This is a genomic window from Microbulbifer variabilis, assembly GCF_023716485.1.
Taxonomy (GTDB): domain Bacteria; phylum Pseudomonadota; class Gammaproteobacteria; order Pseudomonadales; family Cellvibrionaceae; genus Microbulbifer; species Microbulbifer variabilis_B.
On the sequence record NZ_CP092418.1, the window covers coordinates 3,082,548 to 3,197,890 of the forward strand.

94 protein-coding genes, 4 tRNA genes and 2 pseudogenes (2 of these 100 cut by a window edge) are annotated in these 115,343 nt (G+C 46.6%); 34 read left to right on the forward strand and 66 right to left on the reverse strand.

Features of this window, described 5'->3' with window-relative positions; translation table 11 throughout:
- Both MJO52_RS13735 and MJO52_RS21500 read left to right on the forward strand, forming a co-directional pair.
- Positions 1–66, forward strand: partial view of a patatin-like phospholipase family protein gene (locus MJO52_RS13735; protein WP_252082251.1) — the 3' portion only. The gene continues 1,104 nt to the left of window position 1, outside the view; the window shows 66 of its 1,170 coding nt (coding positions 1,105–1,170); its start codon lies off the left edge, out of view; it ends in the stop codon at positions 64–66.
- A 397-nt stretch (positions 67–463) separates the two neighbouring features.
- The gene (locus MJO52_RS21500) at positions 464–892 is read left to right on the forward strand and encodes an EamA family transporter (protein WP_353505435.1); all 429 of its coding nucleotides are present in this window, start codon (positions 464–466) and stop codon (positions 890–892) included.
- A 43-nt stretch (positions 893–935) separates the two neighbouring features.
- Here MJO52_RS21500 and MJO52_RS13740 read toward each other — a convergent pair whose 3' ends face one another.
- The 3 genes from MJO52_RS13740 to MJO52_RS13750 form a co-directional block, all read right to left on the reverse strand.
- Positions 936–2,972: an acyl-CoA synthetase gene (locus tag MJO52_RS13740; protein ID WP_252082252.1), complete on the reverse strand. Its 2,037-nt coding sequence runs from the start codon at positions 2,970–2,972 to the stop codon at positions 936–938.
- Positions 2,973–3,052: 80 nt separating this feature from the next.
- The gene (locus MJO52_RS13745) at positions 3,053–3,433 is read right to left on the reverse strand and encodes a tautomerase family protein (protein WP_252082254.1); all 381 of its coding nucleotides are present in this window, start codon (positions 3,431–3,433) and stop codon (positions 3,053–3,055) included.
- A 10-nt stretch (positions 3,434–3,443) separates the two neighbouring features.
- On the reverse strand, positions 3,444–3,908 hold the full coding sequence (locus MJO52_RS13750) for a hypothetical protein (protein ID WP_252082256.1): 465 nt from the start codon (positions 3,906–3,908) through the stop codon (positions 3,444–3,446).
- Between the two features lie 194 nt (positions 3,909–4,102).
- On the opposite strand from MJO52_RS13750, the gene MJO52_RS13755 reads away from it, so the two are divergent.
- Positions 4,103–4,534 (forward strand): winged helix-turn-helix transcriptional regulator, encoded by a 432-nt coding sequence (locus MJO52_RS13755; RefSeq protein WP_252082258.1) that lies wholly within the window; start codon positions 4,103–4,105, stop codon positions 4,532–4,534.
- 464 nt (positions 4,535–4,998) lie between these two features.
- Here the strand turns inward: MJO52_RS13755 and MJO52_RS13760 are convergent, their stop codons facing one another.
- Both MJO52_RS13760 and MJO52_RS13765 read right to left on the reverse strand, forming a co-directional pair.
- Positions 4,999–6,252, reverse strand: a complete 1,254-nt coding sequence (locus MJO52_RS13760) for a Y-family DNA polymerase (RefSeq protein ID WP_252082259.1) — start codon at positions 6,250–6,252, stop codon at positions 4,999–5,001.
- Positions 6,253–6,642 carry a LexA family protein gene (locus MJO52_RS13765; RefSeq protein ID WP_252082261.1) on the reverse strand — a complete coding sequence of 130 codons (390 nt, stop codon included), beginning with the start codon at positions 6,640–6,642 and terminating at the stop codon, positions 6,253–6,255. It lies immediately after the preceding gene.
- Positions 6,643–7,034: 392 nt separating this feature from the next.
- Between MJO52_RS13765 and MJO52_RS13770 the strand changes: the two genes are divergently transcribed.
- From MJO52_RS13770 to MJO52_RS13790, 5 genes are all read left to right on the forward strand, one after another.
- Positions 7,035–7,568 carry a mechanosensitive ion channel family protein gene (locus tag MJO52_RS13770; RefSeq protein WP_252082263.1) on the forward strand — a complete coding sequence of 178 codons (534 nt, stop codon included), beginning with the start codon at positions 7,035–7,037 and terminating at the stop codon, positions 7,566–7,568.
- A 275-nt stretch (positions 7,569–7,843) separates the two neighbouring features.
- Positions 7,844–8,119 carry a hypothetical protein gene (locus MJO52_RS13775; protein WP_252082264.1) on the forward strand — a complete coding sequence of 92 codons (276 nt, stop codon included), beginning with the start codon at positions 7,844–7,846 and terminating at the stop codon, positions 8,117–8,119.
- The gene (locus MJO52_RS13780) at positions 8,119–8,661 is read left to right on the forward strand and encodes a hypothetical protein (RefSeq protein WP_252082265.1); all 543 of its coding nucleotides are present in this window, start codon (positions 8,119–8,121) and stop codon (positions 8,659–8,661) included. Before MJO52_RS13775 ends, MJO52_RS13780 begins: the two co-directional genes overlap by 1 nt.
- A 156-nt stretch (positions 8,662–8,817) precedes the next feature.
- Positions 8,818–9,690, forward strand: coding sequence for an AraC family transcriptional regulator (locus tag MJO52_RS13785; protein ID WP_252082266.1), 873 nt, complete (start codon positions 8,818–8,820; stop codon positions 9,688–9,690).
- A 126-nt stretch (positions 9,691–9,816) separates the two neighbouring features.
- The gene (locus MJO52_RS13790; protein WP_252082267.1) at positions 9,817–10,983 is read left to right on the forward strand and encodes a patatin-like phospholipase family protein; all 1,167 of its coding nucleotides are present in this window, start codon (positions 9,817–9,819) and stop codon (positions 10,981–10,983) included.
- A gap of 507 nt (positions 10,984–11,490) precedes the next feature.
- On the opposite strand, the gene MJO52_RS13795 is transcribed toward MJO52_RS13790, so the two are convergent.
- The 6 genes and pseudogenes from MJO52_RS13795 to tnpB all read right to left on the reverse strand — a co-directional run bounded on the left by MJO52_RS13795 (position 11,491) and on the right by tnpB (position 18,971).
- Positions 11,491–12,075: a hypothetical protein gene (locus MJO52_RS13795; protein ID WP_252082269.1), complete on the reverse strand. Its 585-nt coding sequence runs from the start codon at positions 12,073–12,075 to the stop codon at positions 11,491–11,493.
- Between the two features lie 212 nt (positions 12,076–12,287).
- Positions 12,288–12,878 (reverse strand): hypothetical protein, encoded by a 591-nt coding sequence (locus MJO52_RS13800; RefSeq protein ID WP_252082271.1) that lies wholly within the window; start codon positions 12,876–12,878, stop codon positions 12,288–12,290.
- Between the two features lie 650 nt (positions 12,879–13,528).
- Positions 13,529–13,831 (reverse strand): DUF1330 domain-containing protein, encoded by a 303-nt coding sequence (locus tag MJO52_RS13805; protein WP_252082272.1) that lies wholly within the window; start codon positions 13,829–13,831, stop codon positions 13,529–13,531.
- A 914-nt stretch (positions 13,832–14,745) separates the two neighbouring features.
- Complete coding sequence (locus tag MJO52_RS13810; protein ID WP_252082274.1) at positions 14,746–17,397, reverse strand: CBM96 family carbohydrate-binding protein; 2,652 nt, start codon at positions 17,395–17,397, stop codon at positions 14,746–14,748.
- Positions 17,398–17,924: 527 nt separating this feature from the next.
- Positions 17,925–18,092, reverse strand: a pseudogene (locus MJO52_RS21505) (hypothetical protein); the annotation flags it as partial.
- Positions 18,093–18,782: 690 nt separating this feature from the next.
- Positions 18,783–18,971, reverse strand: coding sequence for an IS66 family insertion sequence element accessory protein TnpB (tnpB, locus tag MJO52_RS21510; protein ID WP_353505490.1), 189 nt, complete (start codon positions 18,969–18,971; stop codon positions 18,783–18,785).
- A gap of 1,104 nt (positions 18,972–20,075) precedes the next feature.
- On the opposite strand from tnpB, the gene MJO52_RS13815 reads away from it, so the two are divergent.
- On the forward strand, positions 20,076–20,459 hold the full coding sequence (locus MJO52_RS13815) for a helix-turn-helix transcriptional regulator (RefSeq protein ID WP_252082276.1): 384 nt from the start codon (positions 20,076–20,078) through the stop codon (positions 20,457–20,459).
- Positions 20,453–21,751 (forward strand): type II toxin-antitoxin system HipA family toxin, encoded by a 1,299-nt coding sequence (locus MJO52_RS13820; RefSeq protein WP_252082278.1) that lies wholly within the window; start codon positions 20,453–20,455, stop codon positions 21,749–21,751. Before MJO52_RS13815 ends, MJO52_RS13820 begins: the two co-directional genes overlap by 7 nt.
- Positions 21,752–21,959: 208 nt before the next feature.
- On the opposite strand, the gene MJO52_RS13825 is transcribed toward MJO52_RS13820, so the two are convergent.
- From MJO52_RS13825 to MJO52_RS13865, 9 genes are all read right to left on the reverse strand, one after another.
- Positions 21,960–25,484, reverse strand: coding sequence for an amino acid adenylation domain-containing protein (locus MJO52_RS13825; RefSeq protein ID WP_252082280.1), 3,525 nt, complete (start codon positions 25,482–25,484; stop codon positions 21,960–21,962).
- 771 nt (positions 25,485–26,255) lie between these two features.
- Complete coding sequence (gene ahr / locus MJO52_RS13830; RefSeq protein WP_252082281.1) at positions 26,256–27,272, reverse strand: NADPH-dependent aldehyde reductase Ahr; 1,017 nt, start codon at positions 27,270–27,272, stop codon at positions 26,256–26,258.
- Positions 27,273–27,444: 172 nt separating this feature from the next.
- Complete coding sequence (locus MJO52_RS13835) at positions 27,445–27,840, reverse strand: glycine zipper family protein (protein ID WP_252082282.1); 396 nt, start codon at positions 27,838–27,840, stop codon at positions 27,445–27,447.
- A 304-nt stretch (positions 27,841–28,144) separates the two neighbouring features.
- Positions 28,145–28,651, reverse strand: a complete 507-nt coding sequence (locus MJO52_RS13840; RefSeq protein ID WP_286036967.1) for a DUF2878 domain-containing protein — start codon at positions 28,649–28,651, stop codon at positions 28,145–28,147.
- A gap of 1 nt (position 28,652) precedes the next feature.
- A complete protein-coding gene (locus MJO52_RS13845; RefSeq protein ID WP_252082285.1) occupies positions 28,653–29,906 on the reverse strand; it encodes an SAM-dependent methyltransferase in 1,254 nt (417 codons plus the stop codon).
- The gene (locus tag MJO52_RS13850) at positions 29,903–30,733 is read right to left on the reverse strand and encodes a DUF1365 domain-containing protein (protein WP_252082287.1); all 831 of its coding nucleotides are present in this window, start codon (positions 30,731–30,733) and stop codon (positions 29,903–29,905) included. Before MJO52_RS13850 ends, MJO52_RS13845 begins: the two co-directional genes overlap by 4 nt.
- Positions 30,730–31,983 carry an NAD(P)/FAD-dependent oxidoreductase gene (locus tag MJO52_RS13855; RefSeq protein ID WP_252082288.1) on the reverse strand — a complete coding sequence of 418 codons (1,254 nt, stop codon included), beginning with the start codon at positions 31,981–31,983 and terminating at the stop codon, positions 30,730–30,732. The genes MJO52_RS13850 and MJO52_RS13855 overlap by 4 nt, the downstream gene beginning before the upstream one ends.
- Complete coding sequence (locus MJO52_RS13860) at positions 31,983–32,759, reverse strand: SDR family NAD(P)-dependent oxidoreductase (RefSeq protein WP_252082290.1); 777 nt, start codon at positions 32,757–32,759, stop codon at positions 31,983–31,985. The genes MJO52_RS13855 and MJO52_RS13860 overlap by 1 nt, the downstream gene beginning before the upstream one ends.
- A gap of 3 nt (positions 32,760–32,762) precedes the next feature.
- A complete protein-coding gene (locus tag MJO52_RS13865) occupies positions 32,763–33,194 on the reverse strand; it encodes a nuclear transport factor 2 family protein (RefSeq protein ID WP_252082292.1) in 432 nt (143 codons plus the stop codon).
- A 147-nt stretch (positions 33,195–33,341) separates the two neighbouring features.
- Here MJO52_RS13865 and MJO52_RS13870 point away from each other — a divergent pair, with 147 nt between their 5' ends.
- Positions 33,342–33,959: a sigma-70 family RNA polymerase sigma factor gene (locus MJO52_RS13870; protein ID WP_252082293.1), complete on the forward strand. Its 618-nt coding sequence runs from the start codon at positions 33,342–33,344 to the stop codon at positions 33,957–33,959.
- Between the two features lie 7 nt (positions 33,960–33,966).
- Positions 33,967–34,650: a ChrR family anti-sigma-E factor gene (locus MJO52_RS13875; protein ID WP_252082294.1), complete on the forward strand. Its 684-nt coding sequence runs from the start codon at positions 33,967–33,969 to the stop codon at positions 34,648–34,650.
- Positions 34,651–34,762: 112 nt separating this feature from the next.
- Here the strand turns inward: MJO52_RS13875 and MJO52_RS13880 are convergent, their stop codons facing one another.
- Positions 34,763–38,275: an indolepyruvate ferredoxin oxidoreductase family protein gene (locus MJO52_RS13880; protein WP_252082296.1), complete on the reverse strand. Its 3,513-nt coding sequence runs from the start codon at positions 38,273–38,275 to the stop codon at positions 34,763–34,765.
- Positions 38,276–38,844: 569 nt separating this feature from the next.
- On the opposite strand from MJO52_RS13880, the gene MJO52_RS13885 reads away from it, so the two are divergent.
- The 3 genes from MJO52_RS13885 (at position 38,845) to MJO52_RS13895 (ending at position 40,904) form a co-directional block, all read left to right on the forward strand.
- Complete coding sequence (locus MJO52_RS13885) at positions 38,845–39,327, forward strand: Lrp/AsnC family transcriptional regulator (protein ID WP_152456185.1); 483 nt, start codon at positions 38,845–38,847, stop codon at positions 39,325–39,327.
- Positions 39,328–39,584: 257 nt separating this feature from the next.
- Entirely contained in the window at positions 39,585–40,025 is a 441-nt protein-coding gene (locus MJO52_RS13890; protein WP_252082298.1) for a hypothetical protein, read from the forward strand.
- A gap of 96 nt (positions 40,026–40,121) precedes the next feature.
- Entirely contained in the window at positions 40,122–40,904 is a 783-nt protein-coding gene (locus MJO52_RS13895) for an alpha/beta fold hydrolase (protein WP_252082300.1), read from the forward strand.
- 65 nt (positions 40,905–40,969) lie between these two features.
- On the opposite strand, the gene MJO52_RS13900 is transcribed toward MJO52_RS13895, so the two are convergent.
- The 6 genes from MJO52_RS13900 to MJO52_RS13925 all read right to left on the reverse strand — a co-directional run bounded on the left by MJO52_RS13900 (position 40,970) and on the right by MJO52_RS13925 (position 48,560).
- Positions 40,970–42,631, reverse strand: coding sequence for a D-arabinono-1,4-lactone oxidase (locus MJO52_RS13900; RefSeq protein WP_252082302.1), 1,662 nt, complete (start codon positions 42,629–42,631; stop codon positions 40,970–40,972).
- 57 nt (positions 42,632–42,688) lie between these two features.
- Positions 42,689–44,557: a carotenoid oxygenase family protein gene (locus tag MJO52_RS13905; RefSeq protein ID WP_252082304.1), complete on the reverse strand. Its 1,869-nt coding sequence runs from the start codon at positions 44,555–44,557 to the stop codon at positions 42,689–42,691.
- A gap of 781 nt (positions 44,558–45,338) precedes the next feature.
- The gene (locus tag MJO52_RS13910) at positions 45,339–45,803 is read right to left on the reverse strand and encodes a GNAT family N-acetyltransferase (RefSeq protein ID WP_252082306.1); all 465 of its coding nucleotides are present in this window, start codon (positions 45,801–45,803) and stop codon (positions 45,339–45,341) included.
- Positions 45,804–46,199: 396 nt separating this feature from the next.
- Positions 46,200–46,973 (reverse strand): hypothetical protein, encoded by a 774-nt coding sequence (locus tag MJO52_RS13915; protein ID WP_252082308.1) that lies wholly within the window; start codon positions 46,971–46,973, stop codon positions 46,200–46,202.
- Positions 46,974–47,170: 197 nt separating this feature from the next.
- Positions 47,171–48,346 carry a PLP-dependent aminotransferase family protein gene (locus MJO52_RS13920; protein WP_252082310.1) on the reverse strand — a complete coding sequence of 392 codons (1,176 nt, stop codon included), beginning with the start codon at positions 48,344–48,346 and terminating at the stop codon, positions 47,171–47,173.
- A gap of 1 nt (position 48,347) precedes the next feature.
- On the reverse strand, positions 48,348–48,560 hold the full coding sequence (locus tag MJO52_RS13925) for a GntR family transcriptional regulator (protein WP_252082311.1): 213 nt from the start codon (positions 48,558–48,560) through the stop codon (positions 48,348–48,350).
- Positions 48,561–48,717: 157 nt separating this feature from the next.
- Here MJO52_RS13925 and MJO52_RS13930 point away from each other — a divergent pair, with 157 nt between their 5' ends.
- Positions 48,718–49,620 (forward strand): EamA family transporter, encoded by a 903-nt coding sequence (locus MJO52_RS13930; protein ID WP_286036968.1) that lies wholly within the window; start codon positions 48,718–48,720, stop codon positions 49,618–49,620.
- 289 nt (positions 49,621–49,909) lie between these two features.
- Here MJO52_RS13930 and MJO52_RS13935 read toward each other — a convergent pair whose 3' ends face one another.
- The 3 genes from MJO52_RS13935 to MJO52_RS13945 all read right to left on the reverse strand — a co-directional run bounded on the left by MJO52_RS13935 (position 49,910) and on the right by MJO52_RS13945 (position 51,847).
- Complete coding sequence (locus MJO52_RS13935) at positions 49,910–50,131, reverse strand: hypothetical protein (protein WP_435583646.1); 222 nt, start codon at positions 50,129–50,131, stop codon at positions 49,910–49,912.
- Positions 50,132–50,280: 149 nt separating this feature from the next.
- Positions 50,281–50,613 carry a hypothetical protein gene (locus MJO52_RS13940; RefSeq protein ID WP_252082315.1) on the reverse strand — a complete coding sequence of 111 codons (333 nt, stop codon included), beginning with the start codon at positions 50,611–50,613 and terminating at the stop codon, positions 50,281–50,283.
- A 271-nt stretch (positions 50,614–50,884) separates the two neighbouring features.
- Positions 50,885–51,847 carry a hypothetical protein gene (locus MJO52_RS13945; protein WP_252082317.1) on the reverse strand — a complete coding sequence of 321 codons (963 nt, stop codon included), beginning with the start codon at positions 51,845–51,847 and terminating at the stop codon, positions 50,885–50,887.
- Between the two features lie 432 nt (positions 51,848–52,279).
- On the opposite strand from MJO52_RS13945, the gene MJO52_RS13950 reads away from it, so the two are divergent.
- Positions 52,280–53,323: an alpha/beta hydrolase gene (locus MJO52_RS13950; protein ID WP_252082319.1), complete on the forward strand. Its 1,044-nt coding sequence runs from the start codon at positions 52,280–52,282 to the stop codon at positions 53,321–53,323.
- Positions 53,324–53,347: 24 nt separating this feature from the next.
- Here the strand turns inward: MJO52_RS13950 and MJO52_RS13955 are convergent, their stop codons facing one another.
- Both MJO52_RS13955 and MJO52_RS13960 read right to left on the reverse strand, forming a co-directional pair.
- On the reverse strand, positions 53,348–53,677 hold the full coding sequence (locus MJO52_RS13955) for a cupin domain-containing protein (protein WP_252082321.1): 330 nt from the start codon (positions 53,675–53,677) through the stop codon (positions 53,348–53,350).
- Positions 53,678–53,920: 243 nt separating this feature from the next.
- Positions 53,921–54,403: a hypothetical protein gene (locus MJO52_RS13960; protein WP_252082323.1), complete on the reverse strand. Its 483-nt coding sequence runs from the start codon at positions 54,401–54,403 to the stop codon at positions 53,921–53,923.
- A gap of 462 nt (positions 54,404–54,865) precedes the next feature.
- Between MJO52_RS13960 and MJO52_RS13965 the strand changes: the two genes are divergently transcribed.
- The gene (locus MJO52_RS13965) at positions 54,866–56,026 is read left to right on the forward strand and encodes a patatin-like phospholipase family protein (RefSeq protein WP_252082324.1); all 1,161 of its coding nucleotides are present in this window, start codon (positions 54,866–54,868) and stop codon (positions 56,024–56,026) included.
- 88 nt (positions 56,027–56,114) lie between these two features.
- On the opposite strand, the gene MJO52_RS21310 is transcribed toward MJO52_RS13965, so the two are convergent.
- The 3 genes from MJO52_RS21310 to MJO52_RS13975 form a co-directional block, all read right to left on the reverse strand.
- A complete protein-coding gene (locus MJO52_RS21310; protein WP_286036969.1) occupies positions 56,115–56,339 on the reverse strand; it encodes a GDCCVxC domain-containing (seleno)protein in 225 nt (74 codons plus the stop codon).
- A 78-nt stretch (positions 56,340–56,417) separates the two neighbouring features.
- The gene (locus MJO52_RS13970) at positions 56,418–57,125 is read right to left on the reverse strand and encodes an alpha/beta fold hydrolase (RefSeq protein ID WP_252082326.1); all 708 of its coding nucleotides are present in this window, start codon (positions 57,123–57,125) and stop codon (positions 56,418–56,420) included.
- A gap of 169 nt (positions 57,126–57,294) precedes the next feature.
- Positions 57,295–58,713 (reverse strand): lytic polysaccharide monooxygenase, encoded by a 1,419-nt coding sequence (locus MJO52_RS13975; RefSeq protein WP_252082329.1) that lies wholly within the window; start codon positions 58,711–58,713, stop codon positions 57,295–57,297.
- A 928-nt stretch (positions 58,714–59,641) separates the two neighbouring features.
- Between MJO52_RS13975 and MJO52_RS13980 the strand changes: the two genes are divergently transcribed.
- Positions 59,642–60,241 carry a hypothetical protein gene (locus tag MJO52_RS13980; protein ID WP_252082332.1) on the forward strand — a complete coding sequence of 200 codons (600 nt, stop codon included), beginning with the start codon at positions 59,642–59,644 and terminating at the stop codon, positions 60,239–60,241.
- Positions 60,242–60,345: 104 nt separating this feature from the next.
- Here MJO52_RS13980 and MJO52_RS13985 read toward each other — a convergent pair whose 3' ends face one another.
- The gene (locus MJO52_RS13985; RefSeq protein ID WP_252082333.1) at positions 60,346–61,833 is read right to left on the reverse strand and encodes an APC family permease; all 1,488 of its coding nucleotides are present in this window, start codon (positions 61,831–61,833) and stop codon (positions 60,346–60,348) included.
- Positions 61,834–63,899: 2,066 nt separating this feature from the next.
- On the opposite strand from MJO52_RS13985, the gene MJO52_RS13990 reads away from it, so the two are divergent.
- Positions 63,900–64,151, forward strand: a complete 252-nt coding sequence (locus tag MJO52_RS13990) for a hypothetical protein (protein ID WP_252082336.1) — start codon at positions 63,900–63,902, stop codon at positions 64,149–64,151.
- Positions 64,152–64,190: 39 nt separating this feature from the next.
- The gene (locus MJO52_RS13995) at positions 64,191–64,541 is read left to right on the forward strand and encodes a hypothetical protein (protein WP_252082337.1); all 351 of its coding nucleotides are present in this window, start codon (positions 64,191–64,193) and stop codon (positions 64,539–64,541) included.
- Positions 64,542–65,176: 635 nt separating this feature from the next.
- Here MJO52_RS13995 and MJO52_RS14000 read toward each other — a convergent pair.
- A complete protein-coding gene (locus MJO52_RS14000; RefSeq protein WP_252082339.1) occupies positions 65,177–66,043 on the reverse strand; it encodes a glycosyltransferase in 867 nt (288 codons plus the stop codon).
- A gap of 1,780 nt (positions 66,044–67,823) precedes the next feature.
- The gene (locus tag MJO52_RS14005; protein WP_252082341.1) at positions 67,824–69,107 is read right to left on the reverse strand and encodes a hypothetical protein; all 1,284 of its coding nucleotides are present in this window, start codon (positions 69,105–69,107) and stop codon (positions 67,824–67,826) included.
- Between the two features lie 665 nt (positions 69,108–69,772).
- Between MJO52_RS14005 and MJO52_RS14010 the strand changes: the two genes are divergently transcribed.
- Positions 69,773–71,350, forward strand: a complete 1,578-nt coding sequence (locus tag MJO52_RS14010) for a phytoene desaturase family protein (protein WP_252082343.1) — start codon at positions 69,773–69,775, stop codon at positions 71,348–71,350.
- Between the two features lie 173 nt (positions 71,351–71,523).
- On the opposite strand, the gene MJO52_RS14015 is transcribed toward MJO52_RS14010, so the two are convergent.
- Positions 71,524–73,341 carry a DUF885 domain-containing protein gene (locus MJO52_RS14015; RefSeq protein ID WP_252082344.1) on the reverse strand — a complete coding sequence of 606 codons (1,818 nt, stop codon included), beginning with the start codon at positions 73,339–73,341 and terminating at the stop codon, positions 71,524–71,526.
- A gap of 822 nt (positions 73,342–74,163) precedes the next feature.
- Here MJO52_RS14015 and MJO52_RS14020 point away from each other — a divergent pair.
- Positions 74,164–74,559: a DUF1801 domain-containing protein gene (locus tag MJO52_RS14020; protein WP_252082346.1), complete on the forward strand. Its 396-nt coding sequence runs from the start codon at positions 74,164–74,166 to the stop codon at positions 74,557–74,559.
- A gap of 729 nt (positions 74,560–75,288) precedes the next feature.
- Here MJO52_RS14020 and MJO52_RS14025 read toward each other — a convergent pair.
- The gene (locus MJO52_RS14025) at positions 75,289–76,416 is read right to left on the reverse strand and encodes a manganese-dependent inorganic pyrophosphatase (RefSeq protein ID WP_252082347.1); all 1,128 of its coding nucleotides are present in this window, start codon (positions 76,414–76,416) and stop codon (positions 75,289–75,291) included.
- Positions 76,417–77,689: 1,273 nt separating this feature from the next.
- Here MJO52_RS14025 and MJO52_RS14030 point away from each other — a divergent pair.
- The 4 genes and pseudogenes from MJO52_RS14030 to MJO52_RS21580 all read left to right on the forward strand — a co-directional run.
- Positions 77,690–78,277 carry a hypothetical protein gene (locus MJO52_RS14030; RefSeq protein ID WP_252082349.1) on the forward strand — a complete coding sequence of 196 codons (588 nt, stop codon included), beginning with the start codon at positions 77,690–77,692 and terminating at the stop codon, positions 78,275–78,277.
- A 985-nt stretch (positions 78,278–79,262) separates the two neighbouring features.
- On the forward strand, positions 79,263–79,499 hold the full coding sequence (locus tag MJO52_RS21515; protein ID WP_353505436.1) for a phosphotransferase family protein: 237 nt from the start codon (positions 79,263–79,265) through the stop codon (positions 79,497–79,499).
- 196 nt (positions 79,500–79,695) lie between these two features.
- Complete coding sequence (locus MJO52_RS14040) at positions 79,696–80,151, forward strand: nuclear transport factor 2 family protein (RefSeq protein WP_252082352.1); 456 nt, start codon at positions 79,696–79,698, stop codon at positions 80,149–80,151.
- 242 nt (positions 80,152–80,393) lie between these two features.
- Positions 80,394–80,734: pseudogene (locus MJO52_RS21580) on the forward strand (YtoQ family protein); the annotation flags it as partial.
- A 46-nt stretch (positions 80,735–80,780) separates the two neighbouring features.
- On the opposite strand, the gene tnpA reads toward MJO52_RS21580, so the two are convergent.
- Both tnpA and csrA read right to left on the reverse strand, forming a co-directional pair.
- Positions 80,781–80,984, reverse strand: a complete 204-nt coding sequence (gene tnpA, locus MJO52_RS21585; RefSeq protein ID WP_435583616.1) for an IS66 family insertion sequence element accessory protein TnpA — start codon at positions 80,982–80,984, stop codon at positions 80,781–80,783.
- Positions 80,985–81,369: 385 nt separating this feature from the next.
- Positions 81,370–81,549, reverse strand: coding sequence for a carbon storage regulator CsrA (csrA, locus tag MJO52_RS14050; protein WP_252082353.1), 180 nt, complete (start codon positions 81,547–81,549; stop codon positions 81,370–81,372).
- A gap of 1,861 nt (positions 81,550–83,410) precedes the next feature.
- On the opposite strand from csrA, the gene MJO52_RS14055 reads away from it, so the two are divergent.
- The 4 genes from MJO52_RS14055 to MJO52_RS14070 all read left to right on the forward strand — a co-directional run bounded on the left by MJO52_RS14055 (position 83,411) and on the right by MJO52_RS14070 (position 87,019).
- Positions 83,411–83,809, forward strand: coding sequence for a hypothetical protein (locus MJO52_RS14055; protein ID WP_252082354.1), 399 nt, complete (start codon positions 83,411–83,413; stop codon positions 83,807–83,809).
- Positions 83,806–84,246 (forward strand): hypothetical protein, encoded by a 441-nt coding sequence (locus MJO52_RS14060; RefSeq protein WP_252082355.1) that lies wholly within the window; start codon positions 83,806–83,808, stop codon positions 84,244–84,246. Before MJO52_RS14055 ends, MJO52_RS14060 begins: the two co-directional genes overlap by 4 nt.
- Before the next feature lie 149 nt (positions 84,247–84,395).
- Complete coding sequence (locus MJO52_RS14065; RefSeq protein WP_252082357.1) at positions 84,396–86,378, forward strand: DEAD/DEAH box helicase; 1,983 nt, start codon at positions 84,396–84,398, stop codon at positions 86,376–86,378.
- Positions 86,375–87,019 carry a hypothetical protein gene (locus MJO52_RS14070; protein WP_252082358.1) on the forward strand — a complete coding sequence of 215 codons (645 nt, stop codon included), beginning with the start codon at positions 86,375–86,377 and terminating at the stop codon, positions 87,017–87,019. The genes MJO52_RS14065 and MJO52_RS14070 overlap by 4 nt, the downstream gene beginning before the upstream one ends.
- Before the next feature lie 193 nt (positions 87,020–87,212).
- On the opposite strand, the gene MJO52_RS14075 is transcribed toward MJO52_RS14070, so the two are convergent.
- From MJO52_RS14075 to uvrB, 11 genes are all read right to left on the reverse strand, one after another.
- Positions 87,213–87,289: transfer RNA gene (locus MJO52_RS14075), tRNA-Pro, on the reverse strand.
- A gap of 114 nt (positions 87,290–87,403) precedes the next feature.
- A complete protein-coding gene (locus MJO52_RS14080; RefSeq protein WP_152452791.1) occupies positions 87,404–87,772 on the reverse strand; it encodes a MerR family transcriptional regulator in 369 nt (122 codons plus the stop codon).
- On the reverse strand, positions 87,753–88,058 hold the full coding sequence (ihfA, locus tag MJO52_RS14085) for an integration host factor subunit alpha (RefSeq protein WP_108733837.1): 306 nt from the start codon (positions 88,056–88,058) through the stop codon (positions 87,753–87,755). Before ihfA ends, MJO52_RS14080 begins: the two co-directional genes overlap by 20 nt.
- Positions 88,059–88,188: 130 nt before the next feature.
- A complete protein-coding gene (gene pheT, locus MJO52_RS14090; protein ID WP_252082359.1) occupies positions 88,189–90,564 on the reverse strand; it encodes a phenylalanine--tRNA ligase subunit beta in 2,376 nt (791 codons plus the stop codon).
- A gap of 131 nt (positions 90,565–90,695) precedes the next feature.
- The gene (pheS, locus tag MJO52_RS14095) at positions 90,696–91,709 is read right to left on the reverse strand and encodes a phenylalanine--tRNA ligase subunit alpha (protein WP_252082361.1); all 1,014 of its coding nucleotides are present in this window, start codon (positions 91,707–91,709) and stop codon (positions 90,696–90,698) included.
- A 204-nt stretch (positions 91,710–91,913) separates the two neighbouring features.
- Positions 91,914–92,273, reverse strand: coding sequence for a 50S ribosomal protein L20 (gene rplT, locus MJO52_RS14100; RefSeq protein ID WP_252082363.1), 360 nt, complete (start codon positions 92,271–92,273; stop codon positions 91,914–91,916).
- A 36-nt stretch (positions 92,274–92,309) separates the two neighbouring features.
- Positions 92,310–92,504, reverse strand: coding sequence for a 50S ribosomal protein L35 (gene rpmI, locus MJO52_RS14105; protein WP_020413351.1), 195 nt, complete (start codon positions 92,502–92,504; stop codon positions 92,310–92,312).
- Positions 92,505–92,650: 146 nt separating this feature from the next.
- Complete coding sequence (gene infC / locus MJO52_RS14110; protein WP_435583647.1) at positions 92,651–93,196, reverse strand: translation initiation factor IF-3; 546 nt, start codon at positions 93,194–93,196, stop codon at positions 92,651–92,653.
- Between the two features lie 21 nt (positions 93,197–93,217).
- The gene (gene thrS / locus MJO52_RS14115) at positions 93,218–95,146 is read right to left on the reverse strand and encodes a threonine--tRNA ligase (protein ID WP_252082365.1); all 1,929 of its coding nucleotides are present in this window, start codon (positions 95,144–95,146) and stop codon (positions 93,218–93,220) included.
- A 107-nt stretch (positions 95,147–95,253) separates the two neighbouring features.
- Positions 95,254–95,330: transfer RNA gene (locus MJO52_RS14120), tRNA-Val, on the reverse strand.
- Positions 95,331–95,480: 150 nt separating this feature from the next.
- Positions 95,481–97,487, reverse strand: coding sequence for an excinuclease ABC subunit UvrB (gene uvrB, locus MJO52_RS14125; RefSeq protein ID WP_252082366.1), 2,007 nt, complete (start codon positions 97,485–97,487; stop codon positions 95,481–95,483).
- A gap of 241 nt (positions 97,488–97,728) precedes the next feature.
- Here uvrB and MJO52_RS14130 point away from each other — a divergent pair.
- Positions 97,729–97,804: transfer RNA gene (locus tag MJO52_RS14130), tRNA-Asn, on the forward strand.
- A gap of 46 nt (positions 97,805–97,850) precedes the next feature.
- Positions 97,851–97,926 (forward strand) — tRNA-Asn (locus MJO52_RS14135).
- Between the two features lie 167 nt (positions 97,927–98,093).
- On the opposite strand, the gene MJO52_RS14140 is transcribed toward MJO52_RS14135, so the two are convergent.
- The 13 genes from MJO52_RS14140 to gyrA all read right to left on the reverse strand — a co-directional run bounded on the left by MJO52_RS14140 (position 98,094) and on the right by gyrA (position 114,251).
- The gene (locus MJO52_RS14140; protein WP_252082367.1) at positions 98,094–100,043 is read right to left on the reverse strand and encodes a polysaccharide biosynthesis protein; all 1,950 of its coding nucleotides are present in this window, start codon (positions 100,041–100,043) and stop codon (positions 98,094–98,096) included.
- Between the two features lie 65 nt (positions 100,044–100,108).
- Positions 100,109–100,987, reverse strand: a complete 879-nt coding sequence (locus MJO52_RS14145) for an MraY family glycosyltransferase (RefSeq protein ID WP_252086005.1) — start codon at positions 100,985–100,987, stop codon at positions 100,109–100,111.
- A gap of 204 nt (positions 100,988–101,191) precedes the next feature.
- A complete protein-coding gene (locus MJO52_RS14150) occupies positions 101,192–101,494 on the reverse strand; it encodes a ComEA family DNA-binding protein (RefSeq protein WP_252082368.1) in 303 nt (100 codons plus the stop codon).
- A gap of 141 nt (positions 101,495–101,635) precedes the next feature.
- The gene (pyrF, locus tag MJO52_RS14155; protein WP_252082369.1) at positions 101,636–102,346 is read right to left on the reverse strand and encodes an orotidine-5'-phosphate decarboxylase; all 711 of its coding nucleotides are present in this window, start codon (positions 102,344–102,346) and stop codon (positions 101,636–101,638) included.
- 47 nt (positions 102,347–102,393) lie between these two features.
- The gene (gene lapB, locus MJO52_RS14160) at positions 102,394–103,584 is read right to left on the reverse strand and encodes a lipopolysaccharide assembly protein LapB (protein ID WP_252082371.1); all 1,191 of its coding nucleotides are present in this window, start codon (positions 103,582–103,584) and stop codon (positions 102,394–102,396) included.
- 1 nt (position 103,585) lies between these two features.
- Positions 103,586–103,894 carry a lipopolysaccharide assembly protein LapA domain-containing protein gene (locus MJO52_RS14165; RefSeq protein WP_252082373.1) on the reverse strand — a complete coding sequence of 103 codons (309 nt, stop codon included), beginning with the start codon at positions 103,892–103,894 and terminating at the stop codon, positions 103,586–103,588.
- Positions 103,895–104,009: 115 nt separating this feature from the next.
- Positions 104,010–104,318, reverse strand: a complete 309-nt coding sequence (gene ihfB, locus MJO52_RS14170) for an integration host factor subunit beta (protein ID WP_252082375.1) — start codon at positions 104,316–104,318, stop codon at positions 104,010–104,012.
- A gap of 140 nt (positions 104,319–104,458) precedes the next feature.
- Positions 104,459–106,138 (reverse strand): 30S ribosomal protein S1, encoded by a 1,680-nt coding sequence (gene rpsA, locus MJO52_RS14175; protein WP_252082377.1) that lies wholly within the window; start codon positions 106,136–106,138, stop codon positions 104,459–104,461.
- A 173-nt stretch (positions 106,139–106,311) separates the two neighbouring features.
- Positions 106,312–107,001: a (d)CMP kinase gene (gene cmk / locus MJO52_RS14180; RefSeq protein ID WP_252082379.1), complete on the reverse strand. Its 690-nt coding sequence runs from the start codon at positions 106,999–107,001 to the stop codon at positions 106,312–106,314.
- Positions 107,002–107,067: 66 nt separating this feature from the next.
- Positions 107,068–109,299, reverse strand: coding sequence for a bifunctional prephenate dehydrogenase/3-phosphoshikimate 1-carboxyvinyltransferase (locus MJO52_RS14185; protein WP_252082381.1), 2,232 nt, complete (start codon positions 109,297–109,299; stop codon positions 107,068–107,070).
- Positions 109,299–110,402, reverse strand: coding sequence for a prephenate dehydratase (pheA, locus tag MJO52_RS14190; protein WP_252082383.1), 1,104 nt, complete (start codon positions 110,400–110,402; stop codon positions 109,299–109,301). The genes MJO52_RS14185 and pheA overlap by 1 nt, the downstream gene beginning before the upstream one ends.
- A gap of 41 nt (positions 110,403–110,443) precedes the next feature.
- The gene (gene serC / locus MJO52_RS14195) at positions 110,444–111,523 is read right to left on the reverse strand and encodes a 3-phosphoserine/phosphohydroxythreonine transaminase (protein ID WP_252082385.1); all 1,080 of its coding nucleotides are present in this window, start codon (positions 111,521–111,523) and stop codon (positions 110,444–110,446) included.
- 166 nt (positions 111,524–111,689) lie between these two features.
- Entirely contained in the window at positions 111,690–114,251 is a 2,562-nt protein-coding gene (gyrA, locus tag MJO52_RS14200) for a DNA gyrase subunit A (RefSeq protein ID WP_252082387.1), read from the reverse strand.
- Positions 114,252–114,438: 187 nt separating this feature from the next.
- Here gyrA and MJO52_RS14205 point away from each other — a divergent pair, with 187 nt between their 5' ends.
- A protein-coding gene (locus tag MJO52_RS14205) for a TRZ/ATZ family hydrolase (RefSeq protein ID WP_252086006.1) crosses the window boundary here: on the forward strand, positions 114,439–115,343 show its 5' portion. The gene runs 421 nt beyond the window's last position; 905 of the gene's 1,326 nt are visible here — the first part of the coding sequence; it begins with the start codon at positions 114,439–114,441; its stop codon lies off the right edge, out of view.

Here is a 115,343-nt window from a genome sequence, read left to right on the forward strand (position 1 = left end):
AATCAACAGGACATACAAAGAATTATCGAGCGGCTCAGCCAGCCAGATGGAACATCTTCTCAATAGAAGCTCATTATAAGTTCGAATATTTGAGCATCTATATTTTCGCTGATTACTAAATATTTTCCCCTGCCCTTAACTTTCGATAGTTCACCTGCAGTTTTTATGCCCTGAAGATCACCTAGTTACTCAGAAAAACTGTACAGAATACGATTATCTCGATGATGATATTACCTGTCCTTTTGTTGACCTCCTCGACCATCAACGCCATTGCCCCTTGAAATGTCTCACTGTTAGACTTATCGGGCAGATAAAGATAATCCTAGGTTGTATTGTTAAGTTTTTAGACAAGGCACCCCGACAAATCCAACTCTCCCGGCTCCACAAGATCAATACTATTTGATTGACTATTTAATTTCACTTTACCATGCAGGAGCAGTTTCCCAGGCAATTCCTACTAGATATGAAACGTATCCAGGGCGTCAATCTGCTGCACTTTATGATCTGGGTATGCCTGGTACCTCCCATACCACTTTTTGTTTTCTCCTATTTCCTGGAGAGCCAAGAGCCGTTAACTCTAATCATTAGTGCCAATCAGAAAACCTGGCTATCCCTTGCCTTTGCCAGCTACATCTCCACCCTAATTGCTTTCGCATTTTCGGGCAGGCTCCTTAGATCACATCCCGCTGCAGCGGTTACCCCTTTTGCTCTATTGATTCCAGTAGTAGGTATTATCACTTCTTGTATTATCCTGGACGAAAAGTTACAGACCATAGAAATTATAGGCTTTGCGTTGATTATGGCTGGGCTTATATGCAACTCCTTATATGGTAGATTATTAGGGCTAAAAAAGCCCCTGGGTAAACCGTTCAGGCTCCCAAAGATTGAGTAGACATAATCTCGATGCTCTCAAAGAGAGCACCCTCAGAGAAAGATTAAACAATTTCATATTTAAAGGTGTAGGGCGCAAGCTGTTCCGTAAGGGCGCCCTCCAAGCTAGAGTTCCCTCCTGTGGTAACCCTAGCAATAGTGCCAAGTACCTTATCCTGCTCCACCTTTACCTGGTTGCTGGCAGTGGCCATGTCTGTTCCCCTCACCAACTGATCAATAATCCCCTGAATACACAAACGAATCTCTTCCATTTCCAAAGCGGGCTTGAAAATCTTGCCAACCGCTGTAGCAGGGAGTTCGGCACGGAGCACAATTCTTCTGGGAATGGCCGCTCGCTCAGTAATATTTTCTTTGGCATAGGTAGTAATTGCTTCAAGCAGGGCTTTGGCCAAATCATCCATTACAACCTCATGCCCTTTGACTATCAGGGGACTAATCGCTTCCTCTGATAACTTGACGTAGGCGACAGGAACCTCTCCCGCGTGGGCATCTGGTGTACCTACCGCTGCAGCCATAGCAACGGAAGGATGCTGGCAAAGCACCTCTTCTATCAATTTGGGCTCAATATTATGCCCTCCACGTACTATCAACTCTTTTTTTCGGCCTGTGAGCCAAAAATAGCCATCTTCATCCTGCCTGCCCAAATCCCCGGTGTTAAACCAGCGCTGTCCTTGAGCATCTTCTACCCATATCCCCTGATTATGCTCAGGATTAAGGTAACCATTAAATACATTATTCCCATGAATCAGCAGATTACCGATTTCATTGGCCTGGCTATACCGAATGAAGTTGCCTTGCTCATCCAGCTGGGCACTTCTCATCTCTTGCAGCGGTAAACGCAGCCCGATAGAACCCACCTTCTTCACGCCATGTGGTGGGGTGAGACTGCTAGCGCAAGTACCTTCCGTTAAACCATATCCCTCTACGATTTGCACACCGGTTATACGCTCAAAAGCATTAAAAACCTCAACCGGCATAGGCGCCGCGCCGCACAAAGCCATTTGTAGGGAGGAGATATCGCACTGATTTACTGGCTGCTGCAGCAAAGTGGAATAAACTGTGGGCACAGCGCTGAAGCTGTTCACGCGGTAGAACTCAATAATTTTCCAAAAATTACTGAAGACATCCTCACCTCGGTAACCTTGAGGGGTCATTAATACCACTTCGCAACCATTAATAAAGGCTGCTAGCCCCGTCACAATTGCCGCATTCACATGAAAAAGTGGCAGGCCACACAAGATAACTTTTCCTGGCCCCATAATGTCGCCAGCTACCAGACCTATACTTTTTGCATTGGCCAGTTCATTCCCGTGTGTATGGGTAGCAATTTTTGGTAGGCCTGTTGTGCCCCCGGTACAAAATAGAGAGGCGGTATCATCACTGTGGATACTGCGTTTGAAATTCAAGTGGCTAGATGGTTGCTGCTTAAGTGCCGACTGGTAGGCTATCCGCTTTTTACCTTGCAGCGGGGGTAGCCGTCTGCGGTATTGATACTGTATCGCACTAGCCGCAATGCCTTTAAACCCCCCTGCATGATAAGCTGGGTCCACATGGAAGATATTTTTAACCTCAGGCAAATTTGGCAAGATACTTTCAATTTTTTCACAGATATCGGTACCAGGGAAAGGGCTCAAGGTAACGATAGCCTTCGCTTGGCTATGCCGAATCAGCTCTTCTATCTGCCTGGCCTCCAGTAGTGGATTAATGGCCAATACTTTAGCGGCCGCCTCTGCCCCCCAGAGTACATAGTGCGTTTCTGGTAAATTTGGCAGTGCAAACGCAACCGTGTCATGTTCTTGAATGCCAACACTATTCAATAAATTAGCAGTTTGAATAATACGTTCAGCCAGTGTTTGATAGCTGATCTTTACTGGTTTTCTATGATCTTTGCCTGAGAGAAAAAAAGAAATCGCTGTTTGCTGGGAGTAACACTTGCACGCAGCCATTATTGCTTCAAAAGTGTTGCCGCTGAATTTTTCAGTAAGCGCTTTAAGGTTGGAGAAATCTTCCCCCTCTGGTTGCTTGCCCGTTAGCAAGTAATTTTCCAAAGCCTCAATATCTTTCAAAGTTGAAGTGGACATAATATTACTCCCTGATAGCCAATCAGAATGTGGCTGTATTAAATTATTTTTTATTTTGATATATAGAAAGCAAAGCGAACCTAGCTGGATTGCTGTGCGAGCCACTCCTGCTCGTCTCCGGGCTCCGGCATAACTGCCCCGCCCTCAATCACCCAACTGGCGGGAACATCAATAAGATCCACCTCACAACGAGCTGATGAACAACCCAAAAGCTGAGAGGCCATTCTTATAAAGCTATTAGCTAGAGCTGACTTGATTTTATCGCTACGGCCTGAGCGAATGGAACCCAGAATATGAAGACTACTCTTTGAACGCAAATGAATGCCTCGACTAAATACAACCTGTACAAATTGCGCGGGCGCGCCAGTTATTGTGCAGTGAGCTTCTGTGACCCCGGAGACAAGAGCTTGCTGCTCGGAGCCGGATAGTGGACGCTGGGTGGAAATCGTGTAAAGCGGCATTTGCGGCCTCTTATAGATTGATATGAGTGTTGAAGTGCCCCGTGGTGCTTTTGGATCTCACTAAACGCACCAGTGTTTTGGCTATGTAGGCAATTTGCCGCAGCGGCGACATACGTTTGCGATTTGCACTTAGAAATTTCCTGCTGAGAGACTGGTCAGGTGCAGTAATAACGACCTCGTTTTTATTGATCCCAGTGGTGACACACCACTGCTCCAGCAGTTCGTATAAAAACGGGTGACGCAGCTTGTTTGATGTCCCATCAGGCACGGGAGCCATCAGGGTAGCCACCGAAGATTTCTCTCCGTTCATAAAGGCCTGATCTGGCGGAACCTCCATCCACACCAGCCTGGGAGTGACGGACTGGTCCAGGTGACCCCGGTAAGCCCGCCGTATCACCTGCTCCAACGCAGCCTTGTTGAAACTTGCTTGCGAGCCCTCGACCAGGGCGCATAACACGATGGGTTTAAAATGCATTTCACCTCCAGATAAGTTTCATTTTGGAACTAATTTAATACCATTAAGTTCCAAAATACAACTAAAATTGATAGGTTATCGGCCGACCTCTCAATAACCTATGGCAATATGACGGCCCGAAGCGGCCTCCAGGGAAGTTTTGTTTTGGAACTGGCTTGTGAGACTATGGCGCCTTGAGCAACCCTGGGACTGCTATGAGCGAGAGTAAACCCGCTGTTCAATGTGGGATCGAAGAGGCACTTTCTGTAATCGGCGACCGCTGGAGCCTGCTTGTTGTCCGCGATGTACTGAGAGGCGTTAATCGGTTCGACTCGCTTCAGGACAGCTTGCAGATCTCCCGAAATATCCTTACACAAAGACTCTCCAACCTGGAAGAAGCCGGCATTCTGATTAAGGCGCCCATTAAGCCCGGAGCACGGCGTATGCTGTACAGCCCTACCCCAAAATGCCTCGCGCTCGTTCCCGTTTTGGTCTCTATGATTGATTGGAGTGCACACTGGTCTGAGAAAGCCAATGTGCGCTGGTCCCGTGTGATTGATAAAAGAACCGGAGAGCCTGTTCAGATAGATTTGGTGAGTAAAGATGGTAAGCCGGTATCCTTGCTGGATCTGGATTTGAAATACTAAAGGGCAGCGGGTTAAGGCCCACCGAGGGGCCTGCTCTCTCCACATTTACTTATCTCGTTACCCTCCCTCGCTCCCTCCCCTTACTCTCTGCTTGTAGCTAGACTGGTTTTTATCGATCGGTAACCAATCCTAACCACCCGATGCAACTTTATTGTGATCATTGCGGCCAACTCTGGAATATCGAGGATTCAGCGCTTATTTCAATACAGGAAATCCTCCACGCTTTTCCCGATAGCAGAATAAGCGCAAAGCTGATCAAAACTTTAAAACCTACCATTGGCCTCCCCATGATGGCGGTGAAGCAATTCGCAGGCCACAAGACCTTAAAGAGCGGCCACTGTTTCTTTTGCAATGCTCAGCTGGACAATATTCCAATTCTCTTCAAAAACTGCGGCAGCTGCGGAGCGCTAAATCTCGATATTCCAAAGCAGGGCCAGCGAGCCCCTTATTAAAAATACACCTTCTTAAACATGTACTAATGGCAGTGCCTCCCAGCGTGTGGTGTAGGCGGGTGAGCGATAGGCTTGGCGCATCTTCCAGTGCTTATGCACCCCCTCAGCCCCTAGAAAAAGAGTGCCGCGGCCAAAGCGCTGGTTGACTCTATCGAGGGCCTGCATCATCTCCGCGGCACGGGCCGGCTGGCCGGCGGTAAACATATCCCCCTGCCCCAGGGAGCTGGGCACCAGCTCCACCAGGCCCACACCGGCTTTCATAAAACGATGACCAGGGCGGTAAAGCTCGGTTATGGCCCCCTTGGCCAGGCTCGCAATCAAGCGGGTGTCATTAGTGGCATAGGGGCACTGTACCAGCGTACTGCGACTGTAATAGTGGGGCTCGTGGGGCGAGGTGTGCAGAAAGACATGTATCGAAGCCACCAAGCACTCCTGCCCGCGCAGCTTTTCTGCCGCCCGGCTGGCATAGAGACTAACTGCCTGCAGAATGGGCTGTAGTTCGCTCAATTTCTCGCCAAAAGAGCGCGTGCAATAAATCTGTTTTTTTGCCGGCGGCTGCTCCTCCAGATTCAGGCATGACACCCCATTTAATTCCTCAATGGTTCGTTCAATATTGATATTGGTGTGTCGGCGCAAGATTTTAGGATTCGCCTGGGCCAGGTCATAGGCGGTCTCTATACCCAAGCGCCCCAATCGCTTGGCAAGACGCCTGCCGACTCCCCAGACTTTATCGACCGCCATGCGTTTCTGCAGCCATTGCCATTTCTGCGGAGTATCCAGGGCACAAACCCCGTTGCACTTGGCAATTTTTTTCGCTGCCCGATTGGCGAGCTTGGCCAGGGTCTTACTCGGAGCAATCCCCACACTCACCGGCATACGCACATCGCGCCATAGGGTTGTGCGAATCCGCTGGCCGTAATCCAACCACTCCTCCTGTAAACCATACAGATTCAGAAACATCTCATCGATACTGTACACCTCCACCTCTGGGCTAAAGCCCTTCAGGGTCTCCATAACCCGGTGGGAAATATCGCCGTACAGTGGATAGTTACTGGAGAAGATGGCCACATTGTGCCGCCGCAACAGATGTTCAATCTTGAAGAAGGGCTGCAAATCCCCAATCCCCAGCGCCTTGGCCTCATTTGAGCGCGCCACCACAAAACCATCATTATTAGAAAGCACCACCACCGGCCTCCCCCTTAAGTCGGGCCGGAATATCTGTTCACAGCTTGCGTAGCAGCTGTTGCAATCCACCAGTGCCAGCATTCAGAGAGGGCGGTGATAACGAATGGAGGCTTTAACCACCCCTTCAACAATCAATTCCTGCCCTTCCCAAACCGGTATCGGCGGGTAACGATCGTTGGCCGACAGCAACCGCCCATGATGTCGATCCAGTACTTTGCAGGTGAGTTGACCATCCAAAGCCACCACCACCACATCGCCGTGTACTGGCGTTAGTGAACGGTCAACAACCAAAAGGTCGCGGTCGAAGATCCCCAAGCCCTGCATGGAATCGCCATTGGCACGAGCCATAAACGTAGCCGCCGGATGAGTGATCAAATGCTGATCGAGGCTGAGGCTTTTCTCTTTGTGGTCATCCGCCGGGGATGGAAAGCCCGCGGCCACACCGTGACTGTAGAGAGTCGCTAGTTTCATAGGGTTTCACTCGATACTGTATATGCATACAGTTTAGGGGGAGTTCGCCAATTCCGGCAAGAACGATGACTGACCAACGAGCCGCCAGCCGTGCTCGCTACAGGTCCATAGCAAGGCCACAAAAGCACAGCACACACTAAAACCGGCACCCTGTAGCAGGGACCCACAAGGTGTAAATACCAGCTACGGGCTATTCGAGTATGTTGTGAACCCAGTGCACTCTTGGGTAAAGCCAGCAACAGGCCACAACCTCCCTCCAAGTGGCCGCTTGGCAGCATAGCTGCCTGGGATTATGATCCGCGCAACAGGCGGGTAATGATCGATGACAAGGCCCGCCCTAAAAAAGCAACAGCCCCCACCCGAGTGAACACAGTACGGAGACGAGACAAAAAATGAATTTGGCTATAGCGGCACTGATCGTGGCCTCCTATTTTATCTGCATGAGGCTTAGCTCCTCCGCTATCAACCGGTTCGGGCAGGCCAGGGCGGTGAAGCCCTATCGCCTCAAATATATCTCCAAAACCATCAGTATTGCCGTCTTGGTATTCCATCTGGTGCTGCTGATCAGTGCCCTGGGGTTTGAATACACCCAGGTTTCCATTTTTCTCTCCTCTGTGTTCGCAGTAATTGGCGTAGCACTTTTTGCTCAGTGGTCGATACTGAGTAATATTACCGCCAGCCTAATTATTTTCTTCGGCTTTCCCTACCGGGTTGGCGACCAGATTCGGGTGATAGATAAAGACGATGATATCTCCGGCACTATTGAGGAGATCACACTATTCCATGTTCTCATCAGGCGCGGCGAAGAATTAATTACTTACCCCAACACTTTAATTCTGCAAAAAGGCGTAATCAAAAACCCCAGTAAGCAGCCGACTGAAGCACCTGCAAAGCTGCCGGAAGCCAGCCAGACTGAAGCGCAATAGCTCTCTACTTTCCCGCCCTCAATTCAGGGCGGGAAACCCGAAAGCGACAAGCCCTCTCTGGAACTTTTGTACCAACGCGCTCTTCTCTCCCTTACAGAAAAACCATGCCATCTGGCTGGCTACACCTAAATAACAAAAAAGCAGGCCCGCAAAATTTCTACAAAAGGCACAAAAAAAGTTCTTACCACTTCCCATCTCCAGCGAAGTAATTTGCTTCAACCGTCTCAATAGTTAAAAATGCGCAAGATTCAATGAAATTGGCTTTAAGGGACTGCATGACCGATACCCTCAAAGATATACTCCACTTCGTACAGGAAATGGGCCTGAAAAATGGCTTGTTTGTCATTTTTTTCATCTTTGCACACTATTTATTGTTCTGGATGTACAGTGGGCGATTGAAAGATCGTCAAGTTGAAATTGATCGACTAGCGGCAGATAATAAGGAGTATCGGGATAGGTTCCTCAAGCTGATGGATAATGCTTTTTCCTATTCTCCGCCCACCAGAAAAGTGGCCCCAAAAAAGCCAGTTAATGAAAAGGAGTTTGAGTAGTGCTCTCCATATTGCTCGCGATCGCTCTTCTCTTCATTGCAATTCAGTTATACCGGCTTCATGAGATAAGAAAGCACGACCAACACCTGTTCGAGTTTTGTCAGCTGCGGAGAGATACGATCTCGTATCTCTCTAATTCCTATGAGAATCTCTCCAGAACAGATTATATTGCCCTCAGGAAGATCAATGATGCGCTGAGCAGCATCATAGCCGGCTACAAAGAACACAGAACCGTTGTCTTTAACTACCGCCTGTTTATCGAGTACCTAGATGAACTCAAAGCCTTTGAGAAAAAAGCCGAGAAGATATCCACCGGCAACAAAGATATTCAAGACCTGCTCAAAAGAATCCACTGCTCCATTTTCAAAGCCTTCCTGGCATTTACTCCCCACCTGAAATCAGAACTTGCATTTTCCCTCATGATGAAACTGATTTCCCTTGGCGTTAAGGCGGGGGTTAAATCTCTAAAAGACTACTTATTACGCCTCAAAGAAGCAAAGGTTATGGTGAACACCTTCAAAGGGTCTTCTACCCCCTGTTAGCCCCTAGTAGCAAATTTGGGGGCCTATGCCCCCGCCATCGCGTCCACTCCCCGCACCCAAACCTAACAGTCCCTTCTGAGGCGATATCCAGCAATTTTGGTCAAGTGCCAGACACACACAAGTCCTAGAATACTTTCATTAGAAGAGGTGACAGCTATGGCAGAGTATAGGGATAGGTTTGTGCAGGTACTGCACTATATTGAGGAAAACCTCAACTCCGAACTCGATATCGACAAACTCTGCCAATACACCAACTTGTCTAAATATCATTTTCACCGGCAATGCTCCGCCTTTTTTGGAATGCCGGTAATAGCCCTAATCAGGCGATTGAGATTAAAAAGGGCGGCCTATCAACTCACCTATAGAGACAAAAAGGTGGTGGATATCGCCCTGGAGAGTGGCTACGACAGCCACGAGGCCTTTGCACGAGCCTTTAAGAAACTCTTTGGCAAGAGCCCCTCAGAATTTCGCCGCGCTCCAGACTGGGAAGTTTGGCATAAGCACTATGAACCAGTTACAGCACTTAGGAGTCACTTTATGAGAAATACAGCGAAATACGAAGTAACCATTATTGAATTCCCCAAGACTCAACTCGCCGCCATGGAACATAGAGGCCCAGCCCACCACCTGGGTGCTACTATCAAACAGTTTATCCAATGGCGGAAGGCTCAAGGGCTTTCACCACGTAATAGCAGAACTTTCAACCTGGTTTATGATGACCCAGTAACCACGCCCCCTGATCAATACAGATTTGATGTCTGCTGTACCGTGCAATACCCCATTGATGCCAGTGAAAGGAATATAGTCAACAAAGTAATTCCGGCAGGGAAATGCGCAGTCATAAGGCACTTAGGCAGTGACGATACCATTGGAGCGGCTGTTCAGCATCTATACTTTCATTGGTTGGATCATTCAACTTTTGCAGTTCGTGATTTCCCAATCTTTTTTGAGCGGATAAATTTTTTTCCCGAAGTACCTGAGAGTAAAATCATTACAGATATATTTCTTCCCATAGAAGAAAATATCTAACAGCAAGGGTTGAGAAAATACAATAAATATGCAGCTAAGAAGCGTTCCATAAATCACTCAAAATAATAAAACTAATCCTACCACCTGCACTCTCTATGATATGGATTAAAGAGCACAGGTCGCCCCATGAAAACCAGCCACATATCGACCATCCTGGTCGTTGTTATCATTGCTTTTGTGGGGCTATTGTATTTCTACAATTATCGCTTAACCCAGAGCATTAAATTTAACGCTTACCCGGTTACAGACGAGTTTATTAATAGCAATGACTCTCTCAAAGACAAAGATACTATTAAAATTCTGATTATAGACGGAGGGGGTATACGTGGATTAATACCACTCTATGTTATCCAATTTATAGAACAACAGACTGGCAAGCCTATTGATGAACTATTTGATGTTTTTAGCGGAGTATCAACTGGCGCCATCATTGCCACAGGGCTCAATGTCACCCAGATACCAAATCAAGAAGGTATCCCAGAAAAAATAGACTCAAGAACTAAAACTGAGAAAGTAATCGATATTTATAAAAATGAAAGCAGATACCTATTTTCATCACCCTGGTATCACAAATTAATGAGCGGGAATGGTTTTTTCTCGCCTCGCTTTAGCGGAGAGCGCCTACGCAACACCATCGAGAAACACTATACCGATGAAATAAATTTCACTGATCTAAAAAATTACATCATTATACCTTCTTTCAATATACATACAGGCCAGTTACATCTGTTCAAAAACCGTGGCGAAACGGTTAACAAACTGCCAACGGACACACTGTATCAACTGGTCACCGCCGCAGCTAGCGCAGAGACCCTATACCCTCCTGTCGATTTTATAACTACTGGGCGGGATATTCGTCACCGCTATTACGCTGATGCCGCTATATACGCAAACAACCCCACCAGTATTATATTACGCGATATCATTAAAGAATTTCCGGGGAAAAACTACTATGTGTTGATTCTCGGATCCGGCACATCACCATTGGCAACAATGGAGACCAATTACAGGAACCTAAAAAGTTGGGGGAAAATTAACTGGCTTCAAGATCTTATATCCGGTGTGCAAAGGTCCATGGATGACCAACAACTATATACTCTGGAGATTGCAAGCTCTCTAAGTCCTAAAGGAAGAATCAGTTATAACTATTTAAACGTGGAAATTATCGACCCATATGTCGATCCATTTGACTACAAATCAATCGATAAACTAAAAATTCTCGCCGATAGACTGATCAGCGAAAACCAAGTAGAGATTGATCAGGTAATCAATAACCTCAAGCAGAATGGGTAATTATTACTCTAAAACACCTTCCACACAGGTATAGTTTGCTTTTCATCACGGTCAACATTACTGTTTCCCGGTGAGACATTCACAGATGCGACAATCAGTATGGCAACTGGAAAATTGACGCTGGTAATATGCATGCTCCTAGTGTTTTTAGGAGCCTCCTCACTCTCCTTGGCGAGGAGCCTCAATGAGCAGGAGGCCCGCAAAAGATGCCTGCGAACCTGCAAGCATGTTTACTATCGGTGCCTTAAAAATAACCGGGAGATTCCAGCCGACTGTGTTAGCGATAAGAGATTCTGTGATTTTATTTGCTATGACGATGATCTCTATTATCGCGAGCGGGACTACCTAAAGCGACTCCATAGGCGCAACCGCTGGTATTAATGATTGATTCTGGGGCAGATCTCAAGACATAGAGATAAGAGGGATTAAATAGATAAATTAAAGAACCAACATTCTCAAACCCCTGATGCCTTACACTGCCCTTGCACACCCAGGCAACAAACCACTTTAAAATTGCAATATTCCAATCAGTTCTCCTGAAGCATTTTTAGAGTTCAACTTTTGGACAGAGCGCACAAAGTAACCAGAGTGACTTTCTAACACATTAAGCCTTATAGTATCTCCCGCCTCAACCGAGTCAAAGAAACGTTGATTTACACATGTAGAGTAAGGCTGACCATAATCAATACTATAGCAAGTATGCCCCAAGCGACCTGTCCTCACCCCTTTACGGGTAACAACCTGCTCAAAGCTAGCCTCTTCGCCAAACGTATTTGTATAGTATGCGGGGATAGCATAATACACCGCTCCCCAAGTCAGCCCATAAGAAATTAAATACCACAGAACCCAGTAAATACCCCGAATAACAATATTCGAGCGGATTATCTTGTTTGAGGGGTGCTTATCCAGGAGAGCAGGTAGAACCCAAATCGCAGCCAAAAGCCAAACAATTACACCACCATAGCCTGGATTCTCATAGAACTGGTATCTACCAACGCTGGCAGAACCCATCAATAAAAGCACTATCGTCATGGATACCAGGGTATAAACTTTTTCTTTGCCACTGGCCCCCTCACGAAAAACAAAACTCACAAGCTAAACCTCATCAAGAAGCAATAAAAAATATAATCGGCAATCAAGACTACCTGCCCAACCCAACAAACTGGCCGCAAGGAAAGCAATTTTTACAGCGTTATTAGTGCAGATATAAGAGAAAGAATACAACTCTATTTTTAACAGCGGAACGGTAGAAAAATATAAAGCCGGGAAGCTAATAGTTAAACATCAGCCTCCCTAAAAACGCTCTAAGCATCCAGAAAGCTATTAATGGCTGTAATACCTTTATAAGCCATAACCCCCGCCTGACGTATAATCGTCTCTTTGTACTTGCTGAAGGTGGCACTTTCAGCCAAGCGATGATCTATACAGCTCATCATATTAATAACCTTAGCAGTGTGGCTCTTGTAGATCAGGGGCCCCTGAACCACAGAATAACCAAAACTTTTTAGTCCGATTAGCTCTCTACCGGTCACCCTAAAAATACGATCCAGAGGATCACCACTCTTAAAGTCTTTATTAGCAATAGTCGAGGAAGTCGGCCGGGAAACCAGCTCCACCTCAGCTTTGGCGTGTACGGCTCCCAATATCCATGCGTCATTCAAAATAATTGACCAGGTTTTTGTTCTCAACACCGAGCCGTTATCTCTTGAATTGGTTGGCCCAAAAACCTTTAATGCCTCATGCAAATTTTCAATACTACCAGCGACGATCTTTCCATCCTTAGTGGTGGCAGCATTATTGTAAACCTGCCAGCAAGCTTCGATATGTTGCGCGGTACGATCGGCCGGATTCAAAAGCCCCTCGATCTCTTTTTTGAAATCACTTTCGATATACATATATAGTCCTTTAAATCTATAAGGGAAAAATTCCAGATAGTGCGGCCACCTTATGTATTAAATGCCGAGGCCAATAGTTTCCCGCCCCACAAGAGCCCATTCCTTTCATATGGGTTCTGCCACAAGAACCTGAACACCAGTACCAAATAATATTGCCCTGACCAATCACCAAACCAGTAGCTTTTGTGAAGAGCTAGGTATAGCCACAACATGTCAGAATTGACAAATGTAACCTTTTTCGAGATTACCTGCTTACCTTTGAATGTCAACATCCTTAATGATTTTTATTAGGGCAACTAGAAGAGGCTCACACTTTTTTCTATTGAACCCCTTCTCCCCCTAAAGCCTGCCATGTGGATTTTGATAAAATTTATGATCAGGTAAATCTCAGAAGCACAAACCAAAATCCTCAAGTACCATTTGTCTATGCAACACAAATAGCACAAGGATACCAAGTGGAAAATTGCTAACGAATATAGCCCCGCATCACTAATGACATTGGATCATAAATGTGGGCCCAGACCCTAAAAATTTATCGACTGACATACAGGGAATATAAACTGAAAATGTAAAAGAAGCCCAGAAAAGCTGGGGGCCAAAAATCTGAACCCTGGCAGGAATTAACAATGCACCCCATACTTCGCACTCCACTAAGTATGCTTTTCATAGCCAGCTATAATCGTTGTACTAAGAACCGACAACTCAAAATACTTTTTCTTTACAGCCGTATATTTAGGACTGGAGAAAAAGTCATTCATTATCTGCTCAGATGGAAACCTGATTGTAAACACACGATTTATTTTAAAATTACTCTCAGACTTCAACACCTCTGACACCCTAAAATCATAGCCAAACGAACCACCATAAGACTCCAATATAGGCCTCATAGCGTTACGATATACTTGGTAGACATCATCATTACTGACATCCAAACCTACTAGCATCTCATACATTTCAGTACTCCAAATCCAACCTTCGATTACTCTCTGGGTGATACATTTATCCCAAGGAACTTGGCTAATGGATAACTAGTCTCTCCCCTAAACCAAAATCATAAACGTTTCGCTTTACACCAAGCATAATAGGATTTTGCATTGCGTCCCAAATACATACTGCTGCACCAACAAGCCAGAAAGCCCCCAGGAATTAATAAGAGGGTGGTATTCCCTTCCTGAGAACCCAGATATAGTAAAAACACTATACTAGCCAGCACAGAGAGAAGTGATACAGCTCTATACAAAGGATTATCAAAAGCCAGTAATAAAGCGGCCGCTAAATAACTAGCAGGTATGCCAATGAGCACCCAATGCTCCCACGAGGCCGCATAAAAATACACCATAGCGCTCCCGAGTACGGCAAGTAAGAACTGCAAAAACTCCCAAGCTACTAAATATTTCGGCTTCCGTATCAGCTCACCGGATATATTTTTAATCCAGGGATACTGATCCTCTCCACGATTAAAATTTCGAAATCGGATTTTCATCAGTGTTGTGTGTCAAGTTCGGTACAAATGGCCATTGATGGATCCTAACTAGAATTTTCTCATTAGAGACAATCCCAGCCGATATTTATTCTAGCTTATCGGCCAAGATTGAAAACAAATAAATTAATATAAATTCGTGAACTTAGAGAATGGTAGCCCTCCAAGCCCGAAGACCAAAACACAATACATAGGGAATTGTTTCAATGATTACTAAAAATTCCACCACAGACCGGGCGATACTCAGCCCGATCAAAAGTAAGTAAAACCTTAACGTTTAATTGAAATGTAGTCTTTTCTTACTGTATGGAAAATTCTTCAGAGCCAAAGGCAAAGTTACCAGAGGCTCCTTGAATTTATTGAAGTTGCAAGTTAAATCTAGGCTTTTTAATTATTGTGACGTCTTCGTTCAAGCTGAAATTGGTATAAAGAATCTATCGCTAATTCATCTGCCCTATTCTCCATGAGAATAAGATCTTTTACTTCGTGACTCCCGAAATATTTCTCACTATTATACCGGCCAACGCTTCCTTCTCCCCTTGTTCCTACAATCGCGCCCAAACCATTTAAAGAATCTGAAAGCACGATCCAAGGTGAATTTTGCCAACGCATTTGATAAGGATCTTTACTCGCCTTATTAAACCAAAAAGTATCCTGCCTATACTGTTTGCCTTCAATATTCCAAAAGATTGATTGTACAGAAGTTCTTCCAGCTTCGCGGCCAGGTCCTCCAGATGCAGAACGTGCTATCGAAATTAGAAAATCATTTGTTAAACTCACAGAGTCCACCAAATTGGACTGGCTAAACCACATATGAAAATCATTGCCCAACTGGAAATCATGCATCTCAGAGCCATCTCTATAATAACTTCCGCTAGCAACTGCTCCGAATTTACTGTTATATATAACATTGCCTGAACTAAAACTTTTTGAGATGCTAAAACCATGTCGATAATTTTTAGCCTCTACATTACTCAGTAAGCAATCATTAGCATTCATTAAAGTGAAAGCATAGCCATTTCCACCCTCTCCTAGATATTGAGAATTATTTATTTTCACATCTTTAATAGTTATGTTTTTAGAGCTATTGATAACTATCCCATTAGAAAGATAGTTAAATGATTCTCCGTCGAGCACGGGGTCAAATGTACTGACTGATTTTACCCAGCCATCAATTAAATAATTTAAATTAATCAAGCTTGAATTGTGAACATAATAAGCTGGATTACCCTTAGTATTGTAATCATCATTTTTAAATCCTTCACTTTTTTGATAAACATAACTGACCCCCTGGTCGTCTTGTAATGGCATATTACTAATTGATAGGTCTTCAATTCCAATATTTTTCACATGGGCCTTAGCTTTATATGCAATCGCACCAGAACTTACAGCTAATGAATAGCGGATAGGACTGTCTAGTGTTACGGAGTTTCCCTGTATATTTTCTATACGCCTTAAAAAGCCGACACCTTGAACCCAATAGTGATATTCGTATGACCTTTGTGGTGTCAACTCTATTTTTGCCCGATATTGTGTGTAATCTCCATTTTCATCTGCCCCCCAAAATCTCCACCAAGAGGCAGCTGCATGTGAGTTTATGAAATCCCGTGTTGCAAAAGATCTAACAACGATAAAGTCACCCCTTTTCAAGGAGTTTCCATTATAATTCAGGGAACCATCATCTGGATTGTAAGTTCCTTCTAGTTCGATTGTGTTTTTAACTCCAAAAACACTTTTTGCTAGTGGAATCGGTCTAGTATCGACTATTATCCTTTCTTCACCTAACTGTTGATTAAGGCTTGCCCAGTATTGATTTCCATTTTTTGGCTTTACACCAATTATACTTCTCCTTCTCATGGAGTAGTCTTCTTCTAGGTTACCAATAGCAGATTGAGTGCCCAAAATCTTAGTTTTATTTACCCCACCTCCTTTTAATACAATGTCATCACCCCATATCCAAATCACTTGATTTAAAGATATTACTCCGGAGTTTTCATAGTGACTTATCCAAGCTGGGTCTTTAGTCACTGCATTTTCATTCCAAAAATGTCTCGCATTTTTAAAATACTTTTGAGCCTCTTTAAGACTCACTTGATATGGTTCACTGTTACTCTTGGCGGGAAGATAAACATAATGCTGTTGACCCGTAGTACGCGCTAGAATAATTGCATGATCAATCGCTTTTTGAATGGCTATTGTATCGTCCTGCTCATCGCCAATGCCACGATAGTCATTTACATTAAGAACATCGGAATCTAGATCTTTCACGACTCTTGTGGGAATATTTAAACCCCGCTTATATCCGGCATATGAAAAGTCCTGTACAATTAAATCCTCTTTAAACTTCAGACTGGATTGATCGCGGGTCACTAATTCATGAATTACATTATTATCACCTAGCTTGATATTAAGTTTAGGTTTAAATTCACTCGTTCCGGCTTCCAGTGAAGCTATATGCACCCAATGGTTCGCAGTAGATCCACTAATTTCATTTAGCTTAAGCCTAAGAACGACCTCGTTTGTTTTGGTATTTTCAATTTGCCAATTTATTTCTTCGGTCACATCAAAGGAGTACCACTTCTTTGCTTTATCTACATGTAATCTATTACGAAAATAGGAGGCTTCTCTGCCTAGATTATCCCAGCTTGAATTTTCATCAAGCTTGTCGAAGTTACTTTTGTAGAGTTCAATATACTTTTCAGTCCCGACTCCTGCACTAGAAACATATATCTTCAGTTCGGCTTTTTCTACTGGATAATTAGTCTCTGAAAATTTAAATTTTAAATATATTTCTCTTTGAAATTCATCAGATGATGCCCACTTTGCCATCAGAACAGGTTCCGAGTAGTAGGTGTCGCTAGCATAGTTTCCGCCGCGTATATAAGTATCAAAGACTGGAAACAGAACTCCCGTACCATTTTTTACATTTATCTCAGTGTAATCTCTGCCGTGAGATACTTGACAAAACAAAAAAGCAGATGCCAGCAATTGACACAAGAAAATTTTAGCGAATCTGAATGTGATACAATTTTTTTTCACTTTAAAATGTTTCCTCGAAAAATTGTGATAGTTGAGATAATAACAAGAGAAGCAGACCTTCGCTGATTTTCAATTAATAAATGATGTCTGATCAGAATGGCACTAAGCTAAGCCGTAGTAGTTCAGACTTGACCTGACAATTACCAGTTTTTCAGAAGGTACTCTATCAGGTCAAGTTTAGCTTACGAATATTTTCCTTTCTGGTCTTTTTATCCTTTCCAAGGGGTGTCATCGGTATACTGCCACAACACTTTTTAGCCTGATCAGTGCGGCTATTATTATAATATGTCAGTCATTGGACCAGTTCCTTTTGTAGCTCTTCTATGGATTCATAGATCTTACAATCCAATGAAAGCTGAAAGAATTCTTGTGAAATGGTTTTATGGAAGCGCTCAAAGATACTATTCGTTTGTGGAAGTCTAGCTTTGTAAGCGATCTTACTTGGTCATGAGTAAGGATTCCATTTGAGACACCCAAGCTGGATATTAAAAGATAGCAGTACAACAGATTAGCAGAGAGGAATTACTTCAAGTACCTCCGCGTAATACCTGAAAGTGGAACTTGGCTGTGCAAATCAAAATGTAGTGTGAGCACAGCGCTTCAGCGTCATTGAGCGAAGATGCAAACAAGACGTTCTTCTGAACCATAACAAAGGATTTGATTTCCTGTTCGGTCAAATTGCTGCCAATCTCTAAGCGACCATCATTGGATGATTACACAAAACTCATACCAATATTTCAGACAGTACTTTATTCCCTTACCCAGTGAAGATTTTGGTGGCACTTGCGGGTGGCTCTAATCGAGACAGAATGTGAAGGTGGCCATTATGAGTTTGGATTATTGCTGCCATAATTTATGCCTTTTTTCGATAAGAGATGGTTGTCTTTGGCTGTCCGTCCTCCTGCTCAAACAACAACGCGAAAACTGGATCAGCATCATTTTCCTCTACAGAACCTTCACCCCAAAATTCTGCACTTTAGAATAGCAACCCCAGTTGATGCTCAGGGTCTTCGTGCACTCAGAGCACCGGCCAAAGAGAGAATGCTGCAGGTATTTGAATTGAAACAATAGCTGACGGTAAGCCTTTTCAAATTGCTTGCATAGTTGAATACGAGAGTTTTACTTCACATGTAAACTATTCAATCGGGAACTGTAACGTATCACCGGCAGCCATTGGGTTTCCCTATGTTAATTTATGCGTGGGTTATACCAAGGGAAACCACTCCCCAGGCTCAACAGGCATCAACAAAATCATGAAAAATATACTTTTTTTGGTTCTTAGTACTGAGTAAAATCCAATCCGGAAACAGCCACTGTAACTGCGGAGTCGACAACTCTATTACGTAATTTTAAATGCCAGGAAAGACAAGCCTCGAATTCTCATTTCAGTTATAAAGGAACCAGAATCCATCATCTTCCCAGTAAAGCATGCGAACTTTATCGACCTTTTTATTACGAATAATAAAAAGATGAACGGATGTCGCACCTTTGTGTAATGTATCAGCCATCAGCCCGCTCTCGAAAATCGATCGGCTAATGTTAAACCCAGGCTGTGATGTTAAACGAAGCCACATCGTATTTGCAGACACATAAGAGCATCGGTTTGCACTAACAACACCGGACTATACATCACCAAGTTTATGCCATTGGAAAATATAATACGCCCAGATTTCCCGTAGTGGCTATGAAAGACTTAATATCCACTGGAACAAAAACAGGGATATCAGAACAGGGGTTTGTTCAGATAGTTGGCGGAATCAATAAAGGAACTAGCTGTAGATTAGGCTGTGGTTACGGGTAAATCCGCGTTTGGAATGAGAGCTTTTCTTACAGGCCCTGAGGTGACTTTGCCATAGCCGCAGATTAATGGGGCTTCCTCCGAAGTTGATGAAGTGGGCATCTTGGCAGCCTGCCAAAGCAAGTTGAGTAATGTGGTTCATGCACCGCTTACCAAGTTCGCCAGCGGCTTACTAAGCATGGCATTTTTGTAATAGTATCGGCGTAGTGTAAATATGCCGCACAATAGTTCACCTCAGCAACTCACCATTAGCCTCCTACTAATCCTAAGTTCAGCTTCTAATGTTCTGCAGATAGAGGAGTTTCGATTCAATCTAAATAATGAGAAATGTAGACATAATTTCCTCATTGTCATAATGCTCACGATGACAGGTGCGCAGATCTCTGTCACTGGCATTCCAAGTAACAAAACCAGAGAACTGCCCTTCCTACTGTTCTTTGATAAGAAGCGGACTTCCACTATCTTCACTGCCAGTCATACCCTCAAGTGGAACATTGGATCTTGGTGGATCAAAAGTGAAGGAAATCCAGAACTTATCAAAACCTAGAAACAATACTGAAAGCTCTACGCAAAGAAATGCAATGTGAGCTATTAGATTTCGCCTCTCTTTACCATTGTCGGCAACTCTCTTCCCGGCCAACTGGATATCCCTACCTACCCATTTCATCCCTGCCGCGAGGGAGGGGTATCCGCTTCACAGTTTAATTAGCGACTCCCTACACTATTCTAAAAGGTGCCTTTCTACCCAATAAAGGGTAATACTAAGCTTAAAAGGTATAAATGTACCTATTAATGACATATTATATAATCTTTCTATAATAGACAAAAAGTCACCTATTAAAGTAGGTCTTCACTCATAAGAGATTGAAAAACAGCTATTATGAACCTCCATGGACAATCCGATAAGCAGATACTTGCGACACTGGGCGACCGGCTTAGAGAGTATCGCTTGCGCATGAATCTCACCCAGGATGATATGGCTGAACGTGCCGGCTTATCCACCTCCACCATCAAAGGTTTAGAGGCTGGTCGCGGCAGGCTAGACAGCCTGGTCGCCGCACTGAGAGTCCTACGCCGATTGGACGCACTGGAAGCTTTTCTCCCGGCCCCAACAGTCAGCCCTATGCAACTTGCTCTTCACGGCAAACAGCGAAAAAGAGCCAGAGCCTCTAGCGCTGAGAAAGCGCTTAAAGAGACCTCTGCAGAAAGCCCCTCCAAGACACGCGCAAGCAAAATTAAAAAGAGAGGTAAACCAGAATGGTAAGCCAAACAAATACTGCAGTGGTGCAATTATGGGGAGAGATAGTTGGGGCCGTCCACTGGGATAGTACTGGGTATGGAGCCTTTGAGTACGCACCGGAATTTCTGCAGAGTGGATTGGATATTGCTCCAATTACTATGCCTATCGAAGCTTCAAAGGAGCCCTATACGTTCCGCACTCTCAGTCGGGACACCTTTAAGGGCTTACCGGGGCTCCTTGCAGACTGCCTGCCGGACAAATTCGGTAATGCCGTTATTGATGCCTGGCTCGCCCGACAGGGGAGAACTCCGGAAAGCTTTAACCCTATTGAACGACTTTGCTATACCGGTACCCGTGGAATGGGCGCACTGGAATTTCAGCCTGCAGTAGATGGTAGTTTTAGGGATTCCGTCGATCTCAATATTGAAGAACTGGTAAAACTAGCAGCAACAATCACTCATAAGCAGACCGACCTTAACGCCCAACTTGGCAACAGCGATGCGGAGAAATCCGGTGCACTGCTAGACATATTAAGAGTGGGCACTAGCGCTGGGGGCGCCAGAGCAAAAGCAGTTATCGCCATCAATAACAAAGGAGATATACGTTCAGGCCAAGTTCCCGCATCCAGTGATTACGATTATTGGCTACTAAAATTCGATGGTGCCGGAGACCTTGAGCTCGGTACAACCGATGGGTATGGACGCATTGAATATGCTTATCATCTGATGGCCATCGAAGCCGGTATAAACATGGCAGACTGCCAGCTCTTGCAAGAAAATGGCAGAGCGCACTTTATGACGCGGCGCTTCGATCGGGTGAATGGCAAGAAACTACATATGCAGTCTCTCTGCGGCATCGCGCACCTGGATTTCAACATGGCTGGTGCCCATTCATACGAACAAGCCTTTAGCGTTATGCGTGAACTTTACCTGCCCAAGAATGAGGCGATTCAGCAATATCGCCGAATGGTATTCAATGTTTTAGCCAGAAACCAGGATGATCATACAAAGAATATTGCGTTCCTGATGAACCCCAAAGGCGAATGGTCTCTATCGCCGGCATTCGATGTAACCTATGCCCACAATCCGGGCGGCGCCTGGACCAGCCAGCACCAGATGAGTATCAACGGCAAACGCGACCACTTCCAACTTGAGGATTTGCTTGCCGTGGGAAGAGCAATCAGTATTAAACGGCCCATGGATATTATTGAAGAGGTAGCAGCAGCCGTGAAGCAGTGGCAAGGCTTTGCTGAACACGCAGGGGTTTCTGAAAGCTGGACAGTCGAAATCAATCAAAACCTTCGACAACTCTGCTGATAGATAAGCAAAATAGTAAAGTCTGCAAGGAGCGCAGCTCTACAGAGTAGAAGCACAACTGTAGAAACCCTGTAACTCCTCTGCTTCTGTAGATACTCTTATCTGAGCCTCCCCGCTGCTATCTTAATTTGGATAGAGGCCCCGCAGCATTTGCCTAGGGGCCAAACATCTAGAGCCTTTTTAGCGCTAAGTTATTTCTTCACCTCAACTAGCAAACGGCTTGCTCGCGGCGCAACTCGCTGCGCGCCGACTCTTTAGAGCCTCGCCGCAGATCAACCATGCGCGCGATGAACCAAATAAACGCTTCCACTTGGCCATTTAACACACAGCCTCCTTCGCAGATACTCTTAAGCAGACTTTGTACATCGGAGCAGTGCAAGGCGGAAACAGCCCCGCTGCTTTTAAGAAGTATTGAACACGTGGGCAGACCGGAAATTTCATGATCGCTCAAAGTGATATTGCCGTCGTAATACAAAATCCTTACTGGCTCTGACTGGTCAGAAACACGAATGGATAAAGACAAGTTTGGCGTTGGACCAGAGCGCTTGGCCAGTGATCGTTTAAGATAGCTGGAAAAACTATGAGCCCAAGCTTCTACTTCAGACTGTGCAGAGTTTGAATCCATCGATTGCTCTTTACTAGCCACCAATGAGCTATCAACTTCCCGCTCCGCCTCAATCAAAGCTTCAACAGTTTTATCGACATCCTCTTTCGTGTGAGCTGCCGAGCAAATAAGTCGGAGTCGACCACGCCCACTCTCCACTATGGGATAGGTAACCGCTGATGTCTGAACACCACGTTTATATAATTCCTGTACTATCGCAAACAGCTTGTCTTTGTTACTAAAGTGCGGCGTGACAATAGGCCCATCCCCTGTTCCCAAATCATAGCCAGCTTGTTCAAAGCGCTGCCGCATATAGCGTGTCGTATCCCAGAGCCGCTCCCGTAAACCATCATCAGTGCTGAGCCTGCGCAAAGCAGTCAATGCCGCGGCAATATCTGCAGGACTGATCGAAGCCTGGAAAATGTAAGCTCTGGATGATGATCTCAAAAGATCTACATATTCTTCCTTCGCCGCAATAACGCCACCGAGGCTACCAAGTGCCTTACTGAGCGTTGTCATAACAAAGTCTACTTGATCGGTAACTCCCTGAGCGGCACAAATGCCCGCTCCACCTTCACCATAAAAACCGAAAGAATGTGCCTCATCTACCAAGACAAGCGCGTCATATTTCTTGGCCGCGCGGACAATTTTGGCTACCGGTGCGGCGCCCTCTCCCATGCTGTATACGCCCTCCAGAACAACCAGGACCGTTCGGTATGGGGATACCTCCGACTCAAGCACAGACTCCAGGTCGGCCACATCATTATGTTTAAAGGTCCTAATCGTGGCACCACAAAGACGAGCACCATCCACAATAGATGCATGACAAAGCTGGTCGATAACCACTACATCGTCTTTACCAAGAAGCCCTGCAACCACTCCAACATTAGCGGTATAACCTGTTGGGAACAGGCAAGCGCTCGGCTTTCCGACCAGCTGTGCAAACTCAGTCTCGAACTCCAGGTGAAGATCTGTAAGGCCTGATGCTGCCGCAGAGGTCCCCATACCAGTACCAAATTTCGCTACTGCGGAAGCGGCCTCCTGCATAACTTTCTTATCTCGGTTCAGGCCAAGATATAGATTGGTGGTCCAGATTATTGCTTCCTGTTCTTCATCGTTATAAACATCACTCACTGTGCCATGAGTGGCACTACCTGTTCGTAAGACTTTGCTATAGGGATTTCTTCGCTGGTCGTTCACCATATACATGACTTCCTGCACCAGCTTGCTCTTATCCAGTGCAGACCAGGACGGCGCTTTTGCAGCCTGGAATGTAGGATGGCTGGACTGGATATGCGATTGGAAGCTGGCAAGTGAATCCGATGCAGTGCGGTTCACTTTTTCATCCGAACCCTTGGCTTCGCCATCACTCAAAGTGCCGAGGATGTAGTTCGCTAGGGCATTAGGAGTGGCGTAATTAATAATCGCTTGGGAAGCAACCGAGCGACCCAAGTTGTTGCTCAAACGTCTGGCCAATTCCAGAGTTGTGAGGGAATCGAGGCCGAGACCAGAGAAAGGCTGTTCTGGAGATACTTCTTTCGGATCAGGAAAATTCAGGAGAACGGCCACCTCTCTTTGAATAATCGATAATAAGATGGTTTGCTGCTCTGAGCTGGAACCAATCAGGCGCTGCATCAAGTCTCTGGAATTACTCACTGCATCAACACTTAATTCCAAACCAGCATAGCCCTCCTCTAGCTCCATAAGCTTTTTGCGATCGAGCTTATCGTTGGGGAGCATAGGTAATACCTCTAGGTGCCTCACAATTTGCGGGACCATATATTTTGGAAGTCGCTGTGCCAGGAACTCTTTAACGGCTGTATCTGTTACCGTTTTATCCTGGTTAACAATATAGACCGCGAGCATTTTCTGGCCAATACCACCATCTATAGCGGCCGCTGCAGCAGCATCAATACCCGGCATAGTCTCAAGCGTCGACTCTATCTCCCCAAGCTCAATGCGGAACCCCCTGACCTTAACCTGCTGGTCGATTCGGCCAAGAAATTCGATCTCTCCATTTTCCACCCACTGACACAGGTCCCCAGTTTTATATAAGCGGCTATCTTGGATGAGGTCACTAGATTCTATTTTGATGAAACGCTCTTTAGTGAGGGCTTCGTCATATAAATAACCTCTTGCCAGCTTACCTCCTGCAAGATACAACTCACCGGCTTCTCCTGAAGAAACGGGTTGCATGGACTCATTTAAAATATAGGCACGGGAGCCTGGTACTGATTTTCCAATTGTGATCGACTTAGTGCCAGGCTTAATTTCGGCAATGGTCGAATACACGGTATCTTCGGTAGGACCATAGGCGTTAAACAACCGTAGCCCTGGCCTCAAGGTATAAACTTGATCAACCAGAGACCGCTTTAATGCCTCTCCACCAAATACAAGACACTGAAGTCCAGCTGGCAACTTCTCGGAAGCTAATAATGTCTGCATTGCGGAGGCGACAGATACGCAGGTTCTGACTTGATCTGCTGCCGGATGGTTTGGTAATTCCAGTATATTCTTACCCAGTATTACTGTACCCCCAAGTGACAAGGTCCCGAAGATTTCCATTACAGAAGTATCGAAACAGATTGAAGCCCCAGCAAAGACCCCCCGGAGCTCTTCCTCACTGAACAATTCATCCATAGAGTGGCACATAGCCACAATACACTGATGCTCAACCGCAACACCTTTTGGCTTGCCGGTAGAACCAGAGGTATAGATCACATAGGCCAAGTCACTGGCTGATGGTCCCGCAGAATCAGCTGAAAATTCTTTGTCTTGATCACTCACTCTGTTGAGCCAGATTAATTCGCCCGCTTCGCGACATAGGTCCGCAGAGCTATCACTATCCACGATAGCTGCCACAGCACCTGAATGTTCCAGCATGTAACCCACACGATCTTGAGGGTAAGCTGGGTCCAAAGGTACATAGGCACACCCTGCTCGCATTACGCCAATTAAAGTTGCCACAAGCTCCCAGGAGCGCTTCATACATACCCCCACCAAGGCGCCGGGTTGAATATCCCGGCGCTCAAGCTCCGCCGCAATCGCGCCGGCCCGCTGAAGCAGGCACTCGTAGCTCACTCTGACCTCCCCATCAATAATCGCTATGCGATGAAGAGCTGCTTTCATTTGCTGTGCAATCAAGTGGCAGATTGAAATATTGAACTGGGATCTTATTTTGGAGTTTTTAACTGGACTACTCACAGAATCTTACCTTTTATCTTTATTAAAGATCTGGAAATTAACTTTCAATGCAAATTAATGTCTTTCAAACTTGGTCAAGTTTCTTACTTTTTAGAGCTCCCCTAAAATTAAAACCAAACACACAAGTACAAATATTTATTTGAACCTTACAAAAAGTGTAACACTCAAACTGATACTAAATTCTCTATTTAGAGAAGTTTTTAGCTTACACCAAAGCTTCATCTTTTAAATAAGCACCTCCAAGAACTCTAAACCAACAAACAAACGCTACGCAGACAAAAGCTCTAACAAGTAAATTGCTTAGTTATCTTTCAGGGAAAAACTTGATAAACAAGCACCTAAACCCCTTCCCTCGCAACCCTGCAGCTCAACCTTACTATAATCACCTTATATTTATTTTTTATTGACAAAGAAATTTATACGACTGCACCTACAGTTAAAAATTCACTAGAAAATGATTCACTCTCATTAAGCATCCAAATAAATGGTACATGTATGCCTACCTGCATTTCGAAAATTTTTACAGAGAGGGATAACAACCATAAAAAAGGCACCTTAAGTGCCATCAAGATTAAGCGGTTTATTTACAGCTTACTAAGAACAAATAAAGAAAATAAAATCAGAACCCGCGTATCGAAAGGTTTGAGAAGATCGCCATTGACCGCAATGATCCTAATAGCACCCCAATCCCTCCTATTACTCCCTGGACAGCACGATACGATACTTGGGATTGCCCGACTTCAAATGCTTAAAAGCTTCTTCTATCTGGCTCATAGGATAAATTTCCACCTGCGGCCTGATCTGATGGTGTGCGACAAAGTCAAGCATCGTTTCAATGGCTGCTGGGCTGCCCACTGGAGAAGCTGAGATATCGCGCTGGCCAAATATCATGGGGAAGAGGGTAAACTGGATTGGATCCACAACAGCACCGACAAAATGCAGGCGCCCTTTTGGTTTTAAAGCCTGAATATATAAATCCCAATCCAGATTGACATTGACCGTGGAGATTATGAAATCGAAACTCATGGAGGCTGATTTAATTTCCTCCGGATCACGTGAATTCAATGTCTTGTGAGCACCGAGAGAGAGAGCTTCGGTGCGCTTATGCTCACTGGAAGTAAATGCCGTTACCTCACAACCCCAGGCATTCAAAAACATCAAGGCCAAATGCCCCAGGCCTCCTATACCAATCACCCCCACTTTAGCCGTCGGTTGAATATCAAACTGTATCAGAGGGTTAAATACCGTAATGCCGCCACACAGGAGAGGCCCAGCCGAAACTAGGTCTACTCCCTCTGGAATAACCACCAGGCTACCCATATCTGCACGAACTTTATCGGCAAAACCCCCGCCGGTAAGAGTGGTAAAGCGAGCTTCGGCACACAAATTTTGATCGCCCCGCCGGCAGTAGTGGCAGGTCTCACAATAGCCGGAATTCCAACCCAGGCCGACAACCGTACCGGGCTTAAAGTGCCCAGCCTGCTCTCCCACAGCCAACACCCGTCCAATCACTTCATGACCCGCAACTATGGGGAACTTGGACACCCCCCACTCATCCTCAATCATGCTGAGATCACTGTGGCAAATACCACAGTAAAGCACCTCCAACTCCACCTCTGTTGCTCCCAGATCCCCCACTTCTACCTGATACGGTTTAAAGGGTCCGCCGGCTTGCATAACCCCATAGGCATTGATGGTAGTCCCACTGGTCATAACCTACTCCCGTGGCATTCACTGAAGGTCAACCCTGTGCATTCGGCCTAAAAAGCCGCGGCTAAGAAGAGAAAAAAAAGAGCCGGGGGTTTCCCGGCCCAAGCCAAGTCCTGTGAGGTTGCCGAATATCAGAGGACCCACGAGAAAACCTGGCTAACTCCTGTGAGGGGAATTAATTGAGCACGCGATATCCGCGCCCGCGCAGACAGTTCTTGATAATCTGCTGGGCTTCTGCACCGGCACTGCCAGCACCAGAGAGGCCCCCCACCAGAGCGCCCGCTCCAGCACCTGCCGCCGCTGCGCGACTGCTATCACCAACAATAGCGCCGAGCGCGCCGCCCACTACAGCTCCGCCCGCAGCACCGGTTAACCCCCGGCGCCCCTGGTCGCTGTAGGTGGAATAAGCAATCCCCTTACACTCAGAGAGGTCGATTTGATACTGGTTCATATTGACGCCCCAGGTATCAATCACAATGCCACCGGCCCCAGGTACCTGTTCCGGTTGAGCAGCACAGCCAGCTAATAGAGCTATGCAAAATCCTGCAGTTGCGCTAATACCAGTTTTCATCGGACACCTCTTACAGCCTGAGCCTAGAGATTGCGTATATGTCACGCTTTTCATCTTTAGGTTTAGCTGTTGGTTGAAGATGGCGCCAGTCGACAGTGAGAAAAAGCGAAGAAAAGAGTGACCAGATAGCCTAACAATCGGAATTTGATATGGCTTTCGAACCTGCCAAAGCCATTGTGATTGCCTGGAGGAAAAAGTTAAGAGGTCTTTAGGAAGTCTTCAAGGAAAGGGGTCTACTTGCCAAGTAAAAGCTTAAAAACAAGCTCTCACATAAAAATTCACCCGTGAACAGAGTTAAAACTCTTTACCGGTAAGCGGGATTAATAGCGCGAGCCAGGTAACTAAATCCCGGCAATATCAATGCCCAAATTAGAGACAGGATCATCAGTGATTGCCACAAGGGCTGACCCAGCTCTACGGTGCCATTCAGAAAAGCGCCGGTGTAATAGCTAAAAGGACCAAAAAAACCACCCAGTAACACTGCCAGCCACAAATTACGCTGCAAAAACACCAAGCTGTAACGCAACGTCATCGCAAAGTTCAACCATAAACACACCAGCCAGATGGGTGGCCAAGAAATACCGCTGAGATTTTGCAAGATACCTAAATGGAAGAGAATGGAATCCACCCCCACACCAAATAGAAAAACACCCCCCAACCACAAAGGCTCCCTACGCAGGTTTGCCACAAAAGTTAAGTGGATGAGCAAATTGATCAAGGTAAAGGGCACTACAATCCAGGGGCGTGCGATAATCACACAGAGAGGCCAGGCAATATCAAATAATAAAGCGTTGACTATCAACCGCCACATATCAGCCGATAAGAGCGCGTGGCTTGGCGAAGACGAACTGAGCAGTACTGATCACCCGCTGCATAAAGCCACCCTCGCAGTAACACAAGTAGAATTCCCACATGCGGATAAAGCGATCGTCAAAGCCCAAATTGCGCACTTGCGGCAGCTGATTCAAAAATGCTTTGCGCCAATGTTGCAATGTACGCGCATAGTCTGCAGTAATATCCTCTAACCCCACAATCTGCATATCGGTAGCAGTGGCAATCTGCTGAGCAATCACTTGATTAGATGGCAGACAGCCGCCGGGAAAAATATAGTGCTGGATAAAATCAATATCTTTGCGATATTGATGGTAGCGTTGATCCGAAATGGTAATGGCCTGCATCAACATCAGGCCATCCTCTTTAAGCAGGCGCCCACAAATTGAGAAAAATTTGTAGTGGTATTCGTGCCCTACTGCCTCAACCATTTCAATAGAGACCAGTTTATCAAAGCGTCCCTCTAAATCCCGGTAATCCTGTAGCAGCACGTGTACTTTATCTTGCAGTCCTTCACGCTCCACCCATTGGCGAGCGTATTGATATTGTTTTTCAGAAATAGTCGCAGTGGTTACCTGGCAGCCGTAGTGTTTTGCCGCATAAATGGCCATGCCCCCCCAACCAGTGCCTATTTCTAGCAAGTGGTCGCCGGGTTTCAATTGCAGTTTTTGGCAAATATGCTCCATTTTATGGATGGAGGCCTGGTACAAGGTTGTCTGCTCTGAGGGAAATATCGCAGAGGAGTAGAGCATGGTTTTATCGAGGAATAACTGAAAAAAATCATTTCCCTGATCGTAATGTGCAGCAATATTTTTGCGTGAGCCACTGCGGTTGTTACTGTTGAGACGATGCAGGACACGCAGCAGCACACGGGGCAATTTACTCCAGCGGCTATCCATACTTTCAATCAGGGACATATTGTCAACCATCAGGCGAATGACATCCAATAAGCACGGGGAGTCCCAAACCTTTTCCATATAGGCTTCACCGGAACCAATAGTGCCGTTTAACAATACCTGTACATAGGCAATGGGATCCCGCACACGAATATGCGCCCGAACTTTTGCCTGTTCAATTGGTTGACCAAAACGGTAATGGCTATCCCCTTCTTCAATCAATAGATGGCCGCGCTCTATCACTTGCATCTTGCCCAAAACCAGCTTGCGGGCGAGCCTGATCAACCAGGACTGGCTCTCTCCTTCGACAATAACCTGTGAAGATTCTTTTGCATTCATAAACGCTTCTCCCCTCCCTGGACTTCACCCCTGCCACCGGGATGGGCATAGACAGGTGTGCGCTTGAACCATAATTTCAGCGCCTGCCAATAAATTGTGGCAATCACTTTTACGGTCATAAATGGATACTGGATCAGGATACGATTGAGCAGGTCACCACTCAGCTCACTGCGGCGCAGACTGAGAATGGCATCAAATAAGGGGCGCTCTTCCTGCTCCTCATCGCTTAAATCAAAATTCTGTAAATACGCGGTTAGGCGATCGCCGGGAGTAATACTTCTCCAGCGATATCCCTGGGAAATCGGCATAAATGGGGAGACGTGAAAAGTCTTTGCAAAAGCTACTTTCTGTACACGAGCCCCAGAGCGGCAATCGAGTACATAGCTATGACGCTCGTTCCAGGGGGTATTATGAACATCCAGTAATAGCCAATGCACTTCCCTGCCCTCGGCATCAAAACAGTAATAAATACTGATGGGATTCATGTTATAGCCAAAGTAGCGCCAATTAGCGAGCACACGTATGGGCCCTTGCGGGCGCTCTCCCGCAACCCGCTCAACCCTGAGACATACAGCCTCTTCGACACTGAGTTTCGGATCGCCAAAAAAATCCTCGCGACGAAATCGAGCCGGTGCCCAGGGCTTTTTGGACCACCAGCGCGATAACGAGCAAAAATCATCCAGCTCCGCCAAGTCTAAATAAACCATAAACACTTTGTAGCGGAACTGATTTTGACGGGGCGCAAAACGACGGTGCTGAACCCAACCAGTATAAATAGCGCTCTTCATGGCCGCGCCCGCAACGATAGCCTTTGGCTTTTCCTTCACCAATCAACCCCAATCCCTTTGGCAACCCGCAGCGCACTGCATACCCCATCTTCATGAAAGCCGTTGGCCCAGTAAGCGCCACAAAACCAGGTACGATTCACTCCGTTTATCCTCTCCCACTGCTGTTGGGCACGATTACCCGCTACAGAAAACTGGGGATGCGCGTATTCAAAGCGAGCGAGAATTTTTTTGGGGTTGATACGCTCCTCAGCATTCAGGGTGACACAATAAGTTTTATCCGTTGCCAATCCCTGCAGGATATTCATGTTGTAAGTAAGTACCGGCAGCTCATCGCTTTCGGCACGTAAGCGGTAATTCCAGCTGGACCAACTGCGCCTGTGCTGTGGTAATAAAGTGGAATCGGTATGTAGAGCCACACTATTGCACGCATAGGGGATGGCACTCAGCAGTTGTCGCTCCAGATTAGAGGTATCTTTAAGGCATTCCAGCGCTTGATCCGAGTGGCAGGCAAGGATCACCTGATCAAACGTCAGCTGCTCCCCCTCACTGGTCACTAGCTCTACGCTTTGCTCCTTGCGCCAGAGGGATTTCACTTTAGTGGAGAGCCGAATCCTGTCGGCATAGGGCGCACTCAGCGCAGGAATATAAGAGCGAGAGCCCCCTTTAATCACGCGCCACTGTGGCCGCCGCAGCAGATTGAGCAGCCCGTGATTGAAAAAGAAGCGCACAAAAAAGCTCACCGAGAATTCCAGCATCTGCGACACACTGGCCGACCAAATTGCCGAACCCATGGGCACCAGATAACGGTTGGCAAATTCGGCCGAATAGCCATTTGCCGGTAAATACTCACCCAGGGTCAGGCCCTCGTGAAGGCGCCCCTCGCGCCAATCTCGCATAGCAGTGCGATTAAACCGCACTATATCCCATAACATGCGCCAGTGGCCGGCACTGAGAAGATTGGAGCGCTGGGAAAATAATGTATTGAGATTGTTGCCGGCATACTCATAGCCCTCCCGATCACAGCGCACACTGAAACCCATAGCGGTCGGCTGGGATTCGACACCCAGTTCATTGAGTAAACGAATAAAGTTCGGGTAGGTCCAATCGTTATACACGATAAAGCCGGTATCAATAGCCAGGGTTCGTTTGCCTTCTTCCTCTACATCAATAGTCGCAGTATGCCCCCCCAGGCGGTCCTGTGATTCAAACAAGGTAATCTCGTGCTTGCGACTCAAAAGATAAGCCGCCGTCATGCCGGCAATTCCACTGCCAACGATGGCAATACGCATCAACTCTTCCTTAAGGTACGAATCCTACTTATTTTTGGTGTGCAAAAACGAAACCAAAGAAAACGGAAAAATCCGAGAAAACGCAGTGGCAGGCTCAAGCGCAGAGGAAAATCGATTATGGATTTTCTGCGAGCCAACCCCACCTCAATATACTCCGCTGCTTGCTCCGCGCTAATCAAAAAAGGCATGTCAAAGTCATTCTGCGCGGTGAGCGGGGTGTCGACAAAACCAGGGCGGATCAACACGACCTTGAGGTTGGTATGGCAGACATCCCCACGTACCGATGCCAGAAAATAATCCAGCGCGGCTTTGGAGCTGCCATAAGCCTCTGCCCTGGGAAATGGCACTAGCGAAGATAAGCTGCCCAATGCGGCAAAAACCGGAGAAGCACTGACAGCCAGCAGCGGTAAAGCACAATGCAATGTATTCACTACACCAAAGAAATTGGCATCAAAAACCCGCCGGTACATTGTGGTATCAAGCTGTAAATCATCGTCGTACTCACAAGTGCCAGCACAGGCAATCACCGTATCCAGATGATCGGTTAAATCCTTGAGGCGCTCGAAGGTAGAGGCCATACCGCTGTCATCGGCCACATCGCAGTCGAGTATGCGAATATGTGTGGGAGCGAGCTGTTGCAGCTCTTCTAGCGCTTCACGCCGGCGCCCACTGGCAATTACAAAGTTATTATGCTCGGCAAGGCGCAAGACCAGGGCGCGGCCAATGCCGGAACTGGCTCCGGTAACCCATAGTGTCCTATTGCGAATCTCCGTCACCAGTCAGCCCCGCTCCAGACGCAACTTAATCCTGCGCAACAGGGAGCCCAGCAGGGGCACCTGCTCATACACCATTGCCCCCATGTCATAGAAATCTTCGTGATAAAACACTTTGTCGGAAAAGCGCACCAAACTACAACCGCGTAAACGCAGCGGCCGGCCGCCCTTCAAAGACTGGTGCGCATAGTGCATATACCAGGGCAGGCAAGCACTATCACGGGTAATGGAAGCCTCCTCAAAGCGAAAGCGACACTGGGTAAGGCCGTGGCTCATATCAGAGAAATAGGCCTTGAGGGCGGGGAGCCCCTCGATTCGGTGCAGAGGATCGCGAAACACAATTTTGTCACTGTACATATTTGACAGTTCCGCCGGGTCTCTAACCAAAAAATCCCGATAATAAGACTGGACTTCTTTTACCAATGTGCGGCTGCTCATTTTCCCTTCCACTGTATTCCGCGGCGCTACCCCTCTGATTTACGTTAGCCTGCCAATGGCAGATCACAGCGCCAAAATAAAAATAACCCAATCCATTTAGTGCGCAGATGCGTAGTAAGGATCGACACAACATTAGAGAGCGCTAATATGGCGCACAGGCAAAGACAAAACGGCAATGGAATTGCGGTGAAAGCTTCCCAGGACTACAAGGATGACTGGAGCAGGCTGCTAACGCAGGTTGGCGCTCAGCGCGACCGCCAGGCGTTTGAGCGTGTTTTCCGACATTTTGCCCCGCTCATTAAGGGCTTCCACCACAGCCGCAGTACCCAGGCACTCAACGCCGAAGCGGCCGATGAACTGGTGCAGGAAGTTATGCTCAAGGTATGGCATAAAGCCCCCCGCTTTGACCAGGGCAAGGCCTCGGCCAGCACCTGGATATTCACTATTATGCGCAATTGCCGTATTGACATGTTGCGCCGCAACCAGCGCCATCAAAATCGCGACAACGATGTTGATGTGGCCGATATTTGGGATGAGAACCTGGAAAGCCAGCCGCTGCTGTTCTTACAACACAAGCGCAACGAGCGCGATATTGCCGATGGCCTCAGCGCCCTGCCCGCTGAGCAGTGCCACATTTTGGAAAAGGCTTATATGGAGGGAAAATCCCACAGCGAGATCTCCGAAGAATTGCGCCTCCCCCTCGGCACGGTCAAATCCAGGGTGCGCCTGGCCATGAAGAAATTGCAAGCTCGGTTCGTCAGGTAAACGTCCAATGATTCGCCATCACCCGGATGAAAACCTTCTGTTGGAATACGCCTCAGGCAGCTTGGCCAGGGGCCCCAGCCTGGTTGTTGCAGCCCATGTGCAGATGTGTGCTGATTGCCGATCCCAGTTGCATACCCTGAACAATCTCGGTGGCTCCCTCCTAAATGGGAGCCCGGCGCAGCCATTGCAAGCCAACGCCTTCGAGCGCCTGATGGAACGCATCAGCCAGATTCCGGAGAAAATCCTCCACAAAAGTGAAGAAAGCTCCACCCCGGCCCCGGTCAGCAGGGAACCGGCTATGGACCACTTACCCAAAGTGTTAAATAAATTATTGGCCAGCAATCCAAACAGGCGCTGGAAGACCCTGACTCGCAACCTACAAATATGCCGGCTCAAGTCTGGACAGAGAGAGTATGAAGTGGCTTTTCACAGCCTGCGCAGCGGCAGCGGACTACCGAAACACGATCACCGTGGGCGGGAATTCGCCCTGGTACTGCACGGCAGCTTTTCCGATCACAACGGTATCTATGGCCGGGGGGATTTCGTCCTGCGCGAGCCGGGGCAGGTACACAGGCCCATCGCCACTCAGGACATGGACTGCCTGTGTTTTTCCGCAGTAGAAGCTCCGGTTTCACTCACTGGAGTCCGCGGTCTGTTTCTCAATCCGCTGATCCCCTTTCGGCCGGGTTAGACCCGATAGATTTTGCCTCCAGGTACACGGTAAGAAATATCACTGGCGTCCCTGCCATACATCCATTCCTTACTTATTTCCGATGCACTATTTCCGTTGCTTACCCAGGGGCTCAGGAAACCGCCACCGGCGCCTGCTCCTTGTTCCCCGCGGTAAACTGGCTGAATAACTGCTGCCAGCGCTCCTGTACCTGGGCAAATTTCTGCTCACGCACATGCCCGTAACCGCGCACTTGCATAGGAATTGCCAGCAATTCCTGGGCTTCGGCAAGATTGTCAGCGCTCAGCTGAGCCGCTACCGATTGTACCGCTCGCGCCACCTGGCGTGCCCAGTCCCGTTCGGCGCGGCGCTCTTCGGTGTAGCCAAACACATCCAGCACGGAACCACGCAACGCTTTACCACGCGCCAACAATGGCATTAAGCGGCCCATCCAAGGGCCAAACTGCATCTTGCGCACCCGGCCACTGGCATCGGGGCGTGCCAGCAATGGCGGGGCCATATGGAACTTGAGGGAATAATCACCGCTAAAAGTCTCGCGCAACTGACGCTGGAAATCCTCGCCGCTGTACAGGCGCGCTACCTCGTACTCATCCTTATAGGCCATGGCTTTGAACAAGCTGTTGGCTGCAGTGCGGGTCAATTCCCCCGTCGTGCCGGCAAGAGCCAGCTCCGCTCGGTATAAATGCTCGATACCCTGTGTGAACTGGTGAGCGTAAGCGGCATTTTGATATTCAACCAGCTCGCGGCTCAAACGCGCGATCAATTGCTCCACAGATTCCTGCGGCTCGATCATTTTTACGGGCTGCGCCGGTACCGCCAGCTTTTCTATCGCCCTCGGATCCGTCGCCAACAAGCGCCCTGCACGGAATGCGCGAAGGTTATTTTCCACCGCCACACCATTCAGTTCGATGGCCCGCTCCAGTGCCGCCTCACCAATTGGCAGCAGTCCCTTCTGACAGGCGAAGCCCATAATCATCAGGTTGCTGGCAACCGTATCGCCAAACAGTGCCTGTGCGTACTTATTCGCATCGAAGGCGAAATACTCGGCACAAAGGGACTCAATACTCTGTTGGGTGGCATCCGCCGGGAAAGCTAGTTCGTTGTCTCGCACAAAGGCCGCCACCGGCACCTCGGCCGTATTCACCAGCGCACGCATTTTGCCCGTGGCAAATTTCGGGCGCTGGCCCGCAGCGGTGACCATATCGCAACCAAGCAGCAGCTCAGCGGCGCCATCGCGGATACGCGCAGTAGTAATGGCTTCCGGGCGTGCACCCACTTTTACGTGGGCGACCACCGCACCATTTTTCTGTGATAGGCCGGTGAAATACAGCGTGGTACTGCCCTTGTCTTCCAGGTGCGCGGCCATACCCAAAAGTGCCGCCACAGTGAGTACACCGCTGCCGCCGATGCCGGCCACCAAGATGCTAATAGGTTGTTCCAGGGCTGCCACCGGCGCTGGCGGCAAATCGACGATGGCAGAATCCAGGGACTCGGCCAGAGACTGAACCGGCGGTTTCTTCAGCTCACCACCCTCGATGGTGACAAAACTAGGACAGAAGCCATCGGCACAGCGCATATCTTTGTTACAGCTGGACTGATTGATCTGACGCTTGCGGCCATAGGGGGTTTCCAGGGGCTCCACGGCGATACAGCTCGACTGCACACTGCAATCACCACAACCCTCACACACGCGCTGGTTAATCAGTAGGCGCTTGGGCGGATCCACCATCAGTTTTTTCTTGCGGCGCCGGCGTTTTTCTGCGGCGCACACCTGCTCGTAAATAATGGCGGTGACACCCGGCGTTTCACGCAGACGGCGCTGGACGGCATCCAGCTCTGAACGGTCTAACACTTCCACTTTCGCCGGCAACTGGCCGCGGTGCTGATGCCAGTAATCGGGGTTTTCACTGAGCAGAACCACCACCCCAACGCCTTCTGCCAGCAGCTGCGCGGCCAGACTTGGAGCGTTTACCTCGCCATCGGCAGGCTGGCCACCGGTCATAGCCACCGCATCGTTGAGAAGGATTTTGTAAGTGATATTGACCTTACTGGCGACTGCCTGGCGAATCGCCAATAAACCGGAGTGGTTATAGGTACCATCTCCCATATTTTGGAAAATATGCTCGGCATTCGAGAAGCGGTGCAACCCCACCCAATGGGCGCCTTCACCGCCCATATGGGAGTAAGTATCGGTGCGCAGCCCCTTGCCCAGCGCCATGATATGACAGCCAATGCCGGCACTGCCGAGGCTGCCCTCCGGCAGTTTGGTGGAAGTATTGTGGGGGCAGCCAGCGCAGAAAATTGGCTCCCGCGCCAACAGGCCTTGTGCTCGCTGAGGTACATTGCCTCCCAATTTTTCTGCCAGGGGGATCAAACGCTGTGCGAGGTCAGTATCTGCCAGCCAGCGGGTAATCGCCTTGGCCACCTGATCTGGTCCAAAACCCCAGATCGCCGGCAGCAGATCTTCACCATTGAGGTCCTTCTTACCGACCACTTTCGGGCGGCGGTTGTCCTCCCAGCCATACAGTAGGTTCTTCAACTGGTCTTCCACCAGCGGGCGTTTTTCCTCCACCACCAGCAGCCGTTCCATACCGTCGGCAAACTCACTGATACCGCGAGGCTCCAGGGGCCATGACATCGCCACCTTATAAATGGCAATGCCCGCCTGGCGCAGATCTTCCTCGCTCAGGTTGAGCAGTTGTAACGCTTCCAGCAGGTCCCCATGGGCCTTGCCCACAGTCACGATTCCAAAGCGCTTGCGCTCGCTTTCATGCGTTGTTTTATCAAGGCGATTGACATAGGCAAAGGCCTGCGCCGCCGGCAAACGCTCCTCCAGCATACGGCGCTCGTACTCCAGGCGCTCAGCGGGCCAATTCAGGTGCGGGTCATAATTCAAGCCATGGGCAGGAATGGGGAAGTCCGCCGGAATAGTGAACTGTGGCAAGCTTGGAACCACCAGGGAGGCACCGGCCTCTACCGTTTCGGTAATGGCCTTGAACCCTACCCACAGACCGGAAAAGCGCGACAGTGCAATACCAGCGAGACCGAGAGTGAGATACTCGTCGATACTGGCGGGAAACAGCAACGGCATCATTACCGATTCAAAAATCTGATCGGTGTTGTGGGAAAACATGGAGGACTCAGCGGTGTGGTCATCGCCACACAATGCCAGCACACCGCCGAGTTTGGCGGTGCCCTGGATATTCGCCTGGCGAAATACATCTGCGGTGCGATCCACCCCGTGGCCCTTGCCATACCAAATGGAAAAGACCCCATCGCGGGTGGCCTGCTCTCGGTAGTGATCGACTAGCTGGGTACCCCAAATGTTGGTGGCCCCAAGGTCTTCGTTAATACCCGGTTCAAAGTGGATATCGTGCCCAGCGAGTAGCTTCTTATGACGCCAGAGCGCTTGATCGTAACCGCCGAGAGGGGAGCCCCGATAGCCGGAAATAAAGCCCGCAGTATTCAGGCCAGCCAGCTCATCCATACGTTTCTGCATGAGCGGCAGGCGCACCAGCGCATCAATACCAGTCAGAAAGACTCGGCCAGAATCACGGGTAAATGCGGCTTTGAGAGAATACTCGGTATCAAAGCCCAGCTCCTGATCGCCTTCGACCATTGCCATGGGTACCACCTATTAATTCATTATTGCTTTTCTTTTGCCCGGTTTGATGACGATAGCCACGGTGCCACATTTCTCTCGGCACCTACTGAAACAGCTCAAAGCCAAACCGAAGCATCTGCTTATTAGCCGCTAAAATTAACACCGCCCGGCCGGGCAGGTCATACCAAAATAAGCCTGGCTAGGGCATAATACGGACACAACTCGCTAAAGATTACAAACTACCAGCAACAATTCACTCAAAAAGTCAGTTTTTTAGGGATTCATCGAATAGGCCCTACGCGGGGGCGCCACTGTGAGAGACGCAGAATCTACCCCCACACGTAACCACCTTCCTAGTTTGCAAGTCGGTTACAGGAAAGCTGAGTGAACGAGCAGTTGGCGGCTGGTCACTCAGCACAGATCTAGTGAGCGGATATTGATAACAAAGAATAAACGGTTTCACGGCGCAGTCATAAAACAGGATAATTGCCCAGAAAGGACTCAACCGGGATGTTTTGTCATGCCGGCATGGCAGTGAAGCAGCCGGATAATCCGGTGTTCGTTCAGAGAGAAGAGATACGGAAAAAACCATGGCCTATTTACTGGATGCCATCGATAAAAAAATCCTGGAAATCCTCCAGGAGGATGCCACTATTCCCAATATTGAGCTGGCAGAAAAAGTCTGCCTCTCTCCCTCGCCATGCTCGCGGCGGGTCAAAAACCTCAATGAACAGGGATTTATCAAGCGCGCCGTGACCCTTTTGGAGCCCGAAAAAGTAGGCCTTCCAGTTAGTGTCTTTATTCAGGTAACCCTCAACCACCAAGTGAAAAAAGAGCTACAGGATTTTGAATCTGTTATCGGCCAATGGCCGGAGGTTATGGAATGTTACTTAATGACTGGTGACTTCGACTACCTGCTCCGCGTGGTTGTTCCCAACCTACAGGCCTACCAGGAATTTCTCGATAAAAAACTGACGGAGTTACCGGGTATTGATCATATTAAGAGTAGCTTTTCCCTAAAACAGGTACGTTACCGCACTGAATTACCATTGGATCAGTTGTTGGAAAAATAAATTAGACAGAAATACCCTCCTGCCACTGTCCTGATAAATTTTTAAGGCAATCCTCCAATTTAAAGCGCCTGAGTTATACCCGGGCGCTCTCGCGATGCAGATCGTTTATTAATCAATCTTACTCTTGTTAATGGGGCCGATCAGGCTAACTCATTGAGAGACAGGCTCTCATAGATTATTGAATTATCAATATACTTGGTCTGGGAAAAGCTATCGGAAAAAAAGAATATGAATAACTGGTATTTTAAGGGAAGTCATTGAAAGCAATAATCAGAAAGATCTTACTGGCCACGTCAATTGCAGGCGGCTCTATTGGAAGCATTATGGTTGCAGCAGATACCATGATTTCACGAGAATTAACATTCAATAAAGTAATTGGTAACAGCCTAGTATTTGCCTTTTTTGTATACTCAGTATACGCGGGCATAAAATTTTTGAGATTCCCTTCAAACATTAAGCACCTTGAGCGGGTTTTTATTGCACAGATCCCCTGGATCACATCTCCTATTCTGAGTTTTAAACTTGCCACCGGAGTAGGCGCATCCTTTTTATTGATATATCCACCCTTCAGTGATACATATCGCCTGAGTATCGGTGCTGAATACTCACTCTCCCCATTAAGTGAACAAACTTGGGGGATTGGAGTAAACTTGGCCGCTATCAGCTTCTTGGCCCTTATCAGACTTTATAAAGAGTAAAACTTTAAGGCATAGAAGCGCAGACCCAAGCTATTAGCGCTCTCTAATTCAGAGAGTGAAAAGTTAGAAATAAATAATAAAGCTTATATACCAAAGATGAAGCACTCACTAGAAAAACCTAAAGAAACTGTCCTCTTTCTTCATGGTGCACTTGCCGATGAAAGAATGTGGGAACCACACCATCGTATACTCGCAAAAGAATACAGGGTTGCTTCTCTCACCCAAAGACATTTTGGTGTTGATAATAAAGGCTCGAGTGGAAGTTTTGGCATTGAAACTCATGCCAATGATTTAATTAGTTTCTCAGCCACGCTTGGCGATGGTCCCATTCACTTGATCGCCTGGTCTTATGGTGCTGATGTTGCCTTAAGCGCAGCGATAAAAGCCCCCAAATTGTTCAAAAGCTTATTTGTCTATGAGCCAGGTTATCCAGGACACCTGGATAGCAAGAAAATGGAGGCGTTTATGCAGGATGCCGAAGCCATGTTTGGCAAGGTATTCGAAGCGGTTGACAATGGTAAGCTTGAGGAGGCTGTGGCGTTTCTTATTGATGGTTCCGGGAACAGAGCTGGCTATTTCTCTTCACAAGCACCAGTACTTCGGGCCCAGCAACTGGAGAATGCTCACACCCTGCCCTTACAACTCTCTCAAACTGAAAAGCCCTGCCTGGATAAAGAGCACCTGTCGACAATCCAAATCCCCACTACGATTGGATACGGCAGTAATACCAGAAATCTCTTTCAGATAGTATCCAAATCTGCTGCCAGTCACACTCCTTCATCTAAATTATTGCAAGCGGCTTCAGAAAATCACATGTTGCCAATAGAAAATCCAGAAAAGTTTTGCCTGTATATTAAAGAGCACCTTTCAAAGAATTAACACTCAATCATCAATAAAATAAAAAGGAGTGGTGAAACCACCACTCCTTTTGTATCAATACAAGCCTAATCTTTCTTACATATCCGCGCCTCGGAATACCAATTACCTGCTTGGCAAGTTGCCCCCTGCTCACAATGTGCATCGGTTCTGCAATAGCACTGCCCGTCAGCATTACATTGGGGCGTTAGGTAATTCTCAAGAGGGTCTTGGCCACTAACCCGCTGCCAGAATGGATTGGTAAAAACATTCTCAGGATCCAATTCAGCCTTGGCATCAAGGAACTGAGACCATTTCGGGAAGCGAGAGGGCATATCCTCAAAAATAGCCACCGAATTCTTACCCCAGTGCGGTCTGGCGCCATATTTGCGTAGCGACATCTGCTCAATTTCCAGGTTTACAAAGTAGTTTTTAGGCACCGCCTCACCGCGCTGGCGCAGAGTATACTCGATACCTACAAAAGCGGTGTCGCGCCCAGCACTCATTCCCAGATAGCTATCGGAGGCCTTACCAAAGCGGAAGTAAATACCGTTCAAGGGGAAGCAGGTGCGCTCACTGTGGGCAATAATCTGGCGCACATCGGCAATCCAGTTGGGCAGCTCCTCAAAAGGTATGGCCACTTCCTGCAAGGCAATCGGCAACTTATCCCAGACACAATTGTTCGGCTCTTTACAGACAAAATGCTGCATCAGATCCGCGTGCCCCGTGGGCTTGATGAATTTCTTTAGACCGGTATTTACATCGCGGAAATAAGAACTGGAGCGGGCCGTATATCGCAGAGATGCGGCAAAGCACTGCAGGGCAGCACTGTCGGCTTCATGCAAGCTATCAAAAATCAGGCCAAAGAGATACTCGGAAAAATCCGAGACATCAGCTTGAGCGTTATAAGCATTGCCCCGGGTGTCCAAAGGAACCTTATTATAAGTAGTAACCGTATAGCGGCCGAGACCTGGGAACCAGGCAATATTTGCGGAGTGGTTATCCCGAGCCAAGCCCAAAATGACATTCTCCAGATCGCTGTCATCCCGGTGTCCCTTCACTTTGGCTTGTACCTTGTAGCCGGGTTCGGCTTCAATAGTCACTTCCACCACAACCCCCAAAACACCAAGGTTAACCCGCGCAGCATTGAGTAGTTCACCAGTGATTACACGCAGATTCCCCTTGCCATCAACGAGCTTTATCTCGGTGACATAGTCAGAAATCATATTGCTTTTCTGAGTAAAGGTGGATCCATGAGTGCCGCTGCCAAGCATCCCGCCAATCGAGAAGATCGCCAGCTCAGTAACCATCGGTACACTGAGTTCATGCTCACGCAAATAGGCTGCTAGATCATTAAAACGCATACCAGCTTGAACAGTTACCAAGCGGTTTTCTTTATCCAGGCTAACCACCTGGTTCATATTTTCCAGAGTGATTTGCACTTCGCCGTTGCCCGCACAAGCCGCGTCTATCTGGCTGTTAAAGCGCCGGGTACCGGTCATGACCTTGCGCCCCTGAGCGGCAGCATCGCGCACTATCGACTGTACCTCAGCGATTGTTGAAGGGTCATGAATAACACCGGGAAAACAATCCTGGGTGTCCTGATAGTTTTTCAAAACCTCAGGTACATCAATGGGGGGAGGTAACTGCTCCGCCGAAGCCCCCGCAGCAAAAAACAAACCTGCCGCACACAAGAAATTGGTAGCCCGGCGCAACAAATGACTTCGCCCGGAGAGAAGTGGATGGTACATGCCTTTGCTTCCTTGTTGTTGCATTATTGAGTTGTTGTATTTCAATTAATGAAAAAATTAACCAAATCTAGGTAATAGCTCCCGATCGATTATTTCCTGAACATTGCGACTGTGATCAGGCGCTTTACTGCGCAGGAAATCCCCATATCCAGAACGGTAAGCCATAGCTGGACGGCGACCTATAGAGGGCACCCACAGGGCATGGTTAGTGGTAGCAAATTCCAAAGACTCACTGGCGAGGATACAGAGTGGCCCCCGGCTGAGTGCGGCAGCATCAAATATCCAGAACTCTTTACCGTTGGATTGCGCACTACTCGGATTTTTCCGAACAACCGCAGCAATTAGATAACCATCATTCTGCGCGGTGGATCCAGGCCGTGCCATAAACTGCGGAGTCCGCATCACACAGTCATCGGGGAACTGATAAGCATCGGCAATTTGCATGCGGGTGCAATCCATATGCACCAAAGCAGATGGCTTACTTTGCTCGGGCATATCCCAATAACTATAAAAACGTTCTGGGTAATTGCGGTATGCCCAGGAAACGCGCATAGAAACCAAATCTGGGCGGTAGCCCACCGCAGCCCAATACAGATGCTCAAATGTCTCTGGAAACTGAAAGTGCCCTCGATAAGCTGGGTCATTCATATCCCAAAGGAGGTTTTCATCGCGGATAACCCGGTAATCGTCTTTGATCTCCCGTGCAAAGTCAGACGTTACCTGAATTCTAGCCCGCACCAGACCTCCAACATCCACAGGCGCCGCCGGATAGCCGGACAACCACTTGGGCACTAGCCCACCCTCTTGGAATATTTCATAGCGGAACAGCTGTTCAGACTTGTCCATGGCTCCCATATACTGGCCATAGAGAGTGATTTCACCGGCACTGTCGTCATAGTTGCAAACAATATCGGAGGTATCAAAGCCCAGCTCCAGGTAGTCAGCAATAATATCCTCACGCCCAGGTACCATATCCGACTTGCGTATCACCCAACAGCGAGTTTTGTGTTCCTGCGGCAGTACAATATGGGTACCGAGAATACGAGTGGATTCGACCCTCGCCGCGGTCTCAAAAATAATGACATGGTTACGAGTAACCCCCAGGGAGTGGGAACTGGCCGCGATATAAGCGTTATTTCCCTGGCGATCACGAATATTCCAGCTTTTGAAAGCCCCCCGCTGATCCCAGGAAATCAAGCGAATAAAGCCCGAGCGACCGGAGTCACCCATATTGCCACCATAATTGATGGTAATGCACTCACCGGACGCCAAATCAAAGAAGGGGTGACCAGTAGTGCGAATTTGTGGGAACAACCACTTCTTTGGCGTTAGGTTATCCAACAGAGGAGGAAGACTGGATTCCCACTCTCCCACCTCACCAATAGGGGTTATCATTTCCAGAGTGGTAGCATCGAACTCATAGGGCACCCCCCCCTCATAGCTCATCGCAAAGCGGTTTTCCCCCATATAATTGGGGGCCGTATTGCAATAATTCATAAAGCCAAGATTTGGGCTGGAATAGATAGTTCCCCCCAGCAAATTAAACTTATCGAAACCACTCAAATCTTGCTCCTGCATAATTGCAGAGGCGGTTCTGATCATTTTTCGCGTATAAGCCACACTGCCATTACTGGCTCTACCACTGAAATCCAACCGGGTAAGCGCACCTTTTCCATTTGGAGTCAAATGGTTAGGAGCGAGAGGAATCCCCTCGGCCATCAACAAATGGCCGGTAACATCATCAGGCAAGTTACCTTGAACCACCTTAAGGAAACCGGAAGAATCCTGCAGGCTGCCATCCATAATCGACTTTGGGAAGGTGGAATCCTCTAGGCGATTACTTGCCTGAGCTGTAGAACTGGTCATACCAGCCAGTGGCAGTGCCGAAAGAGCACCTGCGGCTTTCAGAAGATCGCGACGTTTCATTATTTTCCTTGTAATAAAAACGGCCGACTGCTTTAACTGACCTTATGTTTATAAATTTAGCGCAATGTATTCATATTTGACTTTTAACACCCTTTTCACCAAGCGATATTTATTTATTATTTCCCAGCTTGGCGAGCACACCAAAGGTGAAAACATTTAAACCCGAGCGGCAGTTAATTATATTAAACCGCAAAAATCAAGAACGAGATGATGACACTGTTAACCAGTTTTTCCGTAAAACATAAGCGCCCTACAGAACTAAACAGTCAGGCAAAATAATATCAATAAAACATCTACTAAATCATATTTCCGAGCGTTATCTCAGACGGAAATGAGAATCTTTTTCAGTACTTATTGTAATTCCGAACGTCTAGGTTAGAAAATCTCAAAGAGCCAAACTCTATTTTTATTACAACCACCAGAATCCCCTAAATATTCATCACTAAAAAATCGTGCAACTTAATGACGCCACAACGATTCATTCAACCTTAAAGACTAAAACAGGGAGTTTTTCACCACCAAACAAATATTTACATTAATCGGCATAGCATATATTCCCCGTCCACTCTCAACGATCAATGTTATAGAAGTATTATTTGCAGAAAGCTTGTTGAGGCACCCTTACAAAGTCCTAAATTTAAAGGATGAGAGCGAATTAATATAAACCTTCCCACCTTAATACACATCGATTTCTCAGCCTATATAGGGCCCGATACAATCAATAAAAACCGCAAGGAAAATAGACATGCAGAAGGTACCTAACTTTACAGAAAAATAAGGACTATAATTCCAGCTTCAACCTCTCCCCATTAGAGTTATCTGAAAATCCTTCCCGACGATAAAAATCTACCGTCCTGCTCCACTTGTCTTTCTCTGGTGTACTCACCTCCAAACGTGGCCACCCCTGCTCTCTTGCAAACTGAACCACTCGGTCCAGCATTTTTTTACCAATCGACTGACTTCGGTATTCAGGTTCTACGTAAAACTCTTCAATTACGCCATAATACCCTCCAGCATAAATAGCTGCAGACCTGGAAACTGTAATAACAGCAACAATCTCACCCTCAACTCTATAAAGAAAAGCATTATAAGCACTCTCCCTTACCAGCAGCTTGTTACTTACCTCAATGAGTTGATCAGGTTTGATTTCACGCTTATGCCCCACCAAAGCCATTAATAGTTTGGCAACTAGATACGCTACTATATCGGCATGCTTTGGCGTGGCAGTTATTATTTCTCCCTGCATACTTCTACTCCCTGAATTTATTTACCAAAAAAAAAGAACCTTCAAAGGCTATTAAATGTGATCACATTTTCAGGCTATCAGCCAAAAGCACTTATAGCAAGGGGAAACAAATACTGCCCCTAAAATCAATGATCAGCGAAAGGAGTATTTTTCAGAACAAGGGGAAAGACGGTAACCAAAGCTTCTCAGGAATTACCTTCATACTGAGTAGCTGAAACCAATTTATTTATTCCCTCAGCTTAAAAAGTTAGAGAATACTTTGAAATGGGGCCAGGGACAGTTAAGCGTATTGGAGAACAAAAAGTCTATCTTATTGAGCCAAGTAAAACAGGGAAATATCACAAAGACACAAAAAAAAGCTCCCACTTGAGGAGCTTTCACAACCATCAATACTTATCAGTCCCAGCGATTAAATACCACATGCATTCCGTGGTTGTCATCACTAACAAATACGAAATAACCTGCATTGGTATGCCTGGAAGCACATATTTTAGTACCGCCAGAGGTCTCAGAACACTCCATTTTATTGGCTTCAATACCTATCGTTTCATAGGCACATTGATTAGATTGTCCCGCCAGATTTTGCACCAGATCACGTGTAGTTCTAGCCAACACAAATCGATAATCACCAAAGTAACGGTAATTATAGGCATCCAGGTAATACGCCTGGGAATCCACACCAGACTTTAGAAGGTCTGAGTAACACTTCGCAGGATTGGCCATCCACAGCATGTCCATGTCATTAGAGGTGTGAACTGCAGGCCAGTTTTGCTGGTCATGCTTGGAAAGGACTACATTGGTGGAATCAACGTAGTCTTTTACAACAACATAGTCACCTTCATCACTTTCTATACGGCAAACTGGCGCACCACCGATAAAATCATCACACTGTACATCATCTAATGTGATTTGAGTGGTCGAAGTGATACAGCTAGAGGCAAAGTTTTTTGCCCAGTTTTTCACCGCGGTAACGGCATACTCGCGCTTATCTTCAATTTCATAGTAGAAATCTGAAAAAATGCGATACACCTCACGGTCATTTGTATTGCTCTGAGTCGCAGCCTCGGAGCATTGGCTAAAATTCGGCAAATCAAACGTTGCGTTGGCCTGTGCAGGAATAGCAGCAGCAACAGCCATAACTACTACAGATAAGGATGCAATGGTTTTCATTCGAAATCCTCCATGAACTTACTCTCTCAAAATCGTCGCGGATTCTAGCAAAGGGAAGCCATCGAATGAAACATTTTTGTAATATGGTGACAGAGCAGCCATTGCTAACTAAAGTTGATCCCTCTGAAGTCAGTAGCTACTTGGTGCAGGCACATAACAATAAACTTACGGATGCCTTCCGGACTAAGCTGTATAGCTTATGCAGCAACACTTCGATTGATCAGTTCGACCAACTGCTCCAGCTGTTTTTTTGCCTGGGAATACTCACCATTATTATCCCTCAATGGAAAACCACAATTAATCCTCAAGCAGTCTTTATAGTAATTCAAGGTACTAAAGCATACTCCGGTTCGGATATCCAAGAGTTGCCTCTTTAAAAGAATCGCGAATTCATCCTCATTTAACCCGGGAACTTGAAGCCATAAAACCAATCCTCCTGTTGGCATGCTAATCCGCACCTTTGGGATGAGATGGTCGGTCAGGAAATTAAGATACTGATCAACTTGCTCCCGCAACAGGGGTCTCAATGTCGCCAGGTGCTTAGCATATTGCCCACTACTGATAAAATCAGCCAAGCTCAATTGGAGTGGTGAATTTACCCCCAAGCTCTCGAGTTGACGTTGCTGACTGTAATCATTTAAATATCGTCCAGGCAAACACCAACCCAGTCGATAACCAGCACTCAGTGTTTTTGATATAGATCCACACCATAATAAGTATCCCCCGGTATCCCAATGGTATGCAGGGAGTGGAGGGGCTCCCCGGTGATCTAACTCATGGTAGACGTCGTCCTCGATAATCGGGATTCGGTATTTATTCGCTAACCCAGCCAGCTGCTGTTTCTGTTCGACACAGAGACTAATACCGGTTGGGTTCATATGGCTAGAGCTAAAAAGCCCAGCCCGAACACCGCCTTTTTGCATCTGTAACTCCATCTGTCGCAAATCTAAACCATCCATTGTGGATGGTATCTCTACGACAGTCCGCCCCATTCCCTCGAGGAGCTGAAGTAAACCGCTATAGCAAGGAGAGCTGACCGCTACTGCATCCCCAGGTTTTGTCGTTACTTCCAGTGCTGTACGTACAGCATCAAGACAGCCATTGGTTATCACCAGATCAGAAGCTTGGAAATGGAAACCCGAAGCGCCAAAGTGCTCACTGAGAGAACGACGCAAAGGCAATTCTCCTTGCACATTAGGATAAAGACACACCCGGCTCCCCTGGCTACGTGAAGCGCGACGTAAGCTTCGCTCTAACTTAGAAACAGGCTGCAACTCTACAGATAACTGAGTTATTCCCAGTGGGCCTGGCTCCTCCGAATGAAAGAAATGATCCGCAATCGGTGTCGTAGTCTGGCAAGAAAAAGCGGGCATCTCAGGAGACCCAGAAACATCCAAAGGTTTTCTTACATAAAAAACCTGACTGCGGTAAAGCCTGAATCCATCCCGTCTCCTCCAGATAACGATAACAATTCAATGCGGTAGTCAGGCTAACCTCATTCACCCTAGCAAGCTGACGTAGAGAAGGAAGCTTTTGTCCTGGCTGCACCTTTCCCTGGCGAATATCTTCCACTAAATGATCAGCCATTTTCTTGTACCGCATCATACTCCCCAAACTCAATTAACCTTCCAGCCCCTTATTGGGCAGAAAGTAACAAACTGTATACTTTTTTTAATTGAAATCTGTATCTGTCCCTAACCTCAGAATGCACAGAAACTATCCCGATATCAATGGGACAGTAGTTATGAGATACAAAGATTTGAGCCTTGGAATTTTCGTGATGGCTATTTGGGGAGTCAACTTTATTGCCATTAAAGTGAGTACGACAAATCTCAATCCACTACTAGTTACCGCGCTGCGCTTCACTCTTGCAGCAATACCGGCCATTTTCTTTATTCCCAAGCCGCCCGTTGCCTGGCGCTATATCCTCAGCTATAGCTTTGTCTTTGGCACAGGTATCTGGGGACTTGCTACTTGCTCACTTACTGCTGGGCTCTCTCCAGGTATGGCATCACTGCTGCTCCAGCTCAATGCAGCTATTAGCGTATTACTTGGCTGGCTGATCCTTAAAGAGACGGTCAGTGCACAAAAAATATTGGGAGCCAGCCTGGCAATCTTAGGATTATGGATTGCTTTCCTTATTGAGGATGGCAGTGTCAGCCCCCTCGGGGTGGTGCTAGTGATTCTGGCAGCAACTTGCTGGGGTATCAGTGGTCTGATTGTCAAAGCGGCCAATACCAAGGAGGTTTTCGCTTTTATTGTTTGGAGCCTTCTGTTTGCTCCCATCCCTTTACTGGTTCTTGCGTTGGCTCTGGAAGGTAAAGAGGTTTTAAACAACCTTATTAAAATTGATAAGCTTACCCTAGCCTCAATTCTATTTCAGGCTTGGCCCACCACCTTACTAGGCTATTGGATTTGGAATCGTTTGGTTGTCACTTACCCTTTATCGACTATCGCTCCTCTTACCTTACTGGTACCAATTTTTGGTCTCCTAGCTAGCTGGCTTGTTTATCAAGAGCCTCTGGGGATAGTGAAAATCTGTTCAAGCTTATTGATCATTTCTGGGCTCATTGCGGGAGTCATAAAGTGGGATAAAGTGAAATTGAGCAAAAAGAAGCAAGCAAATGTGACCATAAATATTCAATAAGGTTTTAGAGTAATTGCGGATTGGGCCTCCCAACCCGCCCTCACCTCCGCCACCTAGGGCAAACAAGAAGGCGTAGTAAAGAAGTATTTTACCTCGTAATCACTACAATTCTCTGTTGAACAGAAGAAACGATAATTAGAACCGAGATTCCCCACCAATATACTCTCTCCTGTAAACCTGTAATCCAGTTTGGAATCAGCCAAGCGAGCAACAACATTAACGACATCTTTCACGTCACAGGTATTGTGAGATATTACCTGCCGCTTTGTGTTCATTAAAGCTTTCGTAGTCAATGCCACCAGAGGAGGTGGTTGTCATTATTGAGCCATTCCGTTGCGTAATAGCCAGCATTGATCAAAGAATTGGAAAGCTTGTGCACACCCAAAGCAATAACTTCATCCCCTTGGCGCCCATGGAAAGCAAATATCTGCTGGGTAGAGGTAGAAGAATAGCTCTTACACGAACCCTGCTGCATGCCACCTGAAACTGTCTCCCCTGTACTGGAAGTCAGTTTTAATAATAAATACTACCGGAACTGTACTTTTCATCATCCCAGCAGATTTTAACATCATCGAGTATTCACCACTGGCGGAGTCAATACTAAGGACAGAGCCCATTGAGCCACCATCTCCGTCACCATACTCAATGCAAAGTTCATGATCACTCGCATTTGCATGGCTGACATGCCTGCTGGAATTCATAACAAGCCTTTAACCCATCAATACGACTTCCAGAGCGAATTTGCATCGATTTCAAATTCATAGTGCCGCTACCAAGCAGTTTACGCTTGATTAAATCGATGGAATCAAATGGAGCACCACTAGTGCCACCAATCGCATCCTTTTTGAGGTAACCATAATCAGAGTAAGCATCCTGGCTGGCAAGCCAAAAATCCCCAAATACCATATAATAATTTACCCAAACCGAAGTTGTTATGCCCTTAGCATTTCTTTCAGCATAGAGTTCAGCACTTTCAAGCATATTATAGGGCATACCGTATTGATAGCCCTCTGCAGCACAAGCGCTATAGCCATCTGCCCAGGCACCGGTGGACTCCCTGATGTGCCAATTTCTATTAGCATCTACACACGAAATACACGGATCATAGAGCAATCATAATCTATAATCTCCCCATCATTAGTTAGCCAACTACAACTGTGCTCGGTACCCGGTGAGTCATCTCGCCAAGACCAAAGGTAATCTTCAATTTGTGGAGCTTTGGATGCTCCAATGTTTGTTGCATTGGCTTCAACCAAAGCCAACTCTATCCGCTGGTAACCTGCCTGTGCTTTTTTTGGACGGTATCACCATAAATTTTGATATCGTTCTTACTGTACTCCGTAGTCGCATCCAGTGCGACGCTGAAATTGCCATTTTTATAGTGGGTGGTAGCGCTGCTATTACCATCAGAATCCGCTGTCAAATGGATGGAATTTTGAGCCAAAGGTTCATTGGAGGTTAGATTGCCAGCAGTATCCATTTCATCCACGCCAATCCAGACATTCCTTAAATACTTGCTTGTTTTGGATTCATCGTGATAATCGCAAAGATTATTACCCCCTGTGTGTGGATATCCTCTAGGTACCTGAGTAAAAAGAATAATGTTTCGCCCTGCATCCAGCACATCTTGCTTGCTTAAAGTTTGCACTGGCAATGAAGCACAATCCCCTTCCGCGTAACCCCAGTCAGTTGGCTTGAAAACATAGCCCCCCAGGCGACTCTCAATCATTTCACCAATTTTGTTCCTAAAATTCTGATGATAATCTGAATCATAAGCTTCGAATTTTATAAATAACACTTCATCCTGATTATCCTCAAGAAAATCCGTGATCTCATCAAAACCATCCCCGAGAGTTGCCGCTGTGCCTACCATGTATATGCACATAATGGCCTCTTCAAGTCCCATATGACATATGTGTGGAGTAGAACTAAACGTGGATGAAGGGTAGGTATCGTACTCCACTAGGCGGATACCACGATGGAACAGCTTCTCAGGGGCATACCATTGATTAACATCGGTATATACTCCCTGATCCCACTGGAAAGAAGCATAGGCATTATGTGCCCCTGCCCACAGCGTTTTTGACAACGGTGCCCTAGTATCAATTTGTCCCTGCAAATCCAACCGATGCACCTTAGCATCCCCTGAATCAATTTCTCCAGCAGCCATCATCGATACTGAGATTCCCAGTAAAAAAATAGATAACGAGTTAATTATTCTTAGCAATATTTATCCCTGACAGATGTTTGATAGTGAAAACACAAAATACAGAGTGTCTCTCCAGTTTTTCGGGGGTTGAGTAGCGCTGGCGTTTCAATAGGAAAATTACCCTAAAAGATCGCAGTAAAAGTGAATCCTTAACGTTACTTAACCATTCCATAATGCGTACACATTTTTAGATATGAGGATTGAGAAGTAATTTGAAAATTATCACTCTGGATCTTTCTTATTTTTTAACTATTACTTCACACACCTAGTAGCTGCTCACAGTCAATCTATAAAGCTATTTTTCATAAATTTTCACAATAGGCACAAATAAATTAGCGCTGAACGCTATCATTTAGGTATGACTGTAAAGTTTCACTTTTACTTCTGAACGTCCCATCTGGATGAATGTTATCCCGAGGCAACACTGGATTCAGGCAGCATTTCCAACACATGGTTGAAAAAATAGACGAAGCTATAAGCGTCCAACCTTTTCCAATAGAAATACCCTACCGTCAGTACCAAGCCACAAGATACGGAAAAATCATGGCCTATACCGTTGACAGTCAATTCAGCCAAGCAATCGAGAAATTTAGGGCTTTACTGGAATCCATAGAGCCAATAGCAGTAGGTGATGTGGCCACAAGACGTGAGGTTGGTGAGCATGTTCTCAGAGAGGTATTTCAAACCCATCCCATGCCAACCGATGTATCAATAGAAGATTTTCTGGTAAAGCTGCCCGATGAATCCAGTATCTTATTGCGATGGTACTGTAAACAAAACTCAACGCCGGGGTCAGCGGTACTCTACTTACATGGTGGGGGCTTGATCTTCAATGATGTAGGAATATACGACCGATTAGTCGCAAACTATGTCTCAAAGAGTGGCGTGCCATTTCTCTCAGTGGATTATCGCAAAGCGCCAGAATATCCTTATCCAACCCCCATTGAGGATTGTTACTCGGCATTGTGCTGGCTACATAAGAATGCCAAATTGCTGCAAGTAGACCCCAACAGGTTAGCTGTTATGGGCGATAGCGCTGGCGGAGGGCTGTCTGCGGCACTGACCATCTTATCAAGGGACAGGAATGGCCCTTCTTTAGCAAAACAAATTCTTATATATCCAATGCTTGATGACCGGAATACTGTTGAGGACCCAAAGCTGGCTCCCTATGTACTTTGGACTAATGATGACAACCTTACCGCTTGGCAGGCTTATCTCGGAGAAACAATGGGTACAAGTAAAGTAACCGCTGTTGCCGCTCCAGCTCACTTAAAAAACGCGAAAGGATTGCCCTCCGCATATATTGAAATTGGGGAATTGGACATTTTCCGCAATGAAAATATTGAATATGCACGCTTACTCGCCAATGACGAGGTAAGTACTGAGTTCCACTTGCGTCCAGGCGTTAATCACGCTTGGGAGGTATTTACACCTACAATCCCAATCTCCATTAGAGCCATGGATGACCGTATTCGGGTTATTCAATCCGTTTAAACTTAATAAATTTTGCTGGGGAAGTTAAAGGCTTTTTTCTTTATCTTTAGCTTGAAACCAAAACTCGATTTCATCTGTATCCTCTTCAAATGAGGCAGCATGTTCAGTATTTGCCGGAACATAGTACCAATCGCCAATTCCAAAGCGCTGAACATCACCATTCATACTCAGTATCAACTCGCCTTTCGTAATCACCCCATAATTATCAGTCGCATGCGTATGATCTGGAATAACAGTGCCCGCCGGATATGATGCAAAAAGGACATCACCTCCTTTTGCCTCCAACTTGTAGGCATCAAACCGACCATCATAAATAGGTAGCTGCTTAATTCTATCTGGATAACTTCCTGACATTCTGGATACACTCCTTGTATTAAACTTTGAGCCCCGCTCCTGCAAATAAAATATTAGACCAGGAAGATAAAGAGCGCACTATCCGAAATAAAATAACACAAGACATTAGCGGCTGCATCTAACCTATAGAGAAAAAATAGTTAATCAAAGAGAGGCAAAACTCAAACAGACACTAGAGAACCAATTATATTGATATATTACAGCAACCACCTTAGATGCAGCGAATTGCCTTTCTATTTTATTCTATCGTGTTTTAATTTCTATTGAGAATTCCACCCCCTCCAATGACTGAAGGTAATCAGGATTTTCAGGATCGTTTATTAGCTTACCACTAAAAGAGACATTCTCAGCCTTTTGCTGCGTCTCAAAAAGATTAGGCAATGTGCTTTTTCTGGAGAAATCATACTTCTCAACTGAAGATACGCCCTTCTCGAAAGCTGCACTGATATCTATCGGCCTAGAGCTTTTTTCAGTGGCGAGATCGCTTTGAGGGCCATGTTGGTTATCAGGAGTTTCAGTGTGATCTTCTACACTTGAAATATCATCTTTAGATAGCTCAGTGGAACTAACAATGTCCTGTAATTGTTTTTCCTGCTCCAGCGTCCCCTCAACGACCTCTTCAGTACCAAGCCTAGCTTCCCCCCCAGATTCAATTGAAAGTGACTCGGGCCTGCCACATGAAGCCAAAATCAACAACAAAAGGGCCACAAAAAAATATTTAAACATAATTATTAGCCTAGAGCTCACAGCTTAGAATTCTTTACAAAACCAGTGGGTCTATATCTAGGGTTCGGTACACATCTATAATGACTCTATCTTAGCATAAGTCATAATTCGATCAGCAGAATACAGTGAGTCTAGGAGGTTATCCTAAACATCATCTTTTTGAAAGGTAGTTATTCTCAATACCTGTGCAAAACGCTAACAGACAGTCAGAATATTGACTATGTAGATATCACAAGACCAACCAGATTATATACTCTTCTGCAATATATGCATTTCGATAGAATTCCACAGGGAATAGCCATCTCAGCCACTCCGATCAAAACACCAGCAACCCTACCAACAATATAATTTATAAATAAGAAAAATAAAAATTAAATCAAAAACTTCACTAAAAGCCACTTGGAAATAAATATTATTGCTCAAATTATGCCTGAATTGTCGGCAGGCTACTTGGGTGACACAATGAAGACCTGGCAACTTACACCCATTATACTTCTATTGTTAGCCACAATTGGCATCACAATTTATATCTACAATCATCGCTTTACTGAAAAAACAAAGTTCCATAGGATACCGATTACTGAAGAAGCCATTATCTATGAAGCCCCCCTCAAGGATAAAGAAACCATCAACATCCTAATTTTGGATGGTGGAGGGGTTCGAGGTCTTATCCCACTATATGTTCTTCAATATATTGAACGTCAAGTAGGCAAGCCTATAAATGAAATATTTGATGTTTTCAGTGGAGTATCCACCGGAGCTATTATTGCTACAGGAATCAACATTCCTATGAAACAACTACGTGAACAATATGGTGACTACGGCTCAAAAATAGACCTACTGATAAAACTTTACAAATCTGAAAGTAAATATTTATTCTCAACACCCTGGTATCATAAAATATTGACTGGAGCTGGAATGTTTTCACCGAGGTTCATGGGAGATCGACTCCATCAAGTTTTAAAATTTCATTACTCAGAAAACTTAAAATTTACTGATTTAGAAAAACCAGTCATTATGCCTTCTCTTGACATCTACACTGGAAGGGTACATCTTTTTAAAAATTATGGTGAAGAAATTGCTGAACTCCCTTCAAACAGTGTCTATCAGCTAGTGGTTGCTGCATCCAGTGCGGAAGGGGTATTCCCTCCTGTAGACTTTATAACATCAAGCAGGGACCTCAGTCATCGATATTTTGCAGATGCCGCGGTATCAGAAAATGATCCGACCAGCATGATATTACTGGACATTGTTGAAAAATACCCAAATAAAAATTTTTACATACTTATAATGGGATCGGGCACCCCGCCTCTGCGTAGCGCAAAGGATAGTTATCAAGACATAAAAAACTGGGGGCGACTGCAATGGTTTCCTGACATCATCACAGATGTACAACGATCTATGGATACGCAGCAGCTCTACGCTCTAAGAATTGCAAAATTATTATCTCCAAAAGGGAGGATAGAATTTGACTACTTAAACGTAAAAGTAAACAATCCCAAAGTCGGAATTTTTGACTACGAATCAATCGATTCATTAAAAATTCATGCAGATAGATTAATAGAAGAAAATAAGCCGGAAATTGATCAAGCCATTGAACACCTAAAGGAGAGATCAGAATAGAATGGGCTAAACGCCTATACTTTCGACCCCGCTTGAGCCAACAGCCTACCTATTTATATTTTCTTACCACTAAAATTATGGCTGCCCCTTACGAGGAGCAACAGGATTTTCCATCTTTTTGAACCGGTGGGCATGCAACCGTTCCATAAGAGCAAAATACACAGCAATCGCCTTTCTTGGGGCTTAATAGCTCTCCACAACTCTTGCACTGATAGAACCATTGGCAGGCATCAATCGGCATAGTTTCCGTATGATCATGACCACATAAAGGGCAGGTGATCCTGGAAGTTAAAACCTGTGCACTTCTTATCATATCAATCCCTTTAACATTTGTGACTTAGGTTATAAAAACAAGTCCAGAGTTTCTAAAGCAGTAACCTGATAACGATATTTAAATACAATCTATTAGCATCTGCGTTAATTCCTCAGGCTTATCAATCATTACATCATGTCCACATTGAATAGAGTTGGACTGCCATCCGCTATCCCGCTGTGCTATTTCATAAAATGGCTTACCAATTCCCGGAGCCCACCCTGTTGCATAGATATAAATGCGATCAGGAATTAGTTTCCAAGCCCCCTCTAAAAAGATTGGTTGCTCAAAGGTCTTGAGGGGCTGGTCTACACTGCGCCTATTAACCCAGGCCTGATCATGAATATTTACTCCAAAGTTTTTAGCCTGATCTGGGGCTACCAGAAAGCCTTTATCTGTAGATCTCGCACTTTCAAGTAAGGTAGAACCTATTTCCTTAGGTAAGAGTTCTAAAGTGCATAGCCCGCTCTCCGGTACCAAAGCATCAAGATATACAAGGGTGCTGACAGTACTGGGTACCTTATCAGCAACACTGGTAATGACCATTCCCCCATAGCTATGACCACATAAAATGATGTTAGAGAGTTCTTCCGATTCAATGACACCAAGAACATCCTGAATATGTGTGTCCAGGTCAATCTTATCATTTAAAAGGTGAACTCTCTCTCCTAGACCTGTTAATGTGGGAGCAAATACTAAATGGCCAAAATTACGCAAGCGATCCTCAACCCGCCGCCAACACCAACCTCCCTGCCAAGCGCCATGTACCAAAACGAAGGTTGCCATCGGTTGCCACCTTTATGTACGTAATGAATTTACATGTAATAACCGGCCAAAGAGGCTGGTAAGAAATGACTTGGAAAGCAGTATTTCATGCTGTCAATACTAAGGAAATGGGCCACCTATATTCAACCGCCTCCCTCTCATTATATGGAAGCGGTTGAGAATGTTTATGTTACTGACATGAGCTCTGCTCCCAGTATTGGGGTGCAGCAGTGGGAGACCACCAGTTTGGCCCGTAGGTGGAAGTATATACCTGGCCCTCAAAAGTTACACGATCACCAGACTGATAGGCCTCATCGCCTGCGTAAGGCTGCTGAAATTCCGGGCAGGAAGCTGCCGTGTCGCCCTCTGTGCTGGTATTGTCATCAGAATTGTTATTAGAGGAAGTATTGCCTGATCCCGTATCAGAATCGCTGTTTGATTCACCCCCTACCGTTTGACAAGTCGTTTCAATCCAAAGTGCTGGCGCCGAGCTTGGAGACCACCAATTGGGCTCGTGTTTGGATTCGTAAGCGATACCATCAAAAATAACGATATCCCCAATCGCGTAACCCGGATCACCAGCGTAGGGCTGCTCAAATACTGCACAAGAGGTAGTCCCAGTATTCCCACTACCTTCGGTGTTTCCAGTATCATCTGAATCGTTGTCATTGGTATCTGAAGTACCATCCCCCTGATCAGCACTAAGTTCGTACCCAATCTCAACGTTTCTCAGGCCACTATTTTCTAGCAGATAAATACTATTAATACCGTACAAGGGTTCAAAGCTGCTGCTACCATCATAATCACCAGCTCTTATACTGGTTTGCTCTCGGTTAATCAATTCAGCCAAGTCGTGAGACCAATTTTCTGCGATCCCTTGCTCACTTGACATAATCTCCAGAAGTGTAGAATAAGAGCTATTTTCTCCGGAGCTATCAAACACACGGGTATATACTTTGTCTCCAATATTTAAGTCTTGTGTTGGATTAATTGTGCCTACAGCACTCCACGCAGTGTTGGTAACATTATCACCATCAAACTCAACATCGATGACGTTATAAAAAGCATTCACTGTATCACCAACATCCCAAACAGCGAGGATGACATGGTAACCCTCACGATCTGGAACCTGACACTCATGTGTCATATTTGTTGGAGGTTGCTCATAGTTTCCATCCACTTCACAGAAGGGATCAAGATCAAACTGATCACGGGTTAACGACGCGTTAGGATTCCAGTTTTCTTTGGTAATATAGTATTTCCAATCTCTGCTTACATGATTCGCAGTAAAGTGCCATTTAAAGGTTTGCCAACCAGAACTGATATAATTCTTAACCCAGCGATCAGAAGACTGTTCATTTAGCTCTGACCAAGAGCTATTCCCCGCACTGGCAATCTGCCCATCTGCGGGTCCACTTTCCGGGAAGCCTTCATTACCCTCTACACTTTGTGGTTCCCACTGAACTGCACCGCAGTTTATATTCATTTCTCCAGAGTCGAGAGGATATTTACATAGTGTCCCACGTGCGGATGCAACCCCGCCACCAGCAGCTTCTACATAACCATGGCCAAGTACATTAGAGCTAATTCCGGTTAAAACTACAGCCATTAACGTATGACTAAAAAAAGGTTTTTTAAATACAGAAGCTAATTTGGTTTTTCGGTAAATCATATCTTTGCCTGTTATTCAATCTTGTCCGACGTCCTTCCCCAGTTAAGCTAGATCCTTCACTTACCGAAGCAGGTTTTACTTCAGAAGTAGCGTTAGCGACAAAGCTATGGACCGCCATTGATTAACACGGTTCCTAAAAACCAAGCAAAAAGCCATTTAGATTGAAAATAGAACCCTGCTCTCACAACAATTCAGTAAAAGCAATATAAAACTACTTAAAAAAACCAAGAGAGCATATAAAACTAAAATTATGATTCGAATTCACAATGCCTTGATAAAATTAATGAACACTAACGACAATTACGGCCAGATTTTTGGCGCCCAAAAACAAGCCAATAAAAAACAAGGATCAGTAGCCACGTTTTCCACATTTGCTGCACAATTACGCTGTAAGATGTCCGATTGAGGAGGCCCATCAATAGTTATCTTCTAACCACAAGCACAATAAATCCTGATGGCTAACAGGCAAACCGCGCACAAAAAGATATTTCCCAACTCTACTTCGGTTCAATTCTAACCGGGAAATAAAATAAAAGCAGAGCAAGCGCATTTATGCATAGTTGAAAGTCTACAAGTGTAAATAAATAGAGCTATATAACGTCAATTGCACTCTGAGAACTCTGTCTGCCTTCCAAGTGAAGAACCCAAAACCACTAACAGAAACCACACGCCTATACTTTCGAACAGGAAGGACATGATCTCCACCTTAAAAACTGAAAGAGCTCACCAGTAAAATCCCAAGCAATACTTCTCTTTCAATTTGTAATTAACTGATATTGATCAAGGTCACCGCGTGATGTACGGTTATATTGGCAATGACCAAACAGTCATATAATTGATAATTATCCGATATGGAGGCAATGTTATGGCAGTTCAGCTAGGTGGTAATTATGCTGCTTATCGATTCAGACCGGAATGTACCTGGGTGACAGGCACCAATGCAGGAGAGCTGCGTTCTGATGGTTATGGTTCCTGTGTAGGGCTAGTACTCTATAGCGGCGCCCCTAGAAAGATTGGTGTAGTCGCTCATTTTTCAGGATCAATGCAAGCTCCGCAGGTAAGAAATGATGCCCTTGAGATAATGGCAGCAGTCTGCCCTATTGCACCGGGAAGAAAGTGGCGGGGATGGGTTTTTGGTGGCGTATCACTCAATGGTAGCTCTTCACATCAAACCATGCTTGGAAATGGATCTAGCTTGACACACACACGAGTGTTAGTTGATACCGTACGTGGCGTGTTGGAATTTAATCGCATGTTTGATGTTAATTTTAACATTACGAATATGGAAAGATTTAATTTCACTACCCAGGGAGTTTTCACTGAGATGACTTTACGTCAAGGTGGAAATTATGTTGGACATCAGGGTGTTAAGTTAGATCTCGCCAGCGGAAGAGTAACCTGGGATGATCTCAATCATGGTTCAGGCAACTCGAAAGCCAATAAGATGATTAATTCAATGTTTTGACCTTCAAAATTTGACCTGGCAGATATCTCAACACTGCTGCCAGGTCAAACCTTTCAGACCCATTTTTTATGAAGATGCCCACTTTATGAGAATATCTTTTACCCTCAATCTCTTGCCTTATAACTTTTGCAGAATTCAACATAATAACGCGAAGATATCAACAGATAAAAAGCTGCAGATGCGCTTATTATCAACCAAGCATTTGATATAAAGTACAAGCTCCATAAGTATGCCAAAAATGGAAAAGTAAATATAATTAGCTTATGAAAACCAGCTTTTGTTATATGAAGTCCTGCATATATAGAGACCAAAACTGATAAAGATGCACATACTAAAAGCAGCGAAGAAGACTGTAATGTCTGCATTAATAAACCCAGTAAGATAAAAACTATCAGCCCAAACCAACGAGTGCTAGGCTCAAGTGCTCCCATACTGATAGGCGCTGCCATATAACTAACAATATGGTACCCTGTTACTATTACCATAAGTGCTGCCCAACTATCCGCATTAGCCAAAACAATAGCTGCCAATACCCAGTTAACTAGAATGGATCGTCTGGAAATATTGTGGACAGGATCTAGCACCGCTAGCCAGCGAGGCATTTGCCCTACCTTGGCCATCGCAAATAAAATCCTTGATGAAGCTCCAAGGTACGTATATCCAGAAGCTGAGGGGCTAGTGATACTATCTGCAAGTAATATTAAAGCCAAAAAGTGCAGGCCAAGCAGAGTGGCTAGATCTAACAGTGGTGAAGCAAAATTCAACCCCTGCCAGCCACCATTCTCTATCAACACCTGATGTGGAACGGCCTCCATAAAAGCAAACTGCAATGACAAATAAACCAAAGTAATGATTACTATCGATAGTGTTATAGCCAAAGGGATATTGCGTTTAGGATTTTTGATTTCACTAGCAAAAGCAACACTTACTTGAAATCCATTGTAGGAATAGATCAAACCTGCACCAATAATGGCTGAAAAGGCACTATGGAACTCAAACTCCTGACTGGAAGGAAGAGAAAAATTTGAGCCTATGTGATTTCGGGCAAAAACTACAATGAGTAATACTGTCAGAGCAAATAGTGGAGTAAAAATCTTGAGTACAGTTACAATATTATTGATTTTAGTTAGCCAACGAATACCATAAAAATTAATCAGTAGATATAGCGCTAAGATGCTAAGGGCAAGTAACTTTCCCCAAATCGTAAGACTATGACTTTCAATCAATAAAGAAGATCCAATAGCAGAAGAAAGATACTGTGTAGTAGCCTGAGCCTCCGTTGCAACAACCATTAGAATGCCAAACCAATTGGCAAAGGAGAAAGGCATACCAAAGATACTGTTATAAGAAAAAGCACAGGCTTGAGCTAGCGCGCCTCGGACCGGATAAATCGACACGACACGCGCAAGACACAAACCTACCATCAAAACTAAAGCTGCAGCGAGTATCCACGCCATAAATGCCCAGTTACCTGCATATCTAGCCGTTAATTGGGCGCTAAACAGCCAGCCCGAACCTATCATGCAAGTAGCACTGAGCAATGTTGCGCTTAATAACGTCGCTTTTTTCTTACCACCCTTCTTATGATGCATATTTGGTAGATTTTTATAATTTATATTTTGAGTAGATCACCATTTTACCAATCGAAGCATATCAGTAATTCTTATTCACCTGCTTGACTAAAAAACACACACAAGCTTTTTCAGCTACTTTTCTACAGTTCACAGCGTCCAATAGTTTTCTTACGAACTTATATAAACTTACCAAGTTCATAACCTCTAAGAAGTTTTAAAGCCTAATGTTTAACTATTCATCCTAGATATTCTGTGGTTAACAAATTCAATACCGATCAATTGAAGCACCTAGTATACTGTTTAACTATTAACCTACATAAAATTAAAATCATTCGTCGTATAATGCCTCCAAAAGGCATAGAATTCGTCATTCTATCTACTAATATATTTATATTTTCTATCTACCTTTAGCCCACCTAAAAAGAAAAATATATTTGATTAAGCTCCCTATATCAGTACAACATATTGCAAGCGCATTAGAGTCACAATTGATAGCAAATAGCTTTTGGGGAACTCACCTGCATTGGCCTACGTTGGATTGAAGGCTATAAGTAAGCACCAACAAAAATAAATCCATCATCTTAATAGTTATAAAACTATAAAAACTGGCAGCTCATATAGCAATGAAACACTATTTATTTAACTATCTGCAACTGTTTCAATAGATCGGCATACAAGTTTATCTTTTGTTTTAAAAAATTGTGCGATCACCACCTTAAATTGATTATGCAAGACAGTGAAGCATTGTAAGGTTTCCCCTGAAAAATTATTAAGTTATTTTTCAACCAATTAATATCAATCAAGGATTGATTCAACTTCCATTCAAACATCTTTTCTAGCTTAATATTTCAAGGAAGTTAAATGCCTAAACACACAAACCAAAAAAACAGAACCCCTTAATTTTGTTGAGCATTAGATTTCAAAAATTGTTAAAAACCCTAAAACTACAGCTATCGAGAAATTTATTAAGATGAATGGGCACACCAACAAATAATTATGTAAAACCTTGCACAGAAGCAGTACATTTGATTGCTAAATGGCACATCCCCAAAAAATTATTGAAGAAGAAGAGGATTTCCTATCAAAAGCATAAACACGATATAGCCAACCAACAGATAGACTTCGAAGCTATCTAATAACTTCTTAGCTTTTCACCATCCTGTCTTGTGCTGCTTCCTATTTCTCCTCTGCCGGCAAGTAAGATCCAATCCATAACTCACTAAATAATCTCGTCGAAAGTTAGGGGGGAGTCACTTTAGAATTTACAAGGCGACCAATTTCTGTACTTCAATGCATATTATGAATTAGGATGCAATAAATTTACTTCAGCTAATGAGTCAACGGTAACCCGTAATAAAATGTCTTCGCAGCCGACTACTACCATCTATTTTGTATCCTAACTCCGAATAGTCTCCCAACTTCAGCCCTCATTTTCTTGCTGTAGAAAAGCTGTAATCGGAAATGATGCCCCATTTCAAACAGAAACCTTTGATTAAGTTGTCCCAGAAACTTTCATCGACCCCCTTAACAAGTACCTTGCTCTTCCTATAGTTAGTACCTTTTCCAGCAAGTGCTCGATGGGGATAGTATAAAAGAAGACGTTTCCATTGGGCTCAGGAGGGAAAAATTCATAACATGCTTTCTAGCCGATCAGTGAGCTTTGTGCCTCTTTTAAGCGCAGAAAGGCAAGGTTTGATCATTGCTAATGATCACCTGTTAATCTTGACATGAATCGGCTCTCAATTGTCGGTCTTATTTTTTGTGATTACGTGAGATCAACCAATTTCAAATTATGTAATAGCTCTCAATAATCAAAGATATCATTATAAATAACTAAAAGAGATTTAAGAAGCGCGGAAATAGCTTTTTGAAATAAGAGTTATCGACACCTTTTTAAACACAATATCTGACACACAACCTAAATGAAATACTCCACAGAATTTTTTCCACATTGAATGTTATAAATTTAATAATGATCTATAAGGAGGTTCCAATCCTTCTAATGACAAACTAAGCTTATTTAGAGCTTTGAAATATGGTTTACTTATAACTTAGATATTAGCTCGCACTCGCAGAGAGATCTAATGCAACTTTTCACCAAAATATTGATCAATCTATTTACTCCAGTAAAAACTCCAAAAAGTTTTGTGCAGCAGTATTTAAAAGGGTGCGGCACTGTAACAACATTAATGGTTTATCGCTTTAAAAAATATGGAAAGGAAGAAATTACGAGTTGCTTGAGCATACTTTATGACCTGATTGAGCTAACCTCTGCTCCTCACTCTAAGCCTTATTATCTTTCTCAAATAAAAGAATTACAAAAGCAGGCAAACTAAAATTCAAGTAGAAATTTTGTTTATAGGAGCCTAGAAAAGATGAGGATTCCAATTTACATTCATTTCAGCGAGGACAGCACCTACTTCATTATTATTCACGAATACTTCTCAGGGTATACAGGGCTACTGGTTGTTAAATGTGCAAAACATCTGTTACAAGGCGAAAAAGCTAGGTCCGATAAATATTATTTAAAGTTAAAAAGGCTCTACCATGGGAGTAGAAATCGCTCTCTTTTGAAGTACTCAATAGATTTTCTCAAGGCCTTATTTCTCATTACTGGACTAATTTTGTACAACAGGGGGGCTAAAAAAAATCCTTTTCATTTGAAGGGGTATAGAAATACAAAAGGAGACGTTAACGATATTGTAATGATATCAGCTAAAGTGTGAACTGAAGAACCTTCTCTTGAGAATATCACTGAAAATTCATCGTTTCTTTTACAGAATTAATGGGCAGAAAAAAAGTAAACATACTAATAACACAGAAATTTACACAAAATTTACCTAAACAACACATCATTGAGAAAAGAATCGGTAACACTGCTTGTGGATTTAACTTTTCCTTCAGTACACTAAATAAATTTGCCCGCCAGCAGATTCATCTATTAAAGAAATATGATATAGCCTATTAAGGAATGGTTTTACTTGATGCTCTTGGAGTGAAAAAAATTTGACCAGCTGATAAAAGAAGACTTTATGCTGGGTTACTTGCCTATTGGGGATGATAAGTGCATCGCGGTCTATGCAATTGCTAGAGATACTTTGAATTTTACTATCAATAAATGTGACAAGGGGTATTGGATAATACACCACAGCTAATAAAGCGGCCTTTGACATAAAAAAATAATCTTTTTCTTAAGGCAATTCTCACTTGAATGTAATGTGGCGGACATCTAATGGCTGGAGGCGTATTTTTCACGGATATTTTGAATCATATCTTATTAAGAACCTGTAAATTTCTATTTTGATATAATTCTAGAATCCAATAAAAATATCTCAGGAAGAATTATAACTATCTCAGCCAATTAAAAATCAGTTAATCCAAATCGTCTGAACTCACGAGTACTAAATTCATAGTATCCGTTAATTTTCTTGCAAATGTACTGGTAGTTTGGGTTATTTAGCTTTTCAGTCTTTGAGACTGACTTGTCATTTTTCTCAGCCGGTGCAACCTCATCTTGATGATAAACAACGGCTTTATCTGCAAAAATTGGTTCAACATTTAATTCACTGATAATTCTGTAAGCCATATCAATATCATCATATCCCCATGTACCATCATAAAATTCGTCAAACATTCCCACTTTGATAATATCTTCTTTTTTATAGATCATATTACAACCATAGAAATGGCCCCAGGGTTGCTCCGTATCAGGTAAGCCTTCTATCTTACCTATCCTTCTATCTTTTGTTAACCCATAATTCGATGGGCTTTTAAATCTGGGGCAGGCACTTAGATGTAAATCAGTGCCGTCGATCATATCAACCTCAACGTCCTTGAAGTGAATGAACTCCCTCAACCCTGTCATACAGATATTCTTCCCCTTGTTATTAATTATATTATTAACCCGCATTAGGTAATTGGAGGATGGAATGCAGTCGCTATCTGTAAAAACACACCAGTCATATTTAGAAATCTTTACTCCTAAATTTCGAGCAGAATTAAGGGCAAAAGTATTATCTAAGATCTGGCGATAAAGTAAGGTTAAATTCAACTTGTCTTTGTATTCCTTATAACAAGAATAAATACCTGAATCACTTGAATTGTTATCGACAACAATAACTTCGAAATCTTCTTTTGGATAATTTTGGACAGAAAACCCTTTCAGCATGTTGCGCAAGAGACCCGAATTATTATAACAAGGGGCGATTATGCTAAATCTAGACTTCATAATATCAATCGTTCCCTTGCTACCATTAAGTTCACTTTCACTACATAATGCCCAATAAAATAATTAAGCAAATTTAACTCCCTCCCTGTGGCTGTAATTCAGAGATTTGCCTTATGGGTAAGCTCCCATTCTCGCCTATCATCCGTGTACGCCTAATGATTATCAAGGCGTCAACTTCTTAAACAATAATATTCATTAGGATCTTACTTGTGCAGTAGTATAAACATAATATATGCCTCCTTAAGATGAAATTCATGCAGCTTGACAACTAGCGATCTACAATAGAGTCGGGCTTGTACACAGATCAATTCAGATCACAACCTATAGATATTCACTAGTGTTATATCCATGAATACAGAAACCAACATTTCGCCTTTCAACTATAGATTGCATCTCAAGAATTTAGGGGTTCACATTCTTACCCCTTAAAGGACAAGCCGGCATATACCAAGAGGATGTTGATTTTTTATATCACAATTATTATGAAATATTAAGTAATCATGATCAAACTTTCCCTAATACGCAAAGGGAGTCTAAGGCCACGGTTATTATTAGTAATGAAACCCATATTTAACATTAGCATTCATACCTATGAGTAGTCGCCCTCTAAATAAGTGTTAAATTTCACGCAATAAAAAGCCTACACTTCATTAGTCGAAACCGGGCTATAACATGTATTTCCCTCTTTTGTATTGTACAAAATCTACTTTTTAGGGGAAGTAACTAACACCATGGACTGTAGACTTTCCACAATCAATAAGCTGACAAACAAAATATATGCATGCGCTCAGTTTTTTTAATGACGAAATAAATTCTTACTTTGGTGCCAACATTCCCCCCTCCTTATCCTGCCTACCCTACACGACTTTACTTACGCTTAAAGCGCCCTGGTTTCTTTACGGTGTTCCACTTCACTTCTATAGATTCTAATTCATCATGTTTTTCTACACTAGTAGAATCAGAACATGCCTAGTCAGGGATTACCTGCTCATGCTGAAATTTAAATCTCGTACTTATTGGCAGCTATTGTATCGGCGCTATGTGTTAGCCCGCCAGAATCCTATAAATCAACATCCAACTTTACTTCAATATACCTGATTTTTTTGTATTCCATTGTTTAGGATCACGCTTCTTCTACTTACTTTGTGGAAGCGGATACCAATAAGCCGAATCCCTAACATTTTAAAAAATGCATTCAATGCCAATACAACTCTCAGTGGATACACAAGTAGCGTCTCTCTGCCCGGTCGTTAATAAGTAAACACCAAAATTTCAGCTCCTTCTATAAAGTGGGAACATTCAACTGAGAAGGAAAATTCCCCCTCGAGTTTTAACTTATACTATGATTCGCCAAATCTGACTTAATGTATAAATCATACATACCCCAGCAGGAAGACAAACAATACCCCATCAGAATAAAATCATTCAAAAAACCCAAGTAGAGGTTCGAGCAGATTGAAAAATATTTTAGGGATTGTAAGGGTACATAGGTTATAGGCAGTATTTCGCGAATGGCCATAACCCTTCGAAAAATCTTTAATACCGGAATTATGCCGTTCGGAGTTTGTTACACCAATTTTTCATAATGATTCGTATACACCATTATGAATTAAAAACTTAGATAGCCCTGCAAAGCCATACCTTGGTTACAAATTATTATTAGAGACAGAAATCTAAATAAAGCAACCAGACTTCCTCAAAATTACTTTACATGTAAAATATAATGTGATCTATTCAGTCAGAGCTCTTTTAGTTGAGCAGACTGTAGACTTTAATTTATTCAAGTGTTATTGACAAGATCCCTAAGCGTATTGATAAATTTTTCCGCGAAGTTTAAAACATTATCTTTCTTAGTAAGGGGAGAACAGTAAGAGAAAATAAATACTGAGTTCCTAACCGTTGAATAGGTTAATAGTGATATTGGGTGAGCACCATGTGTCTGGAAAGGAATAGCTGTTACAATTTCAAAAGATTTCATGTGCGTGCCCAAAGCTTTCATGCTTCCAACATTTGAAATACATAACCCTTCAGAAAAAACTGGTTTATTATTTTCATACTCTTGAGCCCAACCGATAATATCCCCTAGGATATAATTTTTAGGAAAGGCGAACTTACATGATTCCCCCTCCGCGGCTTGGCGATCAAGCTCAACTTGCAAGTATCTTGCTAACTGCCAAATATTACTAGTATCAATATTAGGTATTACTTCTAAAGTGGTTACTGCTGAAAATGCACCCACTGCGCTTAAACCGATTTCCGATCCACATAAATCTCGAACATCTAAAGGTAAGAGAATTTTAATCCAGTCCCTATGATTAGGTAAAATTTTTGAGGCCTTAATAGCAACAGCACAAAAAAGTGCACTAGGCCTAACTTTGTAGCTCTTCCCCTGCTTTACAATACTTGAAAGATCCTCCATAGGAAATTGTCTATAAATAGCGTGCCCCTCACGCTCTGCAGCAAAGGCTGACTCTTCAACTGGCCATTTAAATAAATCATCTTTAGCGTTACATGACTCCTGTCTTGCGAAGTATTTGGAGGAGCGAAAGTAGCTCTCAACCGCTTCATACAAGGGCTGCCTTCCTAATCTAAATGTCTCAGGCTCCCTAAAATATATATCTAAAACACAAAAAAGAGTCATTACTGACCGGCCATCCAGGGCTGCATGGCTGCTTACCAGGGATATCCAGTCAACTTTATCCTGGGAATTTATATAGAACGAGAGCGTATAAGTACATTTTTCAACATCAAGTCCAGCCTCGCCTCTACGCGTAAACTCCTCTTCAAAATCAAGAGGCCCATCTAATTTCACAGCTTCGAAAGGGATAGAATCGAATGACACATCACAACGCCAACGAAGTTGCTCTCCAGACTCAACACGTGCTTGTAATAGAGGATAAATTTTATGAATCGATGCAAATCCAGACTTTAATTGCTCAACGCTTAGTGGTGTAAGAACTTTAATGAAGGAAATAACTAAAGTACCTCCACAGGTCCTCCTGGCTAATTCTGTGAATATTGCTTCTTGAGCACCTAACACTCTGGAAAGGTTTTCACTGGACACAAAATATCATCTCCATAAGGCATGTCTATGCTAACTAAAGTAATTCCTAGAGGAGGTAATAACAAAGAAAATTTAGTATTGAAGAGTGATTTTTTTCATACATTTCACACTTAATAGCTGCAATATTTTTTTACTTTTTAGCATCAACCAGGAAATTAATCTACGAAACTGAACTCATACTTCTCGTGTATTGAGTTAAACTCAACTTGGCTTCAGCCTACCAAAAGGACAAGGTAATTTAAAAACCCGATATAAAACTTCGTTATAGATAGTTGCCAATACGCATCCCAAAATGTCTGCATGCATGATGGAAGTGCACACAATTAATTTCAGAGAAAATCTAATAAGAAGTGATATAGATTAACGCTTCACAAATAATACTACGGGTGCTCCCCTTTAGGCTCCTTGAGTTCAGTATATTTAACTGGGCAGTTTTTTTGAAGCCGCATAGTTTTAATCAAGGATGCAGTAAACACTAATTTTGCACTAAAGCGGAAATAATATAGAGTTTTGTACAAGTATTTCTCCCACCTTAATTTATCTAAAAAACTTTAGACCTAGCAATAGACAAAATGGTATCGATAATAATCTGATTTTGGACTCTTTATTTTTTTTCGGTTTTTGACGACAATTGATCCTAACCTTTTCCTACTCAGAGAATAATAATGAAGGATTTTTTGATTATAGGTGGTGGCCATAATGGCCTTGTCTGTGCCTGCTATTTGGCTAAAGCTGGAAAAAATGTAACGATTCTTGAACGCCGGTCGATTGTTGGTGGTGCTGCGGTTACTGAAGAATTCCACCCAGGCTTCCAAAACTCTGTGGCAAGCTACACCGTGAGCCTACTTAACCCCAAGATCATCGAAGACCTCCATCTACGAGAGCATGGCCTGGAAATCAAATTACGGCCTCAATCAAACTTCTTCCCACTTTCAGAAGTCAATAGTCTTTCCTTCCATAAGAATCTTGTGGATACACAAGCAGAGGTAGCACGTTTCTCAGAGAGAGACGCAGCTACTTTACCTGACTTTTATGCCATGCTAGAAACCGTTGCGGATATTTTACGCGAAGAGCTACTGCGCGCTCCCCCCAACGTGGGTGGTGGCCTTATAGACCTGGTTCGCGCTGGTGGATTTGGGCTTAGAGCGAAAAAGTTAAGTATGGCATCACGCCGAGACGCTCTGGACCTGTTCACCAAGAGTGCTACCAACGTGCTGGATGCCTGGTTCGAAAATGACCATGTAAAAGCTGCGTTCGCCTTTGACTCTATTGTCGGCAACTATGCCGCTCCCAACACTCCCGGTTCCGCCTATGTGCTCTTGCACCATGTGTTTGGCGAGGTAAACGGTGAGAAAGGCGCTTGGGGCCATGCTATGGGTGGTATGGGTGCTATCACTCAAGCCATGCGTAAAGAGGCAGAGCAGCTCGGGGTCACTATTCGCACAGACGCTGAAGTCAAAGAGGTGCTTATCGATGGTGGTCGCGCTACCGGAGCACGGCTAAGTAGCGGGGAAACTATTGCAGCTAATAAAGTAATCGCCAATGTCGGCCCTAAACTGCTCTATTCCCAGATGATTGACGAACAACATCTGGAGCCGGAATTTCACCGCAGAGTACGTGGTTTTAGAGTGGGGTCCGGCACTTTCCGTATGAATGTCGCACTGTCTGAACTGCCAGACTTTACATGCAAACCCGGTACTCACGTACAACCGCACCACAAGTCGGGAATCGTCATTGGCCCTACCATGGATTACCTGGAGCAGGCCTATATAGATGCGGCTCAATACGGCTGGTCAAAGCAACCCATTGTCGAGATATTGATCCCCTCCACCATCGATCCCTCCCTGGCCCCCGAGGGCCAACATGTCGCCAGCCTATTCTGCCAACAATTTGCTCCAGAACTGCCGGAGGGTAAGAGCTGGGACAACTACCGTGAGCAGGCAGCTCAGACCATTATCGATACCGTCAACAACTATGCACCCAATTTCCGTGATTCCATCATCGCCCAACAAATCCACTCACCGCTGGATTTAGAGCGCAAGTTTGGCTTGATGGGTGGCGATATCTTCCATGGTGCCTTAGGCCTGGACCAACTGTGGAGCAACCGCCCTTTTATGGGCTTTGCGGATTACCGCACGCCGATTCAGGGCCTGTATCTCTGTGGTTCCGGTAGCCACCCGGGAGGCGGCGTTACTGGAGTGCCTGGGCATAATGCTGCGATGGAGATTCTAAGGGATAAATAAAAAATGACCCGCAGAAAGCAGGCCATTATCTGCTTGAATTCAGTAGTGGGGTATGAGTTGAACTCAACCCCCTTTCAGGCGCTACAATGATCTTGTTGATCTCTATTACAATTAACGCGAGCTCACTCTTAATAGCAAATGATACCGCTTGAAATGCCTCTTTATTAACTCTCTTAGACTTTCTTAGTGGCAATCCAGCGGTCAACAAGTTGCTCTAACACCATCAGCGGTACGGCACCATTAGTTAGTACCACATCATGGAATTCACGTATATCAAATTTACTCCCTAACTTTTGACGAGCACGTTCTCGCAACTCCAATATCTTTAACATACCAGTTTTATAAGCTACAGCCTGACCCGGCATCACGAAGTAGCGCTCAACCTCAGTGGTGACTTCAGTTCTCGGAAAACCGGTCGTTTTCACCATATATTCAATCGCCTCTTCTCGACTCCAGCGCTTGTGATGTATACCGGTATCTACCACTAAACGAACAGCACGAAGCATCTCATCTTGTAATCGCCCAAGATCATCATAGGGATCATCTTGAAAACCAATCTCCTTGGCTAGCTTCTCTGTATAAAGAGCCCAGCCGTCCGCATAAGCTGTATTTGACACGGCTTTAAGAAAAGTTGGCAATCCCTCTAAATCTTTTGCAATTGCCCCTTGAAAATGGTGCCCTGGAATTGCCTCATGATAAGCCAAGGTTCGCATGGTAAATTTCTTTGTTTCATGGACATCGCGCAGGTTTACATAAAACACCCCTCCGCGAGACCCATCAATTGCCGGGGGCATATAGTATGCTTTAGGTGCGCCTTGTTCTTTGAACTCTGCAATTCGCTTAACTTCAACGCCCGCAGTTGGTTTTATATTAAAATAATCGTCAATACCTGCGTTAATCTCATCGATAATCAATTGATAGTCTTTGATAATCTGCTCACGGCCCATATCTGAATTTTCATAAAGAAACCGAGGATCATTATTTATAGCAGAGAAACGGGTATTAATGCTTCCCGTATCAAGACCAACAGAAGCAAAAATCTGCTTCATTTCATCTTCTATGCGCTCTACTTCCATCAAGCCCGTATTGTGCAGTTCATCGGGAGTCAGATTTGTAGTGGTATGAATACGTATTTGATATGCATAAAATTCATCACCTTCCGGGAGAGCCCAAACGCCATTATTCTCTGAAACCTTATACTGTAATTCTTGATAGTAAGCGATCAAGCTTGCGTACGCAGGATAGACATCTGTTTCAATTAATATTTTTCCTCTGTCAAGAATACGTGTACGCTCTTGATCTGGTAAAGCTTCAAGAGTATCCAAGCGATTTTCCAGAGAGGTATAAAGTATATTTTCATGTGCCGGAACGTTAATAAACCCTTGCATTTCGCTTAACACACGATCAATTACAAAGCGTGGAGGCAGTATCTTTTTCTGTTCCCGAATTTTCAACCCATCCAATACTTGAGAAAACTTTCTATCTACTTCACTTAAACGGGAGAGATAATAATTCGCTTCTTTGACATTGTTAATTTGATGCAACTCAACAAGAAACTCCGGAAGAGTATTTTGCACACCAAACATTTGATTGAGAGGGTAATTATGATGCCTCCAGCGCTCTCCTTCTACTAGACTTTCCAGGTAGTACTCCAGAATATCATAGGATATTGCCTGCCGGTCATTGAGGCTAGATCTGTCATAGCTCCTTAAAGTAGATAGTTCATCCTTAACTATCTGTATCTCATGTTGCTTCATCTTTTCTGAAACATCATCAAGATGGGCATTATGGCCATCAATCCCAAATCGTTCCAGTATGCGGAAAATTGAGAGTGTTTCCGGGCTGGTACTTTGAATTTTTATAAAGGCTCGCTCAAAATATACATTGATAGACCATGGTTTAAAATAAATTGCATTGACGGCAAAGACCGAGATTGCAACCATCCCAAGCAATAGTATCCCGCCAACCCACTTGGCTGTTGTTTTTATCATTATTAGATCCTCCTAATTTGTGCCACTATTTTCACTATGCCCTTAAACAAAGCACAACCATTTAATCTAGATAATGCGTCAAACAAACCGAATAAAGCGATAAGATGCACATTGTAGATAGATCATGACAGAACAATGGCTTTCAGAGAGACTTGAAGACCAAAGTAGCTCAAATATTACCAAGTAAGAATCTTTCACCATCCTTTCGATTCCAGCTGAGAAAACCACCATATCACCACGCTATTCTGCCAACAAATCACTCAAGAACTGCTGGAGGTCAAAAACTAGAGAACTATCGTGATTGGTCAGCGAAAACTATTACTGGTACCATCATTAACTACAATTCGAATATTCGTAATGCCATCATCGCCCAGAAAATTCACTCTCCCCGGATTTAGAACATAGGTTTTATTTGATCTATTGTGATATCTACCTTAATACTTTGGGGTTGTATCAAGCGTGGAGTAACCGGCTCTTTATTTACTTTGCGGATTGGCGCATCCTGTCCAAGACCTGTATATTTGTGGCTCCGGTAATCTCGATAAGTGTAGCGATCTGTTTTGGGACTTAAGACACCAAGAATCAGGTGATACAGGGACCGAATAATTTTACCCTTGACAGATGATAGATAACGACTGCTCAATCTTGGTTCAGATTTCACCCTCTAAACCAAGCTCTAGATGCTAGAATAGATACTTAAGGATGATACCATCTAACATTTTTTAATATGTTTATTCCACTTAAAAAAATAACTCAACACCGCCACTCTAGACATGCCTGAAACTAGCGTTAATGCTCGACGAGACTGAAAGATTGATAACCATGAAATATGAAACGATCGATGATTTTAATTCAGCACAGGTCGGTGAAGAGCTGCTGATATGCGATACTTTACGACAGCTTATTGATAAAGGCTTGACAAAAGCTGAAAGTAAGATCTGGCACGGCCACCCTGTATGGTTTTTAGAGGGCAATCCAATTGTAGGATACAGTAAACTAAAAGACTGCATTCGCCTGATGTTCTGGAGCGGTATAGACTTTGACGAGCCTAAGCTCGAACCAGGGACAGGAAAATTTAAAGATGCTTCTATTCGTTATACAGAGGCAATACAGATAAATACAACTGATCTAAAACGCTGGCTAAAAAAATCAAAGGTAATTCAGTGGGATTACAAGAATATTGTCAAACGAAAAGGGAAGTTATTACGCATAATATGAGTAAGGGTACGCATGTTGCTAAACATAGTATAGCTTGAGATTAATACTCGATTTTATGGTTTTGTTGCCAACTTGAAATTCCAACACCTAAAAACACCGAAGTTCAACCCCAGCCTTTTGGCTTAAACTGAATGATAGCCTACTAAAGAACACCAAAAGTAATTAACAATTTTTTATTTACTCGTGCAGCTTTTAACAATGGAGATAACGCTCGGATAGTATTCATATAGAATCTCACCTTTACTTTTACGAAAGCTTTATAAAACAAGTTCTTAATGACGTAATGGGGATGATTACCCTGAGGCAAGTAAAAATTTATTGACGCTTTAAATTTTTCATTAATCTTGTCCTCTACCCCTTTATTTAAAGGCGAAACGGTAAAAATTTATTGCAATATTTTATCGACTGCAACAGATGAAGTATCATCTCTCACACAGCTTATTTTATCTAGTTGAGTACGGCTCAAAAGACTCTCGCTGTATTCGCTAGCCTGAAACTATTTCAATCACGATCATCGTTTATGATCAAGTCATCGTTTCGTCAGTGAAATCAAAGGCGTTCCATTATTTGAATCGTAGTAAAGCCTCACATTTGGTATAAGCCAGATTTATTCCGACTTTCTTGGTATCTATTTTTCTTGATAATGATTACACCTAATTTGATTCTCGCCCAAAATGGGCATCGCAGGAATATAATCTTTTCAGAGAACTCAATAAATCAGTCAATGTTTCAATTCTCTAAAGCTCTTTGAATTGCTGGGCCAATTTGGCGTTTTCGCGAGATCACCCCTTTAGCAACAACCATATCATCTACTACCTGGTCCCCAAAAGCGGAGACAATAAGATCTTTGTCTGAGGTGTCACTCCAAAGTAGATAAGATTTATTTTCACGAGTGTCGACAATTGCGAAGATCAGGTGATCGATACCTTTCTCTTTTTTTATCTCGCCCATGGCAGACTTCAGTTCATACCTTCTGTTGATTAACTGCTGAGCTGTCAGCGTTTCAGCAACACCAATGCCAACTTCTTTTCCTCCGAACTCAAAATCTTTAAAATCAAGTAAAATAATATCCTTGGCCGAAAACCCACCAAGATCTGATTTCTCTAGCAACATCCGCTCTGCAAATTTATCTATATCATCTATACCAGCTCTCTTCGCCAATTTTTTTACATAGACTTTGTCGTACTCGGTTGTGGTAGGTGACGTTAGGTTAACTGTATCCGATAGAATTGCAGCCAATCCCATACACGCCAGATGAACTGGTAATTCAATAGCAAACTTCTGAGCATGATCAGTTAAAATTGTCGCGCTCGATCCCCATGGCCTAGTCTCTATACTGATTACATTTGGAATATTAATTGGCGATCCACCAATCGCATGATGGTCGATTATCGCTACGATTAAGTCTGGATCAATGCCAGTTGGCAATTGAGTGCCTTGGTTAAAATCCACCAATCCAACAGTCTTTCCTGAGAAATTCTCAATTATTTCGGGCTCCTCAGCACCACATTGTTCAATGGCGAAGCGAGTCTCCGGATTGATTTTACTGGGAATTGCTGGCTTACCACCATAAATGAAGGCTGAGAGCAAGCTCCCGCTAACGGAATCAGTATCGGGTATTTTATGTCCGGTCCAAACCAAATTCTGGGTGCCTTTTAACTCCTTCCTCAGATAATCAGCAGCAACATCTGTAGTAGGCGTATCTTGCCCCAGGTCTGAGGAACTGATTTCCTGCGCACCTAATGAAGCGCCAACAACCCAACTGAGTGAAAAAAACAAGGCTCTCGAAAGCAGACCGGGGAAGTCTATTGGGCGGTGATCACTTAGTATTGACAGGCATGAGATTAGAAATCTCACCGGCATCCTCCACAGTCATTTGCTAACAGATTAATAGAAACCTTAAATTAACCGATGGCATGACTAACATCCGTCCATCACATTCATTCACTCATTATATCTTAAGCGGATCGATAAACTATCAAAGCCCTCTGAGTAAAGAGGTAAGCAGTTCGTACTATAGACAAGCTATAGTCACTTAGCGGACAAACCAACTACAGCTAAACTTTACTGGCTCTATTTGTCGTATGTGGATACAAATAAACGTATTCCCTCGAAAGTCTAGCTACTTCACCCACTTTCATTATTGACACCAAATAACCTAAGGACACTTCTCAACACTCACCAAATATAAAGCCTAAACCGCCAACCCCACTGACGAAATTTAATAAAACACCTGCTATTTATCCATACCAATATGAGAATAACCAAGAACTCAGCCCAGAATCATCCAAATATTTCTTGGTGTAACACCCTCTTATCAGTGCATTTACCCCTACGCCTAGCACCAGTGAATTGAAAAGCCTATGAATAGGTTGGCATCGAATTTTACACTTAATAACGTAGCCTATACCGTAATGAGCAATCATTACCATATCGTAATTTATATCGGCTAAAAGGCTGGCCTGACCATATATCGAAGTGATTCTTCGCCATCTGGAGCTATTTAAGGCCTCAAACTTGGCACAACGATAACCCAGGGCAGCGTACGCGATCACTGTGAATCGTTAAAGCTACAAAGCGTTGCCCTTCTATGGCTGGAAAATTTAATCAATGTCAGCTGTTTTATACATCTCTTAAATGAATCCCAGCTAATCCTGAAGACAGCGTTACAGGCCACTTATTTAAATCCTGGGCTTTATTGGATAAAAGCGTTATCGCGGCCAGTATGGGCTATGTAGACCTAAACACGATCTGGGCCAATATCACAAATACGCCTAAACACCCTGATTACACTTTGATTCAACTATGCATTCGTGCAGCAAGCTCAATAAACATAGGGTACATGGTCTGATTCACTATCGGAGTTTCCTCTTTGCTAATTTAACCCTGCTCCAATCTATCAACACTACGATTTCTGACTTATTACCAAAAAGTGAAGTTTTCTAAAGCCTAAATACAAGTTCTTAACATTTCACCTACCTTTATATCCAAATCAGATATGAGTAGCCACCAGAACCGATGCTTGTCGCAAAACTGAGACTTTTCTCCAATTTTTGGGTGCCCTGAATAATTCAATCTGCAAGGCTTGGTGTTATAATTTTGGCGTTGTAATAATAACAAGGTGTAAAAAATGGCAAAGTACATTTACCTACCGGTAAACAGTGATGAAATGCTAGAGTTTGCTGAGAATATGGCAAGTGCATGGGATATTCCGAAGAATCAAATTCTTGCCAACAAGGTAACATCTGGTATTGGTAAGTCTATGTACCGCTGGATAGATAAGTGTCTCAGTAGCCTCAAATCTGGTGACACTCTTTATATTGTTGCTCATGGTACCGGCGGTGGCGATGGCAAGCAAATTGGTGCACAACGCAATAGTGGTAAGAATAAACAAGCAAAAGTTTTCGATAGAGGGGTAGAGTCGTGGCAGGGCGGAGTATGGAAAACCTATACTCCCACGCAGCTAGCGGGCACGCTGGTTAAAGAGGGTTTGCCTGGCAATTTTGTCGATCTGCATCTCTGCGCTTGCGGGTCAGGTTATGATGGTGAGAAGTTAAGGCCCTGGGCCCAGCGTTTACGTGAGGCGATGGCCACTACCCATAAAAGCCTAGAGGTTACCGGGTATCTCGGCTGGTTTGATGCTACCGGTAGCTCTGTAAAGATTAAGGTTAATACTCAGTATTATGATCTGAATGAGCGTGCAGTCACCTTTTCTTAATAGTTATCGACTAAAAAGTGAAGTGGTCTTCTGCAAGGATGTTCAAAACTCTGCGTGAGCTAGTCAGCTATAGGCAGATTATTTCTCTCGGCGATCTGGAGAACAGATCGCCAGCTGTAACAGTTCCGGATTCCGGCTTTAAATCGGGCACGCCTAGTGTTAGGCGGTTTTAGTTGTACTATTTCAGGAAAAATCTGACACACCCTATTTTAATTGAGGGCTGCAAAGCGGACCATAACTACAAATTTCATGAATCAATTTCCCCTCAAAGAATCATACTTTGAAGAATATTGCTTATCGCAAGAATAATCCTCCAGCCATCATTTTCAATCAAGACTCGCAATTTAAAACACACTACTCACCCAAATTTTACTTTTGAAATTAAGTTCATCACTATTACGTGCCTCTAGAATGGCCTACAATATTTGATAAGATTCAGCTTCAATCAATTAATCAGCCGGCAAAGATATTAGTTCTACGTTATGCTTCCCCAGGACTGGCCCTATGGAGCCCATCCAAATCCATTGTGGTCAGACGGCTTACAGGGGCAAACGAACCAAACATTTCCTCTCAAGGCAAACCAAGAGCTATTTCTTCTACGTATCAATTCACTATACAGCAGTGCTCTAGATTTAAACCGACAAACAGAGACCTACCTCCTTGTGAGTTCAAGTAGTGCCGAGTTATACGCTCCTTTAGTTTACAGTGCCCCAGCATATCAATACCAAGTTACCCGCTTTGTGAAGCGCACCTTGGAATGGAAGTGATGCCAATGCTCCGGAATAGGTTGCCAATTTACTTAATGAAATCCACAACCTCCCCGAAATTGATACCCACTTGGATATATCCTTTAAAGCTGATCATTATTGGAGCTCGATTAATGAACAAGCAAATTTCTACCCCACACTAGTACAGCTTTACCAAACAATTTCTTCCCATATTGCTGCCGCGGAACAGCTAAGTAGTAGGCTCTTTCTTTGCCATAATGATTTTAAGCACTGGAAATCTCATCACTAAAAAGACCGGGCGGCTTTATGCCATTGATTGGGAATACGCGGCTATGGGCGATCGCTTCTATGATCTCGGCGTTATCATTGAGGAACATCAGCTCAACAGAATTCAGCAACAATCCTTACTCGAGCCGTATCTTAGGTGTAATCCGGCCGGAGAACATTGGCGCAGAGTGTACAAATATCTAAACTTACTCTGGTATGCCGTATAATGGGCTCTGAGATCCCAAAAACAAATTTTTTGCTTAAAAAATAGACAGCATCAGCGAAAACCTGCTCCGATCGGAACTCGCCTAACATTTATAGCCTCCCTCACCTTAAGGAGTTTAGGCACTTGATGAAGTAAATGTTGTAAAATCAACACTTCCTTTACTAATAATTAACCTCTAAAAACCAGGAAAATAACTTATGCGAAATATTGTTTTTACATTGATGTTGTTTGTTTTGACAATCGGTAACGCACAGGCGCAAGAGAAGCCTGAAGCATTCAAAACTATCGAGAACCTTCTAAATTACCTATCCGATGTAGACCATGAGCGTATGAGAGGCACCGTAACTGAATCTTTTCTCTTGCTCGAACATGGTGAAGTATGGACGATTGAAGATCTAATTAAGGTAGCAAAGCCATCAGATACTGTTAGAACCAATTACTTTAGCATTATTGACTTTGATGAGAGGCCAGACCTAGTCACAATCAACTATTGGAATAAGGCCAATTTTGCTAAAAAGAATGAGAGCCAGGATGTTTATTGGCTCGAAAGCGCTATTCTACAGAAAGTGAAAGGAAAGTGGCTCATCTCACAATTGCACTCTACAAGACTGCCATCTGGAAAAGTGCCAGAAAATGTGGTGTTTAAGCCATAAGGCTACCTTAACCACCAATAAGTAAGAGCCAAAAGGGATTTTGCTCTTATACTTCAGCGCTAATGACGCATTAATATATCCTAATTGACTCAATCAATAGCCCCCTTCTCTCAAGTCAAATTCCTACTGTAAGTCATTTCCTAAGTATCAAACTCCATTGTTTACCACTATTAAGTAACTCAACTATAAAACTGAAAGTATAACTCTCTGGAAAAATACACTCTGACTGAAGAACCCAGATAATTGAAGGCTGCAATAAGCAGGGACTGGAAATCTCTTTCTCCTCTGCGTTTACCAATCACTATGCCAGTGATGCAGCTGGCGATAGTCTTGGCGTGGAAGCTAACTCTTTCTGCCGAGATCATAAATCTGCCAAGGTCAACGCGATACGGATTAAACACTACATTGAAAATTGTGGCCTGGCTATTATTCGCTTTGGTGAAAATATAATAAATGGAATGCAGTGTTCGATGCTGGATGCTGCGTAGCGCTTGGTAAATCCTATATCACTCTGCATGATCAATCACTGGAACATGCGTTAAAAGAGGATGATCGTGCCGTTCAAGCTTGGGCACAAACACCTGACCAGGTTGACTCACTACACGGGTATCAACTTCAGCTTTATGCCATTAGAGAATCCAATATACCCAGATCTCTCGTAGTGTCTGCGGGGGACTTGATACTCGCGGGAACAAATTCAGGGTATTTGGCACCGAACCTTGTTCAAATAGCTTGCGGTACCAATAGAGGAACTGGTTGTAATTTTGATTGTGATTACGAGCATTGGCGCGCTTAGATTGAGAGCTTTTCTCCGAAGTTGATTGAGGGGGCATCGTGCCAGTCTGCCAGGGCAAATTAAATACTGTGGCTCATGTACCGCTTATATAGTGACTACTCCTTGCAAATCAAGCTCACCAAATTTTATGAGGGAATATAGGCTTCCTACAATGCGCTCAGGATCACCTATCACTAGCTTAATCTTTCATTGTGGAAATTTAAAATCCCAAACAAGCGTATGCAGTAGCACGCTGGATCGCTTTGACTTTTTTCTACTGGGTTCATCGGCTATTTTTCTCTGGTAATCTGGGACCCAATTTGGCTACTAGTTCACTCCGCTAAATAACAATGGACGATTTCCTATATAACCCCTCTAGTCTTTTCAATACGGGTACACCAGAGAGGCAAGATTATCCCTCCCGGCTGCCGCTTTAAGCGCTTTCAGGCCTTCGCTTTCAGCTGCTTTTTGATCCGCACATAAATTTCTTCACGGTAGATGGGCAGTGATCTGGGTGCGCTTATGCCTATCTTCACTTGATTACCTTTAATCTCCAACACTGTGACTGAGACGTTTGCTCCAATCCTTAGAGGTTCACCTGTCCGTCGCTTTAAGATCAACATACTTATTTCCTTCGATGGTCAAAGTTTGGGCGCTTCCGGGGTGGGGAAGCTTGGGCTTGACGTTTGGAGGAAATGTGGGGTGGTGCGCGGGGGCGGTAGGCATAGAAGAGGAAAAGGCGGGCGCTAGGCATCCAGAGCTTGGGATCTGGCCCCAAGCCGCTGAATGTACTCCACTTTATTGAAGACGAGCGGGTTTCTAGCGTATTATCCATATAGCCATCTTGATACTTATGCTATCAATTTGGTCAGCTGGCCCCAGGTGTTGGTAGCACCTTGGGTCAGCGCCTTTTACTTACTCTTACGTCACGCTACCGTTCTCCTTTGAGGGGATGGGTCTTTTAAAAGCTCTTGGCTCTTTTGAAGCTTTCAAAAATTTTCAAGCCTCTAAGGCCTTTTTAATCGGCTCGCTCAATTACGACCAAAATACCAAAAATATCTATCGATTCTACGCAGCTTTTAGATTGAAACAAACTGAATAAATTCCAATAAGATTATTTTCGCGCCTATATTTTTAGTTATTTTCGACTGAGGAAATATCAATTAACCATTGGAAAACTCAATTCACATTGAAATTAACCCCATGCTTTTCTTAAAAAATTAAAGAGCAATATTCTCAATCACATGGCTAACTAAAGGCTAAACCGGGGAATGTGAAAGTCCACTAATGATTTAATTGACTCATTAGTTTTATACTCGTATCCGCACTCCTTTGTTAAATATTGGAAGAGCGGGATTCCGCTGTAGGGATAAATATTGAGTTCAGCGTGGAGTTACCATCTTGCAAGTCACCTCTCCACACTAGTGCTATTGCTTGGTTATTTTGGATTAAAACCAACCGTACAAGTAGCCGCTGGTGAGGTCATTTGAAATTCCAGGCTTTACTGAAATAAAACGCCCTTACCGCCTTAGTGGCACTTGTGGGCCTTACTCCTATCCGTGCCAATATCACCAAGACGCCTGAAGACACTAAGTACATTTTGATTCAACTGAATTTTTGGAAACGGCTTTCGATGCTTGATGGGATCAGTGGTGGCTATGCAACAAGCTTACAGCCAGTTCAATAAACGTTGGGTACACGGCATAGGCAACTGCCGGCACTACCTCTCAGCTACCCCCTGCTAATCTAGCCCCACTCCAAACACTCAACGCCGTGATTGCCAATTTCCTATCCAAAACAAACTTTTCCAAAGTCTGAACACAAACTCCCAGCATTTCACATCCTTTACGGATGAAGAGCCTCCAGAACTGATACTTGTTACGTAACTGACACCTCTCTCCAATCCTAGGGTGCCCCGAATTATTGCAGATCTGCGACCCAACGGTAACTTCGTAGGCTTGCCCATAGTTAGTCTGCCGAAGCCGTTTTAGGCTCAATAGATAGTGAGCTATTGAAAGGACTCATCGAGGCTGCAGACCAAGAGATCAGAGAAATCTTCACTGAACCCCTAGCCAGCCTCCCGTTACGAGCACTACACGTCGTTACGAGGGGCATTAGCAAATATGGATAAATAGCTCAAAATTTGAGCAAACTTCTGCTCCAGGCGGATCACAAGTCATTACTTCCTCTCACGAATGGACATTTAGGCCAGCTGCTGGTTGTGTGAATAGCGGCGCAAAAACTAAAGCACCAGGATGAGCAAGCGCCTTCCCTTGGATTTCTGTCACTAACTATGTGGGTACCTTAAGAGACTGATTATATATGCGCCAAATAATGTTATCATTTAGAGATTGCTACTGATCAAACTTTGAAGCATACATCTTTCCTGTTCAGTAACCACTTGCCCCATTAATTGATACCTTGGTCGACGCCTAGTATCAGCAAATCAATTTGGCTCTAGAGCCATGATAACGAAGGAAAGCTATGGAACAGCTGTTTGGAGGAGTGGCCTCTCTCCTGCTATCGAATGAGGGTAAATTAGTTGACGGTACCCATTATCCACTTGCTTTATTTGCCCTTTCATCGGCAACAATGGGGTTTCTGGTTGTGCTACTTGACTGGCTTATGCACCTCTCGGGCCGAGACAGTGTACTAAAGCTAATTTATCGTGGACCCAACATTGTATGGCTTATTCTACTATGGGGGCTGGGCGCAGGCCTAGGAGGTTTCGTCGGTGCAGCCTTTGGCATCCTGCAGCTTAATCGTGCTGCCTGCATTACCATCGGAATAAGTTGGCCCCTGATCCTACCTAGAATAATTAGTTCGCTAGACCAACATGAAGAAAGAGAAGAAATTGAAAGTTTCCCTGGAGATACCGAATGAAGCTATCTCAACTGCTGCTTGGTGCACGCAAGTTCGCAAGCCAAACTCGAATTTTAAAAGTACTAAAGTCGAGCGAATACTTCGACCATTCATCTGAAAACATCAAGGAAGTAACATTACTGCTGATTTTCAAGACATCCACACAGCGCTCTTGGTTAGCATTTAGTAATCATAAGATTTACTTCATTCTTGATGATTTAAGTAGAGAACTGCCTGAGGTTCGCTGGAGAAGAATTCGTCAAAATATTATTTCAAACAACAGAATTACACTCGATCTAAAACTAGAAGAATTTACTGAAAATACAGGCCGAGTGAATATTGGAAGAATGAATAAAGGTTTTCTATATTCTAAGTCACTTTTTTTAAACGAAGGAATAAAGAAAATGATTTTCAAATTGATTCAAGAAAAGATGCTTAACGTAGCTTGCAAAAATTGAAAAATTAACAGCACATTGCTAGTTCTGTCATGATACGCACTCAAAAATTCTTAGTTTGAAAGAAGTTCTCATTTGTAGTCCTGAGCAAGCCTATGCCTTTTGTTCAGCTGCAGTGTAGATAACACGAAAACCTAGCGGAGAATCTCAAAATGGCTGGTTATTGCTTCTTTGCACCCGAAGCTCAAGAGTTAGTCAACGGCAGTGGATTGATGGAAAAAATCGCAACTCATGCCGAAACAACAAGAAAGCAAACTTATGTACTTCATAGACCTCTATCAAAAGAGGATGCTACCTACGATTATGACAACGCCATAGTTATATTCTCATCCGGAATGAAACCATGTTTTGTAAATATGGGAAATGACCAGGATGCCTTCGAAGATTATATTGATGACTTCATTGAAGATATATCTTACTTGTCCGAAAAATTTAAATACCGTGAAAAAATTGGGCGAAAAAAGCATTGGCTGTCAATATTCTCTAACAACCCTAATAAGGATATTGACTTTTCAGAATTGACCGTAGAAAAAACTTCTGATACAAGATTGGTAGACTTAATCACCTCTCTGGTTGTAGGTAGTATTAATGACATTTCAAAAATTGACTTAGAAGCCAAGGATCTACTCAGCTCTGTAAAATCAAAAATCATTCTATTCGACACTGATCAAACTAGCTTTGTTTTTCGCACAGGGTCAAACAAAAAATTTGTAATCCAGGGGCTAGCAGGATCGGGAAAAACCGAGCTCCTCCTACACAAAATAAAAGAAATTTATTCGAGAGACGACCAAGCAAGAATTGCATTTACTTGCTTCAACAAAGTACTTGCAGCGTCAATGAGAAGCAGGATTCCAGATTTTTTTGATTTCATGCGCGTCGATCGTCAGATTGAATGGACAGACAAGCTATTTTGCTTTCACTCTTGGGGAAGCGCGAAAGATCCTTTATCTGGAATGTATAGGTATATATGCTACCAATATGAGATCGCATTCGGCAATTTACAATCAGGAACATTTGAAAGTCTCTGCAAACGGGCAATCGACGATATCAGGAAAATTCCTGGAGAAAAAACTTACATATTTGATTACGTGTTTATTGATGAAAGCCAAGATTTTCCTGATAGTTTCATCGATCTATGTGAACTAGTAACAGAGAAAAAAGTTTTTGTAGCCGGGGATGTTTTTCAAAACATTTTCCAGCCCATTGATGACCGAGTTAATCGCGCAGATATGGTCTTGAAAAAATGCTACCGAACAGACCCCAAGAACCTTATGTTTTCTCATGCATTGGGAATGGGGCTTTTTGAGACTCCAGTATTGAGATGGCTAAAACCCGGTGAGTGGGATTCATGCGGTTATCGCTACTCCAAGCACGGAAATCGCGCTCATGTTTCTCGAGACCCCTTGAGACGCTTTGAGGACATACCCAATGACTTCAAAAGCACAACAATCCAGACTCTAAATGCAGGCAAAGCAATTTCGGAAAGCCTGCTAGAGGTGGTTAATGGGATCAAGCTTCGGCACCCATCTGTAAGGCAAGGTGATATTGCTGTCATATTCTTGGACAGAAGTAACTATATATACAATGTAATACCAGAACTAAAATTAGCGGTAAAAAACAAATTTAATTGGGACGCCAACGTTTCCTTCGAAACAAAAATGAGCGACCCTGATAAATTTTTTATCTCAAACATCAACAATGCAAAAGGATTGGAATTTCCTTTTGTTATCTGCTTCGCTCAAAATCTAAACCAGCGCCCAGCCTTTCGAAACGCTCTATATACGATGATGGCTCGCTCATTCTTAGAAAGCCATTTGATTTTAGGAGCCAACTCTGACAATAACGTAGTAGAACAGGTACGCACCGGTTTAGACTTCATGTCAGAAAAAAATTACATGGACCTTAGAATACCGTCTGCCGGAGAAATTGAAGCACAGAAAGATCTCTTCGTCTTGGATGAAGCAGAATCACTTGAAGACTCTATCCGCCAATTCGGTGTAGAAAAAGGAGCCTCTCCTCGGCTAATTGGCAAACTTATCAGTCGAGTAACTAACATGATTGGAGACAGTGATTACTCCAAAGAATATCTCGATGGGATTCTAAATCTAGAGTATGAAAGGCATCGAGACCTATGAGTGCCTTTTACTTCAAGAACGTCCCAGATTATAGAATGCGAGGGTTTATTGCTGTCCGGGATGCGTTCGATAACTTACGTAACATCTTACAGATTGCGGAAATTGTAAATACTTGCCCAACGTGCTTGAGCAGCCATCACGAGGCTGATTTCGACTTTGTCATATTTTCCGGCAGCTTCAGTCGCGCTTTAATCAGTAAAAGTGATGGCTATTTCTCGATGTCAATTCCTTTTCAGATAATTGATCATGGAGAGCACATTTCATTCAATTTTGATAAGGCCGGGACCGAAGTCGATGGCCAATTCATTTCAATAATGCGCAATGCTATTTTAACGTCGCGAGACGAGTGCTTTTCTTACGACGACATTGTGCACTCAATTCATGAATCCTTTGGCCTGGAAATACCTGACGCTACCCACTATTATGACGCATATATAGCACTTCTAATGGAAGACCACGGCTACCTTCGCTTTGATGACGACCCCGACCGTGAAGATGGCAATATCCACCCCCGATATCATTTTGATTTTTTCTATAAAAATTCTTCATCTGTGAAAATAGGGATAAAAAGTGCTGCTGACATTGATTGCTTCCACTCACTGTTTGATTCCAGTCGTCCCAAAAGATATCTGACTGAATAACTTTTTATTCGCCTCACAGCTTGATCCAGCACCCCAACAACAGCACACGCACCAATACCCTAACGTTTAGCTTGCCTTCACATGCAACCATCCACTCGGAAACCCCAATCTTGCACAACTGAACTTAAATCCCACCCACAAAAAAACCCGCTAAAAAGCGGGTTTCTTGGCCGTTGCCAGGCAACGATATATATGGTCGGAGCGGCCGGATTTGAACCGACGACCACCACACCCCCAGTGTGGTGCGCTACCAGGCTGCGCTACGCTCCGATTTTGAAAAATCGCTCACTTCGCTAAGTGATTGATTTTTAAAGACATCGTGTCTCGATGTGGCGTGAATCATACCTGAGTGCGGCTGGATTGCAAGCCCAGGTTTACAGTTTTTTAGAAATTCTTTCTCCCATCCAGCAGGGCCACTACATCTTTGAGTTCCGCTATCACTTCCGGCAGTACCTGTTGAAGTTGCACCACTTCTGCCCTTTCACTACCGGTCTCTATCTGCTGGCGGGCTCCTCCAATGGTATAGCCCTCTTCATAGAGTAGCGCACGAATCTGGCGCACCATAATAACGTCCTGGTGCTGGTAGTAACGGCGGTTGCCGCGGCGTTTAACGGGCTTCAGCTGTGGGAATTCCTGCTCCCAGTAGCGCAGTACATGGGGCTTCACGGCACAAAGCTCGCTCACTTCACCAATGGTGAAATAGCGCTTACCGGGGATTGCAGGTAGCTGAGCATTATTGCTCGGTTCCAGCATGTTCCTCTACTCGTGTCTTGAGTTTTTGCCCTGGTTTGAAGGTGACTACCCTGCGGGCTGAGATGGGGATTTCTTCGCCGGTCTTGGGGTTGCGACCGGGGCGCTGGCTTTTGTCACGCAAGTCGAAATTGCCAAAGCCCGAGAGCTTGACCTGCTCGTTGCTTTCCAGCGCATTGCGGATTTCCTCGAAGAAATACTCGACGATCTCTTTTGCTTCGCGCTTATTAAAGCCCAGCTCCTCGTACAACTTCTCGGCGAGCCCGGCCTTGGTCAGTGCCTCTGTCATTGGATCCTACCAATTGATTCAGAGGCGTCGACTCCAGATCGGAAGCGGCCCAAACCGCGGCGGCTTTCAACCCGGAAGCAGACGCTCTCGGGGTGCAATTCAGTCTGCACACCGAGAGCATCATGCCCTGTTAGCGCAGACTAGCGTTATATTTTTCTTCTAATTTACCGACCACCGCATCTACAGCGGCATTGATTTCTTCGTCATTAAGGGTGCGCGACGAATGCTGAAACGTCAACCCCAAAGCGACACTTTTTCTATTTAAATCAATACCTTTGCCCTGGTAGACGTCAAATATCTTGAGGTCCGTCAAGGTTTCACCGGCGGCCTCGGTGGCGGCCTCTACCAGATTGGCGGCGGGAACATCCGCGTCGATCAACAGGGCCAGGTCGCGGCGCACTTCCGGGAACTTGGACAGCGGGCGGAACGCAGGGGCTTTACCCTGGCCGATGGCTTCCAGGCTGAGTTCGAATACGAAGGCCGGCTTGGCCAGATCCAGCTTCTTCTGCAGCTGCGGGTGCAGGGCACCGATAACCCCTACTTCGCGGTCGCCGCGCATAATCTTGGCGGTTTGGCCCGGGTGCAGTGCGGAGTGTTGGCCGGCAACAAAGCGGAATTCATCGGCGACACCGGTGCGAGCCAGCAGGGCTTCCACGTCGGCTTTCACGTCGTAGAAATCCACGCTGTCTTTGCTGCCCGTCCAGTTTTCCGCAAAGCGGTTACCGTAGGCGAGACCAGCGATCATCTGCTCCTGGTGCAGCTCCGCGCCAGGTACAAAGCGCAGGCCGGTTTCAAACAGGCGCACGCGGTTTTGTTGGCGATTGAGGTTGTACTGCAAGGCTTTGCACAGGCCCGGCAATAAGGTAGTACGCATCACCGCCAGCTCTGCGCTGATCGGGTTTTGCAGAGCCACCGGGTCGGCTTCCGGGTCAAACAGCGCGGCGCTGTCGCTATCGATAAAGCTGAAAGTGATCGCTTCGTAGTAGCCGCGGCTCAGTAGGGTCTGCTCCAGATTGTCCTGGGCAATGGTGCTCTCCGGGCGCGGGGCAATTTCCAGCTCGGCGGTAAAGCTTTCGCTAGGGATACGGTTGTAGCCGTAAACACGGGCCAGCTCTTCCAGCAGATCGGCTTCGATGGCGATATCGAAACGGAAGCTGGGGGCGAGGAAGGTCCAACCTTCGTCGTTCTGGTCGATTTTTTCCAGGCCCAGGCGAGTAAGAATATCGACGATTTCGTCATCGGCCAGTTTGATACCCAGGCCCAACTCCACCTTGGCACGGCGAAGGGTAATATGGCGCTCGGCGGGCATGGTTTCGGTCAGCTCGCGCACGTGTACCGGGCCTGGCTCACCACCAACGATATCCAGTAGCAGTTGGGTAGCACGCTCAACCGCTTTCTCTTGCAGGTGATAATCCACGCCGCGCTCAAAGCGGTGAGAGGAGTCGGTGTGCAGGCCGTAGGAACGGGCTTTACCGGCAATCGCCAGCGGGCTGAAGAAGGCGCTCTCCAGGAAGATATGTTGGGTACCTTCGGTAACGGAAGAATCCAAGCCACCCATAATACCGGCCATGGCCAGAGGCTTCTCTTCGTCGGCGATCACCAGGGTGCCTTCCTGTAGCTTCACTTCCTGGCCGTCCAGCAGGGTCAGCTCTTCGCCGGCTTCTGCCATACGCACCTTGATACCGCCGGAGAGTTTCTCCAAGTCGAAGGCATGCATGGGCTGGCCCAGTTCCAATAGGACGTAGTTGGTCACGTCTACCACCGGATCGATACTGCGCAGGCCGCTGCGGCGCAGACGCTCTTGCATCCACAGAGGTGTCACCGCTTTGATATCGATATTGCGAATGACACGACCTACGTAGCGCGGGCAGGCGGCTTCGGCTAGCAAGGATACGGGCAGGCTCTCGTCGATTTGCTGGGGTACCGAGACAACTTCCGGGCCCTGAACGGCGCAACGATTCAGTACGCCCACTTCGCGAGCGATACCGGCAACACCGAGGCAGTCGGAACGGTTCGGGGTGAGATCCACTTCGATGGTTTCGTCATCGAGCTGCAAGTATTCGCGCAGATCGGTACCGGTGGGTGCGTCTTCCGGCAGTTCCCAGATACCGTCGTTGTCTTCGCCCAGTTCCAGTTCGGTCTGTGCGCAGAGCATACCGAAGCTCTCTACACCACGGAGCTTGGCTTTTTTGATTTTGAAATCGCCCGGCAATTTGGCGCCTACCAGGGCAAAAGGAATTTTGATTCCAATGCGCGCATTGGGAGCACCGCATACCACTTGCATTTCACCGTCGGGGTGGCCGGCCACTTTACACACCCGTAGTTTGTCCGCATCCGGGTGCTGTTCACAGGCGACAATCTCACCCACAACCACTCCGGAAAAATCACCCGCTACTTTTTCTATGCCATCCACTTCCAGACCGGCCATGGTGATTTGATCGGCCAGTTCCTGCGTGGTGAGTTTCGGGTTTACCCATTCCCGCAACCAGGAGTTGCTGATTTTCATAGTTGATCTCTTTCTGTATTCCGTCAGCGCAACTCTGTGCGCGTTTCGCCCGGGATATTTATTTCGCCACCCGGGCCTCCACAATTCGATTGCTACTGCGAACCGCCTCGGCCATTCGCGCTCTCACTGGGCTAGAACTGTTTCAAGAAGCGCAGATCGTTATCGAAGAACAAGCGCAGATCGTTAACGCCGTAACGCAGCATGGCGAGGCGCTCGATACCAATACCGAAGGCAAAGCCAGAGTATTTTTCACTGTCGATATCGCAGGCGGCAAACACGTTCGGGTGCACCATGCCGCAACCGAGAATTTCCAGCCAGCCGGTGCCGGAACATACGCGGCAACCTTCACCACCACAGGCGGTGCACTGGATATCCGCTTCTGCAGACGGCTCGGTGAATGGGAAATAAGACGGACGGAAACGCACAGGCACTTCCGCTTCGAAGAAAGCACGCAGGAATTGGTCGATGGTGCCTTTCAGATGCGCAAAGCTGATGTTCTCGCCGATTACCAGGCCTTCCACCTGATGGAACATGGGCGAGTGGGTCACATCGGAGTCGCAACGGTATACGCGGCCGGGGCAGATAATACGCAGCGGCGGAGACTTTTTCTCCATGGTGCGGATCTGCACGGAAGAGGTGTGTGTTCTCAGTACTGTGGTGGGGTCCACGTAGAAAGTGTCGTGCATCGCGCGCGCTGGGTGGTGCGCGGGAATATTCAGGGCTTCGAAGTTGTAATAGTCCTGCTCGACTTCCGGGCCGTTCTCAACTGTAAATCCGATGCCCGCAAAGAAATCTTCTACACGCTTTAAGGTGCGGGTGATGGGGTGAGCATTGCCTTGCTCTTCACCACGCCCTGGCAGGGTGACATCAATGGTCTCTTCAGCCAGCTTGGCATTGATGGCGGCCTGCTCCAGCATAGTGCGGCGCGCATTAATTTTTTCCTGCACCTGCTGCTTGGCTTCATTGATCTTGGCACCCGCAGCCGGGCGCTCCTCAGCAGACAGCTTGCCCAGGCCTTTCAGCAGTGCCGTCAGCTGGCCCTTTTTGCCCAGGTAATCAACACGCACCTGATCCAGTGCGGCGAGGCCATCGGCCTTCTCCACCAGCTCCATTGCCTGCTCGGTGAGGGACTGCAAATCTTGCATCGAACTGTTCCCGTTTGAATCCAACTTCGATTGAGGCCGATTGGCCCTAGTTTTGTGCTTGTTTTAACCGGTGCATTTGCACCGCGGGGGTTCCCCTGGCACCGCCACCGGTAAAAAATAGCGGAAACCCCATAAAAAAATAGGGAAGGGCCGCTACAGCCCTTCCCTATTTTAAGTATTCAGTTTTACAACTGAAGTGACAGCTTACGCTGCCAGGGCTGCCTTAGCTTTTTCAACTACGGCAGCAAAAGCGGCTTTATCGTAAACAGCCAGATCAGCCAGTACACGGCGATCCAGTGCGATTTCCGCTTTCTTAAGACCTGCGATCAGGCGGCTGTAGCTCAGGCCTTCTGCACGGGACTGGGCGTTAATACGGGTAATCCACAGAGCGCGGAAGTTACGCTTCTTAACGCGACGGTCACGGTATGCGTACTGACCAGCTTTAATCACTGCCTGCTTGGCAACGCGGAATACGCGCGAACGCGCACCGTAGTAACCTTTAGCCTGCTTCAGAATCTTCTTGTGACGACGACGCGCCTCTACACCACGTTTTACACGGGCCATAACTCTATCCTCTTAAACCTTTGCGATTTGGGCCAATTACTTGGCGCGCAGCATACGATCGACCAGACCGGCATCAGACTTGTTCATAGTCTGGGTGCCACGCAGCTGACGCTTACGCTTGGTGGTCATCTTGGTGAGGATGTGGCTCTTGTTAGCGTGCTTGTGCTTATAGCCCGCAGCCGTCTTCTTGAAGCGCTTGGCAGCGCCACTGTGAGTCTTTGCTTTCGGCATTTTGTACTCCAAAGTGAATATTCGCCTGCATAACAGGCACCTTTAGTATCTGCCGACAACCTGAGCCATCGGCACGGTGAGAGTGAGGAGGCAGCCGTCGCCCAATCACTTCTCAAAGGAGGTTCCGGGAATTGCTTCCCCAAACCTCACTTTTTCTTTTTGCTGGGAGCGAGAACCATCAGCATCTGGCGACCTTCCATTTTGGGTCGCTGCTCTACAATGGCCAGCTCTTCCAGGTCTTTTTCGATGCGCTGCATCATTTCCATACCCAGCTCCTGGTGAGCCATTTCACGACCACGGAAGCGCAGGGATACTTTGGCCTTGTCACCCGCCTCTAGGAAGCGGATGAGGTTGCGCAGCTTGATCTGGTAGTCACCGATATCGGTGCCCGGGCGGAATTTCATTTCCTTGATCTGCTGCTGCTTCTGCTTCTTCTTGGCGGCATTCTTAGCTTTCTTAGCTTCGAATACGTGCTTGCCGTAGTCCATGATCTTACAGACTATCGGCGTGGAGTCCGGGGCAATTTCAACGAGATCCAAGCTAGCCTGCTGTGCAGCTTCCAGCGCTTCATTCAGGGAGACAATGCCTACCTGTTCGCCATCAGCGCCAATCAGGCGGATTTCTGACGCTTCAATCTGATCGTTTATGCGGGCCTTTTTGGACCGTCCCTTAGTGTCTCGTTTAATAGCTATGGTCTCCCAGTTGCCAAGTTGTTATGCATTATCTTCGGACAAACGGCCGCGGCGACTGACGTCCTGCTCGAGAATCTCAAGGAAAGACTCATAAGTCATGCTTCCCAGATCCTCACCGCTGCGGGTGCGCACGGCAACCGTCTGGCTCTCTACTTCCTTATCGCCAATGACCAGCAGATAAGGGACACGCTGGAGCGTGTGCTCGCGGATTTTAAAGCCGATCTTCTCGTTTCTCAAGTCAGCACTGGCGCGGTATTGCAGCGAACCAAGGCGGGCCTCCAAGTCACGACAGTAATCGGCCTGACGATCGGTAATATTCATGATCGCCACCTGCTGTGGTGCCAGCCAGGTGGGGAACGCGCCTTCGTAATGCTCGATCAGAATTCCGATAAAGCGCTCGAAGGAACCCAAGGCTGCACGGTGCAACATCACCGGGGACTGACGCGAACCATCTTCGGCGACATATTGCGCATCCAGACGGCCCGGCATAGAGAAGTCCACCTGAATGGTACCGCACTGCCATACCCGGCCGAGACAGTCCTTCAGGGAGAATTCGATCTTGGGTCCGTAGAAGGCGCCTTCACCTGGCAGCTCTTCCCACGGCAGGCCCGCGGCATCCAGCGCATCGGCCAGGGCTTTCTCTGCCTTATCCCAGCTTTCATCGGAACCTACACGCTTCTCCGGGCGAGTGGAGAGGCGGTAAATAACATCATTAAAGCCGAAGTCTTTGTACACGGAGTGCAGCAGATCCATAAAATCAGAAACCTCTGACTGGATCTGATCTTCGCTACAGAAGATATGGCCATCATCCTGTACGAAGCCACGCACGCGCATCAGACCGTGCAGGGAACCGGAGGGTTCACTGCGGTGACAGGAGCCAAACTCCGCCAAACGCAGCGGCAGGTCGCGATAACTGCGCAGACCTTGATTGAACACCTGTACGTGACAGGGGCAGTTCATCGGCTTGATGGCAAACTGACGCTCTTCACTGGTAAGCGTAAACATGTCATCGGCAAACTTGTCCGCGTGACCAGACTTCTGCCACAGGCTGAAATCCACCAGCTGCGGAGTCTTGATTTCTTTGTAACCAAACTCGCGCTGACGGCGGCGCATGTACTGCTCGACAGTACTGTAAATAGTCCAGCCATTTGGGTGCCAGAACACCATGCCGGGCGCCTCTTCCTGGATATGGAAGAGATCGTATTTCTTGGCCAGCTTGCGGTGGTCACGCTTCTCTGCCTCTTCAATACGACGCAGGTAAGCTTTTAATTCTTTCTTGTTGGCCCAGGCGGTGCCGTAAACACGGGTCAACATCTCGTTGCTGGAATCGCCGCGCCAGTAAGCACCAGCCACCTTGGTCAGCTTGAACGCCTTCAGTCTGCCAGTGGAGGGCACGTGGGGGCCGCGACACAGATCTTCAAAATCGCCCTGGCGGTACAAAGAAATATCTTCATCACTGGGGATGCTGTCGATAATCTCGGCCTTGTACTCTTCGCCCATATCGCGGAAGTACTGCACCGCTTCTTTACGGGGCATCAGTCGGCGGCTAACTGTAATATCTTCCTTGGCCAGTACTTCCATACGCTCTTCGATCTTTTCCAGGTCTTCCGGCGTAAATTGGCGCTCGTAGGCAAAGTCATAATAGAAGCCATCTTCGATAACCGGGCCAATAGTGACCTGGGCCGTCGGGTACAGCTGCTTAACGGCTTGTGCCAGTAAGTGTGCAGCGGAGTGGCGAATGACTTCCAGGCCTTCGGGCTGGCGGTCGGTGATAATGGCCAGATTGACATCGCGATCGATGACATAGCTGGTATCAACCTCTTTGCCGTCGACTACGCCAGCAAGTGCAGCCTTGGCCAAGCCAGGACCGATATCTGCGGCTACGTCATGCACGGAAACCGGAGCGGAAAATTCTCGACGAGAACCATCGGGGAGAGTAACAACGAGCATTGTTTGTCCTTTCTCTCAGTGGCGATCCCTACCAAAGACCGCATGAAACTATCCATGAAGTGGTTCATGGAGCTATTGATTCAGATGGGCAACCATCCTTTTGAAGATGGTAGACCCGAGCGGATTTGAACCGCTGACCTCTGCCATGTCAAGGCAGCGCTCTAACCAACTGAGCTACGGGTCTAGAACTCTGCAGCGGGGGAACCCAGTGCTGCGAAGAGCGCGAACTTTAGCACCGCTTTTCAGTGTTTTCAACAACTTACTGAACTTTTTGCAGAGTTTTTTTAAGTTATCGTGGCGGTGAGGGCAGCCGAAAAAGCCGCCCTCAACTAAACTATTCCGCCTCCTTCAGGTGGGCAATCTCATCTCGCAGCTTCGCTGCAGATTCAAACTCCAGATTTTTGGCGTGCTCATACATCTGGTTCTCCAGCTCAGCAACTCGCGCCCAGCGCTGCTTATCGGACATCGGCTTGTCATCGACCTTATAGGCACCTTTCCCTTCTGCCACCTTGCGCTTACTTTTGGGTACACCGGGCGCCACAGCACCTTCAAGAATATCCGCAACGCTTTTGCGAATACCTTTCGGGGTAATGCCATGCTCTTTATTGAAAGCAATCTGTTTTTCCCGGCGGCGACGAGTCTCTTCAAGCGCACGCTCCATGGAGCCGGTTACTTTGTCCGCATACAAAATAGCCCGCCCCTCAAGGTTGCGCGCCGCTCGCCCAATAGTCTGGATCAGGGAGCGATCAGAGCGCAGGAAACCCTCCTTGTCAGCATCGAAGATAGCCACCAGTGACACTTCAGGCATATCCAGCCCTTCTCGCAGCAAGTTAATACCCACCAACACATCAAACTCACCGATACGAAGATCGCGAATAATCTCCACCCGCTCGACAGTATCAATATCGGAGTGGAGGTAGCGTACCCGCACCCCATTCTCCGCCAGATACTCAGTCAGGTCCTCTGCCATCCGCTTTGTCAGCACGGTAATCAGCACTCGCTGATCCGCTTCCGCGCAGCGGTGAATTTCAGAGAGCGCATCATCAACTTGGGTCTGAGCCGGGCGGATTTCTACTTCCGGATCAACAAGCCCTGTGGGCCGCACCACCTGCTCCACCACCTGCCCCGCGTGGTCGGCTTCATAGGGCCCTGGCGTTGCCGAAACAAATACCGTTTGCGGGGCCAGGTGCTCCCACTCTTCAAACTTGAGGGGGCGATTGTCCAGGGCAGAAGGCAGGCGGAAACCATACTCCACAAGGGTCTCTTTGCGCGACCTATCCCCGCGATACATGCCCCCGATTTGTGGCACGGTTACGTGGCTTTCATCGATAAATAGCAGTGCATCGTTTGGCAGGTAGTCGAATAGCGTGGGAGGCGGCTGACCAGCATTGCGGCCGGAGAGGTAGCGGGAATAGTTCTCCACACCATTGCAGTATCCTAACTCCTGCATCATTTCCAGGTCGTAGCGGGTGCGCTGCTCCAACCTTTGCGCCTCCAATAACTTGTTATTACCGCGCAACTGCTCCAGACGCACTCGCAGCTCATCTTTGATTTCATCAATAGCGCTGACAATGGTCTCACGCGGGGTAACGTAGTGACTCTTGGGGAAGATGGTAACCCGGGGAACTTTCTTAAACTGCTCTCCAGTAAGCGGGTCAAACAAGGTGATCTCTTCAATCTCTTCATCAAACAGAGACAGGCGTACCGCCTCCAAATCGGAGTCGGCCGGGTAGATATCAATAATATCGCCGCGCACACGATAAGTTGCGCGGCGGAAATCAGCATCATTGCGCGTATATTGCAACTCCGCCAACCTGCGTAAAATTGTGCGCTGATCCACCAGGTCGCCACGATCCAAGTGCAATACCATTTTTAGGTATTTATCAGGATCACCCAGACCGTAAATAGCCGATACCGTGGCAACGACCACAACATCACGCCGCTCTATCAGTGCCTTGGTGGCGGAAAGGCGCATCTGTTCAATGTGCTCATTTACCGATGCATCTTTCTCAATAAAAGTATCCGAGGAGGGAACATAGGCCTCGGGCTGATAGTAGTCATAATAAGAAACAAAGTATTCGACGGCATTCTTGGGGAAAAACTCTTTGAACTCGCCATAGAGCTGAGCTGCCAACGTTTTGTTGTGAGCCATCACTATCGCCGGGCGCTGCAAGCGCTCGATAATATTCGCCATCGTGAAGGTCTTACCTGAGCCGGTAACCCCTAGCAGTGTTTGATGACTCAAGCCGTCATCTATACCCTCGGATAACTGCTCGATCGCCAGCGGCTGATCCCCGGCCGGCTGATACTTAGATTCCACCTTAAAAGGTCGCGACTCCATACACTTCCCTCAACCACTCAATCGTTCATGCAACAGCGGATTGTAGGCTGTCGTCATACCACCCTCAAATACAAGAGAATAGCGTCCTACCCCGCCCCACCCAGACCTGAGGCATTTTGCGCACAGGCCAAATAAATAATTTCCTGACAAATCAATTAGTTAAAGATCAAAAAAGGGGTTGACCTCGCCAGGAGTGCTCTATAATATACGCGCCATCTCAACGGCACAGCCGAAAAGATATTCCGCCTTAGCTCAGTTGGTAGAGCAAATGACTGTTAATCATTGGGTCGCTGGTTCGAGCCCAGCAGGCGGAGCCAAATTTCAATGCGCAGCTTAATTTGCGCTCTATAAGTTAGATTAAATTCCGCCTTAGCTCAGTTGGTAGAGCAAATGACTGTTAATCATTGGGTCGCTGGTTCGAGCCCAGCAGGCGGAGCCAAACAAAAACCCCGCATAGCATGCTATGCGGGGTTTTTTCTTATTCACTTTCTTCATACTTCACCGCACCTCCCTCACCCCATGGGCAGAATGGCTTTTACCTATATTCCACCCTAGGGCTTACAAGCCCCCAAAGTCAGGAGCTCATCTAACAGCTTACCTGGCAAGCTAGTGCAAGCCGCCCTCACTGGTAACAGGAAGACGCTCCACCGTGGCCATTTTTATCTGGGGCTTCACAGTGCGAGACCGGGACCAAACAGCATCGACTAAACCTTGCTTTGAGGTGTAACCACTTACCGCCTCAGACAAAATCTGATGAACCCTTTCACAATGATGTTCTACGCAAGCCTGCCTCAGCCCTGCAATCAATCGCTGCAAGACCCCAGGGTCCAAAAACTCTTCTTCCGCACGCATTATCATCGAGTGATCAGTGCCCAATACATTGTCACCGAGTAGCAGCTCTTCATAGAGCTTTTCCCCAGGACGCAAACCTGTCACTTGAATCTCAATATCCCCATCAGGATTTTTATCATCCTTCACAGAGTGCCCCATAACCCTAATTAGCCGCTCAGCAAGGTCATATATAAGGACTGGTTCCCCCATATCCAGAACGAACACATCGCCATTGCGCCCCATATTGCCTGCCTGCAATACAAGCTGAGCCGCTTCAGGAATGGTCATAAAGTAACGCGTCACTTTTGGATGGGTTACAGTGACAGGACCGCCCGCATTAATCTGATCCGTAAACAGGGGTATCACCGAACCCGAAGACCCCAACACATTACCAAAGCGCACCATGCAAACCCGCATTTGAGCAGAGCGACGCCCATAATCCTGGCACACCAACTCCGCGAAACGCTTGGTAGCCCCCATTACGTTCGTAGGGCGTACAGCCTTATCGGTGGAGATCAGCACAAACTGCTCCACCTTAGAGCCCTCCGTAGCCTCCAGAACCGACAACGTGCCCAGTACATTATTGTCCGCCCCCAGAACAACATTTTGCTCAACCAGGGGAACATGCTTATAAGCAGCGGCATGATAAATGGTATTAACCGAGAAACCCTTGATGATATCCGCCATCCGGACTCTATCCCGAACATCGCCAAGCAGCGCGGTCACCCGAAGTTGATACCCCTCATCCTGCTGCTGCTGACGAAGCTCGCGCTCCATTTGATAAAGCGCATACTCTGAAGATTCCACCAGCACCAAATGAGCCGGGCCCCACTGGGCAATCTGCCTGCAAAGCTCCGATCCAATAGAGCCGCCAGCGCCCGTCACCAGCACTACTTTGCCGCTAATGGAACCAGCTATCAAAGCCTTCTCAGGCTCCACCGGGGCCCTGCCTAATACATTCTCATAGGTTTGGGACATATCTTCGGTACGGCCTGCTGCATCAACCAGCTCCTCTACGCCAGGAATAGCTTTGACTACCAACCCCTGATCACGGAGCCCTCTCGCTATTTCTCGGCGCCGGCGCTTTGGAACACCAGGCATCGCCAGCAATACTTCAGCAATATCATGCTCAGCGACCACATCAAGTATGCTTGAAGGGGAGTAGACCATAACACCATCTATCAGGGTCTTTTGCTTTGAGGTGTTATCATCAAAAAAGGCAACCGGCTTGTAGACCTCACCGTGAAGCAGGGCCTTGTAAACTTGCAGGCCAGCAGTACCAGCCCCATAAATTGCCACTCGCGTTTTATGAATTTCCAACGCCATTTGATAGTAAATTCGGACGAGCCACCGAGACCCCCCAACTGCTATCAACGCGAAACACCAGTAAATTACGGGAACCGAGCGAGGGACACCTGCGGTCGTCAAATAAGAGGCAACCGCAAGCAGAATTGAGGATGCGGTAACTCCCTGGAGCACAGCAATAACCGCTTTCTGCCCCATATAGCGGATAACTGTGCGGTAAAGGCCAAGCTTTAGAAATATTAAACTGCTAGAGCAGATCGTAATAATCAAGCAACCCAGCATTGGGAGTGTTACGGCTTCAGCTAATCCATTCAATCGAATTGCCATCGCCATAAAAAAGGCAGCACTCAGCATTGCCAAGTCAAACAGCAACATCAAAACCGGCTTCCTAGCCCTCTCCAGCTTTCGCCAAATTCCCATCACAGGATTACCCCATACATAAAAGTCAACCAATCCGTGGCGCCAATTAAAAGCGACCGTTGAAATCAAGTTGCCGCGAAAGCAGAAAAAGTGAACGCCAGGACAGAGGCTGCGATCATCAGAATCAGCTGCAGGTAGAGCGCTTTTGCCACCCCGATACGAATAGCCAAGCGCTGATAAAAATGTTCTCGATGCGCCTCCCACCAACGCTGCCCGCTAGCCATTCGCCGCAACAATGTAATGCTGGCATCCACCCAAAAAGGGCTAAAAACAATGATTGGAAACCATAACTCAAAGGCTCCTCTCTGCCATCCAAATAAGCTTAAGGTAAACGCCGCCAAGCCAATGCACGTCGACCCTGCATCTCCCAAGAAAATTTGCGCAGGAGACCAGTTAAAGCGCAAGAAAATTAATGCGCACACAACGAATAAGACACACACCCCTGCCAACTCCCAGTCTTCCACCAAGAGGAATGCCAGACAAAGAGATGAGAAGCCGATCACGGTCATACTGCCAGCAAATCCATCTATACCATCCATAAAGTTGTATAGATTGATCATCCAGGCCCCGCCCAACACAAAAAGGGGAAGCCACCACCACTCCAGCCCTACAGGTAGCGCAAGAACAACCATCAAAGCAGCAATCAACTGGAAAGCCAAACGTACCTTCGCCGCCACATGCCTAATATCATCCATGGCAGATACGGCAAGGAGCAACACAAAAGACATATAAACAGGTAACGGGAGGGAAGCAGGCCCTACAGCTATGCCCAGTCCGCAGCCCGCCAACAGTGCCCATCCGCCTGTGCGCGGAATTGGAGCGCTGTGCATTGAACGGTGATTAGGAACATCTAAAGCCAAATTTCGCATGCGCAACAGCAAGACAAGCGTCACGCCATAACTCAGAGCCCCTCCAACTAGCAAGGGAAGCCACCAAGCTGACATCGGATCCACTAAACCTCTCTCCTCAATGCTCTACGATTGGCGTGAGATAGCGCCAACACTAAAAACTCAAATAAGTGCTGACGCCAAATTCACAGCAGAGGGGGTGATTGAACCCTCTCTCTAACCCGATTAAGCAAATAGGTAGACATAGACCCCTTACCCACTCAGCAAAGAAGACCTTAATCCACCGCTAGTCAGAAGCAGCTACAACCGAATGCGCTCACGATTCTTATCCAGGGTGGCCGCCCCAATCCCTTTGACATTTAGAAGCTGATCCAAGGATGTAAAGGGTCCATATTGTTCCCGATACTCGATAATCAACTGCGCCTTAGCCTCACCAACTCCAAGAAGCTTGCCAGCAAGCTCCTCAGCAGATGCACTGTTTACATTGACCTCAAAGGCAACTTGCTGCTCACTCTCAGCCCCATCGGCAAATACTACTGATGAGGAAAGAAATGAAAGTGCAATAGCTAACAGCAAAGAAAGTAATGAATGAGTTTTAATCATGTTCGACTCCCAGTGAAAGTGTTCTAGTTTCACATTGGGACAGCTCTACCTCCCCAAGCCGGGACATGATACCAACAGGTCAAACAACACTTTGCCCGAGGGCTATTACACTACATCACACCCGGTCTAGGCAAACAAACCTTAATTTCCTGCAATTTCAGTCAATATATCTTGAAGGGCGACCATGGGATTCTTTGCTGCAGTAATAGGTCGACCTATCACCAAGAGGTCAGCACCTTGATCCAGCGCCTCAGAAGGGGTGAGAGTCCGTCGCTGATCGCCGGCATCACTGCCCGCAGGACGAATTCCCGGAGTCACCAGCTCAAAGTCGGGGCCGCAAGCCGCTTTTAACGCTTCAGCCTCACGGGCAGAGCAGACCACGCCATCGAGACCACAAGACTGTGCTTGTGTAGCCAGATTTAGCACCTGCTCCTGAAGCGGTTTAGCAACCCCAGTGGCAGCCAGCTCTTCCGGGGTGGTACTGGTCAATACAGTAACTCCAATCAACAATGGCTTGCGAGCACCAAATTCACTCAGAGCATCTACAGCCGCCCTCATCATGCGCTCTCCACCACTAGCATGCACATTCACCATCCAGACCCCCATGCGCGCAGCCGCCTTAACCGCCGCAGCGACAGTGTTGGGAATATCATGAAATTTCAGGTCTAGAAACACCTCAAACCCACGGTCCACAAGGGCACGAACCAGGTCGGGCCCAGCAATAGTGAAAAGCTCCTTGCCAACTTTTACCCGACAAAGCAACGGGTCTAACTGGTCAGCCATGGAGAGCGCGGCATCAGCGCTGTCATAGTCAAGAGCAACAATAACTGGGGAGGAGACTTGAGACTGCAAAGAAATACCTCTTAAGGATTAGGTTATACGGTGGCCGAGGGAGCTGATCACTCACCCTCGATCCCTTTGACTGACCGGACAGAATCCCAGTGCTTACAACTGGGGCACAACCAATGCAACTGGTTACCAGAAAAACCACAGTTGCTACACCGGTAGTGTGGGCGGCTAGCGATCAACTGATCGATAAGCGCTTTCAGTAGGGAGAGATTTTCCCTCGATCTACCCTGCGCAGTACCTATATATAAGTCCAGAAAGCGGCCAAGCCCTCGCAAAGAAGGACGCAGAGCAAGCTGCTTTCCCATAAAAGCTGCAGCGGCAGCTTCGCTATCTTGCTCCTGAATCCTGCTAGTCAGGGCAATCAGCACACTATTTGAAGGGTGCTCCTTGAGAAGCGACTCAAGATAGCGGTCCAACCCCTTCCCATCATTAAGTTCCACGTAGCAGGTGACTAACAACTCTAGAATCTCTGGGATATAGTCTGGACTTTGCTTGGGGATCCGCTGCAATACTTTAATGGCATCTCGCTGCTTGCCGAGCAAATATTCGAGTCGCGCCCACAACAGGCAAGCCCTGACCGAACTTCGATCATACCCTAAAGCCGCGTCGAGATGCTTTCGCGCACTCAAGTAGTCTTTGCCGGTAATAGCCTCCTCAGCCAACTCACAGCAAAAGTGTGCCTGCACAGGAGCCCAGTCCGTTGACAGCCGCTTAAAGCGGCGGCCATGCAGTAGATTTACAGCATGAATAGCCTTAGCCCACTCTCTCTCATCCCTATAGACTTCTATCAAGTGCTCGAGGCTGGTTGCACGCAGCTCCTGTGAAGTCTCAACCAGCTCTTGTAATAGTCGCTCGGCTCTATCCAACCAACCTGCAGCAATATAGTCGCAAGCCAGCTCAAATTGGGCCTTGTGCTGGCTCTGCCTTGATAGACTAGGGCGCGCCAGCAGGTTTTGATGCACTCTAATAGCCTGGTCGTACTCCCCTCGCCTACGCAAGAGGTTCCCCAAGGCCAGGTGTGTATCGAAAGTGACCGGGCTTACCTCAAGAGAATCAATAAACTTCTCAATAGTGTCATCGGGATGCTCGCTGAGCAAATAGTTGAGCCCCTGAGCATAGGAGCGGGCGAGGGATTGCTCCTGCCCACTAAAGTCAGGCTTTTTCCTGGTACTGCCTCGACCCAGCACCCAACCGATTGCAACGGCAGCCAGTAAAAAGAAGAAATAGGCTAAGTCCAGCAAGTCAGTCTCCGGTAGCCTTATGATGAACAGCCTGGAGTTCGCGCTCCATCTTTTTCAGCTGCTTGTTAAGACCTCGCACGCGGCGACGCTGGGAAAAAATTGGCAAAAGGCTGGCGAGAAATCCGAGCAGGACACCCAGCAGCAACATGCAGATAAGCCAAACACCAACGCTGCCTGACTGCAATGAGTAGCCTGCAATAACCGGGGAGATTACCTGGGAGTTTTCCACCGCGAAATAGATTCCGAGAGCAACGCATACCAGGGCCAGAAGACCGAAAATAAAGTGCATCAGCCAGCGCAGAAATGACAAGGGAACCTCCACGTTCCACTAAAGGGTGACTCTAATAGCCAATAGAATTTTCTGGCGAACGGTACTGCCACTCGAGGAGCCCTGCCCCTCTGATCCCGCAAGCCCTAAGATGCAATCATACTTCGATCCCAACCACATCATGCATACTGCGATTGACTCTGTCGCGCAACTCTTTCCCCGGTTTGAAATGGGGTACATACTTACCCGCTAACGCCACAGCATCCCCCGTCTTGGGGTTACGCCCAGTGCGCGGCGCTCGGTAGTGTAGGGAAAAACTACCAAAACCACGTATCTCAATACGCTCACCCTGCGACAGGGAGTCAGACATAGTATCCAACATCACCTTCACCGCCAGCTCTACATCCTTAACTGGCAGCTGATCCAACCTCAACGCAATCCTTTCGATCAGTTCGGACTTGGTCATGCGCTCCGCAACCTTTGTAAGTCATTGATTTTCTGGAGTAGAGCGCCAATCATCTAATAGAAAGCCGGACTGGGCAACCCCAGTCCGGCTTTCGGGTCACTCCAAGCACCAAACTTGGAGCAATGAACACTTAAAGACTATTAATCTTTGTTGCTCATCTGTGCCTTAATCAGGTCACCAATAGTAGCGGGCTGAACCTGCTCAGACTGCTTCTTGCTGTGATCCTTGATGGCTTGCTTCTCGTCGTCCTGATCTTTGGCTTTGATAGACAGGCTGATCACGCGGTTCTTGCGATCCACACTAGTGATCTTAGCCTCTACCTCTTCACCTTCTTTCAGAACGTTGCGAGCGTCTTCAACCTTGTCGCGGCTGATTTCAGAAGCACGCAGAATGCCTTCAACTTCATCTGCCAGGGTAATTACCGCTTGCTTAGCGTCTACTTCCTTCACGATACCATTGACGATGCTGCCGCGATCGCTAGTGGATACGTAGTCGGAGAACGGATCGGACTCCAGTTGCTTGATACCCAGAGAGATGCGCTCGCGCTCGGAATCGATGCCCAGGATAACAGTCTCGATTTCGTCGCCTTTCTTGAACTTGCGAACAGCTTCTTCGCCAGCTTCGTTCCAGGAGATATCGGACAGGTGAACCAGACCGTCGATGCTGCCGTCGAGACCGATGAAGATACCGAAGTCAGTGATGGACTTGATCTTACCGGAGATCTTGTCGCCTTTAGCGAATTTACGCGCGAAGGCATCCCACGGATTTTCCTGGCACTGCTTGATACCCAGGGAGATACGACGACGCTCTTCGTCGATATCCAGGATCATCACCTCTACCTCGTCGCCAACCTGGACAACTTTGGACGGGTGGATGTTCTTGTTGGTCCAATCCATTTCGGAAACGTGTACCAGACCCTCGACACCTTCTTCCAGCTCTGCGAAGCAGCCGTAGTCGGTCAGGTTGGTTACAACCGCCTTCACGCGGCTGTTCTCTGGGTAACGCTGCTTGATGGATACCCAAGGATCTTCGCCCAGTTGCTTCAGGCCCAGGGATACACGGCTGCGCTCGCGGTCGAACTTCAGTACTTTTACTTCGATCTCGTCGCCAACGTTCACGATCTCGCTTGGGTGCTTGATGCGCTTCCAAGCCATATCGGTGATGTGCAGCAGGCCGTCGATACCGCCCAGATCTACGAAAGCACCGTAGTCGGTCAGGTTCTTAACGATACCCTTAATGCTCATGCCTTCTTGCAGGCTTTCCAGCAGCGCTTCACGCTCTTCAGAGGTTGCAGCTTCCATCACAGCGCGACGGGAAACCACTACGTTGTTACGCTTGGCATCCAGCTTGATAACCTTGAACTCGAGCTCTTTACCTTCCAGGTGCGCGGTGTCGCGAACCGGGCGAACATCAACCAGAGAGCCGGGCAGGAATGCGCGGATATTGGCAACGTCGACAGTAAAGCCACCCTTAACCTTGCCGCTGATAACACCTTTAACCACTTCGTCAGCTGCGTGAGCTGCGTCGAGGATTTTCCAGGCTTCAGCACGCTTGGCTTTTTCACGGGACAGACGGGTTTCACCGAAACCGTCTTCTACAGCTTCCAGGGCAACCTGTACTTCGTCGCCCACCTGCAGCTCAACTTCGCCTTTATCGTTGGCGAACTGAGCAGCAGGGATAACGCCTTCAGACTTCAGGCCCGCGTGAACGGTTACCCAGTCTTTGTCTACGTCAATTACAACACCAGTAACAATAGCGCCCGGTGCCATTTCAACGCTTTTCAGGCTCTCTTCAAATAGATCAGCAAAGCTCTCGCTCATTACATTACCTATAGTGCTGGGTCCAGCCGTTGGTAACTGTTGAGTTTAGTCAACCGCCAGCCAAGACCCCAACCGCGATGCCAGAACGCGGGTCGGATTACAACAACGGCCGGGCAATTCTGGCAAAACCCGGCCGTTATCGTTAAAAACTCTCTGCCACTGACTTCTGTGGTTTAGGGCGCGATTCGCTTCTGCACCAGTGCCAGTACTTCGTTGAGAACCTCTTCAATCGTCACCCCAGTACTATCGAGCTCTACCGCATCTTTCGCAGGAGCCAGGGGCGACGCTTTCCGGTTCATATCCTGTGCATCACGGGCACGGATGTCCTCCAGCAGGTCGCGGAGGCTAACAGAAACCCCCTTCTCCCGCAACTGAGCCTCGCGCCTTCTGGCGCGCTCTTCTGCACTGGCGGTCAAATAGACTTTGACTGGAGCATCGGGAAATACGGTCGTGCCCATATCGCGGCCATCAGCAACCAATCCAGGCTGTAGTCGAAAATCACGCTGGCGCTGCAACAGTGCGGCGCGCACCCCAGGAATGGCAGCGACAGTAGAGGCCGCCATACTCACCCGCTCCATACGAATTTCATGGCTGACTTCGCGCCCTTCCAGCAGGACCTGCAGACAACCATCACTGATCAGAAAGCGAACATCCAGATCTCTGGCAACCTCGGTCAGCGAATCCTCATCGGCCAGATCCACCTCTTTTTCCAGGGCTGCCAAAGCAGCAGCCCGATAGAGAGCGCCAGAATCCAAAAGAACAAAGCCCAGCCTATCCGCCAGCAACTTTGCGATAGTCCCCTTACCAGAACCACTGGGGCCATCAATTGTGACGACCGGTGGCAGCTTGTTCGTTTCATTCATATTTTTGTACAACTCAACTTCATTGTAAGCCGCGCAAACCGGCCCCTCCTTAACTCATACCTTAGGTCATGCCAACTGCAGCTTTAGACCTGCACCGACGGCCAGCTCAGCAAAATTTGGAAAGGAGGTCGCCACATTAGCGCAGTGGAGGATGCGAATTGTATCCTTAGCGCGCAACGATGCCACCGCAAAAGCCATCGCAATACGATGATCCCCCAAACTATCCACAGTGCCGCCTGAAAATACAGCATCTTCAGGAGAACCATCGATTACAATTCCATCCGCGGTAGGCTCCGCGCTCACACCCAAGGCAGAAAGGCCGTTAGCCATCGCCTGAATGCGATCACTCTCCTTCACACGCAACTCTTCGGCGCCGGTCAATACCGTCTGCCCCTGGGCACAAGCGGCAGCAATAAAAAGTGCGGGAAATTCATCGATAGCCAGTGGCACCTGATCCTCTGGAATGGCAATCCCCTTTAAAGGTGCATAGCGAACCCGAATATCCGCAACCGGCTCCCCCCCTACAGTACGCTTATTTAAAAGCTCTATATCGCCACCCATGGCCCGCAGGATATTGATAACCCCGTCGCGGGTGGGATTGATGCCCACATGTTCCAGCATCACATCGGCTCCCGGGGAAATAGCCGCAGCCACCATAAAGAAAGCCGCAGAGGAAATATCCGCCGGCACATCAATACGGCAAGCCTTAAGCCTCCCACTACCACGCAAGGTCGCACAGGCGCCATTTCGCTCCACCGCATAACCAAAGCCCTGCAGCATACGCTCGGTATGATCTCGAGTGGGGGCCGGTTCTTCGGTACTGGTTTCACCTTCTGCATAAAGGCCTGCAAGTAGTACCGCAGACTTCACCTGGGCACTTGCCATTGGCAACCGGTAATTGATCCCTGACAGAGGCTTGCCGCCTTTGATCAATAACGGCGGACGCCCCTCAGGGCCAGTCTCAATAGCCGCGCCCATCTCTCGCAATGGGCTGGCAACTCGATTCATAGGGCGCTTAGAGAGGGACTCATCGCCGGTCAGGGTAACGTCGAAGCCTTGCCCCGCCAGCAAACCAGCAAGTAGGCGCATGGAGGTTCCGGAATTGCCCAGATATAGGGGGCCGGGCGGTGCCTGTAAGCCATGAAGTCCCACCCCGTGTATTGTCACTCGGCCCTTGTCCGGCCCCTCAATCACCACCCCCATATCGCGGAAAGCCTGCAGAGTAGCAAGGGCATCCTCCCCCTCGAGGAATCCCTCCACCTCTGTCACACCTTCAGCCAGGGAGCCCAGCATAATTGAGCGGTGAGACATGGATTTATCTCCAGGAACACGGAGTTTGCCACTCACTGTGCCACCCGGCTGGGCAATAAAAGTTACTTCCTTAGCTTGCATAGGTTCTGAATACGCTTGTTTTGCCAACATTTTTGTAAAGTGATCCCGCGCCGCTTTAGCGCGGGTAAAAACTCCCATCAACGCCGAGCTATCACCGGAGGCAATGGCACTGCGCAGGGAGGAGAGGTTGAGACTGTAGAGATCGATCGCCTGTAAAATGGCATCCCGGTTGGCCAACATAATGTCCCGCCACATCACCGGGTCGCTGGAGGCAATACGGGTAAAATCGCGAAAACCTCCAGCAGCATAGCGAAAGATATTTTCATTCTCGGCGTCGTGGGCCAAGGTATCCACTAGGCTGAAGGCGATTACATGAGGTAGATGGCTGGTTGCAGCCAGCACCTCATCATGCTCTTCTACCGACATTGTCAGCACCTCAGATCCTGCAGCCTGCCAAGCCTGAGCCACCAAGCGCAGGCGATCGACATCGGTATCAGGAACTGGAGTGAGGATGACACGGTGATCGCGATAAAGGTCATCTCGTGCGGCACTAACCCCGCTCTTCTCAGAGCCAGCAATCGGGTGCCCCAGCACCAGGAAGTTCGGCACCCTGCCCCAGACCTTTTCCGCCGAGCGCTGCACACTTCCCTTAACACTGGCAGCATCGGTAACCGTTACACCTTCGGGCAGATTGTCCTTCAACTGCGCAAACACCGACTCCACCGCCAAGGTTGGCACAGCGATAAAAACCAGGTCTCCCTCCTCCAACAAGTCGAGCGCTTCCGGCAGACTGGTATAGGCACGATCGACCACGCCCAGCTTCTTTGCCTCTTCACAGACTTCCTCTTGGAGTGCGACACCGATCACCTCACGGCAGGCACCCGCCGCCTTTAGGGACAATGCGAAGCTACCACCTATAAGGCCGACACCAACCACCAATAAGCGACCTATATGAGACTTCTCCATCACAGAACACCGCGCGGGTAGGACCCGAGCACTTTCAGGTCCGAGGCACAGGCGCCAACCTCTTTGAGTGCCTCCGCAATATCATCTGTATTCCGGTGCCCTTTGAAATCTACGAAAAATACATAGGTCCAATTTCCAGACTGGGATGGGCGGGTTTCCACCCTGGTGAGATCGATTCCATAACGGCGAAATGGCTCCAGCAAATCGTGCAGCGCACCCGGCTCATTGCGCATAGAGACCATCAGGGAGGTTTTGTCATCACCGCTGGCGGGCACCCGCTGGGTACCAATGATCAAGAAGCGCGTTGAGTTATCCGGTCGGTCCTCGATTTTCTCAGAAAGCACTTTGAGACCATATAATTCGGCAGCCATATCGCCAGCGATTGCTGCAGCGTTCCACTCCCCTTTAACACGCCTGGCCGCATCCGCATTACTGGAAACCGCCACCCTCTCCACGTTGGGGTAATGTGCATCCAGCCATTTTCGGCACTGGGCCAAACTCTGGGCATGGGAGTAAATCCGCGTGATCGATTCAGGGCGGGTCACGTCAGAAATCATTAGATGATGGTGAATTCGCAGCTCCACCTCACCACAGATACTGAGGTTGGAGTTCATAAAGTTGTCCAGGGTATGATTAATCACACCCTCGGTAGAATTTTCCACGGGCACTACACCGTAATTTACAGCGCCGGCTTCCACCTCGCGAAAGACCTCATCAATGGCCGCCAGCGGACGACTCTGCGCAGAATTACCAAAATGCTTCAGGGCCGCCTGCTGGGTAAAGGTACCTTCTGGCCCGAGATAAGCCACTTTGACCGGCTCCTCCAAAGCAAGGCAGGCAGACATAATCTCACGAAACAGCCGTGCCATTTCTTCATCCGTCAGGGGGCCGTCATTGCGCTCCATGGCGCGACGCAGTACCTGCGCCTCACGCTCAGGACGATAGTAGAGCGCATCCTCACCTGTCGCTTTCTTTACTTCAGCCACTTCCAGTGCACAACTGGCTCGCTCGCTGATTAATCGCGCGATCTCTGAATCAATACTATCAATACGATTGCGCAGCTCCAGCAGGCGCTGGTCGCCTCCCACGGTTTCCTCTGTCATCCGCTTTCTACTTTCTCCTGAAGTTAATAATTGTCTACTCTCTAGCCTTTGCGGGCTTCAAAGTCTGCCATAAAGGCCACTAACGCCTTCACCGCCTCAAAAGGCACCGCGTTGTAAAGGGATGCGCGCATGCCACCCACAGAGCGATGTCCCTTCAAACTCAACAGCCCAGCTGCTTCAGCCTCTTGTAAAAACGGTTTATCGAGGCGCTCATCGGCCAGCACAAATGGGACATTCATCCGCGAGCGACTGGACTTTTCTACCGGACTGGAAAAGAAATCGCTGCCATCGAGAAACTCATAGAGTAACGAGGATTTTTTAGCGGCCTGTTGGGCCATAGCTTCAACCCCGCCCTGCGCCTTAAGCCACTGGAAAACCAGGCCGGAAAGGTACCAGGCAAATGTGGGCGGGGTGTTATCCATTGAACCGGCATCGGCTGCCACTTTCCAGCTCAAACTGCGCGGAATATCTTTCATCGCCCGATCCAGGAGATCATCGCGCACTAAGGCGACCGCAATTCCCGAAGGTCCAATATTTTTTTGCGCGCCGGCATAAATTACACCGAACTTCTCCACGTCGATCGGGCAGGAAAGGATATTTGATGACATATCCGCAACCAGAGGGCAGTCCACTTCTGGAACATAATCAAACTCGATACCGCCAATAGTCTCGTTGGGCGTGTAATGAAGATAGGCCGCACCCTCGCTCTGCTGCCAGCTATTCTGCGCTGGCACATAACTAAAATTGCGGTCCTCGCTAGTGGCGACCACATTCACATCACCATAGCGCCGGGCCTCTTTAATCGCTTTTGCGGCCCATTGTCCCGAGTGGATAAAATCTGCCTGCTTAGAGCCGGCGCCAAACAAGTTCCAGGGTATCGCGCTAAATTGCCCGGTAGCCCCCCCCTGCAGAAACAGCACCTTATAGTTATCCGGCACCTTGAGCAGATCGCGCAAGTCCTGCTCCGCGCGCTCAGCCACCTCAACAAATTCCGGCGACCGGTGGCTAACCTCCATCACTGAACAACCCAGACCGCGCCAGTCCATCAGCTCCAACTGTGCTTGCTGTAAGACCGGTTCCGGCAGAGCCGCTGGACCAGCGCAGAAATTGTATTTCCTCATGACCTGATTTCCACAAACTAAAAATGGTTTCAAATTCAACTAGATATGCCGACGCACAAAACACCATCTTGGGAGATGGATATCACGCTTTTAAGCATTTCTTAGGGTGCCAGAGGCAAGAAAGGCCGCGATAATCGCAGCCTTTCTGTTGGTAGTTTGGGGTGGGTCACTCGGCCCCACCGTTATCTTCACCCTCTTCTTCCGTCTCCTCGATGCGCCCGAGGCCCACGAGTTTTTCACCGCTCTTGAGTCGAATGACACGGACACCCTGGGTATTGCGCCCCAGCACCGAAACCTCATCGACTCGGGTGCGCACCAGAGTACCCTGATCGGAAATTAACATCATTTCCTCACCCGGGTGGACCTGACAGGCTCCGACCAGAGCGCCGTTACGCTCGCTTTCGGCGATTGCGATAACCCCCTGGGTACCTCGACCTTTCGTGGGGAACTCGCTGATCGCGGTGCGCTTACCGTAGCCGTTTTCAGTCGCCATCATCACGGAGCCTCCCTCTTCAGGGATTACCATGGCGATCACTTCCTGCCCCTCCTGCATCCGGATACCACGCACACCGCGAGACACGCGCCCCATAGAGCGCACATTGGCTTCGGAGAAGCGGGCTGCTTTACCAGCACTAGTGAGCAGCAACACATCGCGCTCACCATCGGTTACCGCTGTAGCGACGAGACGATCGCCCTCCTCCAGCTCAATTGCGCGCAAACCAACGCTGCGCGGACGGGCAAAGGCCGTCAGTGGAGTCTTCTTCACGGTGCCATTGGCGGTGGTGAAGAAAATAAAGTGATCCTCATCGTATTCAGACACTGGCATCAGACTACTAATGCGCTCACCCTCTTCGAGGGGCAGCATATTGACCACCGGGCGGCCACGGGAGGCGCGGCCAGCAGTCGGCACTTCATAGACCTTGAGCCAATACACCTTGCCCTTGTTAGAGAAGCACAAGATAGTGTCATGGGAGTTGGCGATCAGCAGGTGCTCGACGAAGTCTTCATCTTTCACCTGAGTGGCCGACTTACCCATACCACCACGACGCTGGGCTTGGTAATCGGTCAGAGGCTGGCTCTTGGCATAGCCACCGTGGGAAATGGTCACCACCTTGTCTTCCGGGGTGATCAGATCTTCTACGGTCAAATCCTGACGGGAGGCAACAATATCGGTGCGACGCTCATCGCCAAAGTCTTTTGACAGCTGCTCCAGCTCCTCGCGAATCACTTCCATCAAGCGCTCAAAACTGCCGAGGATATGCAGATACTCAGCGATCTGCTCCAAGCGGTCCTGGTATTCCGCCAGCAGTTTGTCGTGCTCCATACCAGTGAGGCGGTGCAGGCGCAGTTCGAGAATGGCCTGGGCCTGAGCCGGGGACAAATAGTAAGCGTTATCGCGCAGGCCAAATTCTTTAGGCAGGTCATCTGGGCGGCAGGCATCGGCGCCAGCGCGCTCCAGGAACTGCTGTACGTTACCCACCGGCCAACCCTTGGCTAGCAGCGCCTCACGGGCTTCCGCCGGCGTTGCGGAGGATTTAATCAGTTCAATAACCGGATCAATATTGGCGATAGCAATTGCCAGGCCTTCCAGAATGTGGCCGCGCTCGCGTGCTTTACGCAGCAGGTAAACCGTACGGCGGGTAACCACTTCCTGGCGGTGACGTACAAAGTGCTCAAGCAACTCTTTCAGGTTCAGCACCTTGGGCTGGCCATCAACCAGAGCTACCATATTGATGCCGAACACGCTCTCCAGCTGGGTCTGGGAATAGAGGTTATTCAGGACCACATCACCCAGCTCACCGCGCTTAAGCTCAATCACTACACGCAAGCCGTCTTTATCGGATTCATCGCGCAGCTCAGAGATACCCTCAATCTTCTTCTCTTTCACCAGCTCGGCAATTCGCTCAATCAGGCGCGCTTTGTTCAGCTGGAAGGGAATCTCAGTAATGATGATCGTTTCGCGATTGCTCTTGTCATCGCGAACAACGTCCGCCTTGGCGCGCACATAGATGCGTCCGCGACCAGTGCGGTAGGCTAGCAAGATACCGGCACGGCCATTAATGGTTGCGCCAGTGGGGAAGTCCGGCCCGGGAATATGCTCCATCAAGTCATCGACAGACAGCTCGGGATTAGCGATCAGCGCCAGGCAGGCATTAACAACTTCCCCCAAATTGTGAGGAGGAATATTGGTGGCCATGCCCACGGCAATACCGGAGGAACCGTTTACCAGCAGGTTCGGTACTCGGGAAGGCAGTACCTCCGGCATCTGCTCGGAGCCATCGTAGTTGTCGACAAAATTGACCGTTTCTTTATCAAGGTCGGATAGCAGCTCGTGGGCCAGCTTATCCATGCGAATTTCGGTATAACGCATGGCGGCCGGGCTATCACCGTCGATAGAACCGAAGTTACCCTGGCCATCCACCAGTGTGTAGCGCATAGAGAACGGCTGAGCCATACGCACAATGGTGTCGTAGACCGCAGTATCTCCGTGCGGGTGATATTTACCAATCACATCGCCAACGACACGCGCTGACTTTTTATAAGGTTTGTTCCAGTCGTTTTTAAGCTCGCTCATAGCGAAGAGCACACGACGGTGTACCGGCTTGAGGCCATCGCGTACATCCGGCAGTGCGCGCCCGACGATCACGCTCATGGCGTAGTCGAGATAAGACTGCTTTAGTTCTTCTTCGATATTAATCGGAGAGATTTCTTTGGCTAATTCGCCCATGGCTTACGGCGTTCCTTTTATAGCGCGGGCATGGATACTGAGCCCGGATAAGCGGGCGATTCTAGCACAGTTTGACGCCTTTGGATGGCAGTCCCCACGCACTTCCGAGCCTCGCCTACAGCTGTTGCCGCGGGCAGACTCTGCCGCTAAAGTAAATCCCTATCTTAACCGTCGCCACTTACCTCCCATGCCCCAAGCAATAGATACCCTGATTCATGCGCGCTGGATTATTCCGGTAGTCCCCGAACAAAAAGTGTACGAGAACTGCTCACTCGCTGTTGAAGGCGGACAAATTACCGCTCTGATGCCATCGGCAGAAGCCAAGATACGCTTTAAGGCAAAGCGGGAAGTAGAACTTGGACATCACGCCCTGATTCCCGGACTGATCAATACTCACAATCACGCGCCCATGACACTATTGCGGGGTTATGCTGATGACCGCCCCCTCAAGGAGTGGCTGGAGAAACATATCTGGCCAGCGGAACAACGCTGGGTGGGGCCGGAGTTTGTCGCAGATGGCAGCCGCCACGCTATTGCTGAAATGTTGCGCTCGGGCACTACCACCTTCTCAGATCAGTACTTCTACCCAGAAGCCGTAGCAATCGCCGCTCGGGAAACCGGCATCCGCGCTCACATCGCCTTCCCGATATTAGACGTACCCACCCCTTGGAGCCGCCACGCCGAAGAGGCCTTGCACAAAGGCTTGGCACTGCGCGACAACTACCGCGCCCATGAACGCATTGAGGTGATGTTTGCACCACACGCCCCTTATACAGTTGGCGATCAGACCCTGGAAAAAATCGCCGTGTGTTCCGCCGAGGCGCAAATTCCCGTGCAGATCCATCTGCATGAGACTTACCAAGAAGTGGAAACTGCGTTGAAACAACATGGTGAACGCCCCACCGAACGACTACAGCGGCTAGGCCTGATGAGCCCACAAACGCTCTGTGTGCACATGGTAGCAACCAATGAACGGGACATAGAGTTGTTAAAAACCAGTGGTGCGCATGTGGCCCATTGCCCATCCTCCAACCTCAAGCTGGCCTCCGGCTTCTGCCCCACGGTCGAGATGCTCGACGCCGGTATCAATGT

Excerpts from the sequence above, each read along its gene's own strand:
- MJO52_RS21500 (WP_353505435.1), top strand. The coding sequence starts at position 464 with ATGAAACGTATCCAGGGCGTCAATCTGCTGCACTTTATGATCTGGGTA.
- MJO52_RS13740 (WP_252082252.1), bottom strand. The coding sequence starts at position 2,972 with ATGTCCACTTCAACTTTGAAAGATATTGAGGCTTTGGAAAATTACTTG.
- MJO52_RS13745 (WP_252082254.1), bottom strand. The coding sequence starts at position 3,433 with ATGCCGCTTTACACGATTTCCACCCAGCGTCCACTATCCGGCTCCGAG.
- MJO52_RS13750 (WP_252082256.1), bottom strand. The coding sequence starts at position 3,908 with ATGCATTTTAAACCCATCGTGTTATGCGCCCTGGTCGAGGGCTCGCAA.
- MJO52_RS13755 (WP_252082258.1), top strand. The coding sequence starts at position 4,103 with ATGAGCGAGAGTAAACCCGCTGTTCAATGTGGGATCGAAGAGGCACTT.
- MJO52_RS13760 (WP_252082259.1), bottom strand. The coding sequence starts at position 6,252 with ATGCTGGCACTGGTGGATTGCAACAGCTGCTACGCAAGCTGTGAACAG.
- MJO52_RS13765 (WP_252082261.1), bottom strand. The coding sequence starts at position 6,642 with ATGAAACTAGCGACTCTCTACAGTCACGGTGTGGCCGCGGGCTTTCCA.
- MJO52_RS13770 (WP_252082263.1), top strand. The coding sequence starts at position 7,035 with ATGAATTTGGCTATAGCGGCACTGATCGTGGCCTCCTATTTTATCTGC.
- MJO52_RS13775 (WP_252082264.1), top strand. The coding sequence starts at position 7,844 with ATGACCGATACCCTCAAAGATATACTCCACTTCGTACAGGAAATGGGC.
- MJO52_RS13785 (WP_252082266.1), top strand. The coding sequence starts at position 8,818 with ATGGCAGAGTATAGGGATAGGTTTGTGCAGGTACTGCACTATATTGAG.
- MJO52_RS13790 (WP_252082267.1), top strand. The coding sequence starts at position 9,817 with ATGAAAACCAGCCACATATCGACCATCCTGGTCGTTGTTATCATTGCT.
- MJO52_RS13800 (WP_252082271.1), bottom strand. The coding sequence starts at position 12,878 with ATGTATATCGAAAGTGATTTCAAAAAAGAGATCGAGGGGCTTTTGAAT.
- MJO52_RS13805 (WP_252082272.1), bottom strand. The coding sequence starts at position 13,831 with ATGTATGAGATGCTAGTAGGTTTGGATGTCAGTAATGATGATGTCTAC.
- tnpB (WP_353505490.1), bottom strand. The coding sequence starts at position 18,971 with ATGTGGCTTCGTTTAACATCACAGCCTGGGTTTAACATTAGCCGATCG.
- MJO52_RS13815 (WP_252082276.1), top strand. The coding sequence starts at position 20,076 with ATGAACCTCCATGGACAATCCGATAAGCAGATACTTGCGACACTGGGC.
- MJO52_RS13820 (WP_252082278.1), top strand. The coding sequence starts at position 20,453 with ATGGTAAGCCAAACAAATACTGCAGTGGTGCAATTATGGGGAGAGATA.
- MJO52_RS13825 (WP_252082280.1), bottom strand. The coding sequence starts at position 25,484 with ATGAAAGCAGCTCTTCATCGCATAGCGATTATTGATGGGGAGGTCAGA.
- ahr (WP_252082281.1), bottom strand. The coding sequence starts at position 27,272 with ATGACCAGTGGGACTACCATCAATGCCTATGGGGTTATGCAAGCCGGC.
- MJO52_RS13835 (WP_252082282.1), bottom strand. The coding sequence starts at position 27,840 with ATGAAAACTGGTATTAGCGCAACTGCAGGATTTTGCATAGCTCTATTA.
- MJO52_RS13840 (WP_286036967.1), bottom strand. The coding sequence starts at position 28,651 with ATGTGGCGGTTGATAGTCAACGCTTTATTATTTGATATTGCCTGGCCT.
- MJO52_RS13845 (WP_252082285.1), bottom strand. The coding sequence starts at position 29,906 with ATGAATGCAAAAGAATCTTCACAGGTTATTGTCGAAGGAGAGAGCCAG.
- MJO52_RS13855 (WP_252082288.1), bottom strand. The coding sequence starts at position 31,983 with ATGCGTATTGCCATCGTTGGCAGTGGAATTGCCGGCATGACGGCGGCT.
- MJO52_RS13865 (WP_252082292.1), bottom strand. The coding sequence starts at position 33,194 with ATGAGCAGCCGCACATTGGTAAAAGAAGTCCAGTCTTATTATCGGGAT.
- MJO52_RS13870 (WP_252082293.1), top strand. The coding sequence starts at position 33,342 with ATGGCGCACAGGCAAAGACAAAACGGCAATGGAATTGCGGTGAAAGCT.
- MJO52_RS13875 (WP_252082294.1), top strand. The coding sequence starts at position 33,967 with ATGATTCGCCATCACCCGGATGAAAACCTTCTGTTGGAATACGCCTCA.
- MJO52_RS13880 (WP_252082296.1), bottom strand. The coding sequence starts at position 38,275 with ATGGCAATGGTCGAAGGCGATCAGGAGCTGGGCTTTGATACCGAGTAT.
- MJO52_RS13885 (WP_152456185.1), top strand. The coding sequence starts at position 38,845 with ATGGCCTATTTACTGGATGCCATCGATAAAAAAATCCTGGAAATCCTC.
- MJO52_RS13895 (WP_252082300.1), top strand. The coding sequence starts at position 40,122 with ATGAAGCACTCACTAGAAAAACCTAAAGAAACTGTCCTCTTTCTTCAT.
- MJO52_RS13900 (WP_252082302.1), bottom strand. The coding sequence starts at position 42,631 with ATGTACCATCCACTTCTCTCCGGGCGAAGTCATTTGTTGCGCCGGGCT.
- MJO52_RS13905 (WP_252082304.1), bottom strand. The coding sequence starts at position 44,557 with ATGAAACGTCGCGATCTTCTGAAAGCCGCAGGTGCTCTTTCGGCACTG.
- MJO52_RS13910 (WP_252082306.1), bottom strand. The coding sequence starts at position 45,803 with ATGCAGGGAGAAATAATAACTGCCACGCCAAAGCATGCCGATATAGTA.
- MJO52_RS13915 (WP_252082308.1), bottom strand. The coding sequence starts at position 46,973 with ATGAAAACCATTGCATCCTTATCTGTAGTAGTTATGGCTGTTGCTGCT.
- MJO52_RS13920 (WP_252082310.1), bottom strand. The coding sequence starts at position 48,346 with ATGCCCGCTTTTTCTTGCCAGACTACGACACCGATTGCGGATCATTTC.
- MJO52_RS13925 (WP_252082311.1), bottom strand. The coding sequence starts at position 48,560 with ATGGCTGATCATTTAGTGGAAGATATTCGCCAGGGAAAGGTGCAGCCA.
- MJO52_RS13930 (WP_286036968.1), top strand. The coding sequence starts at position 48,718 with ATGAGATACAAAGATTTGAGCCTTGGAATTTTCGTGATGGCTATTTGG.
- MJO52_RS13940 (WP_252082315.1), bottom strand. The coding sequence starts at position 50,613 with ATGCCCTATAATATGCTTGAAAGTGCTGAACTCTATGCTGAAAGAAAT.
- MJO52_RS13950 (WP_252082319.1), top strand. The coding sequence starts at position 52,280 with ATGGTTGAAAAAATAGACGAAGCTATAAGCGTCCAACCTTTTCCAATA.
- MJO52_RS13955 (WP_252082321.1), bottom strand. The coding sequence starts at position 53,677 with ATGTCAGGAAGTTATCCAGATAGAATTAAGCAGCTACCTATTTATGAT.
- MJO52_RS13960 (WP_252082323.1), bottom strand. The coding sequence starts at position 54,403 with ATGTTTAAATATTTTTTTGTGGCCCTTTTGTTGTTGATTTTGGCTTCA.
- MJO52_RS13965 (WP_252082324.1), top strand. The coding sequence starts at position 54,866 with ATGAAGACCTGGCAACTTACACCCATTATACTTCTATTGTTAGCCACA.
- MJO52_RS21310 (WP_286036969.1), bottom strand. The coding sequence starts at position 56,339 with ATGATAAGAAGTGCACAGGTTTTAACTTCCAGGATCACCTGCCCTTTA.
- MJO52_RS13970 (WP_252082326.1), bottom strand. The coding sequence starts at position 57,125 with ATGGCAACCTTCGTTTTGGTACATGGCGCTTGGCAGGGAGGTTGGTGT.
- MJO52_RS13975 (WP_252082329.1), bottom strand. The coding sequence starts at position 58,713 with ATGGCTGTAGTTTTAACCGGAATTAGCTCTAATGTACTTGGCCATGGT.
- MJO52_RS13980 (WP_252082332.1), top strand. The coding sequence starts at position 59,642 with ATGGCAGTTCAGCTAGGTGGTAATTATGCTGCTTATCGATTCAGACCG.
- MJO52_RS13985 (WP_252082333.1), bottom strand. The coding sequence starts at position 61,833 with ATGCATCATAAGAAGGGTGGTAAGAAAAAAGCGACGTTATTAAGCGCA.
- MJO52_RS13990 (WP_252082336.1), top strand. The coding sequence starts at position 63,900 with ATGCAACTTTTCACCAAAATATTGATCAATCTATTTACTCCAGTAAAA.
- MJO52_RS13995 (WP_252082337.1), top strand. The coding sequence starts at position 64,191 with ATGAGGATTCCAATTTACATTCATTTCAGCGAGGACAGCACCTACTTC.
- MJO52_RS14000 (WP_252082339.1), bottom strand. The coding sequence starts at position 66,043 with ATGAAGTCTAGATTTAGCATAATCGCCCCTTGTTATAATAATTCGGGT.
- MJO52_RS14010 (WP_252082343.1), top strand. The coding sequence starts at position 69,773 with ATGAAGGATTTTTTGATTATAGGTGGTGGCCATAATGGCCTTGTCTGT.
- MJO52_RS14015 (WP_252082344.1), bottom strand. The coding sequence starts at position 73,341 with ATGATAAAAACAACAGCCAAGTGGGTTGGCGGGATACTATTGCTTGGG.
- MJO52_RS14020 (WP_252082346.1), top strand. The coding sequence starts at position 74,164 with ATGAAATATGAAACGATCGATGATTTTAATTCAGCACAGGTCGGTGAA.
- MJO52_RS14030 (WP_252082349.1), top strand. The coding sequence starts at position 77,690 with ATGGCAAAGTACATTTACCTACCGGTAAACAGTGATGAAATGCTAGAG.
- MJO52_RS21515 (WP_353505436.1), top strand. The coding sequence starts at position 79,263 with ATGATTTTAAGCACTGGAAATCTCATCACTAAAAAGACCGGGCGGCTT.
- MJO52_RS14040 (WP_252082352.1), top strand. The coding sequence starts at position 79,696 with ATGCGAAATATTGTTTTTACATTGATGTTGTTTGTTTTGACAATCGGT.
- tnpA (WP_435583616.1), bottom strand. The coding sequence starts at position 80,984 with ATGCCCCCTCAATCAACTTCGGAGAAAAGCTCTCAATCTAAGCGCGCC.
- csrA (WP_252082353.1), bottom strand. The coding sequence starts at position 81,549 with ATGTTGATCTTAAAGCGACGGACAGGTGAACCTCTAAGGATTGGAGCA.
- MJO52_RS14055 (WP_252082354.1), top strand. The coding sequence starts at position 83,411 with ATGGAACAGCTGTTTGGAGGAGTGGCCTCTCTCCTGCTATCGAATGAG.
- MJO52_RS14060 (WP_252082355.1), top strand. The coding sequence starts at position 83,806 with ATGAAGCTATCTCAACTGCTGCTTGGTGCACGCAAGTTCGCAAGCCAA.
- MJO52_RS14065 (WP_252082357.1), top strand. The coding sequence starts at position 84,396 with ATGGCTGGTTATTGCTTCTTTGCACCCGAAGCTCAAGAGTTAGTCAAC.
- MJO52_RS14070 (WP_252082358.1), top strand. The coding sequence starts at position 86,375 with ATGAGTGCCTTTTACTTCAAGAACGTCCCAGATTATAGAATGCGAGGG.
- MJO52_RS14080 (WP_152452791.1), bottom strand. The coding sequence starts at position 87,772 with ATGCTGGAACCGAGCAATAATGCTCAGCTACCTGCAATCCCCGGTAAG.
- ihfA (WP_108733837.1), bottom strand. The coding sequence starts at position 88,058 with ATGACAGAGGCACTGACCAAGGCCGGGCTCGCCGAGAAGTTGTACGAG.
- pheT (WP_252082359.1), bottom strand. The coding sequence starts at position 90,564 with ATGAAAATCAGCAACTCCTGGTTGCGGGAATGGGTAAACCCGAAACTC.
- pheS (WP_252082361.1), bottom strand. The coding sequence starts at position 91,709 with ATGCAAGATTTGCAGTCCCTCACCGAGCAGGCAATGGAGCTGGTGGAG.
- rplT (WP_252082363.1), bottom strand. The coding sequence starts at position 92,273 with ATGGCCCGTGTAAAACGTGGTGTAGAGGCGCGTCGTCGTCACAAGAAG.
- rpmI (WP_020413351.1), bottom strand. The coding sequence starts at position 92,504 with ATGCCGAAAGCAAAGACTCACAGTGGCGCTGCCAAGCGCTTCAAGAAG.
- thrS (WP_252082365.1), bottom strand. The coding sequence starts at position 95,146 with ATGCTCGTTGTTACTCTCCCCGATGGTTCTCGTCGAGAATTTTCCGCT.
- uvrB (WP_252082366.1), bottom strand. The coding sequence starts at position 97,487 with ATGGAGTCGCGACCTTTTAAGGTGGAATCTAAGTATCAGCCGGCCGGG.
- MJO52_RS14140 (WP_252082367.1), bottom strand. The coding sequence starts at position 100,043 with ATGGGAATTTGGCGAAAGCTGGAGAGGGCTAGGAAGCCGGTTTTGATG.
- MJO52_RS14145 (WP_252086005.1), bottom strand. The coding sequence starts at position 100,987 with ATGTCAGCTTGGTGGCTTCCCTTGCTAGTTGGAGGGGCTCTGAGTTAT.
- MJO52_RS14150 (WP_252082368.1), bottom strand. The coding sequence starts at position 101,494 with ATGATTAAAACTCATTCATTACTTTCTTTGCTGTTAGCTATTGCACTT.
- ihfB (WP_252082375.1), bottom strand. The coding sequence starts at position 104,318 with ATGACCAAGTCCGAACTGATCGAAAGGATTGCGTTGAGGTTGGATCAG.
- rpsA (WP_252082377.1), bottom strand. The coding sequence starts at position 106,138 with ATGAGCGAGAGCTTTGCTGATCTATTTGAAGAGAGCCTGAAAAGCGTT.
- cmk (WP_252082379.1), bottom strand. The coding sequence starts at position 107,001 with ATGAATGAAACGAACAAGCTGCCACCGGTCGTCACAATTGATGGCCCC.
- MJO52_RS14185 (WP_252082381.1), bottom strand. The coding sequence starts at position 109,299 with ATGGAGAAGTCTCATATAGGTCGCTTATTGGTGGTTGGTGTCGGCCTT.
- pheA (WP_252082383.1), bottom strand. The coding sequence starts at position 110,402 with ATGACAGAGGAAACCGTGGGAGGCGACCAGCGCCTGCTGGAGCTGCGC.
- serC (WP_252082385.1), bottom strand. The coding sequence starts at position 111,523 with ATGAGGAAATACAATTTCTGCGCTGGTCCAGCGGCTCTGCCGGAACCG.
- gyrA (WP_252082387.1), bottom strand. The coding sequence starts at position 114,251 with ATGGGCGAATTAGCCAAAGAAATCTCTCCGATTAATATCGAAGAAGAA.